Source organism: Companilactobacillus ginsenosidimutans, from assembly GCF_001050475.1.
GTDB lineage: Bacteria > Bacillota > Bacilli > Lactobacillales > Lactobacillaceae > Companilactobacillus > Companilactobacillus ginsenosidimutans.
Genome location: NZ_CP012034.1, coordinates 285,167 through 400,509, shown reverse-complemented (window position 1 = coordinate 400,509; position 115,343 = coordinate 285,167). Strand labels below are relative to the sequence as shown.

The 115,343-nt window shown below is 36.1% G+C and carries 119 protein-coding genes and 1 riboswitch (2 of these 120 running past the window's edge); of the genes, 11 read left to right on the top strand and 108 right to left on the bottom strand.

Annotation, left to right across the window (positions count from 1 at the left end):
• The 18 genes from menD to tyrS form a co-directional block, all read right to left on the bottom strand.
• Positions 1-996: the 5' portion of a 2-succinyl-5-enolpyruvyl-6-hydroxy-3-cyclohexene-1-carboxylic-acid synthase gene (gene menD, locus ABM34_RS02190; RefSeq protein WP_048702894.1), read on the bottom strand. 705 nt of this gene lie to the left of the window's left edge; only the first 996 of its 1,701 coding nucleotides appear in the window; it begins with the start codon at positions 994-996; its stop codon lies beyond the left edge, outside the window.
• On the bottom strand, positions 993-2,291 hold the full coding sequence (locus tag ABM34_RS02185) for an isochorismate synthase (RefSeq protein WP_048702892.1): 1,299 nt from the start codon (positions 2,289-2,291) through the stop codon (positions 993-995). Before ABM34_RS02185 ends, menD begins: the two co-directional genes overlap by 4 nt.
• A gap of 106 nt (positions 2,292-2,397) precedes the next feature.
• Positions 2,398-3,897: a xylulokinase gene (xylB, locus tag ABM34_RS02180; protein ID WP_048702890.1), complete on the bottom strand. Its 1,500-nt coding sequence runs from the start codon at positions 3,895-3,897 to the stop codon at positions 2,398-2,400.
• A gap of 88 nt (positions 3,898-3,985) precedes the next feature.
• The gene (locus ABM34_RS02175) at positions 3,986-5,323 is read right to left on the bottom strand and encodes a M20 family metallopeptidase (protein ID WP_048702889.1); all 1,338 of its coding nucleotides are present in this window, start codon (positions 5,321-5,323) and stop codon (positions 3,986-3,988) included.
• A gap of 18 nt (positions 5,324-5,341) precedes the next feature.
• Complete coding sequence (locus ABM34_RS02170; protein WP_083988249.1) at positions 5,342-6,847, bottom strand: YfcC family protein; 1,506 nt, start codon at positions 6,845-6,847, stop codon at positions 5,342-5,344.
• Between the two features lie 85 nt (positions 6,848-6,932).
• Entirely contained in the window at positions 6,933-8,441 is a 1,509-nt protein-coding gene (locus tag ABM34_RS02165) for a YfcC family protein (protein ID WP_048702884.1), read from the bottom strand.
• A 111-nt stretch (positions 8,442-8,552) separates the two neighbouring features.
• Complete coding sequence (locus tag ABM34_RS02160) at positions 8,553-9,932, bottom strand: DUF4097 family beta strand repeat-containing protein (protein WP_048702883.1); 1,380 nt, start codon at positions 9,930-9,932, stop codon at positions 8,553-8,555.
• Complete coding sequence (locus tag ABM34_RS02155) at positions 9,925-10,275, bottom strand: PadR family transcriptional regulator (protein WP_048702881.1); 351 nt, start codon at positions 10,273-10,275, stop codon at positions 9,925-9,927. The genes ABM34_RS02160 and ABM34_RS02155 overlap by 8 nt, the downstream gene beginning before the upstream one ends.
• A 127-nt stretch (positions 10,276-10,402) precedes the next feature.
• Positions 10,403-11,536, bottom strand: a complete 1,134-nt coding sequence (locus ABM34_RS02150) for an ArgE/DapE family deacylase (RefSeq protein WP_048702879.1) — start codon at positions 11,534-11,536, stop codon at positions 10,403-10,405.
• Positions 11,537-11,560: 24 nt separating this feature from the next.
• Positions 11,561-12,061 carry an acyl-CoA thioesterase gene (locus ABM34_RS02145; RefSeq protein WP_048702878.1) on the bottom strand — a complete coding sequence of 167 codons (501 nt, stop codon included), beginning with the start codon at positions 12,059-12,061 and terminating at the stop codon, positions 11,561-11,563.
• Positions 12,062-12,081: 20 nt separating this feature from the next.
• On the bottom strand, positions 12,082-12,975 hold the full coding sequence (locus ABM34_RS02140; RefSeq protein WP_048702875.1) for an NAD(P)H-dependent flavin oxidoreductase: 894 nt from the start codon (positions 12,973-12,975) through the stop codon (positions 12,082-12,084).
• 232 nt (positions 12,976-13,207) lie between these two features.
• Positions 13,208-14,227: a quinone-dependent dihydroorotate dehydrogenase gene (locus ABM34_RS02135; RefSeq protein ID WP_048702873.1), complete on the bottom strand. Its 1,020-nt coding sequence runs from the start codon at positions 14,225-14,227 to the stop codon at positions 13,208-13,210.
• Positions 14,227-14,865: an orotate phosphoribosyltransferase gene (pyrE, locus tag ABM34_RS02130; RefSeq protein WP_048702871.1), complete on the bottom strand. Its 639-nt coding sequence runs from the start codon at positions 14,863-14,865 to the stop codon at positions 14,227-14,229. Before pyrE ends, ABM34_RS02135 begins: the two co-directional genes overlap by 1 nt.
• A complete protein-coding gene (gene pyrF / locus ABM34_RS02125; RefSeq protein ID WP_048702870.1) occupies positions 14,865-15,554 on the bottom strand; it encodes an orotidine-5'-phosphate decarboxylase in 690 nt (229 codons plus the stop codon). The genes pyrE and pyrF overlap by 1 nt, the downstream gene beginning before the upstream one ends.
• 18 nt (positions 15,555-15,572) lie before the next feature.
• A complete protein-coding gene (locus ABM34_RS02120) occupies positions 15,573-16,838 on the bottom strand; it encodes a dihydroorotase (RefSeq protein WP_048702867.1) in 1,266 nt (421 codons plus the stop codon).
• Positions 16,798-17,742, bottom strand: a complete 945-nt coding sequence (locus ABM34_RS02115) for an aspartate carbamoyltransferase catalytic subunit (protein ID WP_048702866.1) — start codon at positions 17,740-17,742, stop codon at positions 16,798-16,800. The genes ABM34_RS02120 and ABM34_RS02115 overlap by 41 nt, the downstream gene beginning before the upstream one ends.
• A gap of 252 nt (positions 17,743-17,994) precedes the next feature.
• Positions 17,995-19,410, bottom strand: a complete 1,416-nt coding sequence (gene nhaC, locus ABM34_RS02110; RefSeq protein ID WP_048702863.1) for a Na+/H+ antiporter NhaC — start codon at positions 19,408-19,410, stop codon at positions 17,995-17,997.
• 22 nt (positions 19,411-19,432) lie between these two features.
• Positions 19,433-20,677 carry a tyrosine--tRNA ligase gene (gene tyrS, locus ABM34_RS02105; RefSeq protein ID WP_048702862.1) on the bottom strand — a complete coding sequence of 415 codons (1,245 nt, stop codon included), beginning with the start codon at positions 20,675-20,677 and terminating at the stop codon, positions 19,433-19,435.
• 347 nt (positions 20,678-21,024) lie between these two features.
• Here tyrS and ABM34_RS02100 point away from each other — a divergent pair, with 347 nt between their 5' ends.
• Positions 21,025-21,777, top strand: a complete 753-nt coding sequence (locus ABM34_RS02100; protein ID WP_048702860.1) for a nucleoside phosphorylase — start codon at positions 21,025-21,027, stop codon at positions 21,775-21,777.
• A gap of 193 nt (positions 21,778-21,970) precedes the next feature.
• On the opposite strand, the gene sufB is transcribed toward ABM34_RS02100, so the two are convergent.
• The 12 genes from sufB to rpsO form a co-directional block, all read right to left on the bottom strand.
• Positions 21,971-23,413, bottom strand: coding sequence for a Fe-S cluster assembly protein SufB (sufB, locus tag ABM34_RS02095; RefSeq protein WP_048702859.1), 1,443 nt, complete (start codon positions 23,411-23,413; stop codon positions 21,971-21,973).
• Between the two features lie 25 nt (positions 23,414-23,438).
• Positions 23,439-23,867 carry a Fe-S cluster assembly sulfur transfer protein SufU gene (gene sufU, locus ABM34_RS02090; RefSeq protein WP_048702857.1) on the bottom strand — a complete coding sequence of 143 codons (429 nt, stop codon included), beginning with the start codon at positions 23,865-23,867 and terminating at the stop codon, positions 23,439-23,441.
• Positions 23,854-25,092, bottom strand: a complete 1,239-nt coding sequence (locus tag ABM34_RS02085; RefSeq protein ID WP_048702854.1) for a cysteine desulfurase — start codon at positions 25,090-25,092, stop codon at positions 23,854-23,856. The genes sufU and ABM34_RS02085 overlap by 14 nt, the downstream gene beginning before the upstream one ends.
• Positions 25,076-26,365: a Fe-S cluster assembly protein SufD gene (sufD, locus tag ABM34_RS02080; protein WP_048702851.1), complete on the bottom strand. Its 1,290-nt coding sequence runs from the start codon at positions 26,363-26,365 to the stop codon at positions 25,076-25,078. The genes ABM34_RS02085 and sufD overlap by 17 nt, the downstream gene beginning before the upstream one ends.
• 11 nt (positions 26,366-26,376) lie before the next feature.
• A complete protein-coding gene (sufC, locus tag ABM34_RS02075; RefSeq protein WP_048702848.1) occupies positions 26,377-27,171 on the bottom strand; it encodes a Fe-S cluster assembly ATPase SufC in 795 nt (264 codons plus the stop codon).
• Positions 27,172-27,355: 184 nt separating this feature from the next.
• Positions 27,356-27,940, bottom strand: a complete 585-nt coding sequence (gene yihA, locus ABM34_RS02070; protein WP_048702845.1) for a ribosome biogenesis GTP-binding protein YihA/YsxC — start codon at positions 27,938-27,940, stop codon at positions 27,356-27,358.
• Between the two features lie 57 nt (positions 27,941-27,997).
• On the bottom strand, positions 27,998-29,245 hold the full coding sequence (clpX, locus tag ABM34_RS02065) for an ATP-dependent Clp protease ATP-binding subunit ClpX (protein ID WP_048702841.1): 1,248 nt from the start codon (positions 29,243-29,245) through the stop codon (positions 27,998-28,000).
• Positions 29,246-29,363: 118 nt separating this feature from the next.
• Positions 29,364-30,650 carry a trigger factor gene (gene tig, locus ABM34_RS02060; protein WP_048702838.1) on the bottom strand — a complete coding sequence of 429 codons (1,287 nt, stop codon included), beginning with the start codon at positions 30,648-30,650 and terminating at the stop codon, positions 29,364-29,366.
• Positions 30,651-30,813: 163 nt separating this feature from the next.
• A complete protein-coding gene (gene tuf / locus ABM34_RS02055) occupies positions 30,814-32,004 on the bottom strand; it encodes an elongation factor Tu (protein WP_048702836.1) in 1,191 nt (396 codons plus the stop codon).
• 201 nt (positions 32,005-32,205) lie between these two features.
• Positions 32,206-33,156: a tetratricopeptide repeat protein gene (locus tag ABM34_RS02050; protein WP_048702833.1), complete on the bottom strand. Its 951-nt coding sequence runs from the start codon at positions 33,154-33,156 to the stop codon at positions 32,206-32,208.
• 38 nt (positions 33,157-33,194) lie between these two features.
• Complete coding sequence (locus ABM34_RS02045) at positions 33,195-34,892, bottom strand: ribonuclease J (protein ID WP_048702832.1); 1,698 nt, start codon at positions 34,890-34,892, stop codon at positions 33,195-33,197.
• A gap of 176 nt (positions 34,893-35,068) precedes the next feature.
• Positions 35,069-35,338: a 30S ribosomal protein S15 gene (rpsO, locus tag ABM34_RS02040; RefSeq protein WP_048702830.1), complete on the bottom strand. Its 270-nt coding sequence runs from the start codon at positions 35,336-35,338 to the stop codon at positions 35,069-35,071.
• A gap of 215 nt (positions 35,339-35,553) precedes the next feature.
• Here rpsO and rpsT point away from each other — a divergent pair, with 215 nt between their 5' ends.
• Entirely contained in the window at positions 35,554-35,808 is a 255-nt protein-coding gene (rpsT, locus tag ABM34_RS02035) for a 30S ribosomal protein S20 (protein WP_048702827.1), read from the top strand.
• An 83-nt stretch (positions 35,809-35,891) separates the two neighbouring features.
• Here rpsT and holA read toward each other — a convergent pair whose 3' ends face one another.
• The 18 genes from holA to ABM34_RS01945 form a co-directional block, all read right to left on the bottom strand.
• Complete coding sequence (gene holA, locus ABM34_RS02030; protein ID WP_048702824.1) at positions 35,892-36,905, bottom strand: DNA polymerase III subunit delta; 1,014 nt, start codon at positions 36,903-36,905, stop codon at positions 35,892-35,894.
• Entirely contained in the window at positions 36,906-39,002 is a 2,097-nt protein-coding gene (locus tag ABM34_RS02025) for a DNA internalization-related competence protein ComEC/Rec2 (protein ID WP_048702822.1), read from the bottom strand.
• 146 nt (positions 39,003-39,148) lie between these two features.
• Positions 39,149-39,775, bottom strand: coding sequence for a helix-hairpin-helix domain-containing protein (locus tag ABM34_RS02020; protein ID WP_048702819.1), 627 nt, complete (start codon positions 39,773-39,775; stop codon positions 39,149-39,151).
• A 69-nt stretch (positions 39,776-39,844) separates the two neighbouring features.
• Positions 39,845-40,885 carry a SepM family pheromone-processing serine protease gene (locus ABM34_RS02015; RefSeq protein WP_048702816.1) on the bottom strand — a complete coding sequence of 347 codons (1,041 nt, stop codon included), beginning with the start codon at positions 40,883-40,885 and terminating at the stop codon, positions 39,845-39,847.
• Positions 40,875-41,384, bottom strand: a complete 510-nt coding sequence (coaD, locus tag ABM34_RS02010; protein ID WP_048702813.1) for a pantetheine-phosphate adenylyltransferase — start codon at positions 41,382-41,384, stop codon at positions 40,875-40,877. The genes ABM34_RS02015 and coaD overlap by 11 nt, the downstream gene beginning before the upstream one ends.
• Positions 41,384-41,938, bottom strand: a complete 555-nt coding sequence (rsmD, locus tag ABM34_RS02005; RefSeq protein ID WP_048702812.1) for a 16S rRNA (guanine(966)-N(2))-methyltransferase RsmD — start codon at positions 41,936-41,938, stop codon at positions 41,384-41,386. The genes coaD and rsmD overlap by 1 nt, the downstream gene beginning before the upstream one ends.
• Positions 41,938-42,204 carry a DUF2129 domain-containing protein gene (locus ABM34_RS02000; RefSeq protein ID WP_048702810.1) on the bottom strand — a complete coding sequence of 89 codons (267 nt, stop codon included), beginning with the start codon at positions 42,202-42,204 and terminating at the stop codon, positions 41,938-41,940. The genes rsmD and ABM34_RS02000 overlap by 1 nt, the downstream gene beginning before the upstream one ends.
• A gap of 4 nt (positions 42,205-42,208) precedes the next feature.
• The gene (locus ABM34_RS01995; RefSeq protein ID WP_048702807.1) at positions 42,209-43,384 is read right to left on the bottom strand and encodes an FtsW/RodA/SpoVE family cell cycle protein; all 1,176 of its coding nucleotides are present in this window, start codon (positions 43,382-43,384) and stop codon (positions 42,209-42,211) included.
• A 117-nt stretch (positions 43,385-43,501) separates the two neighbouring features.
• Positions 43,502-45,367 (bottom strand): translational GTPase TypA, encoded by a 1,866-nt coding sequence (gene typA, locus ABM34_RS01990; RefSeq protein ID WP_048702805.1) that lies wholly within the window; start codon positions 45,365-45,367, stop codon positions 43,502-43,504.
• A 55-nt stretch (positions 45,368-45,422) separates the two neighbouring features.
• Positions 45,423-46,205 carry an inositol monophosphatase family protein gene (locus ABM34_RS01985; RefSeq protein WP_048702803.1) on the bottom strand — a complete coding sequence of 261 codons (783 nt, stop codon included), beginning with the start codon at positions 46,203-46,205 and terminating at the stop codon, positions 45,423-45,425.
• Positions 46,177-46,482: a UPF0223 family protein gene (locus tag ABM34_RS01980; protein ID WP_048702802.1), complete on the bottom strand. Its 306-nt coding sequence runs from the start codon at positions 46,480-46,482 to the stop codon at positions 46,177-46,179. Before ABM34_RS01980 ends, ABM34_RS01985 begins: the two co-directional genes overlap by 29 nt.
• 75 nt (positions 46,483-46,557) lie before the next feature.
• A complete protein-coding gene (lpdA, locus tag ABM34_RS01975) occupies positions 46,558-47,985 on the bottom strand; it encodes a dihydrolipoyl dehydrogenase (RefSeq protein WP_048702800.1) in 1,428 nt (475 codons plus the stop codon).
• A 7-nt stretch (positions 47,986-47,992) separates the two neighbouring features.
• Positions 47,993-49,282 carry a 2-oxo acid dehydrogenase subunit E2 gene (locus ABM34_RS01970; RefSeq protein ID WP_048702798.1) on the bottom strand — a complete coding sequence of 430 codons (1,290 nt, stop codon included), beginning with the start codon at positions 49,280-49,282 and terminating at the stop codon, positions 47,993-47,995.
• 32 nt (positions 49,283-49,314) lie between these two features.
• On the bottom strand, positions 49,315-50,292 hold the full coding sequence (locus ABM34_RS01965) for an alpha-ketoacid dehydrogenase subunit beta (RefSeq protein WP_048702796.1): 978 nt from the start codon (positions 50,290-50,292) through the stop codon (positions 49,315-49,317).
• Positions 50,292-51,398 carry a pyruvate dehydrogenase (acetyl-transferring) E1 component subunit alpha gene (gene pdhA / locus ABM34_RS01960; RefSeq protein ID WP_048702794.1) on the bottom strand — a complete coding sequence of 369 codons (1,107 nt, stop codon included), beginning with the start codon at positions 51,396-51,398 and terminating at the stop codon, positions 50,292-50,294. The genes ABM34_RS01965 and pdhA overlap by 1 nt, the downstream gene beginning before the upstream one ends.
• 122 nt (positions 51,399-51,520) lie before the next feature.
• On the bottom strand, positions 51,521-52,516 hold the full coding sequence (locus ABM34_RS01955; protein WP_048702793.1) for a D-2-hydroxyacid dehydrogenase: 996 nt from the start codon (positions 52,514-52,516) through the stop codon (positions 51,521-51,523).
• Between the two features lie 54 nt (positions 52,517-52,570).
• A complete protein-coding gene (locus ABM34_RS01950) occupies positions 52,571-53,317 on the bottom strand; it encodes an LrgB family protein (RefSeq protein WP_232298613.1) in 747 nt (248 codons plus the stop codon).
• 1 nt (position 53,318) lies between these two features.
• The gene (locus tag ABM34_RS01945; RefSeq protein ID WP_048702790.1) at positions 53,319-53,777 is read right to left on the bottom strand and encodes a CidA/LrgA family protein; all 459 of its coding nucleotides are present in this window, start codon (positions 53,775-53,777) and stop codon (positions 53,319-53,321) included.
• 191 nt (positions 53,778-53,968) lie between these two features.
• On the opposite strand from ABM34_RS01945, the gene def reads away from it, so the two are divergent.
• From def to ABM34_RS01925, 4 genes are all read left to right on the top strand, one after another.
• A complete protein-coding gene (def, locus tag ABM34_RS01940) occupies positions 53,969-54,529 on the top strand; it encodes a peptide deformylase (protein ID WP_048702787.1) in 561 nt (186 codons plus the stop codon).
• A 154-nt stretch (positions 54,530-54,683) separates the two neighbouring features.
• The gene (locus ABM34_RS01935; protein WP_048702784.1) at positions 54,684-54,896 is read left to right on the top strand and encodes a DNA-directed RNA polymerase subunit epsilon; all 213 of its coding nucleotides are present in this window, start codon (positions 54,684-54,686) and stop codon (positions 54,894-54,896) included.
• 3 nt (positions 54,897-54,899) lie between these two features.
• Positions 54,900-56,591 (top strand): ribonuclease J1, encoded by a 1,692-nt coding sequence (gene rnjA / locus ABM34_RS01930; RefSeq protein WP_048702782.1) that lies wholly within the window; start codon positions 54,900-54,902, stop codon positions 56,589-56,591.
• 112 nt (positions 56,592-56,703) lie between these two features.
• Positions 56,704-57,672, top strand: coding sequence for a diacylglycerol/lipid kinase family protein (locus ABM34_RS01925; RefSeq protein WP_048702780.1), 969 nt, complete (start codon positions 56,704-56,706; stop codon positions 57,670-57,672).
• Between the two features lie 31 nt (positions 57,673-57,703).
• On the opposite strand, the gene recD2 is transcribed toward ABM34_RS01925, so the two are convergent.
• The 25 genes from recD2 to mraZ all read right to left on the bottom strand — a co-directional run bounded on the left by recD2 (position 57,704) and on the right by mraZ (position 82,183).
• On the bottom strand, positions 57,704-60,109 hold the full coding sequence (gene recD2, locus ABM34_RS01920) for an SF1B family DNA helicase RecD2 (RefSeq protein WP_048702777.1): 2,406 nt from the start codon (positions 60,107-60,109) through the stop codon (positions 57,704-57,706).
• Positions 60,102-60,743: a tetratricopeptide repeat protein gene (locus ABM34_RS01915; RefSeq protein WP_048702773.1), complete on the bottom strand. Its 642-nt coding sequence runs from the start codon at positions 60,741-60,743 to the stop codon at positions 60,102-60,104. The genes recD2 and ABM34_RS01915 overlap by 8 nt, the downstream gene beginning before the upstream one ends.
• A 13-nt stretch (positions 60,744-60,756) precedes the next feature.
• Positions 60,757-61,407, bottom strand: a complete 651-nt coding sequence (locus ABM34_RS01910; RefSeq protein WP_048702771.1) for a histidine phosphatase family protein — start codon at positions 61,405-61,407, stop codon at positions 60,757-60,759.
• Between the two features lie 122 nt (positions 61,408-61,529).
• A complete protein-coding gene (gene mnmA, locus ABM34_RS01905) occupies positions 61,530-62,648 on the bottom strand; it encodes a tRNA 2-thiouridine(34) synthase MnmA (protein ID WP_048702769.1) in 1,119 nt (372 codons plus the stop codon).
• A 12-nt stretch (positions 62,649-62,660) separates the two neighbouring features.
• Positions 62,661-62,999 carry a hypothetical protein gene (locus ABM34_RS01900; protein WP_048702766.1) on the bottom strand — a complete coding sequence of 113 codons (339 nt, stop codon included), beginning with the start codon at positions 62,997-62,999 and terminating at the stop codon, positions 62,661-62,663.
• Positions 63,000-63,054: 55 nt separating this feature from the next.
• A complete protein-coding gene (locus tag ABM34_RS01895; RefSeq protein ID WP_048702764.1) occupies positions 63,055-64,203 on the bottom strand; it encodes a cysteine desulfurase family protein in 1,149 nt (382 codons plus the stop codon).
• 21 nt (positions 64,204-64,224) lie between these two features.
• The gene (locus ABM34_RS01890) at positions 64,225-64,914 is read right to left on the bottom strand and encodes a 5'-methylthioadenosine/adenosylhomocysteine nucleosidase (RefSeq protein WP_048702760.1); all 690 of its coding nucleotides are present in this window, start codon (positions 64,912-64,914) and stop codon (positions 64,225-64,227) included.
• Positions 64,915-64,926: 12 nt separating this feature from the next.
• Entirely contained in the window at positions 64,927-65,235 is a 309-nt protein-coding gene (locus ABM34_RS01885) for a hypothetical protein (RefSeq protein ID WP_232298610.1), read from the bottom strand.
• Position 65,236: 1 nt separating this feature from the next.
• The gene (locus tag ABM34_RS01880) at positions 65,237-65,803 is read right to left on the bottom strand and encodes an NUDIX hydrolase (protein ID WP_048702759.1); all 567 of its coding nucleotides are present in this window, start codon (positions 65,801-65,803) and stop codon (positions 65,237-65,239) included.
• Between the two features lie 113 nt (positions 65,804-65,916).
• Positions 65,917-66,132, bottom strand: a complete 216-nt coding sequence (locus ABM34_RS01875) for a cold-shock protein (RefSeq protein WP_048702757.1) — start codon at positions 66,130-66,132, stop codon at positions 65,917-65,919.
• An 8-nt stretch (positions 66,133-66,140) separates the two neighbouring features.
• Positions 66,141-68,921, bottom strand: a complete 2,781-nt coding sequence (gene ileS / locus ABM34_RS01870) for an isoleucine--tRNA ligase (protein ID WP_048702754.1) — start codon at positions 68,919-68,921, stop codon at positions 66,141-66,143.
• Between the two features lie 185 nt (positions 68,922-69,106).
• Positions 69,107-69,841: a DivIVA domain-containing protein gene (locus tag ABM34_RS01865; RefSeq protein ID WP_048702752.1), complete on the bottom strand. Its 735-nt coding sequence runs from the start codon at positions 69,839-69,841 to the stop codon at positions 69,107-69,109.
• Positions 69,842-69,857: 16 nt separating this feature from the next.
• The gene (locus ABM34_RS01860) at positions 69,858-70,658 is read right to left on the bottom strand and encodes a YlmH family RNA-binding protein (RefSeq protein ID WP_048702750.1); all 801 of its coding nucleotides are present in this window, start codon (positions 70,656-70,658) and stop codon (positions 69,858-69,860) included.
• A complete protein-coding gene (locus ABM34_RS01855; protein WP_048702749.1) occupies positions 70,658-70,924 on the bottom strand; it encodes a YggT family protein in 267 nt (88 codons plus the stop codon). The genes ABM34_RS01860 and ABM34_RS01855 overlap by 1 nt, the downstream gene beginning before the upstream one ends.
• Positions 70,925-70,937: 13 nt before the next feature.
• On the bottom strand, positions 70,938-71,348 hold the full coding sequence (locus ABM34_RS01850; RefSeq protein ID WP_048702747.1) for a cell division protein SepF: 411 nt from the start codon (positions 71,346-71,348) through the stop codon (positions 70,938-70,940).
• Positions 71,349-71,367: 19 nt separating this feature from the next.
• Positions 71,368-72,606 carry a cell division protein FtsZ gene (gene ftsZ, locus ABM34_RS01845; RefSeq protein WP_048702744.1) on the bottom strand — a complete coding sequence of 413 codons (1,239 nt, stop codon included), beginning with the start codon at positions 72,604-72,606 and terminating at the stop codon, positions 71,368-71,370.
• Between the two features lie 44 nt (positions 72,607-72,650).
• Entirely contained in the window at positions 72,651-74,000 is a 1,350-nt protein-coding gene (ftsA, locus tag ABM34_RS01840; protein ID WP_048702742.1) for a cell division protein FtsA, read from the bottom strand.
• A gap of 75 nt (positions 74,001-74,075) precedes the next feature.
• Positions 74,076-74,777: a cell division protein FtsQ/DivIB gene (locus ABM34_RS01835; RefSeq protein WP_048702740.1), complete on the bottom strand. Its 702-nt coding sequence runs from the start codon at positions 74,775-74,777 to the stop codon at positions 74,076-74,078.
• A gap of 16 nt (positions 74,778-74,793) precedes the next feature.
• Positions 74,794-75,903, bottom strand: coding sequence for an undecaprenyldiphospho-muramoylpentapeptide beta-N-acetylglucosaminyltransferase (murG, locus tag ABM34_RS01830; RefSeq protein ID WP_048702738.1), 1,110 nt, complete (start codon positions 75,901-75,903; stop codon positions 74,794-74,796).
• Positions 75,896-77,272, bottom strand: a complete 1,377-nt coding sequence (gene murD / locus ABM34_RS01825; RefSeq protein ID WP_048702736.1) for a UDP-N-acetylmuramoyl-L-alanine--D-glutamate ligase — start codon at positions 77,270-77,272, stop codon at positions 75,896-75,898. Before murD ends, murG begins: the two co-directional genes overlap by 8 nt.
• A gap of 10 nt (positions 77,273-77,282) precedes the next feature.
• A complete protein-coding gene (gene mraY / locus ABM34_RS01820; protein ID WP_048702734.1) occupies positions 77,283-78,248 on the bottom strand; it encodes a phospho-N-acetylmuramoyl-pentapeptide-transferase in 966 nt (321 codons plus the stop codon).
• 14 nt (positions 78,249-78,262) lie between these two features.
• Positions 78,263-80,434 (bottom strand): penicillin-binding transpeptidase domain-containing protein, encoded by a 2,172-nt coding sequence (locus tag ABM34_RS01815; RefSeq protein ID WP_048702733.1) that lies wholly within the window; start codon positions 80,432-80,434, stop codon positions 78,263-78,265.
• On the bottom strand, positions 80,431-80,796 hold the full coding sequence (ftsL, locus tag ABM34_RS01810; protein WP_048702730.1) for a cell division protein FtsL: 366 nt from the start codon (positions 80,794-80,796) through the stop codon (positions 80,431-80,433). Before ftsL ends, ABM34_RS01815 begins: the two co-directional genes overlap by 4 nt.
• Positions 80,797-80,811: 15 nt before the next feature.
• Positions 80,812-81,762 (bottom strand): 16S rRNA (cytosine(1402)-N(4))-methyltransferase RsmH, encoded by a 951-nt coding sequence (gene rsmH, locus ABM34_RS01805; protein ID WP_083988246.1) that lies wholly within the window; start codon positions 81,760-81,762, stop codon positions 80,812-80,814.
• The gene (gene mraZ, locus ABM34_RS01800; protein WP_048702728.1) at positions 81,752-82,183 is read right to left on the bottom strand and encodes a division/cell wall cluster transcriptional repressor MraZ; all 432 of its coding nucleotides are present in this window, start codon (positions 82,181-82,183) and stop codon (positions 81,752-81,754) included. The genes rsmH and mraZ overlap by 11 nt, the downstream gene beginning before the upstream one ends.
• Positions 82,184-82,418: 235 nt before the next feature.
• On the opposite strand from mraZ, the gene ABM34_RS13030 reads away from it, so the two are divergent.
• Positions 82,419-82,538, top strand: a complete 120-nt coding sequence (locus tag ABM34_RS13030) for a DUF4044 domain-containing protein (RefSeq protein ID WP_083988245.1) — start codon at positions 82,419-82,421, stop codon at positions 82,536-82,538.
• 52 nt (positions 82,539-82,590) lie between these two features.
• On the opposite strand, the gene thiT is transcribed toward ABM34_RS13030, so the two are convergent.
• The 13 genes from thiT to ABM34_RS01735 form a co-directional block, all read right to left on the bottom strand.
• Positions 82,591-83,163, bottom strand: a complete 573-nt coding sequence (gene thiT / locus ABM34_RS01795) for an energy-coupled thiamine transporter ThiT (protein WP_048702727.1) — start codon at positions 83,161-83,163, stop codon at positions 82,591-82,593.
• A gap of 46 nt (positions 83,164-83,209) precedes the next feature.
• Positions 83,210-83,310: riboswitch (TPP riboswitch) on the bottom strand.
• Positions 83,311-83,339: 29 nt separating this feature from the next.
• Complete coding sequence (gene minD, locus ABM34_RS01790; protein WP_048702725.1) at positions 83,340-84,140, bottom strand: septum site-determining protein MinD; 801 nt, start codon at positions 84,138-84,140, stop codon at positions 83,340-83,342.
• 2 nt (positions 84,141-84,142) lie between these two features.
• Complete coding sequence (locus ABM34_RS01785) at positions 84,143-84,805, bottom strand: septum site-determining protein MinC (RefSeq protein ID WP_048702723.1); 663 nt, start codon at positions 84,803-84,805, stop codon at positions 84,143-84,145.
• Complete coding sequence (gene mreD / locus ABM34_RS01780; protein ID WP_048702721.1) at positions 84,802-85,344, bottom strand: rod shape-determining protein MreD; 543 nt, start codon at positions 85,342-85,344, stop codon at positions 84,802-84,804. Before mreD ends, ABM34_RS01785 begins: the two co-directional genes overlap by 4 nt.
• Positions 85,344-86,207 carry a rod shape-determining protein MreC gene (gene mreC, locus ABM34_RS01775; protein ID WP_048702719.1) on the bottom strand — a complete coding sequence of 288 codons (864 nt, stop codon included), beginning with the start codon at positions 86,205-86,207 and terminating at the stop codon, positions 85,344-85,346. The genes mreD and mreC overlap by 1 nt, the downstream gene beginning before the upstream one ends.
• Positions 86,208-86,253: 46 nt before the next feature.
• A complete protein-coding gene (locus tag ABM34_RS01770; protein ID WP_048702715.1) occupies positions 86,254-87,255 on the bottom strand; it encodes a rod shape-determining protein in 1,002 nt (333 codons plus the stop codon).
• Positions 87,256-87,348: 93 nt separating this feature from the next.
• Positions 87,349-87,765, bottom strand: coding sequence for a JAB domain-containing protein (locus tag ABM34_RS13390; RefSeq protein ID WP_232298609.1), 417 nt, complete (start codon positions 87,763-87,765; stop codon positions 87,349-87,351).
• Positions 87,749-87,988, bottom strand: a complete 240-nt coding sequence (locus tag ABM34_RS13535) for a UPF0758 domain-containing protein (RefSeq protein ID WP_335337488.1) — start codon at positions 87,986-87,988, stop codon at positions 87,749-87,751. Before ABM34_RS13535 ends, ABM34_RS13390 begins: the two co-directional genes overlap by 17 nt.
• Positions 87,989-87,999: 11 nt before the next feature.
• Positions 88,000-89,268 carry a bifunctional folylpolyglutamate synthase/dihydrofolate synthase gene (locus tag ABM34_RS01755; protein ID WP_048702709.1) on the bottom strand — a complete coding sequence of 423 codons (1,269 nt, stop codon included), beginning with the start codon at positions 89,266-89,268 and terminating at the stop codon, positions 88,000-88,002.
• A gap of 62 nt (positions 89,269-89,330) precedes the next feature.
• Positions 89,331-91,979, bottom strand: coding sequence for a valine--tRNA ligase (locus ABM34_RS01750; protein WP_048702707.1), 2,649 nt, complete (start codon positions 91,977-91,979; stop codon positions 89,331-89,333).
• A gap of 264 nt (positions 91,980-92,243) precedes the next feature.
• Complete coding sequence (thiI, locus tag ABM34_RS01745; protein WP_048702705.1) at positions 92,244-93,461, bottom strand: tRNA uracil 4-sulfurtransferase ThiI; 1,218 nt, start codon at positions 93,459-93,461, stop codon at positions 92,244-92,246.
• Positions 93,462-93,470: 9 nt separating this feature from the next.
• Positions 93,471-94,616 carry a cysteine desulfurase family protein gene (locus ABM34_RS01740; RefSeq protein WP_048702702.1) on the bottom strand — a complete coding sequence of 382 codons (1,146 nt, stop codon included), beginning with the start codon at positions 94,614-94,616 and terminating at the stop codon, positions 93,471-93,473.
• 74 nt (positions 94,617-94,690) lie between these two features.
• Complete coding sequence (locus tag ABM34_RS01735; RefSeq protein ID WP_083988244.1) at positions 94,691-96,379, bottom strand: septation ring formation regulator EzrA; 1,689 nt, start codon at positions 96,377-96,379, stop codon at positions 94,691-94,693.
• 331 nt (positions 96,380-96,710) lie between these two features.
• Here ABM34_RS01735 and rpsD point away from each other — a divergent pair, with 331 nt between their 5' ends.
• The gene (rpsD, locus tag ABM34_RS01730; protein ID WP_048702700.1) at positions 96,711-97,319 is read left to right on the top strand and encodes a 30S ribosomal protein S4; all 609 of its coding nucleotides are present in this window, start codon (positions 96,711-96,713) and stop codon (positions 97,317-97,319) included.
• Positions 97,320-97,391: 72 nt separating this feature from the next.
• On the opposite strand, the gene ABM34_RS01725 is transcribed toward rpsD, so the two are convergent.
• On the bottom strand, positions 97,392-97,979 hold the full coding sequence (locus ABM34_RS01725) for a DUF1054 family protein (RefSeq protein ID WP_048702698.1): 588 nt from the start codon (positions 97,977-97,979) through the stop codon (positions 97,392-97,394).
• Between the two features lie 56 nt (positions 97,980-98,035).
• On the opposite strand from ABM34_RS01725, the gene ABM34_RS01720 reads away from it, so the two are divergent.
• From ABM34_RS01720 to ABM34_RS01710, 3 genes are all read left to right on the top strand, one after another.
• The gene (locus tag ABM34_RS01720; RefSeq protein WP_048702697.1) at positions 98,036-99,322 is read left to right on the top strand and encodes a replication-associated recombination protein A; all 1,287 of its coding nucleotides are present in this window, start codon (positions 98,036-98,038) and stop codon (positions 99,320-99,322) included.
• A 5-nt stretch (positions 99,323-99,327) separates the two neighbouring features.
• Positions 99,328-99,609 (top strand): hypothetical protein, encoded by a 282-nt coding sequence (locus tag ABM34_RS01715; RefSeq protein ID WP_048702695.1) that lies wholly within the window; start codon positions 99,328-99,330, stop codon positions 99,607-99,609.
• Positions 99,610-99,692: 83 nt separating this feature from the next.
• Positions 99,693-100,166: a universal stress protein gene (locus ABM34_RS01710; protein WP_048702693.1), complete on the top strand. Its 474-nt coding sequence runs from the start codon at positions 99,693-99,695 to the stop codon at positions 100,164-100,166.
• Positions 100,167-100,231: 65 nt separating this feature from the next.
• On the opposite strand, the gene ABM34_RS01705 is transcribed toward ABM34_RS01710, so the two are convergent.
• The 21 genes from ABM34_RS01705 to prfA form a co-directional block, all read right to left on the bottom strand.
• Entirely contained in the window at positions 100,232-101,095 is an 864-nt protein-coding gene (locus tag ABM34_RS01705; protein ID WP_048702691.1) for a helix-turn-helix domain-containing protein, read from the bottom strand.
• A 99-nt stretch (positions 101,096-101,194) separates the two neighbouring features.
• On the bottom strand, positions 101,195-101,488 hold the full coding sequence (locus ABM34_RS01700) for a glycine cleavage system H family protein (protein WP_048702690.1): 294 nt from the start codon (positions 101,486-101,488) through the stop codon (positions 101,195-101,197).
• Positions 101,489-101,503: 15 nt separating this feature from the next.
• Positions 101,504-102,706: an FtsW/RodA/SpoVE family cell cycle protein gene (locus ABM34_RS01695; protein ID WP_048702688.1), complete on the bottom strand. Its 1,203-nt coding sequence runs from the start codon at positions 102,704-102,706 to the stop codon at positions 101,504-101,506.
• A gap of 11 nt (positions 102,707-102,717) precedes the next feature.
• Positions 102,718-102,939, bottom strand: coding sequence for a DUF2969 domain-containing protein (locus ABM34_RS01690; protein WP_048702680.1), 222 nt, complete (start codon positions 102,937-102,939; stop codon positions 102,718-102,720).
• A gap of 9 nt (positions 102,940-102,948) precedes the next feature.
• Positions 102,949-103,239 (bottom strand): membrane protein insertion efficiency factor YidD, encoded by a 291-nt coding sequence (gene yidD / locus ABM34_RS01685; RefSeq protein WP_048706313.1) that lies wholly within the window; start codon positions 103,237-103,239, stop codon positions 102,949-102,951.
• Positions 103,240-103,243: 4 nt separating this feature from the next.
• The gene (locus tag ABM34_RS13575; RefSeq protein ID WP_417924661.1) at positions 103,244-103,357 is read right to left on the bottom strand and encodes a DNA-directed RNA polymerase subunit beta; all 114 of its coding nucleotides are present in this window, start codon (positions 103,355-103,357) and stop codon (positions 103,244-103,246) included.
• Between the two features lie 77 nt (positions 103,358-103,434).
• Positions 103,435-104,424 carry a rod shape-determining protein gene (gene mreB, locus ABM34_RS01675; RefSeq protein WP_048702677.1) on the bottom strand — a complete coding sequence of 330 codons (990 nt, stop codon included), beginning with the start codon at positions 104,422-104,424 and terminating at the stop codon, positions 103,435-103,437.
• 95 nt (positions 104,425-104,519) lie between these two features.
• On the bottom strand, positions 104,520-105,842 hold the full coding sequence (gene murA, locus ABM34_RS01670; RefSeq protein ID WP_048702675.1) for a UDP-N-acetylglucosamine 1-carboxyvinyltransferase: 1,323 nt from the start codon (positions 105,840-105,842) through the stop codon (positions 104,520-104,522).
• Positions 105,843-105,870: 28 nt separating this feature from the next.
• Entirely contained in the window at positions 105,871-106,101 is a 231-nt protein-coding gene (locus tag ABM34_RS01665) for a DUF1146 family protein (protein WP_048702674.1), read from the bottom strand.
• A 169-nt stretch (positions 106,102-106,270) separates the two neighbouring features.
• A complete protein-coding gene (locus ABM34_RS01660; RefSeq protein ID WP_048702673.1) occupies positions 106,271-106,702 on the bottom strand; it encodes a F0F1 ATP synthase subunit epsilon in 432 nt (143 codons plus the stop codon).
• A gap of 16 nt (positions 106,703-106,718) precedes the next feature.
• Positions 106,719-108,167, bottom strand: coding sequence for a F0F1 ATP synthase subunit beta (gene atpD, locus ABM34_RS01655; RefSeq protein ID WP_048702672.1), 1,449 nt, complete (start codon positions 108,165-108,167; stop codon positions 106,719-106,721).
• A gap of 20 nt (positions 108,168-108,187) precedes the next feature.
• On the bottom strand, positions 108,188-109,105 hold the full coding sequence (locus ABM34_RS01650; protein ID WP_048702670.1) for a F0F1 ATP synthase subunit gamma: 918 nt from the start codon (positions 109,103-109,105) through the stop codon (positions 108,188-108,190).
• A gap of 17 nt (positions 109,106-109,122) precedes the next feature.
• Complete coding sequence (gene atpA / locus ABM34_RS01645) at positions 109,123-110,652, bottom strand: F0F1 ATP synthase subunit alpha (protein ID WP_048702669.1); 1,530 nt, start codon at positions 110,650-110,652, stop codon at positions 109,123-109,125.
• A gap of 11 nt (positions 110,653-110,663) precedes the next feature.
• On the bottom strand, positions 110,664-111,215 hold the full coding sequence (gene atpH, locus ABM34_RS01640; RefSeq protein ID WP_048702668.1) for an ATP synthase F1 subunit delta: 552 nt from the start codon (positions 111,213-111,215) through the stop codon (positions 110,664-110,666).
• On the bottom strand, positions 111,202-111,723 hold the full coding sequence (gene atpF / locus ABM34_RS01635) for a F0F1 ATP synthase subunit B (protein ID WP_048702667.1): 522 nt from the start codon (positions 111,721-111,723) through the stop codon (positions 111,202-111,204). The genes atpH and atpF overlap by 14 nt, the downstream gene beginning before the upstream one ends.
• A gap of 73 nt (positions 111,724-111,796) precedes the next feature.
• Entirely contained in the window at positions 111,797-112,009 is a 213-nt protein-coding gene (gene atpE, locus ABM34_RS01630; RefSeq protein WP_048702666.1) for a F0F1 ATP synthase subunit C, read from the bottom strand.
• Positions 112,010-112,032: 23 nt separating this feature from the next.
• On the bottom strand, positions 112,033-112,743 hold the full coding sequence (gene atpB, locus ABM34_RS01625; protein ID WP_048702665.1) for a F0F1 ATP synthase subunit A: 711 nt from the start codon (positions 112,741-112,743) through the stop codon (positions 112,033-112,035).
• Positions 112,744-112,833: 90 nt separating this feature from the next.
• Positions 112,834-113,463 (bottom strand): uracil phosphoribosyltransferase, encoded by a 630-nt coding sequence (gene upp, locus ABM34_RS01620; RefSeq protein WP_048702664.1) that lies wholly within the window; start codon positions 113,461-113,463, stop codon positions 112,834-112,836.
• Positions 113,464-113,474: 11 nt separating this feature from the next.
• Positions 113,475-114,485 (bottom strand): L-threonylcarbamoyladenylate synthase, encoded by a 1,011-nt coding sequence (locus ABM34_RS01615; protein ID WP_048706311.1) that lies wholly within the window; start codon positions 114,483-114,485, stop codon positions 113,475-113,477.
• Positions 114,486-114,487: 2 nt separating this feature from the next.
• A complete protein-coding gene (prmC, locus tag ABM34_RS01610; protein ID WP_048702663.1) occupies positions 114,488-115,339 on the bottom strand; it encodes a peptide chain release factor N(5)-glutamine methyltransferase in 852 nt (283 codons plus the stop codon).
• Positions 115,317-115,343 carry the final stretch of a peptide chain release factor 1 gene (gene prfA / locus ABM34_RS01605; RefSeq protein WP_048702662.1) on the bottom strand. The gene runs 1,071 nt beyond the window's last position, so the window shows 27 of its 1,098 coding nt (coding positions 1,072-1,098); its start codon lies beyond the right edge, outside the window; the stop codon is at positions 115,317-115,319. The genes prmC and prfA overlap by 23 nt, the downstream gene beginning before the upstream one ends.

Genomic DNA, 115,343 nt, shown 5'->3' with positions numbered 1-115,343 from the left:
GACATCGACTTCTGATCCATCGATAATCGCATTGGTACTTAATGTATAATCATTTAACTCAGTATTATTAATATTAACTACGGTTGTTTGGGAATTCAAACTTGAAAGCCAGTTTGAAATGGGAGCAGACACTAATGTACCGCCAAATTTTAAAATAACATCTGGTTGATACTCCGAAAGATTTTTGGGATTCATTTTTTTGCTGATTAGATCAAAGTTGTTGACTACGTATTCAGAATCATCGCGCGTATTTGACAAAATATCTGAAATCAATGGAATCCTTTTTTCCGTGGCTAGTTTAATTAATTGATTATGATAATTGTTTGATTCCGGACCTGCTATAATTAATACTTTTTTATTATTAAATTTTTTAAGCCAATCCACCCCAACATCTGCTCTTTTGACTAATGATTGAATTTTATTAATTGAAGGATCATCTGTATCCAAATTTGGCATCAAGGGTTTTCTTAAAGGAAGATTAATTTGAATCGGACCAACTGGTTCATGCACTGCAGACATAGCTATTCTTTGAGTTTCGAACTCGACATACTTTGATACTTCCAATCCCTCATCTTGCAGATTCAAATTTACGAATGACTTCGTATTTTCACCATAAAGATTTTGCTGATTAATAGCTTGAGGAGCTCCAATGTCAGATAGTTCCATTGGTCTGTCAGTAGTAACAACAATTAAAGGAATTTTGGACAGTTTTGCTTCAGCAACAGCAGATGAATATTCGGTTGCTGCTGTACCTGAGGTACAAATTAAGGCTACGGGCAAATGCAGTTTTTTTGATAATCCGATACCAAGAAAGCTAGCACTTCGTTCATCAACATCAATGTATAACTTAATATCGGAATTATTCTTGGCAATTTCAGCAAGTAAAATAACAACTGGCGTTGAACGTGAACCAGGTGAAATGACAAAGTTTTTAACATTCTGACTTATTAAACTCATCAAAAATATTTTAATATTTTTTGTCATTACTTCATTCATTTTCGTTCCTCCAAATATTGTAGAAGTCTTATCATAGGTTGAAATTTAAGTTCAGTTTCCTTTACCTCAGATTCACCGACGGAATCTGGCATTATCCCAGCTCCAGCAAACATCAAGAATTGATCAAAATGGACATACATAGAACGGATTCCAACTATCATTTCCGCATTACCTTCAAATGTAATATAACCAATTGGTGCTCCAAATAGCACACGGGGTTGTGATTCTAAATTTCTAATAATTGACATCGTTTCTTTAGAAGGCATCCCTCCTAAAGCAGGTGTAGGATGCATCTTTTCAACCAAGACAAACGCATCAGCATTGTCAGAAACATTAGCTTGAATAGGAGTATAAAGATGTTGAACAGTTTGGTTTTTGAGAATCATTGGAGTTTCATTCATATCAACGTCAGTTGAAAATCCCTTAACACGACTTGAAATTTCATTTACAACAATTTGATGTTCTTGACGATTCTTGTCATCCTTGTACAACTTCAAAGCTAGTGTATTATCTTCTTGTTCACTGTCCCCTCTACCAATTGTTCCAGCTATAGCAGCAGTAGAAAATCGTTTCCCATCAAGTAAGAAAAGTCGCTCTGGTGTTGCACTTATGAACAATTGTTCTTTAATTTTTAACATAAAATGATAAGTGGTTTTATTGAGAGCACGCAACGCCTTCAAAGTTTCAACTGCATTAATATTTCCGTCAAATTCGCCTTGCTTAAATCGTCCTAAGACCACTTTTTTTAGTGATTTAGATTCATTTATACTATCAACTAATTTATCGACTTGTTCATTCCAGTCTTTATCTAAATCTTCGGTCTGAAAATTTTTCAATTCCGCAGAAGAGTGAGACATTTCAATAACCTTATTTAGAACGTCTTCAATCGTATCATTTGAAAATTTATGCTTTTTAATTTCCGAAATGGTTGTCTCTTTAGAAGTTACTTTAACAATTATTCTAGGCAAAACAAATACACCTGCGGACCATTTCTTCCACGGTGTATTGTGATTTACATTTTTATCAAAGGAGAAACCACCTAAAATTGCAATGGCATCCCTATCTATTTTTGTAGGAAGTTGTGACTTAACATTGTCGAACCACTTCTCCACACTAGAAAATCTATTTCCAGTATCTTCTGGATAAAAGCGACTAGTACTGCCAATTCCTATCCATTGTGTTTTACGATCACTTGATTCAAAATAACTAAAAATTTCCTGCTCCAAAGCTGCATCAACAATTTGTTGAATTCGACTACTATTCCAGTTGCCATGAACCTGACGGACATTTAACATCGGACACACTCCATTTTTTTACTCTTGAGAAAGTTGATAACCTGAAAATCTCGATATCCTGTGGGGAATATCGAGATTTTTTTATTCGGTTAATAATTAACCAGTATTAATCATTATTCCTAAAATCAATTAGTTCATGATTCATTTCTTTTGTTTGTGCATATACTTGAGAATAAATTTTGTATAGCTTTTGGTACTTATCAGCACTTTCAGGTTCGGGCCAATAACTCTTACCCTTTTTAACAAATTTCTCTGCACACTCTGATAATGTACTAAACCATTTTACTCCAACAGCAGCAATCATGGCTGCACCAAGTCCTGGTTCTTGCTCATTTTCTAAAGTTGAAACTTTAGTGTTAAACACATTAGCTTGAATTTGAAGCCAAACTGGACTCTTTGCACCTCCACCAATTGAATATACTGTATCAAAGTGTTGTCCATGATCATGATAAATTTTTAAAATATCGGCGTAAGAGAAAATCACGCCTTCCATAACTGATCTAACAAAATCAGCTTTGGTGTTAATGCTTGAAACCCCAATAAAACTACCACGAATTTTACTATCCGCATAAGGAGTTCTCTCTCCGACTATGTATGGTGTAAAAATTAATCCATGGGCACCAACCGGTGCTTTGGCTGCCAATTTAACAAAATCGTCAAACGATTTATCATTTCCGAAGGTTTGATATAACCACTTCAAACTATGCCCGGCAGCTAAAGTTACTCCCATTGAATAATACTCATTTGGAATTGAATGATTAAAGAAATGTAGTTGTCCTTGATACCCATCAGTCTGGTTCTCATATTTTAGAACAACTCCAGATGTACCAGTACTAATCATTACTTTACTTTCATCAAGAATTCCCGCTCCAAGTGCTCCAGCGGCATTGTCAGCTGCACCAGCAAAAACTTTGGTCTTGGTGGACATTCCAGAAAATGTGGCATATTTGTCACTAATAGTTCCAACTTCATCAACTGAATTAACTAATTTTGGACAAATACTAATATCCAATCCCAGTTTTTCACAAATTTCCGAACTCCATTGTTTCTTAACAACATCTAACAATACTGTACCGGCAGCATCTGAATATTCCATACTCAAGTCACCAGTCATACGGTATCGAAGATAATCTTTTGGTAAAACAAATGTTTTAGCCTGTTTAAATATTTGTGGTTCATTTTCCTTGACCCACAAAATTTTTGGTAGGGTAAATCCTTCCAGTGGACGGTTTTTAGTGATTTTAATGAAGTCATCGCCACATTTGTCCATGATTTCTTTACACTGCTCAGTTGTTCTAGTGTCATCCCACAAAATTGCCGGACGCAATACTTGATTGTCTGATCCTAATAAAACTAGCCCATGCATTTGACCTGAATAACTTATTCCTTCAATGTCATTGAGATCAATATGATCTTTTAAAGCCAGATTTACGATGGCCACAGTAGTTGCAGTAACCCAATCTTCTGGGTTTTGTTCACTGTATCCGGGTTGTGCTTGATTCAAAGAAAGACTTGAACTTTCTTGTGAAACAATCTTGCCTTCTCTGTCCATCACTGAAACCTTCACAGAACCGGTTCCAAGGTCGACTCCCATTACATAACTCATCTATTTAGTTTACTCCTCAAAAAAAACTAGGTTTATAACCTAGTTTTTACAATCTTTATTAACTATTAACTTAGTGTATAACATATAACTACTTAACACAAAGGCGATATATTGCTTCTGCGTATATTTCCATAGCCATACGCATATCTTTTTTACTCCAATTCTCATTAACTTGATGCATAAAATCCGGAGTGGTTGGCATCATAGCACCAAATGCGACGGTATTATTCATGGTTCTAGCAAAAGTTGCTCCACCAGAAATAGCAGGTTTAGACTTCTTATCTCCAGAAACATCTTGATATGCTGACATCAATGTTTTAACTAAATCACTATCAGTTGGAACATATAGAGGAGCTACATAATCAAAATTGACATATTCCAAATTAAATTTCTTAACTGCGGAAGATAATTGCTCGATCAATTCATCGTGCTTAACTTTAACAGGAATTCTCATATCAATCTGAATTTGTGATTGAGTGTCTGTTATTTCTAGACTTGAAATGTTGAAAGTTAGTTTTCCCGAAACATCATCTGATACATCTCCAAGTATATTGGTAGCATTTGCATCTTCACCAAACGCTTTGAAGAATTTGAGCATATCAATATTTGGAAATACATCAGCCAATGCTATACCAAGTCTAACAACAGCATTAATACCTTCAGGAGCATTCATTGCATGCACAGACTTACCCTTGACAATAATGACATTATCCTTCTGTTCAGCATCAAAATCATGTTTTGACAACGCCTCCATTACTTCATCCTGTTTTGGTCCATCATACACAGCTTGACCAGGAACGGCATTAAATGAATCAACTATATTAAGATGTAATTCTTTTGAACCTGCTCCTTGCAAGTATGACTGTTGTAGTCCTTTTTCAGCGTAAATCAGTGGAAATTCTGCATCAGGAGCTATTCCTAAATCAATCGGATCTTCTTTTTTGTTATATTGTGCCAAACATCTCCACAAAGTTTCCTCATCAGTTCCAAAAATAAATCTGATTTTTTTATTGAAAGAATAACCGGCATCCAGGATAGCTTTAACTGCGTACATGGCAGCTAAACTGGGGCCTTTATCGTCCTGAGTCCCACGTCCAAACAACTTTCCATCTTTTTCTACTAATTTAAAAGGATCTGAATCCCAGGCACTATTATCACCCGCTGGAACTTCATCCATATGACAGACTAATCCAAAAGTCTTGTCTCCGTCACCAATATCAGCATATCCATAGTATCCTTCAGGATCTTCATAAGTTGTAAAACCCAGAGCATCAGCAATTTCCAAAACTTTTGTCAAAGCCTTTTTAGGTCCATCGCCAAATGGTGCATTAGCTTCAGGATCTGAACTAAATGAAGGAATTGCAATTACCTTGGCCAAATCTTTGATTGCCGAATCCTGAATGCTGTCAGTAATAAATTTTTCCATAATAAATACCATCCTCAATTATTTAATCATTGAAACTATTACTAGATAAATACAAATAAATATAAATAGAATTAACATTAATTTCCAAATATATTTCCACCACTTAAGCAAATCAACATGTCCAATTGCTAATGCTCCCATTAAGACACCAGAAGTTGGTGTAATTAAATTTACCCAGCCTGAAGCAGCTTGAAAAGCCGTAATTACTAATGAACCAGATACTCCAGAAAACTTGCCCAGAGGACCTATAATTCCCATTGTAGCTGCTGCTAATCCTGAAGTAGAAGGAATTAAAAATGACATTGGAATATAAAAAATATAAGCCAAAACTATAAAAATTCCGGATGAAAGATTTTGCAATCCATTTTCACCCGCATGTAAAACTGTTGCAGTAATATAACCGTTGTTCATGACCACTTGAATTCCACGAGCCACCGCACAAATAATTGCAACACCCATGAAATCTCTCATTCCATCCATAAATGCACCAATAAATGTCGATTCTTTCATGTGGAAAACAAACATGATCAATACCGACATAAGCAAGAATAATGATGTGATTTCGGTAAAATACCAAGAACCTAATGGGGTCAAATTACGGCTAATTAAGTCTCCTAAAAACGGAACATGAGTTAGCCACTTAGTAAAGTCGTCAAAAAATGTCCAATTTTTATTAAGACTTGTCCAAGGAATTAGCCCCATAATCATAATTAAGAAAGTTAAGCCAAATAAAATCAAAACCGTTTTCTGTTTACTAGAAATTTTTTCGTCAATTGTTTTATTTTTGGTTGAAAACTCTTCTAAATCTTGTTGTCGCCGTTCAAAAACCACTGAGTTTTCGGGATTCTTTTTAACATGAGACGCATAATACATGACATAAACAATACTGATTGCTGTTACAAAAATTAACAAAATCAAACGTGATACCAAGCCATCACCTGGGGAAATGTTAATTGTTTGCGATGCAACTCCCGTCGCAAAGGGATTGACTGTAGATGCCAGACATCCCACTTGAGAACCAATCAATGCAATTGAAATTGCAGTAACGGTATCGTAACCCACTCCAATCATAACTGGAATTAAGATTGGATAAAATGCCAAAGTCTCTTCACCCATACCATACGTCGACCCACCAAGCGCAAATAAAATCATTAACACTGGTATGAGCCACATTTCTTTTCCGGCAAACTTTTTTAAAGTTGTACTTATTCCGTCATCTAAGGCACGGGTTTTATTGACTACTCCCAGAAATCCACCAATTACTAAAATAAATAATGATATTGAAATGGATCCATCGGTTTGATCAGTACCAACCATTCCGTTGATTGGCGCCATAAAGACATCCCAGATTCCTTGAGGACTGCTGGCTCGTGCTTTATAAGTCCCGGCAATTATATCGCCAGTTTTAGTAGTTGCGTATTCACCTGCTGGAATTACCCAACTCAATATCGCCACAAAAATTATTAAGAAAAATAAAATAGTATATGCCGATGGCATTGTCCATTTTTTCTTCGCTTTTTCCATCATTTGCCCCCTCATTCACCTGTTTCAGCATAACAAAAAAATAAGGTAATACCCAAAATAAATTGGATATTACCTTATACAATTTTTATAGTTTTAACATTGAACAAACTGCCAAGAAAACACAGGTGAAAACAAATATTATTGCTAAAAGTTTCCAGATGTATTTGATCCAAGTAACAATGCTGACATGTCCAACAGCCAAGGAACCCATAACCATTGCACTTGTCGGAGTTATCAAATTAACAAATCCTGAAGCTGATTGATACGCTGTAACGACTAATGATCCACTAACACCAGAAAATCTACCGAGAGGTCCCATAATTCCCATTGTAGCAGCGGCTAAGCCAGAACTTGATGGTATCAAGAATGACATTGGAATATAGAAAATATAAGTCAAAATAATAAACAGTGACGATGATAATCCATGTAGACCAGTTTCACCTGCATGTAAAATTGTGGCAGTAATATTTCCATCATTCATGATGACTTGAATACCACGGGCAACCGCAACAATAATTGCAACATCCAGCAAATCACGCATACCATCCATAAAACTAGTAATGAAATCAAATTCGTTCATATGGTAAACCAGCATAACCAATACTGAACCAAAGACAAATAATGTGGTGATTTCAGTAAAGTACCAATCTCCTAATGGCAACAAGGTTTTACCTACTAATGCTCCTAGGAATGGAATATTGGTAATCCATTTTGTAAAGTCTACAAAAAATGTAAAGTTCTTATTCAAACTAGTCCACGGTATCAAACTAGCAATCATAATGACAAAAATCATAACAAATACTACTAAAACGGCCTTCTGACGACCTGTTAATTTATCAGCTACTTCATTTTTACTGTTAGCAAATTCTTTTAAATCACGTTGACGTGTTTCAAAAACATATGATTCTGAAGGATCAGCTTTTACCTTAATCGCATAATGCATTACATACAAAATCGCTATGATAACCGTAATAATGAAGAATATCAGACGAGGAATAATCCCTGCACCAGGAGAAATATGAATCGTTTCCGATGCGACACCGGTAGCAAATGGGTTGACTGTTGATGCCATACAACCAATTTGCGAACCAATCAATGAAATCGATATAGCCGTGACACTGTCATAACCAACTCGAATCATGATTGGAATTAATATGGGAACAAAAGCAATAGTTTCCTCTCCCATACCAAACGTCGTTCCACCAATGGCAAACAAAATCATCAAAAATGGAATTAATATTTTCTCACGTCCAGCGTACTTTTTAACGACTGAACCTATTCCATCATCAAGCATTCTAGTTTTACCAGAAACACCCAAAAATCCACCAATAACCATGATGAATAATGACACTGAAATTGCCCCATCAGTTGTTTTAGTACCGACCATACCATTTACTGGTGCTTCGAAAATATTCCAAATTCCTTGAGGGCTACTTGCAGCACTTCGATATGTACCTGACATAATATTCCCAGCTTTAGTGGTCTCATAATGACCAGCTGGAATAATCCAAGTTAAAATGGCAACAAAAATAATTAAGAAAAATAAAATGGTGAACGCTGAGGGCATCCGCCATTTCCTTTTAGCAAGCTGCATTGTTCTCTCCCCAATCTCTACAATGTTTCTAGAATACGAGTAATTAAAAGAAAAAACAATACTTTATGAGAATATTTTTAATGAAGTACTTATTACTTAGTGAATTGCTAATTATCTTAACTTAATAGCACCAGACACTGCCATCGCATAGATTGTGAATTTTGGATCATCACCAACAGATCCATCTTTAAAACTTTGAGTATCGTGTATTTTAGTTGCCATAGCAGGCGCATGAACAATTCCAGATTTTGCTGAAATATCAAATGAGTAATTCAATTCTGGAACGCAGGTAATTTTTATTGCCCCACTTTTTGCATTAAGATGCAGGTCCTGAGTCAAATCTTTCACGCTAATAGAAATGATCCCCGAGTGGGATTTAATATTGCCACCGCCGACTAAATTCTGTCCTCGGATGGATCCACTTATCGCAGTAATATCGATTGCGTTAGCCAATAGATTATTAAATTTCACAGTTCCACTTTTAACGTAGACCTTTAGTAGATCATCAGATTTAACATTATCCAATTTAGCCGAGCCGGACTTAGAAATAATAGCTAAATTGCCTGTAGAAATATTTTTCAACCTTGCTACACCACTGTTTAAATCAACTTTTATAGTTTCTAAATTCTTAAGATCGTAAAGGTTAGCGGTTCCTGACCCATTAGATAACCGCAATCCACCAATAAAACTAGTAGGAATCAAAACTTGAACTCTAGCTTTTAGAGGTAATAAGTTTGGATAATTTCCTTGTGCAATTGAAAGAACGTGATTTGATATCAATGAATGGGCATAATAATTTGAATTATTTCGAGACATATACTCTCTCAAAATAACTTTGTTTCCACTAATTGGTAAAACAGTCAGTTCAACTGACTTATAGGTAACATCCAGATGATTTAGTTCTTCTATACTAAACTTTTGCTCATTTACCAACTTCAAGGACTCAACATAAACTTCTGTATTTAAATTATTATCAAATTCTTTATCAAACTGGTCGAAATAGTCATTTACTTTTGTAGCAACAGTATCTTCAGTATTTGTAACACCATTACTATCAAAATGATAATTGCCAAGCTTGACACCATTTTTATCTGCTTTAAAAAATTCTCCATTATTGACAGACATCCCATTACTATCGATTGATAATGTTTTGCCTTGATTGATAAATACACCTGAATTATCAATTCTTAATTTCTTTCCATTATCAACTCGAATGCCTTTTTTATCGATGTCAACTTTATATGGATCATCCTCATCAGAATCATCAATATTGATAGTTTGATCAATTAGATCTTCAATATCGCCAAAATTGTCAAAAGCTTCATCAACAGCATTCTCCTCTGTCAATCCAGCTTTAACTTTATCTTCAGCTGAAGCAAGCAAATCCGAAGTTAGTTCTTGAGAAAGTTCATGTAAATCTTCCGTTTGTGGATAGTCTTCAAATATATCGTTTATGCGTGTATCGATTAATTCAAGTATTTTCTTAGTCATCACGTTTGATCCTTCCTAAAATAAGTTTATCAATAACTTGTTTGGCAAAATTCCATTGCTCAATATTGGATTCCAAGGTTTTCTGTCCTTGTTCAGTAATCTTGTAATATTTTCTTCGTCCACCTTGAGATTCATCACCCCAATAACTTTGAATATCACCATTTTTTTCTAAACGTCTAAACACTGTGTACAACGTTGCTTCATTAATTTCATAACCGCCATCACTTAATTCTTTAACGGTTTTTGAAATTTCATAACCATAACTATCACCCTGATTAAGAATATTCAACACAATAGTTGAGGTATGACCACGAATTATGTCTTTTGAAATATCTTGAGCCATGTCATCCCTTCTTTTCTGTTTCGATGACAATAATGTAACACCAATTACTTCGTCTGTCAAAGTAATTTATTCAAAATAATACTTAAACATAAAAAAGAGATTAGATTTCCCATCTAATCTCTTATTTCTACTTCAAATATTGTTCAGCAATCTTCTTATAAATATCAATAAAATCTAAATATAAACTCTTCGGAACAGATTCATTAACTTTATGCATTGTCTGATTACCAGGTCCAGAAATTACCAAATTATAATCCTTGGGTTTTCCAACCATAAATCTAGCAGCATCTATCGTACCGGCGCCTCCGCCTTTTTGAACCTTATCACCAAAATATTCTTTTTCAATATTTTGAGTAATATCAATAATTGTTGAGTCTTTTCCAGAAACAACTCCATTTAAATTCATCATTATTTCAATAGATAAATCAACGCCATCTGCTTTATTAAGCTGATCAATAATCGTGTGTACATCAGCCAAAACCTTGTCATTATTATAACTATCAAGTGTTCTAAAGTTCATTTCAGCTGAAGCACTACCAGGAATGGCATTTACTTGAGTGCCGCCTTTTATGGTTGTCACATTGAAAATGAAGTGTCCTAAAACTGGATCTGACGCACCAGTATTTCTAAATTTATCATTAGCTTCATGTATGAATTCAACCAATGGATCAATTGCATTAAATCCTTGATCAGGCATTGAAGAATGCGCTGCAACTCCTTTTGAGTTGACACGAATATCTAATGAACCCATGTGAGTATATCCAAGATATGGTGCAGTAGGCTCACCAATTACCAAAGCATCAACATCTTGCATATATCCATCATCAGTCAACTTTTTGGCACCCATTTCACCAACTTCCTCTCCAACAGTTGCTAGAAGACGAACTTTTCCATTCAAAGGAGTGCCATTTTCTTTTAATTCAATCATTGCGATGACCATGGCTGTTAGGCCGGCCTTCATATCGGTTGTTCCCCGACCATATAGCTCTCCATCTTTTTCAGTAAGCTTAAAAGGATCGTAATCCCAGCCTTCGCCCGCCATCACTGTATCCATATGTCCAGAAAGTGCCAATATTTTATCTCCATCACCAATCTCAGCAACTAAATTAGCTCTGTTTCCCTTAACAGGCAGAACCTCACTAAAAATGCCATGGTCAGCAAAAAGTTTTTGCAAGTAATCAGCAATATCCTTTTCATTATCATTTACGGTATTAATCGAGATCAGTTTTGACAAAACATTCATTTTTTCAGATTCATCCATATATTTCCTCCAATAAAAATTTAATTAATCATTTGAATCAAGATGTTGTAAAAACACCTTAGCTGCATGATAACTATTTTTCCGTTCCATAACTCTATCTTGCCAACCTGAACAAAGAAATTTTTCTTCATCCGTTTCGGGAATTAATTCCGGAAAATTCACTTCACCAAATTGTCTCAATGTTACTAAGGTACTGAAGCTAGTAAAGGCAATTTTTGTTTGATAAGTCTTCAAATCAGTCGTCGCAATTTTTGTAAAAACTTCAATTGCACGTTCTGATGCACCGGTTACATATGAAGTGATTCGGATGGAATCTTTTGTAGTTATTGGATTCCAAAAGTTTGTATAGTCATAATTTGCAGTAGCTACTTTAACATTAATAAATTTGAAAGCTGCTAATCCAGCATTTTCATCTAACATGCTTAAAGTTTTGCCACCAAATAAGGTTCCTTTATCATTTAAATCACCATCAAAAACCAATCGATCACTGATTGCCTTGGTTTGAGAACAAGTTATTTGTTTCATGATTCACCCCGTATAAATAATTAGCTAAACATTGCTTCAATAATTTCCTTAGCTGATTTAATTTGATTGATTTCACCTGCAATCTCACCAGCCATAAATGATCCAGTCTGAGTGTTTCCCTCATAAACTGCCTTTGAGAGTGAACCATCAAGTAAATCTCGTAATTCTTCCTTAGTGCTGCCAGTTTGTTCCATTTTCAATATTTTCGTGACTAAATCATTTTTCAAACCTCTAACAGGATCTCCTATTGTTAGTCCAGTGATGGCCGTCGAAGTATCTTGTGCATCAAGTACCATTTGTTTGTATGAATCGGGAATTGGTGTCTCTTTGGCTACAAGAAATGCTGTCCCGACTTGAACACCTTGGGCTCCAAGAACTAAAGAAGCAGCGACTGCACGACGGTCCCCGATTCCTCCGGCGGCAATTACTGGAATGTTAATTGCATCTGCAACTTGTGGTACTAATGTCATAGTTGTCATTTGTCCGATGTGTCCACCTGATTCCATACCCTCAGCAACTACCGCATCTACACCTAATTCTTCCATTTTCTTGGCAATGGAAACATTTGGAATCACTGGAATTACTTTTGCTCCCATAATATGTAATTGATCAAAATATGGTGCAGGCGTGCCAGCTCCAGTCAACACAACAGGTACTTTTTTCTCAACGATAACTTCCACCATATCAGGAATATTGCTTTGCTGAAGCATTAAATTAACTCCAAAAGGTTTATCAGTTTCTTGACGAACCAAATCAATTTGATGTGCAAGTTCAGCTTTGTCCATTCCAACAGAAGTTAACACACCCAGACCCCCGGCATTACTTACAGCTGATACTAACTCATGCCTGGAAATTCTTGCCATTGAACCTTGGATTATTGGGTATTTTATACCTAGTAATTTTGTGATAGTCATAATTATTCCTCTTTTATCTTATGATTTTAGGTTATCACAATTTTATGATAACGTTTTCTTTTGATGGAGAAAAATTTAATGATAATGTTTCACCGTTGACCTCTACTCAAGTTCAACTCGGGGCAGCAAGCAAAGAAAAAGAAGCTGCAACAATCAAATATTGTGAATGTTGCAACTTCTTGATTTTCTCGAGCATTAGCCAATTCTAATTCAATTCGAATGATCTTACTATCTAAAGACTATTAATCATTCTCATTTCTGACAAATGACGATTTATATGTTCTATTTGGCTTGGTCCGTTGTAGATGAATCCTGTATACACTTGGACGAGGCTCGCACCTGATTGTAGTGCTTTATAAGCATCGTGATAATCAAAGACTCCACCTGAAAAAATTATTGGAAGTTCCTCGCCAAATTTTTCATAGACTGCTGTAGTTAATGCTAGTGATTTTTCAAAAATTGGTTTCCCGCTTAAACCACCTTTTTCAACCTTGTTTTCTGATTGTAAATCGGTTCTATCTAAACTGGTATTTGAAAGGATCACTCCATCCATTAAATTAGCTGTCTCATCTAACGTTTCTAGTAATTCATCCGTCGTCAAGTCACTGCTAAATTTGCAAAAAACTGGTTCGTCTATCATCAAATCACTAATTTTACCTAGTAGTTCAATTAGAACGCCACTTTTTTGCAGTGACATAACCCCGGCTTGATTTGGACAGCTTAAATTCAATGCAATATAATCTGCTAAATCGTGAGATTGTTTGACATCATCAACCAATTCATTGATCATCTCGTCGGTAGATAGTCCGTGTGTTGGTGCCAAACTTAGTCCAACTTTAGTATTTCGTTTGTTGTCGGAAAGTCTTTCCATCACTTTATCTAATCCAACATTGTTTAATCCCATTCGATTAATAATGGCTTTATCTTCTGGAAGTCTAAAAATCCGCTTTTTGGGATTACCTTCCTGAGCACTCCTAGTAACACTTCCAACTTCGACAAATCCAGCACCCAAAGCGCCTAGACTGTTGTAAAACTCGGCATTTTTATCAAATCCTGCGGCAATTCCGATTGGCGAATCGAATGTGACACCTTTAATTGTCGTTTTTAAATTATTACGCTTTTTTGTGTAAAACATTTTTTGTAAAACTTGTGGCGTTTGGTTAAATATTTTCAATCCATTTGCTACTAAATGATGATCAATCTCGGGATCCACAGCAAAAATCATTGGACGAGCAATTTGATACCAATCCACTATTTACACCAGCTTTCAGGGTCCTTATACCATTGATGAAGTAAGTCCATATCCTCTTCTTCGACATATCCCAGACTTTGAGCTTGCTCAATCATAACCGGATAATTTGTTAATGTTTTTAAAACTGTCTTGTGAGCTGGAAAGTTTTTATCGGCTTCAGGTAAGTTGTAAGTGAAAATTGCTGCAGTTCCAATAACTTCTGCACCAGCTTCACGAACAACATCGACAGCCTCTAAAACGGATCCACCAGTTGAAATCAAGTCATCAATTACGACAACTTTATCACCAGGTTGGCAACGCCCTTCAATTTGACGTTTTGTTCCATGACCCTTTGGTTTTGAGCGAACGTAGTTCATTGGTAAGTTCAAAATGTTTGAAACGCCAGTGGCATGCGGAATTCCGGCAGTCGCAACTCCACTAATAACTGTAGCTTCTGGATAGTTTTCTTTAATCAGATTAGCCAAATCCTCTGCAATTTGTTGACGAAATTCTGGATATGCTATTGTCATTCGATTATCAGTATAAATTGGTGATTTGATACCACTGATCCAAGTGAATGGTTCTTTAGGACTTAATTTGACAGCCTTGATCTTCAATAGATTGGCGGCAATATTTTCTGCTACTTGTTTGTTTTCCATTATTTCCACTCCTGATATATGTCTTTATATGCAAAGAAAGCGTCTGATGCTTGAGTAATTGGACGACCAACTACAATAGCATCGCTACCTAACTCACGTGCTTTTGCAGGTGTAGCAACACGTTTTTGATCCCCTACTTGTGCGGATTTAGGTCTAATACCTGGTGTCACGCACAAGAAATCTTCACTAGTGATTTCCTTGATCATAGGTACTTCAAGGGCAGAAGAAATTACTCCATCTGCACCATTATCATAAGCAAGTTTAGCCAAGTGAGTAACGTAATCTTGAGATTGGAGTGGAATTTGTAATTCATCTTTAAGTTCCGTTTGACCAAGTGATGTTAGTTGAGTGACAGCCAATAGTTTAGTGTCACTACTAGCAAGTCCTTCTTTAGCTGCAGCAATCATTTCTGAACCACCACTAGCATGGACAGTAAGCATTTGAACATCCCATTTAGCAATCATTTCGCAGGTCCTACGAACGGTATTTGGAATATCATGAAGTTTTAAATCTAGGAAAATATTATATCCACGATTTCTTAAACTTCTAACAAATGGATATCCAAACTGACAAAACATCTCTAATCCAATTTTCAAAAACAAATTTGTGTCCTTCGGAAACTGACTTAAAAACTGAATACATTCAAAATCATCTGCAAAATCTAATGCTACAATAACTGGTTTATCCATACTTACCCCCGATAATTTTTAATAAACTTTTTGTCCGCTAACATACGTATTGATAACTTTTCCTTTGACTAAATCACCAATAAATGGGCTGTTAACGCCTTTTGAAATAAAATCTTGTTCCGCAATTTCGTATTCTTGGTTTAAATCGATGATAGTAAAGTCTGCTGGCTTATTCAATTCAATATTACCGGCATTTTTTAAGCCAAATACTTGAGCTGGCTTCATCGACATCAAGTTCAATAATTGTTCTAAACTAAGTAATCCTTTTTCTACAAAGTTGGTATACATCAATGGGAATGATGTCTCAATCCCGGTTATTCCGAACGCACTCTTTAGAAATCCTTGGCTCTTCTCCTCTTTTGCATGTGGCGCATGGTCTGTCGCAATCATGTCGATTGTCCCATCTTGAAGACCTGCAACCAAGGCTAAACGATCTTCTTCACTTCTTAGAGGAGGATTCATTTTAAAGTTTGCGTCATCATCAACTATATCTTGATCACTTAATAATAAATGATGAGGACTAGCTTCACATGTCACGTTAATTCCGGCATCTTTGGCTATTCGAACTAGCTGAACACTATCTGCTGTTGAAATATGGCACACATGATAATGCACTCCTGTGTCCTTTGCCAATAACAAATCTCTTGCTAGCTGAGAAGTTTCTGCAGCTTGATTAATCGCAGGTAAACCTAATCTTGTGGCTACCTTACCTTTATTGACAACACCCTTATTAAATAAACTTTGATCCTCAACATGTGCTGCTAAATGACTATGTAATGAAGCAATTTTTTCCATTGCTGTATACATTGATTGAGCGTTGTCAATTCCGTGACCATCGTTTGAAAACCCCATTGCACCCAACTTGTCTAAATCTTCAATTGGACTCAATTCTGTACTAATTTCATCTTTTGTTACTGGAGCATATTGAAGTGTGTTAATAAGAGACTCTTTTTCGTTCAATTTCAACTGTGCTTGAAACTTTTCAACTGTATCCGGAACTGGAGTAACATTTGGCATTGCTCCAACTGTTGTAAAACCACCATGTGCTGAAGCCATCGAACCAGTCTTGATTGTTTCCTTATGTGTTTGACCTGGTTCACGAAAATGAACGTGAACATCTACTAGACCTGGAGATACTAAATTATTTTTGGCATCAATTACTTCTGCACCATTTGCATCAATATGATCTGCAATCTCTGCAAATTTGCCATCTTTAATTAAAATATCTTTTGTTTGTAACTGATTAGCGTAAAACAATTTTGTGTTGGTTATTAATAAGCTCATCTGCTGTATTTTCTCCTTGTAGTACCGCTTCAATCATTGCCATTCTCATGAATACACCATTGTGCATTTGTTGAAAAATAAATGACTTCTCACATTCAACGACGTCATCTGCAATTTCTACTCCACGGTTTACTGGAGCTGGATGCATAATCATTGTATCAGCTTTCATCAAATCAACACGTCTCATATCAATTCCGAATTCATTGAAGTAATCTTCTTTAGAAAAGCTCTTATTTTCATCTTCAGAAAGTCTTTCATGCTGAACTCTAAGCAACATTACTACATCCATTTCTGAACATAAATCATCAACTGACATGTGTGGTCCAATTTCGGCAAATTCTGGAGTATACCATGAATCTAGACCACCGAACGATACTTCCGCACCTAATCTAGTTAGGATTTCGGCATTTGAATGAGCCACACGTGAATGTGTCAAATCACCAATAATACCAATTTTTAGTCCTTCAAATTGTCCGAAGTGTTCGAAAATTGTCATCATATCTAACAAAGATTGGGATGGGTGTTGACCAGTTCCATCACCAGCATTGATGATAGGGATATTAATATTCTTTCCCAATAATTGATTGTAAAACTCATCTTCAGGGTGTCTGATTACTGCAACACTTGCACCAATACTCTCAATTGTTCGGACTGTATCGTAAAGTGTCTCACCTTTTGTTGTCGATGATGAACCAGCTTCGAAAGCAACTTCTTTCATACCTAGGTTCATTTCAGCGACTTGGAAACTTGATTTAGTCCGAGTACTATTTTCGAAGAACAAATTCATAGCATATTTATCAGCGCCAACGCTACAAGTCTTTCCTTCTTTAAATTCGATTGCTCTATCAACTAAATCGTAGACATCTTGGTTTGAGAATTGTGACATAGAAAGTATATTTTTCATTGTTTTCCTCCAAATAAAAAGGACTCCAGTTTTCACCAGCGTCCTCAGGTAGAGTTTTCCCCTACAAAATCTTTGAGACCTCACTGGATCTGATTAAAAATTCCTTTTATTTTATTTTTTGTAAACAAAAAACTTCCTATCCCACAAGGTTAGGAAGTTTACACTTTTAGCTCAAATGTATTTTAACCTTCCAAGCCTCACAGGACTTGTTTAAAAGTTTTCGTTAGAAATAATATAATTGAATTCACCCCATCAGTCAAGTTCTTTAGCAACTTTTCCAACAGTTTTTACTTCATCATTAATTTTGTATTTCTTTCCGAAAATAAATCCAAAGATGACGGTCAATAGTGGATTTAACCATACGTAAAAGGCAAATGGAATAAATACTAATGGACTAACTCCAAGAATTCCCGAGATAAATATTCCACTGACACCCCATGGTACAAGTGCATTTATATCAGCTCCACCAGTAGCTAACACACGTGACAAGTATTGAGGCCGAATATTTTGTTCTTCAAAGTTTTTTCTGAAGGTAGTACCTGGTAAGATAATCGAAATGTATTGTTCACCAACTAAAAAGTTAACACCAATAGCAGAAATAATTGACGTCAAAATCAATTTACCTGGAGTATTAACTTGTTGTCTCAATTTACCAATTAAGTTATCCACGACACCAAGTTTTAATAATACACCACCTAATGTTAGCGCGACTAGGATTAATGAAATACTGTCTAACATACTTGCAACACCACCACCACTAACAATAGCGTTGATTTGCTTGTCTGATGAAGTTAGTTTGCATCCCTGCATAATTTGCTGACTGATAGTTGCAAAGTTCGCATGGTTAATGAACACGTGCATGATAATAGCTGTGATTGACCCCGACAATAAAGTTGGAATTGCTGGTACTTGTAAGATTGCACATAAAATCAGTACAGCAATTGGAATCAACATCCATGGTGAAACGAAAAAGTTTGCTTGAAGTGCATTGATAATATGATGTACAGAACTCATGTTAGGATTTGTACCAGTATGACCTGCAACCAAAAAGATAATTGCTGCGATAATCGCCGATGGTAAAGCTGTGTGTGAGATTGTTCTAATATGGTCAAAGACATTATCTACTCCGGCGATACCAGTAGACAAATTTGTTGTCCCAGACAATGGTGACATGTTATTCCCAAAAAGAGCTCCGGAAACAATGGATCCAGCAGTTAGAGCGACATTTATATCCATAACATGACCGATTCCCATGAAGACAATTCCCAATGTACTGATTGTTGTAAATGAACTTCCGACAATAACTCCAACCAAACAACAACTAATAAAAACTGTAAAAAGAAAGAATCGTGCATTTAACAGTTCCAGTCCATAAACCATGATGGTTGGAATAACACCTGACATAAGCCAGGCAGATACCAAAACTCCGATCATAATAAAAATTATCATTGGAATAATACCTGGTTTAACTCCATCAATTATCCCTTGCTGCAACTCATTCCAAGAAAACCCTCGAAATCTTCCGTAAAACAGCAACAAAGTAAATGTTAGTAGTATTGGAATTTGGGGAGTCATCTTTAATTTGATCATCATAGTCCCTAACAATCCAAACATGACCAGCATAATAATGAGACTTTCCCAAAATGTTAATCGACTTTCTTTTTTCATATTATTGACCGCCTTAGTAAATCTATTTAATAATAGCTAAGAAGTACTTTTTCTTACCGCGTCGAATTACGATATATTTGCCATCGAATGATGTTTTTGGATCAATATTAAGAGTTGTATCAGTTAATTTTTCTCCATTAATTCTAATTGCACCATTTTGAATATCTTCTCTGGCTTGACGTTTTGACTTGTCAACATTTGCGGCAATTAGTAAATCAACCAGGTTGATTTCTTCATTAGGTATTTCTGCACTTGGCACACCATTAAATGCTTGAGATACTTCTTCAGTTGAAAGTTCTTGAATTTCACCTGAGAATAGTACTTCAGTAATTTTTTCAGCTACTTTAAGTGCGTCTTCACCGTGAACAAAAGTAGTAACTTCTTCAGCTAATTTTCTTTGTGCTTCACGTTTTTCTGGTTGAGATTGAACTTTTTCTGCTAGTTCATCAATCTCTGCTTTTGACAAGAATGTAAATTTCTTGAGTAAGTTGATAACATCTTTGTCATCTTGATTGAACCAGAACTGATAGAACTCATATGGTGATGTTTTTTTAGCATCTAGCCAAACTGCTCCACCAGCTGTTTTACCAAATTTTGTACCATCAGATTTAAGCAAAAGTGGGATTGTCAAAGCATATACTTCTGCTTCTTGTCCCTCAGCTTTATGGATTAAATCTAGTCCGGCAGTGAGATTTCCCCATTGGTCACCACCACCAACTTGCAATTGAACATTATATTGACGGTAAAGAGTTAAGAAATCTAATGATTGAAGGATTTGGTAGGTAAACTCTGTAAATGAAATACCTGTTTCCAAACGACTTGAAACAATTTCTTTATTAAGCATTGTATTAACATTAAATAATTTTCCGTAATCACGGAGGAAATCTAGAATACCAATTTGTGCTGTCCAGTCGTAATTGTTAACCATTGTAAAACTTGGGAAAATTCGGTTTGCTTGAGCACTCAATGCATCAACATTGTGTTGAACTTGATCCATTGTCTGCATTGGACGCTCAGCCTTTTTACCACTTGGATCACCAATAGATCCAGTCGCACCACCAATAACGATATAAGGATGGTTACCAGCGTTGGCAAATCTTTGCAATGTCATAAATGGTAATAAGTGACCAATGTGCATTGAGTCACCGGTTGGATCCATTCCACAATATAGTGAAATTTCATCTTTATCGGTCAATTTCTTCAAACCTTCTTCGTCAGAAGTTTGATTGACTAATCCTCGCCATTTAAGTTCATCAATAATGTTCATTTAATAATTCCTCCTAATAATTGTCCTAGATACAAAAAAAAGAGCGTCTCTGCATAATGCAGGGACGCTCTTTGCGCGGTACCACCCAAAATTCGAGTAGTTTTCTACTCGCTCTTTACTCCTGTAACGTAGGACACGAGATTCTAGTTTAGTATTTTGCAAAAATATCCTGCATGGCTCGCACCAACCGCCAATTCTCTTAACACCCAGATATCTTGCTAGTTGTTTTAAAACTAAAATCAATTTATGTCTAAAATAATAGCAGAGCCAAAAAATATTGCAAGCGTTAAATTAAAATTTTCCAAATGTTGTATAATTATTCTAATTTAATGAACTTGGTGAAAGACATGTTAATTGATGATTTTGATGATCAAAGTGAAGAAATATTACAGCCTAATCTTAGAAATGAACCTATAAAGAATTTTCCTAAAATAATTATTGCCCCTTTTTACGGCGACTTGGTACGTAAATTTGCAATTGACAATGGGCTTCGCGTCATTGGGAACTCTCGTTCACTCAATGGTGAAAATTACGTTTATGAATATGAACTTTCTGGAGTCAAAATTGGATTGATCATGGCTCCTGTTGGCGCCCCTCAATGTATAGCCACTTTTGAGGATTTAAGAATTATGGGAGCAGAAAAATTTATTACCTTGGGAACATGCGGAGTTTTGACGAACTCGATTGGACGTGGAAAAATTGCCATTCCCGTATCTGCCGTTCGCGATGAGGGAACTTCATACCATTACCAACCTGCCACTCATGAAATACAGATGCCTTTTAAAACACTTGAGTTAATGAAGAATGTATTTTATACAGGCAATATACCCTTCATAGAAGGAAAAACTTGGAGTACAGATGCAATTTATCGAGAAACACGTAATACCTTTGAGAAACGAAAATCTGACGGATGCTCATTTGTAGATATGGAAGTCGCAGCAATCTTGGCTTGGTCTAAATTTCGTGGTATTGATGCTTATCCGTTTTTTACTACTGCTGATAATTTGGATTCTAAGATGTGGGAAGTTCGGTCGGATTATCGGGATGAGATTCCGGTTGCTATGAAGGCGGCTTTTGGGATTGCTCGGGTGTTGGAATGAAACAGTTGGATTTATGAATTAAAACAGGAGTTGAGGTATTGCCTCAGCTCCTGTTTTTTGTTTGGTTTAATTTATTTATTTGAGATTTGGTGATTTGGTGATTTGTTGGTCCCTTTTCTCTGATTTAGCTGAAACGCGAAAAAATCAAACTGACAACTGCACATAAGTCGTCAAGGGCGTTTGACTTTACGCTCTATCCAACGGTCCCCTCCATCTCATAACTTATCAATCTATTCAATTCAACGGCATATTCCATTGGCAATTCTTTGGTAAATGGTTCGACAAAGCCCATTATTATCATTTCTGTGGCTTTGGCTTCACTTAGGCCTCGGCTCATTAAGTAATATAGTTGCTCTTCTGAAACTTTTGAGACTTTGGCTTCGTGCTCCATTGAGACATTTCCATTTAAAATCTGATTGTATGGGATTGTGTCTGAACTGGATTCTTCATCCATTATGATTGTGTCACATTCAACGTGGGCTTTTGATCCATCGGAATTTCTTTCAAATCTTACTGTTCCACGATAGTCGACCGCACCACCATCTTTTGAAATTGATTTTGAAACTATTGAGGATGATGTATTCTTGGCATTATGAATCATTCTAGCACCGGCGTCTTGGTCAACGTTGTGTCCGGCTACGGCGATTGATAACATTGTTCCTCTTGCACCTTCGCCATCTAAATAGACACTTGGATATTTCATTGTAATTTTAGAACCCAAGTTTCCATCGACCCACTCCATTGTGGCATTTTCCATGGCCTGAGCACGTTTTGTCTCAAGACTGTAAACATTATTCGACCAGTTTTGAATAGTCGTATAACGCATGTAGGCATCTTTCTCGGCAAATACTTCTACAACTGCGGCATGCAAACTGTCTGATGAGTAATTTGGTGCAGTACATCCCTCAACATAATTTACACTTCCACCCTCATCAACAATAATTAGGGTACGTTCAAATTGGCCTGAGTTTTCGGCATTCAAACGGAAATATGACTGAATTGGAATATCAAGCTTTACACCTTTAGGTACATAGATAAATGATCCACCTGACCAAACTGCACCATTTAAGGCAGCAAATTTGTTGTCGTTAGGATGGACTAGTTTTCCAAACCATTTTCTGAATAATTCAGGATATTCTTTTAAAGCTGAATCTGTATCGGTAAATATGATACCCATTTTATCAAATTCGTTTTTCATGTTGTGATAAACAACTTCTGACTCATATTGGGCTGATGAACCGGCCAAATATTTACGTTCAGCTTCAGGGACACCTAACTTGTCAAAAGTATTTTTGATTTCTGAAGGAACTTGGTCCCAATCACGATACTGTTTGTCAGTTGATTTTTGATAATACAACATGTGTTCCAAATCTAGCCCTGACAAATCGGGGCCAAAGTTTGGCATTGGCATTTTTTTGTAAATTTTATAGCATTTAAGACGAAAATCTAGCATCCATTGTGGTTCATCTTTTTCTGCTGAGATTTGTCTTACTACATCCTCGGTCAGGCCTCTTCCGGTTGAAAATACGGGCTTCACATCATCGTGGAATCCGAAGTCATAATCTTTATCAAGGTCTAGAGCTTGAACTGACGAAGCAGCATCCTCATTATTTTTTGTATTTTCTGTTTCTGGCATTGTATTTCACCCTCCAATTCAGAATCTAATCTTTATTAAGTGCCTTGTGTAATGCCTTCCATGCTAATGTAGCGCATTTGATACGGGCAGGAAATTGCGAAACACCCTTCAATACTGCGGCATCTTCTAAAATATCGGTATCAGATTTTTCTCCAAGAATCATGTCTGAAAAAGCTTCAATCATATCTTCGGCAGTTTTAGTATCTTTATTCATTACGGCATCAGTCATCATACTTGCAGATGCTTGACTAATAGTACAGCCATATCCACTAAATGCGATATCCTTGATAGTATCATTTTCAACTTTTACATCCAGTTGTAAAACATCCCCACAAGTTGGGTTTTTCAATTCAATTTCATTAGTAGAATCAGATAATTCTCCATGATGATGTGGATGAGCTGAATGATCAAGGATGACTTGACGATATAAATTATCCATTTTAGACAGTGCCATTTTTAAAGAACTCCTTTGTAGCAACAATAGAATTTACTAATATATCAGCATCTTCTTTTGTGTTGTAAAAATAAAAACTTGCTCTGGCCGTTGCAGAAATACCTAAATAGGTCATTAAAGGTTGTGCACAATGATGCCCGGCTCTGACCGCGACACCTTCCATATCAAGGCCTGTAGCCAAGTCATGGGGATGTAACCCGTCTAGATTAAATGAAATTACACTGGTATGTTTTGCAGGATCTTGTGGGCCATAAACGGTTAATCCTTCAATGTTCAATAGTTTGGGCAAAACATAGTCCACCAATTCATTTTCATAATCAAAAATATTTTGCATCCCAATTTTTGATAAATAATCGACAGCATAACCTAAAACAATTGCTCCAGCAATATTTGGTGTTCCTGCCTCAAATTTCCATGGCAAATCATTCCATGATGTTTCATACAAATGAACGAAATTAATCATTTCTCCACCAAAGTCTACTGGTGGCATTGCGTTCAACAACTTTTCTTTTCCATACAAAATTCCAATTCCTGTAGGTCCTAGCATTTTATGTCCAGAAAATGCCAAAAAGTCGCAATCTAAATCTTGAACATCAACTGGCATGTGAGGAACCGACTGTGCCCCATCAACAACCATAACTGCGCCATGTGAATGAGCAATCTGCGCAATTTCTTTGACTGGATTAATTACTCCCAATACGTTTGATACATGTGCTATCGAAACAATTTTTGTTTTATCAGTAATTTTCTTTTTAGCATCGGCTAAATCCACGAAACCATCGTCATCTAATTCAATGTATTTGAGAACTGCATGCTTTTGAATTGCAAGTTGTTGCCAAGGAATCAAATTACTATGATGTTCCAGATATGAAATAACGATTTCATCTCCAGCTACAATATTTTCTGCACCATAACTACGGGCAATAATATTTAAAGCATCAGTTGTTCCCTTAGTATAAATAATTTCATCACTATGTTCAGCGTTAATAAACTTCTGTATTTTCTCACGCGCAGTTTCAAATTGTTCTGTTGAACGTTCGGCTAAGGTATGAACCCCTCGATGAACATTTGCATTATCATTTTGATAAAAATTCACCAGATCATCAATAACAGTTTGTGGCTTTTGAGTTGTGGCAGCATTATCTAAATATACTAAGTTCTCATCATTAACCTTTTGATCAAGAATGGGGAAATCTTGTCTCCATTGGTTATTTTTGTTGTCCATTGACTAATTTCCTCTCAATCATGTTCGTCAATCGATCACGTACTTCTTTATCCGGAATCTCAGTAATAACTGCACTCAAGAATCCACGAATAACCAGTCTTTGAGCAGTCTCCTCATCTATTCCTCGACTCATTAAATAATACATTTGATCTTCATTAACTCGACCGACACTGGCAGCATGTCCAGCCGTAACATCATTTTCATCAATTAGTAAAATAGGATCTGCATCTCCACGAGCTGTACGAGATAACATTAGAACACGGTTTTCTTGTTGCGAATCGGAACCCTTTGCCCCTTTAACGATATGTCCAACACCGTTGAAGGTTAGAGTTGATGACTGCAAAATTACACCATGTTGAAGTATATGACCAATTGAATGTTGACCATAATTTGTAACCTTCGTGTCAATCCCAGTTACTTGTTCACCAGTTGTAATCGCTACAACCTTCGCTTCTGTGTGTGATCCCTCTCCACGTAAGTCAGTACCAAAATCACCAACAACTTTGCCATCATTCATGAAACCAATTGCCCAATCAAGCTCAGCATTATTTCCGACATATCCATGTCGATTCAAGTATGTTGCCACATTTAATCCAAACTGATCCAATGCAGAAAAATGAACATGAGAATTATCCTCAGCTACGACTTCAACAACTATGTTGGCAATATTCTCGGCAGCTGTCCCTTGACTAACAAAGTTTTCTAGGTATTTGACTGAACTTCCTTCATCTGCAACAACTAAAACGTGATGAATGAAATCCTTTTTCTGATTATTATCTTGCAAATAAATTGCTTGAATTGATTCGTCTATTTCAACGTTTTTAGGAACGTATAGGAATGACCCACCATTCATCAAAGCTAAATTGAGTGAAATCAAGCGATTTTCAGTTGGCTTGATAGTTTTAGTCAACAAATATTTTTCTACTAATTCTGGATAGTCCTTAAGCGCCGTCCAAATATCAGTAAAAACAACCCCTTTGGCTGCCAGTTTCGGATCAAGTTTTGATACTAAAGTGTTATCACCATTTTGAATGAGTAAATTATTTGAGTCTGGTAATTTAACACTTGAAATATCATTGGCTGGTACGAATGGTGCTTTAGGTTTGGCTAATCGCCAACTACGATAGCTGATTTTTTCATAAACTGGCATCTCTAAGTCAGATGAGCGATTGAGTGCCTCTTCACGCATTTTTTGAAACCATAGGGGTTCTTCATGACTTTTTGAAAATGCAATTGTTTCATCCATAAAATCATCTTTTATACTTGTACGCATAATTATCCCCCTTATAGTTCATCCGTTAATTTAACATCGAGATTCAAATCATCACGTAATCCTGCATAACCTTCATCTTCAAGTTTTTTAGCTAATTCTGGACCACCACTTTGAACGATTCTTCCGTCCATCATGACATGAACTTGATCAGGTACGATGTAGTTTAACAATCTTTGATAGTGAGTAATTATTAATGAACCAAAATTATCACCACGCATTGAATTGACACCTTGTGAGACAACTTTAAGAGCATCAATATCTAGTCCAGAATCGATTTCATCCAAAATTGCAAACTTAGGCTCAATCATCAATAGTTGAAGAATTTCATTACGTTTCTTTTCACCACCAGAAAAACCTTCATTCAAATATCTTTCAGACATTTCATCGGTCATATCTAAGATCTTCTGTTTGGCATCTAACTTCTTCATGAATTCCATAACTGGAATTTGATCATCATCAGCTCTACGAGCATTTATGGCAGAACGCATAAATTCGACATTGGTAACACCAGGAATTTCAGCTGGATATTGCATTGCCAAAAATAGTCCAGCACGTGCACGCTCATCAACTGGCAAGTCCAACAAACTCTTACCATCTAGCAATACATCACCTTGGGTAACTTTATAAGCTGAATTTCCCATTATTGCTTGTGATAAAGTTGATTTACCAGTACCATTTGGTCCCATGATTGCATGAATCTCACCGGTACTCATTTTAAGATTTACACCTTTTAAGATTTCTTGACCTTTTCCATTCTCATCATCGGTAACAGAAACATGTAAATCCTTAACTTCTAAAGTTGACATTATTTTCCCTCCGCACTTATCTTGTTATACATACCATTATGCGCTTTCACTTGAAAAAATAACAAATCAATATAAAAAATATTCATATTATTCATTCATAATATTCAAATATTATATTGATGCACAAAATGAATTAGTTTCATTTTATACCAAAAAAGCCAGAACATTAACATGTTCTGACTTTTTATTTCATATGATCTTCAATCCAATTCCAAACTTCATCCTTGCCAGATTTAGTTTCCGCACTGAAAAGCTGTAGTTGATCAGTCTGATTGACATTCATTGATTTATTCACTTGACTAATTGTCTTATTCCATTGGTTCTTTTTAACTTTATCCATCTTTGTAGCAACAATTAATGTTGGTAAATGATAATAGCTGACAAATTGATACATTGAAATATCGTCATCACTTGGTGCATGACGACCGTCAACTAAAATAATTACACCGTGCAAAACTTTTCGCGTTGTCAAATATTCTTCAATCATGACACCAAATTCTTCACGTTGTTTCTTGGAAACTTTTGCAAACCCATATCCAGGAACATCCACTAAATATAAAATATCCTCGATATTATAAAAGTTCAAAGTCTGGGTCTTACCAGGCGTACTGGATGTTCTGGCAAAACTCTTCCGGTTGATTAATGTATTAATCAATGAAGATTTTCCAACGTTAGATCTACCCAATAATGCAATCTCAGGGTAACCCTCGTCAGGATATTGTCTGGAACTAACGGCACTTAAATTCATTGATACGTTATTTACTTGCATAATTCACCTCAGTGCAGTTATTTTATCATATTCCAGAGTATAAAAAAAAGGTCACCCCTAGGCAACCTTTCCATCCTTCAAAATCAACTCTGGTTTTTTAACTTTTCTAACGGCATCTTTTGTGACCTTAACTGTCTCGACATCGTCACGAGCTGGCACTTCATACATTGTATCCAACATTGTTTCTTCAACAATTGAACGCAATCCACGAGCCCCAGTGTTTCGTTCGATTGACATCTTAGCGATTTCATTCAATGCTCCGGCAGTAAATTCAAGTTTAACACCATCAATATCCATCAATTCCTTATATTGCTTGATTAAAGCATTCTTAGGCTTTGTAAGGATATTTACCAAATCATCCTCAGTAAGCTTCTCAAGTGCTGTAACAATAGGAATACGACCAATAAATTCTGGTATGATACCAAACTTCATCAAGTCTTCTGGAATAATTTGTTGCATCAAACTCTTTTGTTCATCAATTGACTCTTGTTGTTCAGCACCAAAACCAATCGTCTTATCACCAAGACGGTTTTTGACAATGGTTTCGATTCCATCAAAAGCACCACCGACAATGAACAAGATGTTAGTTGTATCAATTTGAATCAATTCTTGTTGTGGATGCTTTCTTCCACCCTGAGGTGGAACACTAGCAACGGTACCTTCAAGAATCTTCAAAAGTGCTTGTTGAACACCTTCACCAGAAACATCACGAGTAATTGACACATTCTCGCTCTTCTTGGCAATTTTATCGATTTCATCGATATAAACAATTCCGTGTTCAGCCTTTTCAACATCAAAATCAGCGTTTTGTAATAATTTTAGTAGGATATTCTCAACATCTTCACCAACATAACCTGCTTCAGTAAGTGTGGTTGCATCAGCAATAGCAAATGGAACTTTAAGAATACGAGCCAAAGTTTGAGCTAAGAATGTCTTACCTGAACCAGTTGGTCCAATCAAGGCAATATTACTCTTTTGCAACTCTGTATCGCCATCTTTAGAGTGTTCCATTTTATTAATTCTCTTATAGTGATTATAAACGGCAACAGACAATGCTCTTTTGGCATCGTATTGACCAATTACATACTCATCAAGAATCTTTTTAATTTCAACGGGTGTTGGAATATTTTCAAGATCTAATGGAGTTTCATCACCGAGTTCCTCATCTATGATTTCCTTACATAAATCAATACATTCATTACAAATGTATACACCAGGACCAGCAACGATCTTTTTTACTTGATCTTGAGTCTTTCCGCAGAAAGAACAACTAATCGTACCTGTAGTTTCTGTACTATCAAACATGTATTCATTCTCCTTAAGTAGTTCCAATACTTTGAAAAGTCTAGCATTGACGGCTGTAAGAGTAAAGTAATTAGCCCCATAAAAAAATAAGAAGCCTAATGACTTCTTATTTTTTTAATTATTTTTCAACTGATGAATCAACAATCAATTCAATAGCTTTTTTAGCTGCAATATCGTGAGCAAGCATGTCGTCAGTTAAAGCACCTCTAACAGCTTTTTCATCCATCTTGTATTCGTCAGCTAGTGACTTGATTTCTTCACTGATTTCGTCCTCTGAAGGTTTGATACCTTCTTTAGCAACGATTGCTTCGATAACAAGGTCAGTCTTAACACGTTCTTCAGCATCTGAAGAGAATTGCTTCTTAAGGTCGTCTTCAGTTGTACCAGTCATTTGATAGTACAATTTAGGATCAATTCCTTGACGACGTAAGTTTGCCAAATATTGGTTCATTTGGTTGTCAACTTCTGTGTCGATCATTGCTTGTGGAATTTCATCGATCTTAGCATTCTTTACAGCACCAGAAATTGCTTCTTCTTGAATGTTTTCTTCAGCAGTTTCTTTCTTTTGATCTTTGATTTCATCATGAAGTTTCTTTTTAAGATCTTCAAGAGTATCAACATTTTCGTCAACATCTTTAGCAAAATCATCATCTAACTTAGGAAGTTCCTTTGATTTCACTTCGTGAACTGTTGTCTTGAAAATTGCATCCTTACCAGCTAATTCTTTAGCTTGGTAGTCTTCTGGGAAAGTAACTTTAACATCAACGTCATCGTTTGCACTTGCGCCGATCAAGCCATCTTCGAATCCAGGGATGAATGAATTTGAACCCAATTCAAGTGAGTAGTTTTGTGCGCTACCACCATCGAATTCTTTTCCATCAACAGAACCTACATAATCAATAACGACTGTATCGCCTTTTTCAGCTTTACCATCTTTAAGAACTAATTCAGCTTGTTGTTTTTGAAGTTCTTCCAACTTGTTTTCAACATCAGCCTTTAGAACATTACGCTTTTGTTTCTTAACAGCGATACCTGTGTAATCACCAAGTTTAACTTCTGGTTTAACTGTGATTGTGGCACTGATAGCCCAAGGTTTGCCTTTTTCCATTGATTCAACATTAATTTGTGGTTGATCAACTGGTTCAACTTTTGTATCGTCAATAGCATTTTGGTATGCAGCTGGCAATACACTGTTCAATGCATCTTCATAAAGTGCTTCTTCACCGTACATACGATTGAAAATTTGACGTGGAACTTTTCCCTTTCTAAATCCAGGAACGTTCAAGTTTTTCTTAACACGGTTAAAAGCAGTGTCTAGACCTTGCTTAATTGTGTCTTGATCAATTTCAAATTTTAATTCACCTGTATTTTTTTCTTTTTTAGTAAATTTAGCCTTAGCAGACATTTTATCCCTCCGGTATTTCACGATCTCATACTTTGTAATATTACCTTAAAAAGGCTCTATTGTAAATGTTTCGTACAATTTATTCGTGTTTTAGAGTATTTTACCACAAAAAAAATCGAGACCAAAGTCTCGACTTTTTAATTCGTTCTAATTTAGTAACAAATTAGTCCATTATGTCAGTAACAACACCAGCGCCAACAGTACGTCCACCTTCACGAACAGTAAATCTTGTTCCATTTTCAATGGCAACTGGAGCAATCAAGTCAACTTCAAAAGTAACTTGGTCACCAGGCATAACCATTTCTACACCGTCTGGCAATTCAATAACACCAGTAACATCAGTAGTATGGAAGTAGAATTGAGGACGATAGTTTGAGAAGAATGGAGTATGACGTCCACCTTCTTCTTTAGTCATGATATAAACTTCACCCTTAAACTTAGTGTGAGTCTTGATTGAACCTGGTTTTGCAAGAACTTGTCCACGTTCAACTTGATCACGGTTAATACCACGAAGAAGAACACCAACGTTATCTCCGGCTTCACCAAGATCCAATGTCTTACGGAACATTTCAAGTCCAGTAACAGTTGATTTTTCAACTTCTGGCTTCAAACCAACGATTTCGATTTCATCACCGACTTTAACTTCACCACGGTCGATACGACCAGAAGCAACAGTTCCACGTCCAGTAATTGTAAATACATCTTCAACAGGCATCATAAATGGTTTGTCTGTTTCACGTTTAGGTGTTGGGATATATTCATCAACGATATCAAGAAGTTCTTCAACATGCTTGATTTCCTCTGGGTCACCTTCAAGTGCTTTCAAAGCTGAACCACGGACAACAGGAATGTCATCCCCAGGGTAATCGTATTCTGAAAGTAATTCACGAACTTCCATTTCAACTAAGTCAACAAGTTCGTCATCATCAACAAGATCAGTCTTGTTCAAGAAAACAACGATGTATTCAACACCAACTTGGCGAGCAAGCAAAATGTGTTCACGTGTTTGTGGCATAGGACCATCTGTTGCAGCAACAACAAGGATGGCACCATCCATTTGAGCAGCACCAGTGATCATATTTTTAACGTAATCAGCATGTCCTGGAGCATCAATATGTGCATAGTGACGCTTTTCAGTTTCATACTCAACGTGAGCTGTGTTGATAGTAATCCCACGTTCTTTTTCTTCTGGGGCCTTATCAATATCAGCGTAATCCTCAGCTTTAGCTAAACCTTTGTCAGCCAAAACCTTTGTAATTGCGGCTGTAAGTGTAGTCTTACCGTGGTCAACGTGACCAATTGTCCCAATATTTACATGGGGCTTTGTTCTCTCATAATGTTCTTTTTCTGCCATTACAAAGAATCCTCCTAAAATTTCATTTCATAAGATTATCCAAAGAAAATGTTCTCTAGACGGCTCTTTACTGAAAAATTATACTACTTTCAGAGGTGAAAGCAAAGGTATTCAGCTCAAATCACCAACTAAAAATATACTCTTTGGATTATACTGGGCGTTATTTGAATTGTAAACACCCTTTTGCAAAAAAACTCTAATTTATTGCTGAAAAGAGTTGATTAACGAATCAAAACGCTTGATCCAGTTCTCAACATCCTTGCGTTCCGAACTATCTCCCACTTGCGATTCGTCCAATAAACCATACCGCAACAGAAACACTTTTGTCCATAGTGAAGGCTTTTTAATTATTTCTGCCCCAAATGGATAAACCATTGCTGCATATAGCGATAGTTCACTTCTAAGATTTTCAACTTGTACTTCATTTTCACTATTCATAAGAATCTTTTCAAGCTCATCACACATTGCCAAATAGACGTCTGTCGACATAATTGGCTTTAGCCTTGATGGATTACAAGTTTTTGTTTCACCATAAAATGAAATATTAACCGTTTCATCAACACCGAGCTTAAATATGTTTTCAAGAACCTCACTTTTCAATAAAGGGTGTAAAAGTGGATTTAGAAGCAACAATTTGACACAACTTAAATAATTGTCCTTATCAAACTCCCTCAAACTGCGAATCAATTGAATTTGATCAACAACATTCATAGTTACAATAGAGTTTATTTTACCTGTTATGACGGCCATCCTAGGCTTAAATGATCGACTGTGACGTTCCTCAGATAGTTTTACTCTAGCCTTGAATTCGTCTACAAAACTGCCTTTAATGGTCGATAATTTGTTTTCATCGTAAAAATGAATCATTTGATTAGCCAATAGATAATCATTGTTCTCAACAACAATATCAACAGCTAATTTGGCTGCTTCAGGATCACTCAAATAATAATTAAAGTAGTCCAAAATAACTGATTCGGCTTGATCAGCATTCTTTTGGTTTAGTAATGCAGCAGCTAACCCTTGGTTGATCGAAAAAGACTGTTTAATACTGTATGCTTGCGAATAATAGTCTACAGCCTCTTCCCAATTTCCCTTATCAAATGCGTCATCAGCCTGCTCTAAAATCTTTTTTAGATTATCTGAATCGTCCATTATCTACCTCGTTATAATAAAAGACCGCCAATGACGGTCTATTTCTTTGCTTTGCGATGTCTGTTTTGATTAACTTCCATAATCACTGGAAGAATGACTGGGTGACGATTTGTTTGTTCATATAAGAAGTGATTCAATTTCTCACGAACTCCTTGTTTTAAATCAGACCAATCAAAATCCTTACTGTTTGTCAGATAATCAGTGATTTCATTAACAATCAAATCTGAACTTTCGCTAAGAAGATCACGACTTGTTCTCATGTATACGAAACCTCTAGCAGTGATTTTAGGCTTAGCAACGACTTTCTTCTTCTTACGGTCAATTGTTGCTACAGCGATAAATACACCATCATCTGCCAACAATTCACGGTCACGTAGGACGATGCTTCCTATATCACCAACGCCAATACCATCAATCATAGTATCTCCGGCATCAATGCCTTGTCCAATATAAAATTGACCATTTTCATAATTTAAAACATCACCTTTTTTAGTTAAGAAAATGTTTTGATATGGCAAGCCAGTTTCGTGGGCAATTTTTGCATGAGCATCAAGCAAACGATACTCACCTTGAACTGGAATTATATTGTTAGGTTTCAATAGATTAATCATCAACTGGAGGTCTGCTTTATTGGCATTACCTGATGGATGCATATCATCTCCAAGTGCTTTTACCTCAGCGTCTGTACGGTAAATCATATCTCTAGTTTTTGCGAAGGTAGTATCCAATGAATGTGAAGGTGTAGTAGCAATAAATACTAAATCACCCTTCTCAATATTGAACTTAGTCTTTGCGGCAGGATTTGCCATCTTTTGAAGAAGTTTGATAGGTTCTCCCATCTTACCAGTCTCAATAACGACTAAATCTTTCTTGTCGACTTTTTCTAAACCTTTACTATCAACAATAAGTTCCTTATTTTTAACTTCAAGATAACCAAGTCTCATGGCTGTTTTAAGAATCTTTTCAGCATCCATTCCTGACAGATAAACTTTTCTATCAGTTTTGTCTGCAGCATCAAGAATTTGTTGCATACGTTGGATATTTGAAGCAACCTGAGCAACAATAATACGACCATTGTGATAACTAAATGTATCGAGAATATAATCATAAATATCCGTTTCATTTGAGTTTTCAAATGGTGACTCAGCATTCGCAGAATCACTTAATAAGGCAATAACGTTGTCATTACCTATTTCAGCAATTCTACCTAAATCAGTTTTGTATAATGGCAAAGCAGCCTGATCAAATTTGAAATCACCTGTGTAGACAATTTCTCCTTCTTGAGTTTTCACCACAACACCAAGTGAATCGGGAACAGAGTGAGTTGTCTTGAAGAATGAAACGGTTGCTTCATTGAAATCAATTGCAGTTTTCTCATCAATAACATGGAAATTATCGAATTTCTTGCTGCGACGATCGTTTGAACAAACAATTTTCGCTAATTCAATAGTCATTTTGGCACCAAATACAGGAATATCGTAATCCCCTACCAAGTATGGAAGTGCTCCAATTGCATCTGCGTGACCGTGTGTTAAGAAAATACCGACCACCTTATCAATATTGTCTTTGATATAAGTCATGTCAGGAACGACAACATCAATTCCATATAAATCATTATCAGGGTATTGCAATCCAATATCTAGAATATAAATCTCGTCGTTAACTTCAACAGCATACATGTTTTTACCAGTTTCTCGTACACCACTGAGAATCATTATTTTAATTTTTTGACTCATTTTTTCATCTCTCATTTCATAAAAATAGCATAGATCACAATTTTCATTGCGTTTTTTTAAGTCATTTAGACTACTTGAGCTATACCTGTTTAACATTTTATCACATTGTAAAGTACAATAAAAATATAATAAAAAAAGGAGATTCCCAATGGGAACCTCCTTGAATAATCAATATATTAACGACGTAGACCTAATGACTTGATAAGTTCACGGTAACGTTGAACATCTTTACCTCTAAGGTATGATAGCAAGTTACGACGGTGACCAATTTTCTTCAATAGACCAACATATGAATGGTGGTCTTTCTTGTTTACTTTCAAGTGATCGTTCAATGCGTTGATGTCATAAGTTAAAACAGCAACTTGAACTTCTGGAGAACCTGTATCTCCATCTTTACGTGCGTACTTTTTGATGATTTCGTTCTTTTGTTCTTTTGAAATAGCCATGCTTTTTCACCTTTTCCTATAAGATTTAGCCATACTATGCAAAACGTTGGTGACTCGCCTAACAGAGTAATGGTTAACACAGCTATTAACATTACTATATTCATGAATTTTTTTCAAGTGAAGATTTTTTTATAACTAGTCATTGCAATGGAACTCTACCTTAGGTATAATACACGTATTGTGTTTATAACAAAAGATACTCGGAGGTGAAATCAATGCCACAAATTAAATCAGCTATCAAACGTGTAAAGACTGCCGAAAAAGCTAACCTTCGCAACAACGCTCAAAGAAGTGCTATGCGTTCTGCAATCAAGAACTTCGAAACAGTTGTTGCTAATGACGGTGATAACAAAGAAGAAATGTACAGAACAGCTGCACGTGCAATTGACATGGCTAAGTCAAAAGGCTTAATCAAAGCAAACAAAGCAGCTCGTGACAAGTCACGACTTTCAAAAAAAGTTAACGCATAATAAATCCTAAGCAACTAATTGTTGCTTATTTTTTTTACCAAAAAAATTGCCATCTACCGGAAATTACTAGTAGATGGCCTTTTTTATGCAAATTTTGCTATGAATAAATCAAAAAGTAATTCTTTGTCACCCTGGCCCGATTTAACTTGATAGTCCAAATCGACAATATCTTGAAACATTTTGGACAAATTATCCATTTTTAAATTTCTAGATTGCTGAAGAGATAGTTTGACACGATAAGGATGGACTTTTAATTGTTTAGCGATAGTCGCCTCACCTAATCCTTTATTACTTAAAATTTTAGTCTGTATTAACAATCTTAATTGCGACGTTAAAATAGCAGTTAATAAAATTGGATCAATTTTTTGCAACAGAAATTGGTGATACAAGTCTTCTGCCTGCAATACATTTTTGCGCAGTATCTGATTCATCAGTTCAAAAACATTATCATCTAAACTTTGCGGTACGAGTTCATTAACCGCTTTAACGTCAATGATTTTAGAATTCATCGCATAAAGTTTAAGCTTACCCAATTGATTCAATGCTTCAGAATAGCTTCCTTTAGTTTTAGTCACTAGTAATTCTAGAGCCTGTTGATCTATTTGAAAACCATCCTGTGATAGATCTTGTCCTAAGGTCTTAGCTAACAAATGACTATCCAGTTTTCCTGCATCAACATTTGTTGCAACTTTTTTCAATTGTTTATTAATTTTCTTACGGGAATCCAATTTCTCGTATGTAGCAAATATCACTAATACCGTCGTTGGTGCAGGGTTTTTAATATAATCGACAAGCAAATCTGTATTTTGATCAATACTATGTTTGATTTTTTCAGCCGTCACAAAATATGGATGTTCCGCAAAGACAAGTCTTCGTTCACCAAAGAAAGGCGCAGATATTGCCTCACCTATCATATCTTCCAAAGATACATCCTCTAAGTCAAAGCTTGAAAAGTTCATTTCAGCTTCTTCAGAAGTTAACAGCTGTTTAAATAATTTTTGTATCTCACTAATAAATGCGGTTTCTTGTCCAGTTACAAAATATACATTATCAACCTGGTTGTTTTTTAGATTCTTCTTTAATTCAGCTAGCTTCAATTACTTCACCCTTACAAATGTGTTTAAACCTTCTGATTGGTTAAATGGATAATAATACCAAGTAATCATACCATACTCAGCAGTATTTAAATGTGCGACATGTTGGTCGTCTAGGCGTTGAATGGTCTCTTTATTTGGATGGCCATAACGATTATTTATTCCAGCAGAGATTAAGGCCAGCTTTGGATTGACTGCTTTTAGCCAATTTGATCCAGTCGATGTCTTTGAACCATGATGACCTGCTTTTAAATAATCGGCGTGAAAAGTACCAAGTTTTAAAATTTTTTCTTCATTTTCAATATCTAAATCGCCAGTGAATAGCCATTTATACTTACCCATTGTAGCCAACAAAGTTAAGGAATCACCATTTTCCCCAACGCTTCTTTGCTTTGGCCAAAGAACCTCCCAGGTACTACTCCCAAAATTAAACTTATCTCCACGTTTTACAGAAGTAAATTTAACATTGAAATTATTATGTATTGTGCGCTTAATTCGGGCGTTTTGTTCTAATCCAGAACCAAATCGAACTTCATCTACTGGAAAGCTTTGTAAAAGTGTATAGAGATTTCCAATATGATCTACATCTTTGTGGGAAAGCATTACTATATTTAATTTTGAAACACCTAAATATTTCAAATATGGAATTGTAGATTTCTCCACTTGATTTGTGACTTTCTTTTCTTGCCAAGGTTTGACGGGAAAATCAAGCTTACCAGCAGTATCTACTAAAATCGATTTTCGATTAAATGGTGTTGTAATAAGAATACTATCCCCTTGCCCAACGTCAATAATTGAAACTGTTCCGAAGATAGGAAACTTTACATACATGATTGATGCAATTAACAATATCATGAAATAATTAACGAATTCGTTCAACACTAGTTTATTCTCGATATTAAAGAGTGCCAAAATTACTAAGACAAGCACGATAAGTACAGGGATTTTGCCAACTACAAAGTTAAACCTATCATCTTTAGCAATCTGGTTCATGAACGAATAAATTAAATCAAACAACCCATTCAGTTTTTCTCCGAAAATTCCAATATTATTTGGAATAATCGCCGAAATTATTGCTGTGGGCAATATAAGATACATAAATATTGGCACAAAAATAATATTCATTAGTAAAACCAACCAACTGAATTGGAATGTATAAAAACAAATTATTGGTAAACTCAATAAATTCATCTTAAACGTTGAGACTAGCAAGTTAGATTTGGACAAATATAAAAGTGCACCGGAAAGTATAAAGCTTAACTGACCTCCCATTTCCACTAATGCAAAGGGGTTTATCAAAAGACAAATTAGTACAGTTATGCTGAAAACATCCAGAGAACTCATCTTGAACCCAAATTTTTTCAGGACTATTGAAACTAGTGTAAGAATAATTGCACGTGTGATACCTGTTTTTAGACCAACAAATATTCCATATACGGGAAGTGTTAGCAATAATAACCAATCTGCTGCCTCACTGGTAATCCTTAGAACTGAAAATAGCTTTTTAAAAATTATTACCAGTATCAGCACATGTAGCCCAGATAAGCTGAATAAATGAATGACACCAAGCACACTTAATGTTTTAAACAAATCGCTCTCGTCAGTTCGTGAGTAGCCTACTAATAAACTTTGAGCATGAATCTTTAACCATTTTGGAAGACTAGACAAATACGAAATGAATTGGATTCTTGCATGTGAAATATTCTCCGTAATCGACGTCGGATGGAATTGTTGCAACTGATAAATTTTGTCTATTGTTGCAGTATAAAAAACACCGTGATGATTAGAAAATGTTTTGAAGTCAAATTCTCCCGGATTTCTCGGACCATCAATCTCTTTAATATCTTTAATTTTGATTTTACCCAATACTTCGGTATTTAACTTTTGCCAAAACTTTTTCTCAGATTCATTTGGTATTTTGTACAAAAATCTAATTGATGTATCACCTTCAACAACTTCACCACTCAATAAATCACCATTTACCTTTATTTTATCCGGGTAAAAAATCGTTTGATTAACATTATTTACTTGATTTGGATGATCTAAATGATTACGAACATTCAAAAATAGTAGTGCAAATAAAGCTGTAAATATGGACAAATATGCGAGTAATCGCCACTTTTTTAAACAAATCACCCGAACAAAAACATAAATACAGATACTCAACGATAATAAAGGTTGCTTTGTGAAAAATAAAAATGAAAGTGTAACTGTTTCTAAAGCGATGAATATCCAGTTATTCTGCATCAGACAGTTAATGAGTCACGCAACGAATCAATAGTTTTTGCGCCTATACCACTGACTTTTGTCAAATCTTCTAACTTTTCAAAATTCCCATTCTTTTCCCTGAAATCAATAATTTTCTCTGCTTTTTTCGGACCGATTCCTGATACATCCTTAAAATCATCTGGAGAAGCGGTATTAATATTTACCTTCTGCTTCTCCTTACCAGACATACTTGATGATAGAGATGAACTAGCTACAGATGGTTTTTCACCTTGAAATGGGACATAAATTTGCATTGAATCAGTAACCTTTTGTGCTTGATTAATTTGTTTTACTTCAGCATTGGCGGTTATTCCTCCTGCTTTTGCAATTGCATCCCTCACAATCGAATTGGGTTGTACAGCATACACTCCCGGATTCTTAACTGCCCCTTGAATATCCACAAATCCTCCTTTCTTGGGACTGGACACCTCTTTGTGCTCATTAGATTTCTTTTCTGATGCTTGTGGTTTTATTACTTGAGCAGTGCTTGGATTGCTACTACGAGCAGGAATCAAAGAGTGAACTGCAATATAGCCCACTAAAACTCCCGAAATTAAAATCAATATTATTTTATAATCCTTAATTTTTTCAATAATTCTTTCCATTAATATCACCTCAACATATAATTACGCAAAAAAAACACGTTCTAATGTGTAAAAACATTAAAACGTGTTTTATTTTTCAAGATAGTTGATTGCATCATCCAATTTCTTAACTGGTACAATTTTCATCTTAGTATTAATTTTCTTTGCAGCTTGTTTAGCGAGATGATAATTATTTACATAATCAGGATCATATTTCTTAATTTCCTTGGTAACTGGATCATCAGGTGCGAAGAAAATTGTTGCACCTTCAGCAGAGGCTATAAATACCTTCTTGTCAATTCCTCCAATTGGGCCAACTGTTCCATCAGGACTGATAGTCCCAGTTCCAGCAACAGTTCTACCTTGCTTCAAATTTTTATTAGCAATTTGAGAATACACTTGAAGAGTAAACATTAATCCTGCTGATGGACCACCGATTTCTCCGGCATTTATAGTTGTAGGTGGAACGCCTTTAGCCACTGAATCATCAGTTAAAGTAATTCCTAAACCATAGTGTTTAGTCTCCTTTAGCTTGACCAAACCTCCAGAAACATTTAATTTTCTGCCGTTACGATCAAGACTAATTGAAACCTTGGATTTTTTATTTTGCTTACGAACATAATTTATAAACTCATTAGAACTTTTAAACTTGTATCCATTAATTGAATTTATTGTATCTCCGACTTCAAGCTTTCCTTTAAAGTCAGAGTTACTAGTAATATCCATTACATAAACACCTTTATAGACCTTGTTAAAAGGTTTATGAGCCTTTGTATAAGCAGCTTGAACTGCATTATTAGTGGCTGACTTCATGTAGTATTGTTGAACTTGATTATATTGAGCGGATGTTTCATTACCCATCAGCTCTTCTTGAGGATAAATCGTCTCGAAATCATTTTCCATTGATTTAACTAATAAAAATGGGGTGGCTCGAACAATTCCCACTGTTGTCAAAAGCAAATTGCCTTTCTTCTTATCGTGCTTCCCATCAACTTTAACAAATTGTGAAGTTGGTTCGGCACTTCCAGGAACTTCCAAATAATAATTAGTTTGAAAGAAAAAGAATAAGACGACAATCGCAAAAATAAATATAGCGCCAAGAATTTTATTTCTTGATTTATTAAATTTCAAGAGATCTATTTCCCTTCTGCAATCGTTTTGTTAACTCTGTGGCAACATGTTTTGGAACAAACTTAGTAATGTCACCGTTAAACTTTGCAACTTCCTTGATCATTGACGACGAAATGGTGCTGTATTTAGTATCGGAAATTAAAAAGATAGTTTCAATATCATCATCCAAAGCTTTATTAATTGAGGACACTCCTGACTCATAGCCGAAATCGTCAGCATTTCTCATCGACCTAACCAAGAAAGTAGCTCCATAACGTTTTGCTAGTTTGATAGTAAGCTCATCTTTACCATTTACCACTTTTACGTTTGGTAAATCTTTTATTTCTTCCTCAATAAAAGTTTTCTTCTCGTCATAAGTAAAAAGGTATTTTTTTGATGTATTGGTCATTGGAGCAACTATTAGTTTATCGAACAATTTAGAAGCACGTCTGATGATATCGACATGACCATTAGTGATTGGGTCAAAGCTTCCCGCATAAAGTCCAATTTTTTCTGACATTAGTTACCTCCAAATTGATACAAAGCAACTTTCGTATCTTTGTAATCCTTCTTTTTCAATAATGTGATTGTTTCGATATTTGAAATATTAACTTCGTAATCAGTTTCATCCACAATGATGGCATCAGAACTCAATAAATTAAAATCAACCATATCCTGAATAAGATTCTCAGTAATTTTCATCCTATACGGTGGATCCAGAAAAACCAAATCAAACTTAACGTCTTTTTCTTGGAAAATTTTCAGTGCCTCTGTTGCTGCTGATTTGATTACCTCAAATTGTTCCTCATGATGGGTCTTCTCAACATTCTCATTGATAGTGGCAATTGCCTTGTATGCTTTGTCCACTAAATATGATTTTTGATAACCGCGCGATACTGCTTCAATACCTAAAGATCCCGTTCCGGCAAATAGGTCTAACACGTTGCCATCAGTAAAATATGGCGTAATCATGCTAAACATTGCTTCTTTAACCTTACCAGACGTTGGTCTAGTGTTTTTCCCTGGAACTGGCTTTAAATTTAAGCCTCGAAATGAACCTGAAATTACTTTCATTATTCCTCCTCAGTTTTATCCTCTGGGGTTTTTAAAACATAGTGTTCATCTAGCTCTTTACGGTGAGCTAGTGAAATTCGTTTTACGTATTTTTTGGTAAGAAGTTCTTTTTGAACTTCAGCCAGCCTGCTTGAATTAACATAAAGCATGACATATTTCATTTTTGGAGAACTATAATAAATCGTTCCATAATGTTGCAATTTGCGTTTCCATTTCATTGAATACAGCCAGACATACATTGCCTGACGCTCAGTTTTTTTGAACATTGAATCACCTTAATTTTTCAGAATCAAACTTGTTTGTTGCTTCAAGGTTTAGTGCTATTCCCAGCGCAATCGATAAGACTATCATACTAGAACCACCATAACTAATAAACGGCAAAGTAACACCAGTTAGTGGAATATAGCCAAGCAATCCACCAACATTTAAAAATATTTGTGTCATCAACATTGTAGCAATACCATACAACACTAAAGACATATATCTATTCTTTGATCTTAGTCCTACTAATAATATCCTAAAGACAATTACTGCCAGCAGTCCCAAGACAATTATTACTCCCACAATACCTAATTCCTCACTAATAATAGCTAGGATAAAATCAGTATGTGGTTCAGGCAAATATCCACGTTTTTGAATACTATTACCCAAGCCAACTCCAAAAATACCACCGTTACTAATTGCATAGTAAGAATTAACGATTTGTGCTCCAGCTTTTCGTTCAAGCTCAAAGGGATGGGCCATGGCCAAAAATCTTTGATATTGATAACTATTGACAAAGAATGATGGTCTAACCGTAAACAAAAATGTCATAACTGCAGCAAGAATAGCTATTAATGACCCATCTAACGTAATAATTATTTTTGACGGAATCGTTGAAGCAGAAATTAGTACTAAGCTAATAATGGTTAAAATCATGGCACCACCAATATCAGGCTGAACAATAACCATGGCAATAACGGTACCTAAGAAAAATATTTGTGCTAAATTATCTTTCACCAAATCTGTAAAGCGTAAATCCATTAATCGATCTTGCTTATTTGATAATATCAAAGCTAAATATAATACAAACACTAATTTAGCTAACTCTAGTGGCTGAAAATTTATAACTCCTAAATTAATCCAAGCCGAAGCACCATTAATCTTACTGGCTGGGTTAACCAACCCTTTGACTACTAAAACGAATAATGATGCCCACGTAACGAAACCAAGCAGAAGTAATACACCCCTACTTTTGAGAACGTTCACTTTCAGCATATAAACAAAGAAACAAAAAACTAACCCTACAGTTGCATACAGAGCTTGTTTGACTAAATATTGAGTTGTACTACCGCCATTCACCATATTGTTATAAAAACTGGCCGAATAAACCATTACGATACCAATTCCCAACAAAATGACAAACGGAATGACGATCCATAGGTCAATCAGCTTTAATTTTTTCACATTTAAACTCCCAAAATCTAATAATAAGATTATACCACCAATTAATTTCCGGTTACTACCTAAGGAGCTTATAAAAAAAAGAGTCGAAACAATGTTTCGACTCTGATTTATTTAAAATTAAGCTTTTTTAGACATTTTACGTTGCTTGTCATACTTCTTACGTTCGTTTGTATCAAGAATCTTTTTACGTAAACGAACATTCTTAGGTGTTACTTCACAAAGTTCATCATCATTTAAGAATTCGATTGATTGTTCTAGTGACATAGCCTTAGGAGTCTTGATCGCAGCAGCATGATCTTTACCAGAAGCACGAGTATTAGTAAGGTTCTTACCCTTAGTAACAGTAACGGCGATATCTTGATCACGACTACTTTCACCAACGATCATTCCTTCATATACATCGACACCGGCACCGATAAATAATTGTCCACGATCTTCAACTGATTGCAAACTATAAGTAGTTGATGGACCTTGGTTAATTGAAACCAAAGCACCAGTTCTTCTACCTGGTTCCCAATTTTTAACAACTGGCTTGTATTCTTCAAATGTGTGGTTCATGATTCCATAACCACCAGTCATTGATAAGAATTCAGTTGAGAATCCAATCAATCCACGAGAAGGTGCTGAGAAAATCAAACGTGTTTGACCATTACCAGTACTTTCCATGTTCTTCATGTCACCTTTTCTTTGTGACATTGCATCGATAACTGAACCAACATATTGGTCAGGTGTATCAATTGTAACTTCCTCAAATGGTTCACTATTTACACCATCAATATTCTTGTAGATAACTTCTGGACGAGAAAGTTGTAATTCAAAGCCTTCACGTCTCATTTCTTCAACAAGAATTGACAAGTGAAGTTCACCACGTCCAGAAACCATCCAAGCACCTGCTTGATCAGTGTCTTCAACTTTAAGTGAAACATCAGTATGTAATTGTCTTCTTAAACGTTCGTCAATCTTTCTAGCAGTAACTTCTGAACCTTCGCGACCTGCGAATGGTGAGTTGTTTTGTAAGAAAGTCATTTGGAGTGTTGGTTCATCAATACGCAATAATGGTAAAGCTTCTTGGTGGTCAACTGGTGTAACAGTTTCACCAACATAAATATCTTCCATACCGGAAACAGCAATTAAGTCACCGGCTTTTGCTTCTTGAACTTCAACACGGTCTAGTCCCATGAATCCAAAGATCTTAGTAACTCGGAAGTTCTTCGTAGAACCATCGAGTTTCATAACTGTAACACTATCACCAATCTTGATCTTTCCACGGAATACACGACCAATACCAATACGACCAACATAATCGTTGTAATCTAGTAGGGCAACTTGGAATTGTAGTGGTTCGTCTGAATTATCAATAGGAGCAGGAATTGTCTTAAGGATAGTATCAAACAATGGAACCATAGTATGTTCTTGTGCAGCAGGATCAGAATCGTAACTTGATGTTCCGTTAATAGCTGAAGCATAGATAACTGGGAATTCTAGTTGTGAATCATCAGCACCTAATTCGATGAATAATTCAAGAACTTCATCAACAACTTCTTCAGGACGAGCACCTGGTCTATCAATTTTGTTAATAACAACGATAGGTGTTAAATGTTGTTCAAGCGCTTTTTTCAAAACAAAACGTGTTTGTGGCATTGTTCCTTCATATGCATCAACAACTAATAAAACACCATCAACCATTTTCATGATACGTTCAACTTCACCACCGAAATCGGCGTGTCCTGGAGTATCCAAAATGTTGATCTTCTTGCCCTTGTAATCAATGGCAGTATTCTTTGAAAGGATTGTGATACCACGTTCCTTTTCAATTGCATTAGTATCCATGGCACGATCTTGAATTTGAAAGTGCTCCCCTAATGTATCTGATTGCTTAAGCATCTCGTTAACCAATGTAGTTTTACCGTGGTCAACGTGGGCAATAATAGCAATATTTCTGATATCTTCTCTTCTTTTAGTCAAGTTACTTCTTCCTTCCATATAACATCAATGAACAATCTCTTGCATTAAAAAAACTGTGATTGTAATTCACAGTTTATTTAGAGTTTTTAACTGTCTCTAGTACTTCAGAAACAACTTTCTGAGTACCAGCTATTACGACTTGTGATTTTAGCATATCAACGGGCTCCCCGTCAACTCCTACAACACTTAAGCCAAGTGTTTCACAAAGTACACGGCCTGCTGCGAGATCCCAGGGTTTTAAATATGACATATAAAGCACTTCCTTGCCTTTCAGGAGATGTTCAAACACAATGCCGGCACAACCTAGTACTCTTAGTCCACTGCTCTTGTGGACGACTTCTTGAGTATTTAAATAATTTTTTAAAACCATTGGGCCACTAATGATTACTAAGCCCTCTTTTAATGTTGAATTTATTGGTTGGGCCAATTGATGATTATTTTCAAATACTCCCAGATCAGGACCACCATGATAAATTCGGTGTTCCATAACATTAATGATTGCACCAACTAAAGGTTTCCCATCCAGGTAAACTCCAACCATTGAGGCAAAGCTGTCATGACACTTAACAAAATTCATGGTTCCATCAATAGGATCAACAAAAAACACAAGTCCAGCCATTGAATTAACCACATCACCAAAGCCCTCTTCACTAACAATGGTTGCATCTGGGTAGTTTTGTTTGATAATGCCAACAATGTTTCGTTCGGTTGACTTATCGAAATTTGTCACTAAATCATTGGGACCTGATTTTGTGTCGACATCCTTAGTTTTAGTTACATCTTGTTCAAGATTTTTCCCAACATTAGTTAATAGTTCTACTAAAAATCTATCTATTTCTTGACTTGTTTCTTTCATAATGAAGCCTTACTTTCCCGTTACTTGGTGTGGACTGACTTTGTTTAAATGCCTGATAAATTGAATATCCTGATTCTAATTGAAATTCCTTATCGAATTTACGTTGCTCCATTTTAGTTGGAACAACTTGGCAAAATGCGCGATACTTTTGCATGAATTTTTCTTTTGAAATACCTGACTCATAAACTGATTCAACTGCATTGTACAAAGAAATAACTCCAACGATGTCATCATCTGACCATTCCGGATCAAGTGGATAACTGTAATTCTCTCGCATTGTCAAAATCCCCCATTCTTTTTACTCTTTAACTATACAAAAAAAGCGATGCAATTGCATCGCTTTTGATAAATTTTAAAGATGTGTTGGATAACCAATAAGGATATCTGCAGCTTCTTGTACTGGTTCACCTAATGTTGGGTGTGGGTGAATTGTTAATGCAAGATCTTCTGCATTTAGTTGACAATTAATTGCCAAACTTAATTCAGAAACTAATTCACTAGCACCAGGTCCGACAATCTGACCACCAATAAGTGTACCTGTCTTTTTGTCTGAAACTAATCTTACAAATCCTTCAGCTTCATCCAATGAAACAGCACGCGCATTACCAGCAAATGGGAACTTAGCAACGTTTGTTTCGATTCCTTTGTCTTTAGCTTGATCTTTTGTAAGACCAACACTTGCAAGTTCAGGGTCTGTGAAACAAACTGCAGGAACGCCGATAAAGTCATTAGCAGTGTTCTTACCAGAGATTGCTCCAGCTGCTACTTTAGCTTCAAAGAATGCCTTGTGAGCTAAAGCTGGGCCAGGAACAATATCACCAACAGCATAGATGTTTGGAACAGATGTGCGACCTTGTTCGTCAACTTCAATAAGTCCACGATCAGTTGTCTTAACATTTGTCATTTCAAGACCAAAGTTGTCAGTATTTGGACGACGTCCAACTGTAACCATGCAGTAATCTGCCTTAACAGTTGCTTCTTTACCATCAACTTCATAAGTAACGGTAACATCGTTATCAGTTTCATCAGCCTTTTTGGCCATAGCATTGGTAATAATTGTTACACCCTTAGCCTCAAGACTCTTCTTAACGATTGAAACCATATCTTTTTCGAAGTTAGGGATAATTTGTCCAGTACCTTCAAGAATAGTAACGTGTGCGCCAAGATCTGCATAAGCACCAGCTAATTCAGAACCAACGTATCCACCACCGATAACAACAAATTCCTTAGGAATTTCTGGTAAGTTTAAACCACCAGTTGAATCGATAATACGTTTGTTAAACTTGAATCCTCTAATTTCAACAGGACGACTACCAGTAGCTAAAATCAAATTCTTAAATTTGATAGTTTGGCCACCACCGTTATCCATAAATTGACGTGGGCCACTAGGCATAACACGTAGTTGTGTGTCACTGTCTAGGTATGCTTCACCGTTGATAATTTCAACTTTGTGTTTCTTAAGAAGCATGTTGACACCATTTGTCATACGGTCAACAACTTTAGTTTTCTTCCATTCTTGTGTTTTTGCAAAATCAATTTCAGCACCAGTTGTAGTAATTCCATAAACTGATGAGTCACGGTCTTGTTTTAATCTGTTACCAGCAGCAATAAGTGCCTTTGAAGGAACACATCCAACATTTAGACATACACCACCGACTGTATCTGATTTTTCAATAACTGTAACTGATTGGCCATATTCAGCAGCACGGATAGCTGCAACATATCCACCAGGACCTGAACCAATAATAACTGTGTCTTTTTCTATAACATTCTCTGCCATTTTCTTACTAGCCCTCCATTAACAACATATCAGGATCATGTAGAAGTTTCTTCAACAAGTTCAATGCATTTTGTGCCAAAGCACCATCAATAAGTCTGTGATCATAACTTAGTGACAATTTAAGCATCTTACCAACTTGAATGTTGCCTTCCTCGTCAACATATGGTTCATTAGCAATCTTACCAACACCTAAAATAGCAACTTCAGGGTAGTTGATAACTGGAGTAAACCAGCCACCACCGATTGAACCAACGTTACTGATTGTAATTGAACCGCCAGTCATCATGTCTGAGCTTACTTTGTTGTCATAGGCAGCTTGTGAGTTCTCTGTGATTTCCTTAGCAATTTGGAACATACCTTTTGAGTCAACGTTCTTAATATTTGGAACGTATAGTCCATGTTCAGTATTTGTAGCAATACCAACGTTGTAGTAATGTTTGTAAACAATTTCGTCAGTTGAATCATCGATTGATGCATTCAATTCAGGATATGCTTTCATTACAGCAACTAATGCCTTAACAATGTATGGCAAGAATGTAAGGTGAATATCTTGATCAGCAGCAATTTGCTTGTACTTCTTACGGTTTGCCATCAAAGCTGAAACTTCAACGTCATCAAAACTTGTAACGTGAGGTGCTGTGTGTTTACTGTTAAGCATTGCCTTAGCAATAGCTTTTCTAGTCATTGACATCTTTTCACGAGTTTCAAGTTCTGGAGCAGCTGAAGTATATGGTTGAATTGGTGCTGCAGCAGCTGCAGGTGCAGCTTTGGCACTTGAGCCAGCAGCAGGTGCGCCACTCTTGGCAGCGTCAACATCAGCATTTGTAATTTGTCCATGTTTACCAGAAGGTGTAACTGTTGATAAATCAACACCTTGGTCACGAGCATATTGACGTACTGATGGCATTGCTAAGTAATTAGCGTTTGCTGAGCCAGTTGCTTCGGCTGCGGGTGCAGCAGGAGCTGCGGCTTTTTCTGCGGCTGGTGCAGCTTTTTCATCTGCAGCAGGAGCAGCTTCTTCTTTAGCTGCTGGTTCCTCATCGTCACCTGTATCAGCAGAGCCATCATCAATAATAATTAATGTGTCTCCAATTTCAACAGTATCTCCCTCTTGGGCTACGATTTGTTTTACGGTACCAGAAACTGGTGAAGGTAGTTCCTCAACTGATTTATCATTTTGGATTTCAACTAAAGAATCATCTTCTTTAACTGTATCTCCCTCTTTAACAAGCCAGCTAGCAACTTCACCTTCGGCCATTCCTTCACCTAATTCAGGTAATTTAAATTTAAAGGCCATTGTTTGAAACCTTCCCTTCCATGCTTAAATAATTAGTAGTTTAGAATCTCGTTAGCTTTTTCAACAATTTCATCTGCACCAGGAATCCAGTAATCTTCACCTTGAGCAAATGGATAGACACTATTTGGAGCAGCGACTCTACCAATTGGTGCATTAAGAGAAAGAATGGCATCTTCAGCAATTGCTGATGCAACTTGTGCACCGACACCAGCCATCTTTTGGGCTTCTTGTACGACAACTACTTTGTGTGTTTTCTCTAATGATTTGAAGATTGTTTCTGTATCGATTGGTGAAACAGTTCTAAGATCGATAACTTCTGCTGAAATATTATTTTCTGCAAGAGTATCGGCAGCTTTTTTAGCTTCATTTACTTCAGCACCATAAGCTACCAATGTGATATCTGTACCTTCACGAACAACGTTTGCTTTGTCCAAAGGAACAGTATATTTACCATCAGGAATATCGTCTTTCATTGAACGGTATAACTTCAAGTTTTCCATAAATAGGACTGGATCATTGTTTTCAACTGATGAAATCAATAGTCCCTTAGCATCATATGGATTACTTGGCATAACAACACGTAAACCAGGAGCACCTGTAAAGTAGTTTTCAAGGTTATCAGCGTGCATTTCAGCAGTATGTGTACCACCACCATAAGGTGTACGGATTGTTACTGGTGAAATTTGTTTACCATTGAAACGGAAACGCATTCTGGCTTGTTGACCAACAATTTGATCAATTGCTTCAAAGGAGAATCCCATGAATTGGATTTCTGGAATTGGACGGAAACCTTTTAGTCCAAGACCTGTTGCTAATCCTAAAATTCCTGATTCAGCTAAAGGAGTATCGAAGACACGGTCTTCACCATATTTGTCTTGCAAACCTTGAGTGGTTCTAAATACACCACCATTTTTACCAACATCTTCACCGAAGATCAATGTCTTTGGATCATCTTCTAGTAGGATATCCAAAGCGTCAGTGATTGCTTGAATATAGGTTTTCTTTGACATTATTCGTTCGACTCCTTTGCTTCGAATTTTTCAATTTCTTTTCTCATTTCTGGAGTTGGTATTTCAAAAGTACGTTTCAACATATCAGAAACTTTGTCTTTAGGAGCTTCATCGGCTTCCTTGATTGCATCTTTAAATGATGCTTTATATTCATCAACAAGTTTTTCTTCTTGTTCATCTGACCAAAGTCCCTTGTCTTCAAGAACTTTTCTCAAACGAATGAGTGGGTCCTTTTCATGCCAAGGTTTAACTTCGTCTTCTGTTCTGTAACGTTTAGGATCATCACCGGCACTTGAGTGAGCACCATAACGATATGTAAGTGTTTCAATCATTACAGGACCATTTCCGGCTACCATATAATCACGGGCTGCTTTAGCAACTGTATAACATGCTAGGATATCCATACCGTCAACTTGGACACTAGGAATACCAGCGGCAACAGCTTTTTGTGCTAATGATGGAGCTGCAGTTTGTTTAGCTCTTGGAGTTGAAATAGCGAATCCGTTATTTTGAACGATGAACAATGTTGGTGTTTGGAAAGCCCCAGCAAAGTTCATTCCTTCATAACTATCACCTTGAGAAGTACCACCATCACCTGTGTATGTAAATGCAATTGTGTCTTCTTCTTTGTTCTTCTTAATACCAAGACCAACACCTGCTGCTTCGTCATAAGCAGCACCAATGATGATTTGTGGCATCATTGAATTAGCTTCGTATTCATTACCCAGAACATGTCCTCTTGACCATAGATACGCTTCAGTAACTGTGGCACCATGTTGAATGAGTTGTGGAACATCACGATAAGCAGGAAGTAGGTAATCTTGTTTCTTCATTGCTAAAACAGTACCCATTTCTGATGCTTCTTCACCTTCAGTAGGTGCATAGAATCCCATACGTCCTTGACGAGAGAAGTTCATTGTTTGTTCGTGCAAAGCACGTTCCCAAACCATTTTCTTCATAAACTCAACTAAGTCATCATCAGAGAATGAATCAAATGTTTCTTGATCCACTACATTTGAATTTTCATCCAAAACCTGAATTGGCTTAGGCAAATCTGCCAAGTCTTTCTTAATTGCTTCAAAATCAACAACTGATTTATTTGCCATTATTCACATTCCTTCCATAAAAAGCTCAAACTCTTACGAATTTCTGTAAGGGTTTTCAATAACTCTAGTTTATCATTGTTAAACGAAAACACAAGATTTTTTCAGTAACAAATTTTCAATAATTAATTCAAATCAATTTCGTTATCAGATTTTCCATTGTTCAATTCATCGACCATTGAATCAAGTGAAATAGTTGCCATATTCTTTACGGCAGTAGTTGTGTAAAAAGCAATATGAGGAGAAACAATAATCTTAGGATTGTGAATCATATCACTTAATAATTTATCTTGAAGCACTTCTCCACTTCGATCTGAATTGAAAATGCCTACCTCATTTTCATAAACATCAAGCACGGCTCCTGATAATTTTTCAGAAACAACTGCATCATATAAATCTTGTGTATTGATCAAATCACCACGTCCAGTATTGACTACAATTGCTCCATCTTTCATTCCAGCGATGGAATCCTTATTGATAACTGTATTGCCCTTACCCAAACTTGGTAAATGCAAAGTAACTACATCTGATTCTTTAAGAAGCTGGTCTAATGTATCCACATATAAACCTTGTTTTTCAATATTGTCGTTGTGGTACTTATCAAAAGCGATAACCTTTGCGCCAAATCCTTGATAAATCTTAATAGCAGCTTGGCCAATTCTTCCTGTACCTGCTACACCAACTGTCAATTCATTGAGTTCACGACCAATATCTGGTGCCCACAAGAAATTGTGTTGATCAACTTTTCTAATCATCGACTTCATACTTCTTAATAAAATCATAAGTCCAGTAACTGAGTACTCAGCAATTGCTGTTGGTGAATAACTTGGAACATTGGTCAACTTGATATCGTTTTTCTTCAATGCGTCAAACGGTACGTTATCGACACCAACGTTTCTTAATGACAAGACATGGATTCCAAACTCGTTCATCTTGTCGAAAATTCCTGGTTCATAAGGTAATTGTTGATAAGCAACAACACCGTCAAATCCTTTAGCTTGTTCTATGGTTTCAGGGTTCAATAAATCTGATACGATTTTAACTTCAACATTGTTTTCTTTAGACCATTCTTCAATGTATGGTCTTTCGTCTTCTCTAACACCGTAATCGATAAGTTTCATTTTAAATCCTCCATAAAATCAAATTTTGAATACACTTACATAATAATAGGTTTCTTAAACTAAGCCAACCCATTTGGCAAATATTGGAACAACTAAATCAGTTACTACGCCAATGACTACCAAGGATATCGATGCCATTGCACCTTGGATAGATCCAAGCTCAACTGCTTTTGCAGATCCAACTGTTTTTCCAGAGGTACCGAGCCCTAAACCAACACCAATTGGATCTTTGTCGAGCTTAAACCACTTCACTAGTTGATCTCCGATTGCCAAAATAATAACTGCGTTCAAAATACAAGTCATGGCAGTAATTGCGGGTTCTCCACCAATACCTTGTGCAAGTGGCATTGCTATTGCTGTAGTTGCAGCAGTTGGCAATAACGAACTGATTACCCGATTTGGCAAACCAAGAGCTTTACTAGCTAGATAAATAATTCCAAACGAAATGAATAGACCGACGATTAATGAAAGTAATATCTCGACCCAATATTTTTTTACCAGATCATTTCTCTTATATAATGGAACGGCAAAAGCAATCGTGGCTGGTCCTAACATCCAAAACAAAAAGTTGGCGCCAATGGAATTTCCTTTTCCTCCGTTCCAATATGCCTCGTACACTGTCTGTGCAGACTCACCAGTTAAATGTTGAATTGTCCATAGGATAAATATCCCAAGCACCATTCCAACGAAGAGTGGTTGAAATAAGAAGAACCCCTTTGTCTTCCTAAATAGAAAAACACCAATAAGATATACAACTATCGATACCAGAATTCCAAAAAAGGTATTATTAATAAATTGCAACTTATTCCACCTCACTTTGTTCAGCAGTATCAACACTATTTTTATTACGAATCTTGTTACTGATAAAAATAAAGAATTTAGCTGTATATGAGATAACCACTAATAACACAATAGTAGAAATAATAATGGCTAAAATCAGCATTAGTCCATCTTCTTGAATGATGTTTAAATGGGTATACAGTTGTACCCCTGATGGAACAAATAAAAATCCAATAATACTAATTAAAAATGTCGACATTTTTTCAACTTGGTGAAGCTTTACGATTTTGGTACTTAGTAGAAAATACAAAATCAATAAGCCCCAAACAGGTGCTGGAACTGGAAATGATTTTGGCATCAGCATTGCCAATATATTCGAAACAAATAGAACCCCAACAAAGATTGCTATTTGTACGAGAACATTGGCTGGCTGTTTTTCCTCCTTTTTGGTGGTTTTTTGCTTGATATTTGAGTCATTCATACATCCCTCTCCCAAACTTAAATATTTTTATGTAACCGCCTTCATTTGCTACATAACGATACTCTATCATATTTCACAAACTTTATTAAATAAAAAGTTTTAGAATAAAATATATTTTATTAGTAAAAAAATAAGTAAGTTCCTATATAATAGAGATACTGTTTATATAACAATGATTTCAGGAGGCAAATATGTATTTAATGAAAGATATCGTCCGTGATGGCGACCCCGTTTTAAGAAAAGTCAGTCAAGATGTCAAATTCCCACTTAGTGAAGAAGACAAAAAATTAGCAGCAGACATGATGGAATATTTGGTCAATAGTCAAAACGAAGAATTTGCTGAAAAGAACCAACTTCGTGCTGGTGTTGGACTTGCAGCTCCACAAGTTGGCGTTTCAGAAATGATGGCTTCAGTTCTTGTACCAAACGAAGAAGATCCTGACAAGCCACTTTTGAAGATTACTTTAATTAACCCTGTTATTGTGAGAAATTCAGTTCAAAATGCTGCTCTCGAACAAGGTGAAGGATGCTTATCTGTTGATAAGGATGTCCCTGGATTTGTTCCTCGTGCCGACCGAATCACTATCAAATATGATGATTTTGAAGGTAATTCTCAGACACTCCGTGTAAGAGACTATCCTGCTATTGTTTGTCAGCACGAAATTGACCACTTAAATGGCCACCTTTATTACGATAAAATTGATAAAAAACAACCATTCGAAATCGATCCAAGTACAGTTGTAATTTCTTAGTAGAATCAGTTATTGACGGCGTTTGAGTATACTTACAAATTCATATATGTTAAAATTATGTTACTTGTTGATTGCTCAACCAAATGGACTGGAAAATGCTTAAATAAAGAGCGTTTATAACTTTATTTAAATGTACTTAAAAGGAGAAATTATAGTGATATACAAAGTTTTATATCAAGAAACAAAACAAGATAACCCCCGTCGTGAATATACACACTCAATTTATGTGGATGCAGAATCAAGCATCGACGTACGTGAAGCTGTAGAAAAAAATACAAATTATGATATCGAATTGATTCAAGAGCTTGATGAAAAGCACCTTGAATATGAACAAAAGAGTCCTAATTTCAAATTAACGGAGTTTTAGTTAATGACTCAAAACGTTAAGAATAATGAAGTTTCCGTTTTTGCCATCGGGGGCCTTGGCGAGATCGGTAAAAACATGTACGGAGTTGAATACCAGGATGAGTTAATTGTCATCGATGCTGGTATTAAGTTCCCTGAAGACGAACTTCTAGGAATTGACTACGTCATTTCTGACTATAGTTACTTAGTCGAACATCAAGATAAAATCAAGGGTCTTTTCATCACCCATGGTCACGAAGACCACATTGGTGGTATCCCTTATTTATTACAAAAACTACCTAATATTCCTGTTTATGCTGGACCCTTAGCATGTGCATTGATAAAAGGAAAGCTTGAAGAACATGGCTTACTACAATCAACTAATTTGAATGTATTAAGTGAAGATTCAGTAATCAAATTTCCTAAAACAAGCGTTACATTCTTCAGAACAACTCACTCAATTCCCGATACATTAGGTGTGGCAGTCCATACACCTGAAGGAATAATTGTTGAGACTGGAGACTTTAAGTTTGATTTGACACCTGTTGCAGGCTTGCCAGCACCAAACTTACAAAGAATGGCATCACTTGGACAAGAAGGAGTACTTCTTCTCATGTCTGATAGTACTAATGCTGAGATTCCCACTTTTTCTAAGTCAGAACGTTCAGTTGGTTTAACGATTCATCAAATCTTTGAAACTATTCAAGGAAGAATCATTTTCGCTACTTTCGCTTCAAATATTTATCGTGTTTCTCAAGCTGTTGATGCTGCTATCCAACAACACAGAAAAATTGCTGTGTTCGGACGAAGCATGGAGTCAGCAATCGAAAACGGTCGTGAATTAGGATATCTAAATATACCGGATGAAATGCTCATGGACCCTCATGAACTAAACCACACACCAGCAAACGAAACATTGATTCTATGTACTGGTTCTCAAGGTGAACCATTGGCTGCATTAAGTCGTATTGCTAATGGGACACATAGACAAATTAGTATTCAACCTGGCGATACTGTTATTTTCTCAAGTAACCCTATTCCTGGTAATACGATCAGTGTTAACCACTTGATTAACCAACTTTCTGAAGCTGGTGCAGAAGTTATTCATGGTAAGATCAACAACATCCATGCTTCTGGACATGGTGGTCAAACTGAACAAGAATTAATGTTACGATTAATGAAGCCTAAGTTCTTCATGCCAATTCACGGTGAGTATCGTATGTTAAAAATTCATACCGAACTTGCAGAATTGTGTGGAGTTCCTCAAGAAAATTCGTTCTTGATGGAGAACGGTGATGTACTTGCACTAACCAAAGATTCAGCTCACAGAGCTGGCCACTTCCCTGCCGGAGATGTTTATGTTGATGGTAAAGGTGTCGGTGACATTGGTAACGTTGTTATTCATGATCGTCAATTATTATCTGAAGAAGGTATGGTCGTTGTTGTCGCAACTATTGATTACAAGAAACACATTGTATTAGCGGGTCCAGATATTTTATCTCGTGGATTTGTTTATATGCGTGAATCTGGTGAATTAATAAACCAAGCACAAAAACGTGTCTTCCACCTCATTAAGAATGCATTTGATGATGAAGAAAACAAAGTAACTGAAGCTCAATTAAAACGTGTAATTATCGATGGATTACAAGATTTCTTATACAAACGTACAGCTAGAAATCCAGTTATTCTTCCAATGTTAATTTCAACTTCAATTTAATAAGCTTAAAATAGCATTTAAAAACGGTAATATCCCTTGACTGGATATTACCGTTTTTGTTATTAATATATAGGTTAAACTTGTTTATATAGGAATGGGGATTCTGAAACCTATGGGAAAAATAAAAAAACTCGAGGTCATCTTCAATGAACGTGCCGGTAACGGACAATCAAAAAGTACCTGGAAAAAGATTGAACAATTCTTAATTAAAAATGATATCAATTTTGAATTACATAAAACACAACATGATGGTGACGGAGTTCGAATAGCTAAAGAACTGTCGAATACTCAAACTCCAGACAGCCGTATATTGGTTATTGGGGGCGATGGTACACTTAACCAATCACTTAATGGTGTTTTAGTATCAAACCGTCCTGAGACCGCCTTAGGTTACATTCCAAGTGGATCCGGTAATGACTTCAGTCGTGGAATTAACATCAAAAAGCAAAAACCATTAATACTATTACAAAGAATGTTGGCAATGGACGAACCAGTAGATATTGACATTGCTAAAGCAACCAATCAAACTAATGGCGAACAAAAGTATTTCGTTAATAACATTGGTATGGGCTTTGATGCAAGCGCCGTTTATTATACGAATCATTCAAAACGTAAGGATGTACTCAATAGTCTGAAAATGGGTACCCTAGCCTACGTCACAAGTCTAGTAAAGGTCATCAAGCTTCAGGGAGGCTTTCCAATAGACGTAAAATATGGTGATAAGATTAAACATTTTGATGATGCTTATATAGTAACAGCTACAAATCATCCATATTTTGGAGGTGGTATAGCTATTGACCCCAAAGCACAACCGTTTGATCATAAGTTAGATTTAGTAGTAGTAAGGAAAATTACCGGTCTGACATTTGTAAAACTTTTCGTTAAGCTGTTATCAAACGGTTCTCACTTGAATGATCCAAATGTGTGGTACATTCAACAACCTGAATTCTCGGTAAACATTCATCAATCGGAACAAGGACAAATGGATGGTGAAGAATTGAATAAACATGAGTTCGATTTTGACTTTAAATCAATACAACATAAATTCTGGATTCCAATTAACATTAATGAACATAAATAAGAGGCTGTGACTTATGTCACGGCCTCTTATTTTAGTTGTTAACTTTCTTCATAAAATCAAATGGTGTAATGTTCTCCATACCTATCATTGGATTGATTGCATTCGACATTACTTTATCTAGCGTTAAATAATCGTTGTCGGGTACAGCTTCGACCTGTTTTTCATCATTTTTGGTAATTTCATTTTTAGCGCCTGTTGTTTTGTTAAATACATTGTTCAAACGTTCACGAAGAGTAGTGTTTCTGGCAGTTGACTTGTCTTGAATTGATTGTTGAAAAGCAGATTGATCTCCTACCATAATTAGTAGTTTCTTCGAGCGCGTAATTGCTGTATACAATAGATTACGTCTTAACATGCGAGACTCTTCATTAACCAATGGTAAAATGACCATTTCAAATTCCGAGCCTTGAGCTTTGTGGATGGACGTACAATATGCCAACGCAATATTTGAAATCCAATCTTTCCTATCTAAAGTAACCTCATTACCATCGAAATCAATAACTATTTTATCAACTTTATCAGTATTTTCTTTGGCAAGAATAATACCGACAATAATTCCAATTTCTCCATTAAAAACGTTATCTTCCGGTGAATTAACTAAGTAAACTACCTTATCCTTAATTCGATAATGGACATTTCCGACACTAACTTCCTTACGTTTTGGTGTCATCGGATTGACAACGTCCTGAATTGTCGAATTCAAATTATCAATTCCGGCAGTTCCTCGATACATCGGTGCTAAAATTTGAACATCTGATATGTCAAAGCCACGCTCACCAGATTTACTTACAATTTGTGAGACAACTTCGGGAACATTTCGGCTAGTAACCGGAATAAAACTACGATCCGACTTATTAATAAACACATCTTGATTTACAACACCTTGATTCACATCATGTGCCAATTGAATAATGGTCGAACTGTCATCTTGTCGGTGAATATCAGTCAAAATACTTGTTGGGAAGATCTCACTTTTAATCAAATCTGCAAAAATTTGTCCAGGTCCGACTGATGGAAGTTGATCTCTATCACCCACTAACACGACTTGAGTGCCTGGTGGCACTGATGTAATCAGAATCTTGAATAATCGAGTATCAACCATCGACATCTCATCAATAATCAACAATTTACAGTCCAGCGTTGGTTCCGCAGTTTCATCATCATCCGTCCCTGTCAATCCTAGTAAACGATGAATTGTCATAGCTGGTAAACCAGTAGTCTCACCCATATGTTTTGCAGCACGACCAGTTGGTGCAGCAAGAGCAATCGAATAATCTTCTGCAGAAGGGTCAAGCGTGGCATCATTTAATTTTGCATACATTGCCACAATCCCATTAATTATGGTCGTTTTACCAGTTCCCGGACCACCCGTTAATAGAAATATAGAATGACTTAAAGCAGCTTCAATTGCCTTTTGTTGTGAATCGTCATATTGAACTTTAAATTGTTTTTCAACTTTTGCCAGTCCGTCGTCGTAATCAGATTGTTTCCAGTCACTACCCTTATATGAATCAACAATCATTTTCATTGACTGGGCGATTGACCATTCACTCTCAAAAATATCCTTATCATACACTCGATTGTCTTCGACAATTAATGCACCGTCATTAACCAGTGATTTCAAACAATCATTGATCTTTTCTTGCAAGTCATTGCCTGTATTGTATGAACGCAGCGTGCCGAGAGCTCTTTGTATTAAGAAATCCTTTTTTACATAGGAATCTCCTGAACCATTAACAATGTCTGATACTATTTGTATCAATGCTCCCTTAATTCTTCGCGGATCATCTTCTGGAATGCCAAGCTGTCTTGCCAGTTCATCCGCTCTCTTAAAACCAATCCCTTTGATTTCCAATACTAATTTATACGGGTCTTCGTTGATAATATCTAAAGTTTTACCGCCATATCTTTGATAAATACGTGCTGATAAGGTATTTCCGAATCCAAAATTACTCAACTCAAACAGCATTTGTTCAGCTTGATTGCTATTCGCAATTTGATCGACTACTTTCTTAGTCTTCTCCTTACCTAACTTTAAAAAATCCAAAGCATTGGGATCTCGCACTATTTTATCAATAGCATTATCACCTAGCTTATCGACAATCTTTTCAGCAGTCTTTTTACCTATACCAGGAAATTCATCCCCAGCAAAAAAGTTAATCAGTGCTTTTCGACCACTAGGGCGACTGTGATGGTAGGTCTCAGCCTGAAATTGTTTGCCATATTTTGGATGGTCAACTAAATGCCCCTCAAACTTGTACTCTTCTTCTTCAGAGATTTCACCAAAACTTCCAGTAATAACAATATCAGTAGCGTTCCAATCGGTATTCGTTTTTTTTATTTTAATAGTGAAAATCTTAAATAAATTATCTGGATTTTCAAAAAAGATTGCCTTAACTGTGCCGACAAAATATTGTTTTTCTTGAGTTTCAGTCATCACTACCTCCGTTTTTTGTCAAAAATTTATGCAAATCTGCTAACTTTTGCTCGTGTTCATTAAAATATGTTTCGTCTTGCTGCTTTGCCAATTCAAGATACTCTTGATAGGGCTGATCCAAGTTCATTTGACAAATCGCAATATTAAAGAAAAATTTGGCATTTGGTTTTAAATCAATCGCTTTTTGGTAGTACCCTATTGCTGTGTTAAAATTCCCATTTGCCATTAGTAAATCGGCCAACAGTTCGTTTGCTGCCACGTCTGAGGCATCCTTTTCAACTGCAGTAAGAGCAAAAGCAACTGCTAATGATTTTTTCCCTTGTTGATCCAGAGTCTTAGCCTTCATGAAATAAGCCACAGATCCATAATTACTAGAAATCAAATCGTCAAAAATATCTGAAGCACGATCAAATTTGTCTGCAGTGTAATAAACATTGCCTAGATTATATTTTAAATCCTGGTTATTTGGGAATAAGGTAAGTGACCTTGTAAGCAATTCTTCTGCTTGTTCAAGGTCACCCACATCAACCAAATTAGCTGATAATTCTAAAATTACATCAAGTTGTTTATTGTTATTATTCAACTTATCAACTAGTTCTTTAATTTTCTTTTGTTTTATTTCTTTGTCATTCATTAAATAAATTACCTCAAATAGTGTCTGTGCTCTCAAGCTTCTTGTTTAAATATTTTGTTTCATTCCATTTGACAAGGCTGTATTCACCTTCATCATATTTAAGATGTGTCAAACTAGTATTTGAGAGTCCTCCATTTTTACGGAGATCAGCAATCTTGGTACCCAACAATGACTGAATCATTGCAACCAATGCTGCACCATGACTCACAAGTAATATAGATGCACATGGATCATTTTGACTTACAATCTTATTAACTGCATCATTTGAACGTTTTATTACCGATTCAAATGACTCCGCTTTGATTTTTGTGCTGTCATATTTATCTGGCTCACATCTGAATGCATGGATGACATCAGGTATTTGTTTTTCAAGGTCGACAAACTTTTTACCTTCCATAATTCCCAAATTAAATTCCATTAATCCATCTACTTCTGTTAATGGAATGTCTTTGTGCAAATCTTTTATCAGTATCTCTGCTGTTTTCTTAGCACGCGGAATTGGGCTTGTATATGCATGAGAAAAATCAATTGGGGATAATCTTTTAGCAAGCAAACCAATATCATGAATACTTTCTGGCAATAACGGTGAATCACCATGACTACCTTGATATTTGCCCTCTAAATTCCATTCAGTTTTCCCATGTCTTACAAAGTACAAATCCATCCTAAATACCTCTTTAGTAACTTAATACTACAATTATGGAGATTTCGTATCCTTTTTTCAAGTTAATCACACCAAAAAAGCCAAGGATATTAGTCCTTGACTCTTGGAAAATTAATTTTCGATTAAATGTATTGTAAAATCTTGTCCTTCATATAAGCAGCATCAATAGTTGCACCACCAAGGCACTCCTCACCGTCATAGAAGACAACTTCTTGTCCAGGTGTAATTGCACGTACTGGGTTGTCAAAGTCAACACTGACCTTACCATCATCCAACACATGAACAGTAACACCGACATCTTGTTGACGATATCTAAACTTAGCAGTTGAGTGGAACTCATCACCATAATCTAATCCAGTAATGAATGAAAGATCAGATGCTTCCAAATGATCGGCATATAATCTAGGATTGTCATACCCTTGATCGACATAAAGAATATTCTTACTCATATCCTTACCAACTACGAACCATGGCTCGTTTGACTTACCGTTTCCACCGATTCCAAGACCTTGTCTCTGGCCAATTGTGTAATACATTAAACCAGCATGCTTACCCTTGACCTCACCGTCAGGTGTCATCATAGTTCCACCTTGGGCAGGCAAGAACTCACCAAGGAACTTTCTGAAGTTTCTCTCACCAATGAAACATACACCGGTTGAGTCCTTCTTCTTAGCTGTTGAGAGTCCAGCCTCTTCAGCAATTCTACGTACCTCAGACTTTTGCATTCCCCCAATTGGGAATAAAGCCTTTTGTAGTTGATCTTGTTGAACAGTACTTAAGAAATAAGTTTGGTCCTTATTTGCATCTCCACCACGTAATAAGTGAACAACACCATTATCATCACGAAAGCTTTGAGCGTAGTGACCCATTGCGATATAGTCAGCATTCAATTGATTTGCGTAATCTAAAAATGCCTTGAATTTAACTTCTTTGTTACACATAACATCAGGGTTAGGAGTTCTACCCTTACGATATTCTGATAAGAAATATTGGAATACTCGATCCCAGTACTCCTTCTCAAAATTAACAGAATAATATGGAATTCCGATTTTATTTGCTACCTTGGCAACATCTTCGTAATCTTCAGTGGCTGTACATACACCTGAATCATCTGTGTCATCCCAGTTCTTCATGAAAACTCCGATTACCTCGTAACCTTGTTGTTTTAACAAAAGAGCACTGACAGAAGAATCAACTCCTCCACTCATTCCAACAACTACGCGCTTTTTTGCATTATCCATAAATATAACCTCTTATTTTTTTATCAAGATGTCCTTTTCCTCTAAAAAGTTCATCATGAATTTATAATCGTCGATTTCCGACTTTGTATCTTTACCTTTGTAAATATTTAAATTGTGTAAACCACTTTTATCAGTGATTGCCATACGTAAGTGAGTATATTCTTCAGAGATAGTGATTTTTAACAAAAATCTAGCATCATATGGAGAAGTACCTGAAATCGGTCTTTGCAATTTGAAGTGATCATTTCTTCCTTCAACAAAGCCAGCATCTAAGAGAGAGTATCTCTTAACATCTGGATTAATTTCGTATACGTCTGTATCGCCTAATACTTGAGCTTGATTTTTTTGCATAATATAGAGTCCCCTTAATTATTAAATTCTCAATAATTAGTTTGCTCATTTTTTATTAATTAGTCAAGTCCCTAATGATTTCAATTAACTTTTTTGTAAAAGAATTGATTTCATCCATCGTATTATCTTTCCCAAAACTAATACGTATTGAATCAGCAACTTTTGGACTATCTTTACCAAACATTGCAATTAACACGTGTGATGGTTCCAGGCTTCCCGCAGTACAAGCAGACCCACCAGAAACGGCGAATCCTTCCAAATCAAGTCTAGTTAATAATACCCCTCGATCTACTCCAGGAATATACAAGTTTAACACGTGATTCAATGCATGTGGACCTTTAGGACCATTTATTTCAAATTTGATTTGATTTTCTTTTAAAGTTTTTTCGATTTGTTGTTTAAATGAATAAAATCTTTCTCGTTTATCTTTTTTTACTTCATCATTAGCCAACTTAACGGCTTCAGCAAATCCTGCAATACCAGGAACATTTTCTGTTCCGGCACGACGTTTAGTTTCTTGATCTCCACCTTTAATGAATGATGGAATACTAATATTTTCATTTATATATAAGAAACCAATGAATTTGGGACCATTTAGCTTGTGCGCAGAGGTTGACATTAAATCAATATTTTCTGCGTGAACATCAATATTCTCTGTTCCGAAGGCTTGAACAGCATCCGTATGAAAATATGCTTGGTGATTTTTTAGTAGTTCACCAATTTCTGAAATGGGATTCAAAGCTCCAACTTCGTTATTACCATACATTATCGAGACCAAAATAGTATCATCTGTCAAAGCCCGTTCGACTTGTTCGACAGAAATTTCTCCATCTTCATTTGGTTTCAAGTATGTAACATTAAAACCGAGAGATTCCAAATATTTCATTGGTTTCAATACGGCTTCGTGTTCAGTCGCATCGGTAATAATATGTTTTCCTTCACTTTGACGTGACAATGCAGTTGAAATAATTGCTGTATTATCACTTTCTGTTCCACCACTTGTAAAGACTATTTCAGAGTCTTTAGCGTTTATACTTTGAGCAATAGTGTGTCTACTATCATCTAATACGCTTCTCGCCTGGCGCCCATAATAATTTGTCGCTGATGCATTACCAAAGTTGTTTAACATTTGGTCTTGCATCAACGCAACTACCTCCGGGGCCATTGGAGTTGTGGCAGCATTATCTAGGTACGTATACCCCACTTTAAAAATCCCCTTTACAATCTATTCCCGATCTAAGAAATTTAACAACATTTGAACTGATTTTTGACCGGCTTGAACCACAAATTCATCGAAATTGACATTGGCATTTTCGTCGCCAACATCACTCATTGCTCGAATTACTACAAAAGGTGTTTTAAACTGCGTACAAACTTGAGCCACTGCAGCACCTTCCATTTCAGAAGCTAATGCGTCTGGAAAATCTTTTTTAATTGTAGCAATTTTAGCCTTGTCGTCAATAAATTGGTCTCCGGACACAATTAATCCAACGTGATAATTTAAATCGGTTTTTTCGGCAGCAATTCTAATTTCATTAACATAAAAAGTATCAGCATCAAAATACAATGGACTCCCTGGGAGTTGACCCATTTTATAACCTGATTGAGTAACATCAACATCGTGATAAGCCAATTTTTCAGAAATTACGATATCACCAATTTTAAGTTCTTCGCCAATTCCACCGGCTGAACCAGTGTTAACTATAAGATCTGGTTGATATTTTTCATTCAAGATGGTTGCAGTCATTCCTGCTTGAACCTTGCCAATACCACTTTGTGCAAGTATTACTTGGTGATCTGCATAAGTTCCGTGGGTAAATTCAACCCCAGCAATTATTTCAGATTGAACTGCTTCCATACTTTCCTTGAATAATTTAATTTCTTGTTCCATTGGAACGATTACACCTATTTTCATGGTTAATACTCCTTATATAAAAAATAAAATTAGAAATACAATAATAATTAAGCCGAATACTGTAATAATCGCAATATTTAGCTTTTTTTTCAATTTATTTGTCTTATGTTCAAAAGATAATTCATTTTCTTGCTTAATTTGATCAGGATGTTGTTCTCGATACTCTCTTTCAACTTCCTGACGCTTCTGATTTGCCATTGCTGCTTGTTGTTTTTGTAAATCTTCTTCGGTCATTACTGACTTATATTGTTGTTGAGACTGAGTATTGGAATCATCTTGACCATTACTGCGATTAATTAAGTTTTTTATTCTTGAAAACATCTTATTCACCTTTAGCCTTAAGCAACTTCCAATATGTTACGGCAAAAATTGTTTTGCCATCACAAATAGTTCCATCTTCAACATACTTTTCAGCTTCATTTAATGTTAGTTTTTCAACATTTAAAAATTCATCGTTATCCAGTGGACGTTTATTCTCAACTTGTTGAAGATTTTTTGCTGAATAAATTGTTATTTTTTCATTTGAGTAACCGGGACTTGCAAAAAAGGCAGTAACCTTTTCTAGCTTATCGGTCGTCAGGCCCAACTCCTCATTCATCTCACGCAAGGCAACTTCTTGTAAATCCCTACCCTCGTCAGCATCAATTTTACCAGCAGGTATTTCCAAAGTTTCTTGTCCAAGTGGAGCACGCCATTGTCTGACAAAAATCATTTTATCATCAACAAATGGAATTATCCCGACTGCACCGTGATGTTGGACAATCTCTCTAATTGCGGGAATGCCATTGGGTAGCACAACTTGTTCGACATCTACATTAAAAATTTTGCCACCAAACATTCTCTTTGATGCAATAACTTCTTCATAGTATTTCGAATCTTCTTTATGCATAGACACACCTCACCAAAATTTTAAATCGTACATTTTATTGTAACATGCAAAATAGCTTATCATACGATTTAATCGCTGGTAATTACTTAAAATTTTCTCAACAAAAAAAGCGCTTATTCAGCGCTTTCTTCATCTTTTATACTAATATTTACAGCTTGTGGTCCCTTATAGCCGGGGGCAATTTCAAATGCCACTGTTAAATCAGGTTGGATATAGTGATCTTCACGATTCAAAACTGAATCAGCAAAGAAGAAAATATCATTTTGACCATCATTTATAAAACCAAAACCACGCGATGTATTAAATCTGACAATTTTACCTTCAAACATATATTAACCTAGTCTTCAAAGCCTTCGCTTATAGTTTGTGGATATTGTTCAGTAACTATCTTAGCACATCTTGCACAGAAGTCTGGGAAGTTTGAGTCAGAACCAACATCTGTTTTAGTCATACGACATCTCGTACATACTTTACCTTCAGCTTTTTGAACCAATACACTTTCTTCTGTATATTGATCTGCATCTGCTGGAGCAGGTTGATCACTAATCTCAAATTGAGAAACAATTAATAATTGTCCCAAGTTACTATCAATTTTTGCTAAAGCAGCTTTCAAGTCATCATTTGGATAAACAGTGACTTTGGCTTCAAGTGATTTACCAATCATTTTGTTATCACGAGCGACCTCTAGAGACTTTTGAATATCATCTCTGAAACTCATAAATGTATCCCAAGTTGATCTGATTTCATCAAAATCAGCTTGTTTTTCTGCCTTAGGCATTTCTGCCAATTGTACGTATTCCTCTGGCTCTTTCAAGTATTCCCATACTTGTTCCATTGTGTGAGGAAGAATTGGTGTCAATAACTTAGCTAATGCTACAGCCGAATCATAGATAACTGTTTGCATTGAACGGCGTGAATGTGAATCTTCTGGGTCAATGTAAACAACATCTTTAGCAAAATCTAAGTAGAATGTTGATAAATCATTTGTAAGGAACTTCAAGACTGACTTATTAACACTAGCAAAATCAAATTTATCATAATCATTCAATACTGATTCAATTAAGTCATTCAATTTCATGACAATATATTTATCCTCTGGACGTAAATCTTTATAGTCCACGCGATTTTCTTTAGGATCGAAATCTGTTGTATTGGCTAACATGAATCTGATTGTATTACGAATTTTACGATATGAATCAGAAGATTGTTTGAATGAATCAACTGAAACCTGAACATCAGAACTTGCATCTACCGAAGCTACCCATAAACGAATAATTTCAGCACCAAATTGACGTTCGATATCACTAGGTGCAATAACATTACCTAGTGACTTACTCATTTTGACACCATTTTTATCAAGAGTGAATCCTTGAGAAAGAATTGCTTTATAAGGAGCAACACCAAAGGCAGCAACTGAAGTAATAAGTAATGAATTGAACCATCCACGATATTGGTCAGAACCTTCAAGAACTAAGTCAGCCGGGAAAGTTAAGTTGTCGCGTAACTTAGCAACACCAGCATGAGCTGTACCTGAGTCAAACCAAACATCCATTATGTCTGTTTCTTTTGTAAATTTACCATTTGGACTATTAGGATTTGTATAACCTTCTGGAAGAAGATCTTTCGCATCCTTTTCGAACCAAATTCCCGAACCATACTTACCGAATAAATCAGCAACGTGATCAATGATTTCTTTGGTCATAATTGGTTCGCCATTCTCACCATAGAAAATTGGAAGTGGAACACCCCAAGCACGTTGTCTTGAAATAACCCAATCGCCACGGTCGCGAATCATATTATAAAGACGTTTCTTACCCCAATCAGGAATGAAACTAACTTTTTCAAGTTCTTCAAGCAATTGGTCTCTGAAATCATCAATAGAAGCAAACCACTGTGGTGTTGCACGGAATATTACCGGTTTCTTTGTACGCCAGTCATGTGGATAACTGTGAGTGAAGAAACTAAGCTTCAACAATGAACCATTGTCTTGCATACGTTTTGTAATTAATTTGTTGGCGTCATCGTAAAATACACCTTTGTATTCTGGAACCTCGTCAGTGAAACAACCATGTTCATCAATTGGTGAGAAAATTGGTAGCTTATACTTCATACCAACAACAAAGTCATCAGCACCAAATCCAGGAGCTGTATGAACTAAACCAGTACCATCATCAAGAGTAACGTGATTACCAAGAATTAATAATGATTCTCTGTCATAGAATGGGTGTGTTGCTTTTAATCCTTCTAGTTCAGAGCCTTTGAACGTCTTCAAAGTTTCAACGTTCTCCCAACCCAATGTTTCTTTTAAGAAACTAATACGTTCTTCAGCAACAACATATTTTTTACCGTCAGCATTAACTAATGCATAATCGAATTTAGGATTTACACAAATAGCCAAGTTAGAAGGCATTGTCCAAGGAGTAGTTGTCCAAATAATGAACGATGTATCCTTGTCCAATAGATCTTTACCATCGCGAACTTTAAATGCTACGAAAATTGATGGCGATTTGATATCTTTATATTCAATTTCAGCTTCAGCTAAAGTTGATTCTGATGAGGGTGACCAATAAACCGGTTTTTTACCACGATAGATATAACCCTTATTTACCATTTCACCAAAAACTTTAACTTCTTCTTTTTCGAATTCTGGTTGATAAGTAATATATGGGTGATCCCAATCAGCTGAAACACCTAATCTTTTGAAACCAGCCATTTGCTTAGCAATTTCTTGTTCAGCAAATTTTCTACACATTTCACGGTATTCAGCCATACCGATTTCCTTACGTTTAACACCCTTTTTAGCGAGTTGTTGTTCAATTGGAAGACCATGAGTATCCCATCCAGGAACATAAGGTGAACGATATCCATCCATTGATTTGTAACGAACAATAATATCCTTAGAAATCTTGTTCAAGGCATGCCCCATATGAATGTCACCATTGGCAAATGGAGGTCCATCTAATAATTCAAAAGTTGGTTTACCTTCGTTTAGTTTTTGTCTTTTTTCATAGACTTTGTTTTCTTCCCAATCCTTTTGCCATTCGGCCTCTTTGTTGGGAAGATTTCCACGCATAGGGAATTTTGTTTTTCCCAAGTTCAATGTGTCTTTTACTCGCATATTTTCACTCTCCCTTTTAAAAAAAAAAGAACCCATCCAAACTAGGACGAATTCTTTCGCTGTACCACCTATTGGTATAATTTATTATCTTGTCTAAAAAAGTTGATATACAATCTCTACTTAATTTACTGATCTCACACCATCATCAGCTCGCTGGAAATGTTTTAGAGTTGCACTTGTCTTCTTTAGTTGTTTCCGTTATCAGCGTCAAAGTTAAACGTAGGACCATTTTGGTCGTTGTTTATTGTATATGAATCTGACGTTTTGTTATCTGGAATGTTTTCATTATAATCCACTTGCTCAGGATTTGAAACACCTTGTTGTGAATTCTGGTCAACTGAACCTTGATTTATCCCAGGATCATTAGTCAAGTCAGAATCATCAGCCTGCATACCAATTCTTTGTTTCAAGTCGTCAGTGGGTGTCTGTTCAAGCATCTTGTTCCATTCAGGGCTTTCAACGTATTCAAGTTGTTGTTGCAACATCTTTTGCAAAGTTGCTCTGAATGAACTAGTTTTACTTTTCAGATCATCAGTTTGAATGGTAACCTGTCTGGCTTTGTCAGAAGCATCTTCAAGAATCTGATTAGATTTGTCTGTTGACTGGTCTAATAAATCTCTAGCTTTAGATTGTGCCTCTTCAGAGATTACTTGAGCTTCTTTCTCAGCATTTGCCTTAACCTTATCAGCAGCATCTTGAGCCACTAAAATAGATTGATTCAAAGCATCTTTCATTTCTGTGAAATACTTCAATTGTGATCGTGATTGTTTCAATTCTTTTTGTAATTGAGCATTTTGTTGCAAAGCCAAATCATAATCATTTACGATTTGACCCATAAAATCATCAACTTGTTCTCGATCATATCCACGAAACTTTCGATCAAACTCTTTATTATGTATTTCGATAGGTGACAAGACCATCAAACAACACCCCCGACTATTTTCTGATTATGTTTACAAAAACTATGTATTTATTATTTCTGGATTTGCCCATAATATCATTAATTCTAATACGTCCATAGCCTCTAACACTAATAGTATCATACAAAGTTACAAACGCACTCGCATTGCGATTTGGAACCCAATTTAATTGTATTCGGCCATGTTCAATCAAAGACTTAGACTGCGTCCTTGAAATATCATAGACATCCGCAATAATTGTATCGAGTCTGAGTGATTGGACATTAATTGTCTCATCAGCTGACTCGTCAATCGGCATAATTATATCTTTTTGAATATCCTTCTTATCCAAATGAACTTTGAACGAACCAATTTTATCCACTTGGTCTTCGACAAATTGATCTAAGTTATCAAAACAAAAAAACTGCCATCTTTTGCCATTGGTGATGATATCTCCAAAATGATCACGATCCATACCAGATCCAGTTAATGAACCTAATATTTGTCCATGATGCAAATTGGCGAATCTCTCCGGATACCTAATCTCATACAACGATTCTTTAAAATCAGATTGTTTGGGTACAAAATAATCAGGAGCAATAATGCCCCTGACCCTTTCTGCTCCCTCGTATCCACCATAGTAATGAACAAATAAATCATCATATTTGTTAACTAAATTATCTAAGATGGCACGCTCACGAAGATTTAAAAAATCCGTTAATTGTGGGATATACATAGATTGTGTTCGGAGTAATAAATCACCGATTTTATCGATAAAAGGTTTTTCTTCAGGGCGGAAATATCCACCGTTTATATCGACCTTCACTTTATCACTCATTAAATTATCATAAAAATCACTTTCTCTAAGACTTGAACTAACACTAAAGCAATAATTGGGGCAAAATCAATCAGACCGATTCTAGTTGGAATGATCCTTGAAATCAAATTTAGAAATGGCTGAACTACCCCTGCTATCATTCGACCGAATGCCGAATTAAAAACAGATGGAATGAATGTTAATATGCAATAAACAAATATTAACAATTGGTAAACACCAAAAATTCCACCGATAATGACTGGTAATCCATTCATTATTTGTCCCATTTAATTTCCTCCATTATTCACCAATGTCAGGAATACTACCATCTATTTGAAACTTAGGTGGTGTGCAAAGGAAAATCTTGTCCCCAACTCGCTTGATTTCACCGTTTAAGGCGAAAACAGTACCAGTTAAGAAGTCAACAATTCTCTTTGCTTGTTCATCATTGATGTTATTGAAATTAACGATAACAGCTTTGTTATTTAAAATTTGTTTAGCAACAACTTTGGCATCAGCATAAACTCTTGGTTGGTATATAGCAATTTTGCTGCTACCAGTCTTTGCGTTATTGCCGGAATCAATTGAAACAACTTTTTCGTTGTTTGAATAATCAACTGATTCATTATTTGTTTGGTCTACTTGTTTACCGGCATCGTAATTTTCGTCATCACTGATGCCAAAAAAGTTACCTAATTTTTCAAATGCCATAGTTAAACTCCCTAGTTAATTATTTTCTACGCTTGAAAATTGGTGGTGTCGAATCATCGTCATCATCACTCAAGTCGATTGTTTCTGGCTTTTGGAAGATATCAAAATCACTCTTTTCACCTGAAACATTGTTTGAATTATTGTTATTTGATTGATTAATGTCCCAATCAGCAAATGTATCTGTTTGAGTTTGTTGTGTTTGTCCTTGAGCATCATTACTATCTGGTCTGTCTTGTCCATCAAAGACAGCATTTGGATTGTTCAAGTTAAGACGGCGATTTTGATTTTCTTTCTTAGCGCCTTCTGTTTCAACACCTGTAGCAATAACAGTAACCTTAACTTGGTCACCAAGTGTCTCATCAATAGATGTACCAAAAATGATATTAACATCTTTGGTTGCTTGATCTGTAACGATTTGAGCAGCATCTTGTGCTTCAAATAATGACAAGTCAGGACCACCAGTAATGTTAAGAAGAACTTGTTTTGCACCATCAATTGAAACTTCAAGTAATGGTGAAGAAATAGCTTTGTTTGTAGCATCAGTAATTCTATTTTCACCGTTTGCTGTACCAATACCCATAAGAGCTGAACCTTGGTCAGACATGACAGTCTTAACATCAGCAAAATCCAAGTTAACGAATCCTGGTGATGTAATTAAATCAGAAATACTTTGTACACCTTGTCTCAAAACATCATCAGCAATGCTGAATGCTTCGTTCATAGGTGTCTTCTTATCAACAATTTCTAGTAACTTACTATTTGAAATTAATACCAAAGTATCAACGTCTTTTTTAAGTTCACTAATACCGTCTGCAGCAAAGCGTGAACGTTTTGATCCTTCAAAAGCAAATGGACGTGTAACAACGCCAACAGTCAAAGCACCGCTTTCTTTAGCAATGTTTGCAACAATAGGTGCAGCACCAGTACCAGTACCACCACCCATTCCGGCAGTGATAAAGATCATATCGGCACCTTCAAGGGCCTCCTTAATCGCTTCTTCACTTTCTTGGGCGGCCTTTTGACCAATTTCCGGATTCGAACCAGCACCTAAGCCTCTTGTCAATTTAGGTCCTAATTGAATTTTTGTTTCAGCTTGTGAGCTTTCCAAAGCTTGGACATCAGTATTTGCGGCAATAAATTGCACACCTTTTATTCCAGTATCGACCATACGGTTAACAGCATTTCCACCTGCTCCACCGACACCGATTACTTTAATAACTGCCCCCATATTTTCACTTGAATCTAATGAATATTCCATTAAGGAGTTCCTCCTATTACCTGTCTTAATAGTTAACTTTCTAATTAATCAAAAAACTTACTCCAGAAGTTCTTGACTCGATCCATTCGAGCACCCTTTTCAGGTTTCTTCTTTTCAGAAACTTTCTTAGGCTTAGCAGCTGGCTTTTCTTTAGCACCTGCTTTGCTCTCATCGGGATAAGTCTGTGGTTGAACATTTGGTCTTGCGCTCGAATCATTTTGATTAATTGCAGCACCGTTGACTACATTATCAGCAATAATTCCAATTTCGTTCAAATTCGATGTATACGACACTAAGCCTAAGCCCAACGCATAAGAAGGATATCTCATGCCCATCTGTGCTGGGACATAACGTCTAACTTTCACACCAAAAATCTGTTTAGCAAGCTCCTCAATTCCCGAAGTAGCAGCCACACCACCAGTTAAAACAATTCCACCCGGTAATGAAAGTGCACTTGCGTCTTCAAGTGGTCCCTTAAGTCGAGTAAATATCTGTTGAAGTCTAGCTTCAATAATTTCTGATAAGTATTCTTCTGAAATTGTTTCCGGTTCAGATTGACCTACTACATCAACACTGATTGTATCATCAGTATCAGCGTTTGCCGAGTTTGCAGTACCGTAATATAACTTTAATTGTGAAGCATTTTCAACTGTGGTATTAAGCACAACTGAAATATCGTGTGTAACGTAATCTCCACCTTCAAAATCGACAGTTGATAACTTCAAATTGTGATCATGCACAACCGAAGCAGTAGTTTGACCTGCACCCATGTCAATGATTACGGCACCAAAATCACTCTCACCATCGTCTAAAGCAACTTGGCTAAGTGCCATTGGAGCAATGACTTTGTGAACAATATGTAGTCCAGCTTTTTGAATAGCCTTCTTAGTATTGTGAACGATTGTTTTAGGAGCGGTATAGATAATACCTTTCATTTCCAAACGAACACCAATCATTCCACGTGGATCACGAATATTATTAAATCCATCCACAGAAAATTGTTTTGGAATTAGTGAAACAACTTCTCTTTCACTTGGTAGATTTTGAATCATGGCAGCTGCCATAACTTGTCTTACATCATTTTCAGTAATTTCTTTTGATTGTGTGCCAACAGCAATCATTCCTTGACACTTTTCAATTTGCAGCATATTTGCTGAAATTCCAACTATTACTTCTTTAATAGTAATATTTGCTTGTGTTTCGGCTTTTTTGACCGCTCGCTTTATTGCACCAGCCGCTTTGTCAATATCAACAATAACACCACGACTTACCCCTTCAGATCGCTCACTTCCGACACCGACGACACTTAATTTATCGTCTGATGCTTCAGCGACTACCACTTTTATAGAGTTAGTACCAATATCAAGACCGACGAAAAACTCTGAATTGTCCATAGACAGTGGTTGCCTCCTTAAATAGTTAAAAAACCTTCATTAAAAAATTTTAACACAAAAATGATTATATTAAACCTATTTCTTGTCATCAAATGGGTAAGAATAAGCACCCACTTCTATATCGATGACTCCCTTTTTCTTCATTTGTGAAGCAATACTTGGATAGTATTTCATTTTCTTGTCTACCGTTCGAGTATCCGCAATCACTTTATTACCGTCATTCATATCGATTTTTATCCGATATGGATTAATTTTTGTTGATGCATTATGAATTTCTGAAATATTATTTTTGACACTCTCTGGCATCTTCTTATATATCTCAGTTATTTTTTTCAAATCATCTTTTTTATCAAAATTTGTATATATTGGATAATTACCTGTGTAAGATTTCAACTTATTCGAAAGAATTTTGCCATTATCGATAATCCGATAATAATATCCATCTTTGAATATCAATCCCAACGTTGGATATTCATTGACGTTAATAGTTAGATCTCGTAAGTTTTTCGTCTTAAATGAAACTGACTTAACAGAGGGAAGTTCCTTGTGAGTATTATTAGAAATTGAATTTTGCCTCAAGAAAACTCCCAGTAATAAGGAGTTGTCGGTGATTTTGGTTGCATCAATGACTTGTTGTGCACCTAAATCATTAACTCCCTTAACAGTTATATTTCTAACTTTACTCAAAGGGGACCCAAAATATGCCAAGAAAATAATTACAATAGCAACAATTAAAATAATAAAGCTTTTTTCATAACTCTTTCGCTTTTTAGACATTTGGTTACCTCAAAAACTATTTCTTTATTAAATCAGTTAACACTGCAATGAGCTTATCTGAAGCATCCGGTACACCAATTTCTTTGGAAGCATCCGACATTTCATTCTCAACATTCTCGTTGGTCAAAATGTCAGATATTCCCTCAAACAATTTTGCAGAAGTTAAATCAGCTTCAGGCATAATCTTTGCAGCACCGTTAGCTGAAATTTCTCGTGCATTAATTGTTTGATGATCATGAGTGACATAGGGACTAGGAATAAAAATTGCGGGAATACCAAGTGCTGTAATTTCAGCAATGCTCGTTGCACCACTTCTACCAACAATGAGCTTCAAATCTGGCAAAATTTCCGGCATGTTGTCAATGTATGGTTGGATAGAAATATTTGGCTGATCCAAATACTTCTGTTCGATTCTCTTAATCACACCATCGTAATGCACCCTACCTGTCACAAATAAAACTTGAAAATCGGCTTCACTAAATTCAGGTAAAGCTCCAATAACTGCTCTATTAATAGGCTCTGCGCCTCGAGAACCACCGAAAATCAAAACAGTTGATTTCGCTGAGTCTAAATTAAAATCCTTTAAGCGATCATTTGCTTTGATTCCCGCAGCTTCCTGAGCACGAGGGTTACCTGTAAACACAATTTTCTTCTTTTCAGAAAATTGATCTTCAGCTTGATGAAACGCAATTGCAATTTTATCAACAAAATGACCTAAGAATTTGTTTGTCACGCCAGCAATTGTATTTTGCTCATGGATTACAGTTGGAATTTTAAGTGCATGTGCTGCATAGACAATCGCACTTGAAACATACCCACCGGTTCCGACAACAATATCTGGCTTAAATTCACGAATTATTTTCTTTGACTTACCGATAGAAGAAAGAAACATATTCACAACTTTGATGTTTTCCAATGTTAACTTACGTTTGAAACCGCTAATTTTAATGGTCTTAAATGCAATACCTTCACGAGTAACAATCTTGCTTTCTAGACCATTCTCAGTACCAACATAAAGAACATCTTCAATCATGTCACGTTCCTTCAATCGCTTAATTAAAGCCATTGCAGGATAAATATGTCCTCCTGTTCCACCACCGGACACAATAATTCGTAATTTAGTCATTTTTGCTCCCCTTTAGTTTTTTTACTTCCTCAATAAATAGATCCCCACGTTGTTCAAATGTATCAAACTGATCCCAACTAGCTGCAGCAGGTGAAAGAAGAACTACATCTCCAGCTGAACTTTGTTTGAAAGCTTCAGGAACTGCTTCGGACAAGTTTTGAACTTCCACGATATTGCCAATTTCAGCTTTTTCTGCAGCGTCAATCATCTTCGAAGCAGTCTCGCCGTATACAACTATACTGTGGACACTACCTTTCAAGGATGGAACCAGTTCATCAAAAGTATTTCCACGGTCAAGGCCACCAGCAATTAATGTAATTGGTTGTTTAAAAGCGTGTAAAGCAACTGTAGTTGCTTCGATATTCGTTGCTTTGGAATCATTATAGAAAATTCTATCTTCAAATTTATCCACATATTGAATACGGTGTTTAACGCCACTAAATTGGCTTAGCACTTCAATAATGTCGCCATCAGATACACCAAATATTTTCGCTACATCAATTGCAGCTAAAGCGTTTTGGACATTATGTTCTCCGGGGACCTTGATTTCATCTTCATTCATGATCAAATGGCGATTGTAATAAATATTACCGTCAGACAAGTATGCTCCAAAACCTAATTCTTGTTGATCAGAAAATGGAATTACTTGTGCTGATGATCTCTTTGAAAGATTTCTCCACTCTGACGTGTTCCAGTTGACGACAAAATAATCATCTGCAGTTTGGTTCTGTGTGATATTCATTTTTGCATTTATATAATTTTCACGTGTTTTATGAAAATCTAAATGGGCTGAATAAATATTATTCAACACGGCTACCTCTGGATGTAAATCGATTGTTCCTTCTAATTGAAAACTGGATAATTCAGTCACTACAACATCATCAGCAGTGGCTTTTTGAATAACATCTGAAATAGGTATACCGATATTACCCGCATAATAAGAATTCTTAAATTGTGGTGAATGATCCAGCATTAATTGGATCAAAGTTGTAACAGTCGTTTTACCATTGCTACCAGTAACCGCAACCATAGTGGCATCTGAACAACTATATGCTATTTCTGGTTCAGTAATTACAGGAACTTTTAGTTCAATTGCTCGTTTGATTAATTCATTCTCGTATGGAATACCAGGATTTTTAACTACAAAATCATAAGTTCCATCAATCAGTTTTGCATCATTACTGCCGGTAATTACGTTAAATCCCTCTTGAATCAAAGCATTCGCTTCTTCATTGCCTTCAAGTGGATTGGAATCTACGACAGTGATATCACAGTTAATTTTTTTCAAAAGTTTAGCAACAGCGTAGCCACTTTTTGCCAAGCCTAAAACAAGTATTTTTTTATTTGCGTAATTACTATTTTTGACCATAACTAACCTTCTATATAAAAATTGTTAAATAAATTGCTGAACAAATTATTCCGATAATCCAAAAGACAATATCAACTTTCCATTCACTCCAACCTAACATTTCAAAGTGATGATGAATTGGTGTCATCTTGAAAATACGACGACGAAATACTTTGAATGAGAAAACTTGGAGCATAACACTTGCAGTTTCAATGACGTAAACCAAGCCAATAAGAAGTAGTGACCAGTAACGACCAAGTAAAATGGAAATTGCTGCCAGACCTGCACCTAATGCTAGTGATCCAACGTCACCCATGAATATTTTTGCTGGCTTATGATTAAACATAAGGAATCCTAGCAATCCACCGGCCACTGAGAAGCACACAATAGCTATATCAACACGATTCTGGTTCAAAGCAATAATTGCATATGTCAAATACGAAATGCTTCCTAGGCCACCTAATAGGCCATCTAAGCCATCTGTTAAATTGGTTGCATTTGAAAACCCAACCAACCAAAAAATTGTAAACAGAACAAAAACTATTTTGGAATCAACTGACAAAACACCTGGAATTGAAAAGTTCAGAGGTAACTCATCATTGATATAAACAAGTAAGAAAATTACTGCAACGATTATTTGAAGTACTAATTTTTGTAATGCCTTCAAACCCAGATTTCTTTTTTTAAATACTTTGATGAAATCATCAATAAAACCAATACAACCGAACAAAATGATTACTAAGGTTGTAATCAACAATGCGTGAGTCATTTGATGCATCCATGCACCGACCCAAAGGTTAGTAATTGTCATTGCAATAATAATCAGTAGTCCACCCATAGTTGGAGTTCCTGATTTTTTTTCATGCCATTTAGGTCCTTCTTCACGAATGGATTGACCTTCTTTATGAGCAATTAAATAGCCAATTAAAAATGGCATAAAAATTGCAACAATTGCAAAACTGCTTATTAAATCTATAAAAATCTTACTTAGTTCCATGGAATAATCCCCACTTAATTATTATTCTTCAACGTTACTGTAATTTTACCACTGTCATTGATGATTTGGCCTGCCTTTATAGATTGTTCTGTAACATAACCATCACCCTTGGTAACGACAGTCCGACCTGTGATTTCTGCAAATTTGAGTACATCATTCTTTGACCAGCCGGTCAAATCAGGCATTGTCATTGCACCATTGGTTAACATAACAATTCGTTGACCAGGCATTACTTTTTCTCCACTGGCAGGAAGTTGTTGAACAATTTTGTCACCAGTTCCAACTATTCCTGATTGTAAATTCAGTTTAGTGATTTTCTTTTGAGCATCTTCAACTGAACTATTTAGAAAGTCTGGCATATCAACATACTGGCTTCCAGCTTTAACATCGACACCAGATTCATCTTCTTGAGTCATCAATCGCTTGACGAGTGGATTAAATATTTCAGCAATCATTTTTTCAGCTGCGGTAGACATGATCTGAGGCTGTTTCATTGTGATATAAACGATATATCTAGGATTCTTGTATGGAACCATACCAGCCACCGAGAAAATATAGTTACTTGCACCAGTCAAATATCCACCTGCTGGTGATGCAACTTGCGCTGTACCTGTTTTTACACCTACGGAAATTCCAGGAATCTTGTAAGCAGCACCTGTACCATAGTCTGCTGTGATTACTTGTCTCATAGCATTACGAACTTGAGTAGCAGTATCCGCAGAAATAGGATGTCCTACAACATCAGTCTTAAATTTTTGAGTAGTCTTTCCGGTGTTTGGATCAACTATTTTCTTAACGAGTTGAGGTTTTACCATTTTCCCATTATTTGCAACAGCAGAAAATGCTTGTAGCATTTGAAAATCGTTAACGTTGACACTTTGCCCAAATGAAGTCATCGCTTGATCACTGGCATGTTTATATGAAATTCCACCAGCAATCTCATCTGGTAATTCAATTCCTGTTTTGTCACCAATCTTGAATTTCTTCATATATTTCATCCAAGTATCGGCACCCATAGTTTGTTCAAGGTGTACCATACCGACGTTAGAAGATCTTGGAAATGCTTCATATAGAGGAATTGACCCCCAACCAACATCATTCCAATCCTTGATAGTTCTACCACCAACTTCAACGGTACCTGATTGATAGTATGAGTTTGGATCATAATTTCCTGAATCGATTGCTGCGGACATGGTCAATATCTTCATTACTGAACCAGGTTCAAATTGATCAGCCACCAGTGTGTCACGCCAACTCTCAGACATACCTTTACCTGTTGAAGGATTAAACGTAGGACGCTGTGTAGCGGCCTTTATTTGACCAGTTTTTGAATCCATAACAAGTACTTGTAGGTCCTTTGGTTGATACTTATTTTGAACATTCTGAGTCAATATTTCGACATATTGTTGAATCTTACTGTCGAGAGTCAAATATACGTTTGAACCATTGACAGCTTGCTTTTCAACAACTTCCGAGCCAGGTAATTCATTCCCTTGAGAATCAATTTTTGTAATTTTTTTACCGCCTGTACCAGATAAAACTTTATTATACGAGCGTTCAATTCCCATTAATCCACTAATATTTGTGTTCGGATCATTAATATTGTTTTGTTGTGTAATACCAACTTGGTTTGTAGCAAATACCCCATTAGGGTAAGCACGAGATGGATACTCATTAAACTTAATCCCCTGAAGGTGAAGTGCAGCAATCTTATTTTTAATTTCAATTGAAAGATTTCTACCTTCTGGACCAAATTCGACTTGATATTGTTTTTTATTGGTAGGATTCAAATAATCTAATATTTGTTTCTTTGATAGAGGTAAATATTTCGATAGCTCAAAGGCTGTTTTAACTTTGTCTTGAACATAATCTGGTTTACCCTTACTAGTTTTAGCCTTGGTAGATAAAACCGCGTACACGTCAAAAATACTCGAGTTACCGGCAATCATGTCGCCGTTAGTATCGAGTATGTCCCCACGTCTTGCATTAACTTGGTCAACATGTTGATATTTTTGTCGTGTCTTGTCCGCTAGATTAACTCCATCAAATTGCTTGCTTGTAGCAATTGAAACGAATCTAGAGGTAAAAATGATAAAACAAAAGGCAGTCAACACCACTATTACGATACCTACTGCAAAGTGATTGTTTCGTGCCTTATTGTGAAGAAGTTTTAAAAAGTTTTTCATTTCGCAACGTTCCTTACATTTTCATTACTCATCTTCAAGTTATGCTTTTTTGCAAAGCTTGATAATCTGTCATAACTTGTTAATTCTGAAACCTCTTGTTGTAAGTTAACGTTACTGGTGGTTGTATTGGATATTTGTGTTGTAACAGTGTCTAAACTGTTTTGTGCAGAAGTCATTGAAACTTTCATTGTAACCAAAGCTGTCATTAAACATAAAGTTAAAATTCCTAGACCGATCAATAAAAGTGATTCTGTCTTTGAAATAGCCACTTTGTGTGTAACGGCAATCTCTTGTGATTTGACTTGTGGTTCAGTTTCAACTGTTTCATAGCTTTGTAAGTTTCTGGCTGTACTTTCTAACATTTCCTACACTCCATATTAAATCTTTTCTACAACACGTAACTTCGCACTATGTGCTCTATTATTTTCTTCTAGTTCTTGATCATTTGGTGTAATGGGCTTTCGAGTGATCAGCTTGAGAGTCGGTTGAATATCTTTTGGAATTACAGGAAGGCCTCTTGGAACATCTACCTCTGATTCTTCCTTAAAAGTATGTTTAACTATGCGATCCTCTAGGGATTGGAACGTGATAACACTTATTCTACCCCTAGTTTCTATCAAATCAATCGCTTCTGTTAAAGATTTCTCAAGTGAGCCAAGCTCGTCATTGACTGCTATACGTATAGCTTGGAAAATTCTCTTAGCGGGATGACCGCCTGTACGCCTTCTCGCAGCTGGGATTGAGTTCTTTACGATGTCCGCCAATTCCAGTGTAGAAGTTATCCGATGGTCGTCACGAGTGCGTTCTATCGACCTTGCAATTTGTTTTGAAAATTTTTCATCACCATACTTAAAGAAAATTCTCACTAAGTCATTATATGGCCAATCATTGACAATTTTCTCTGCATCGAGTTCTTGACGTTGATCCATTCTCATATCTAATCTAGCTTCTTTTTTATAGCTAAATCCACGAACTGCATCATCAAACTGTGGTGAAGAAACTCCAAGATCATAAACAATCCCTGTTACTTCAAAAACATTTAATTCGTTCAAACGTTCTTGCATGTTCTCGAAATTGTCTCGAATTAAAACCAATTTATTATCTCCAATGATTTTTGGATCATTTTCGATTTCCTCACCAGTTTCAATTGCACTCTCATCACGATCAAAAGCATATACGGTACTATTGTGCACACGACTCAATAATTCTTTAGTGTGTCCACCGCGTCCAAAGGTTGCATCAACGTACGTTCCGTTGTCCTTTGGCGCAAGCATGTCAATTGTCTCTTTTAAGAGAACTGTTTTGTGTGTAAATTCATTAGAAGTCAAAGTCTGTCATCTTCTCCGAAATATCTTCAAAGTTCTCTTCTGCCTCTTGATTGAATTTATTCCAATTCTCTTCGTCCCAAATTTCGATTCGATCAGATACTCCCACGATCACACAATTCTTTTCTAATTTAGAAAACTTGATCAGTGGAGCCGATAAATTGATACGTCCTTGCTTATCGAATTCCACTTCAGTAGCTGCCGAATAAAAGAATCTGGTAAAGGCACGAGCATCTTTTTTCGTTAATGGTAATTTGTCGAGTTGAGCTTCAAGTTTTGTCCATTGGTCCATGGGATATCCAAAAAGACATCCGTCCATTCCACGTGTGACCACAAAGGATTCACCAATTTCTTGGCGGAATTTTGATGGAACTATTATTCTTCCCTTTGCATCAATTGTGTGATGAAATTCACCCATGAACATCTAAAGCTCACCTCAAATCTTTAACACTTTCTAATTTACCACAATTTACCACAATTAACCACACGAACTTAGAATAATCATATTATGTTTCAATATATTGCTCAAAAGCCTTCTATATCACTGATTATAAAAAGTGGTGACTGGTGGGGGGAATATTACCAAATTTTAAGGAAGTTGCATAAAACCGCTAGGTGAAGTAATATTGCAAATATAATTACACTAGGTGGTGTCAGTTTTGAACGATAAAAAGCCGAAGAGTACTTTATCTAAAATCATTCAAGGAGTTGTTTGGTTGATGATTATTGTTACCCTTCTTGGTGTAGTGCTTGGAATTGTACCAGGATTACTACAATAAATAACAAAAAGAGTCGCATCGAGAATTCTCGATGCGACTCTTTTTTATAAGTTTATTTCTTTACCATAATTAATTGATTAAATACTTTGTGCAAAATAATTACTAAGACCAACATCATTATCATATTGGCAATAAAACTACCACCATTAATTACTAATGAATATATCCAAGGATTCATTCCCTTTGGAGCAAAGGCCGCCCAAAAAATACCACCAGCTATGAAGTGAAATAAATATTTTACTGAAAAGCCTAAAGCACTGAATGCCAAAATCCACCCCAGTGAATTTTTACCATTAGAAATCGTCTGTTTGACTTTGTAACTGCCCAGTCCAATTAATCCAATTGCTCCAAATGCAATTGGATACTCAATAAACCCCTGCAGTGGGTTCATGACACTTCCCGTGCTAAGCCCACGCAATAACATATCCAGTAATCCCCACACCAGTCCAGCCATTAACCCCGCCTTTAATCCACGACGCAATGCAAAAATGGCCATTGGTATTAATCCATAAACTACTTCGATAGATGAAATTCCAACTGAATGCGGGACAAATGCTAGCGCTTGTGCAGCAGCAGTTACAATAGCACCTTCAGTTAATATGATTAATTCCTTATTTTGTGCCATAAAAAAAACTCCCTTGGAATTGTCATCACAAGGAAGTTACGTACATTTGTAAGTTTAAACACTATCCCTACGCATGCATTAACATAACAGGTTTTCAGGGTCTGATAATAATCACTCTCAGCCAAAATGGCTCCCCTCGTGCTGACTATTTAATTTTAACGACATTATAACTACAACTAGTTATTTCGTCCAAACATTCGGCTCATAAATCCGCGTTTCTTAGGTGTGTCGAATAATGTTAACGGAACATTCTCACCTAACATACGGCGAGCAATATTCTTATAACCACGTCCGGCATCACTATTAGGATCAGAAACAACGGTTTCACCAGCGTTTGAAGAAGAGATAACTTCATCTTCATCAACTATAATTCCGATTAATGGAATTCCTAAATGATTAACAATATCTTCAATTTTCATTGAAGTACCTTCGTTGATCATGTTCTTTCTAATTCTATTGATAATTAAATGTGGTGTAATTGGCATCTCAAGACTTTCCAAAATACCAACAACACGATCAGAATCACTAACCGATGCTATTTCGGGATTCGTCACAACTAAAGCTGCATCAGCAGAATTAACGGCATTTTTGAATCCATATTCAATTCCAGCTGGACAATCAATCATGACAAAATCGAATCTTTGTTTTAAATATTCAATAATTGTACTTACTGCTGCATTGTCCAAAACATATTTATCAGAAAATTGTGATGCAGCCAGAAGATATAAATTATCTCCGAATCTTGGATCCCTAACCAGAGCCTGTGATAAAACTACTCTTTCTTGGGCAACATCGACAATGTCATATACTATTCTATTGGTTAATCCAAGGACTGCATCCAAGTTACGAAGTCCTATATCTAAATCGACCATACAGACTTTTTTCCCCATAGATGCTAACTCTGTACTGACATTAGCTGTGGTAGTTGTTTTTCCAACTCCACCCTTACCGGATGTCACAACAATAGAAATTCCCATAACTACTCGGTCCTCTTTCTTGTTTCATTAATTACGTCTTTAAATTCTTTTAAGTCTTCCACACTAATCGTATGAAGATCATCAATATGTGCAAATTTATAATTAGTAAACTTATCAGCATTATCTTCAGTAACAATTTCAACAACATCAGCAATTCGATATTGGGCACCACCGTTTAAGTTTCCAATAATAGCAGCATTAGTATTGTCAGGATAACCTGCTTGAACAATACCATGGACTTCACCCAAAAGATAAATTGATCCATCTGTTGATATTTGAGAACCATCATGTAAGGTACCAAGGAACAAGATATCCCCTTGATACTCAACTTTTTGCCCACTTCGAATAATTCCAGTTTCAATATTAAATTTGTTATCTTCGATCAATTTATCTGATTCAGTCTTTAAAATAACATTAGATTCAATATTTACTAGTTCAATTTGGGGATACTTTGAAAAGATATTTCTTACACGAGCTGTTTGTTCTTCATCAAAAAGACGATTACCAGTTTTAACTGTAAATTGAATAACATCATCTTCGTCAGTTCCAATAGTCTGTTCGACAATCATATTCTTGAGTTGCTTCATGGCATCTTCAAAATCACATGAATCATCAATGATTACTGAAAAACCATCTTTACTACCTTTAAGAGTGACATCACTCATTTGGTTCCCCTCCTATACTTAACTAGCCAATCACTAAGATTGGCAAAAGGAACATATAAAATAAAGAATACTATTATATTCCAAAGCAAAGTTGGACCGAGAATATAGGTAATAAAATCACCTATATCGGCTGATGCAAGCTTGAATAATTTTTCAAGCAGGAATACACCAGTCTCTAAAGCAGTTAAAGACAAGAAATAAATTGATGTCTCATATCCGACTGAAGTTTTGGTAAATAAAAATTTATAATGATCAATTCCCACTAAAATAAGTGGCAACAATACTGTGTACAATCCGATTATCCCAAAATAATATGAATCGTAAATGACACCAAATACTATTCCATAAACTAGTATCGTTCTTCTACTATCGAGTCTCGTGGTGAGCATGACCAGTACCATCAACATCAACTGGGGAACTATTGACATAGTTCCTTTATTCATATTATTTAAAAAAGACCATTTCATCAAGCCATCAAAGTAAAATGCCAGCATAATAAAGACAACTTGACCTATCATCTTTTGTGTTTTAATAGGCATTATTTTTCACCACTTACAGAAGATTTGATAACTGTAACAACAGTGAAGTTTCTCAACTCTGCGGCTGGCGTAATATATACAGAATTGGTCATTCCATAATCGTCCTTCTTAATACCGTATACCTTACCGATATATAAACCTCTTGGTGTTCTTCCACCAAGACCAGAAGTAACTACACGTTGACCTTTTTTGATTCCCTTTACAGAATTGACATTTTCCATAACTAAATCACCTGTACTGTTATCAAAGCGACTCACGACACCAGTTATATTAGTTTTGTTATCATCAAGAATCTCAGAAGCAAACTTGTCATTGATTTCATTATCTGTAGAAATCAACTCAACCTTAGAACTAATCTTGTTAACCTCTACGATTCTACCAATCAACCCTTTACCAGACATAACAGGCATGTTTTTCTTAATACCACTTGTTTGACCGCGATTGATGACTAGGTAGTTTTGCCAACTACTAGGTGATCGTGTCAAGACAGCTGCATTAGTTGTGTCATAGTCTGTAAGAGTGGCATTTAAATCTAGTTCTTGTTTAAGTTTCTTGTTCTCATCTTGAGTAACTTTTAATTTAGCTTGATTTTGTGCTAAATCCTCAATTTTTGATTTCAATCGACGATTTTCAGCATAGGTATTGTAGAGATCAGAGAATTCAGAGGAAACGTTCTTTATCCCGTTAGTTGGATATGAGAATACGCCACCAACCAAACTAACGACATCGTTGCCGACTTGCTGAACAACGGGAGGAGTATCTTTTTTATCTCTGACGTTAACAGATACCGCCAAAAGTCCAAAAGTTACAATAATGATTATCATTAAAATAATTAACTTTTTATTTGAGAAAAACTTTTGCATTTCTTCCTCCTACCTTCAAACAAATAAAAAAGCGGGTTCACCCCGCTTATTTTTGACGACGCATTACATCGATATTTTTCAATGATTCTCCAGTACCGATGGCTACACAATCTAGTGGGTCTTGAGCTATAAATACAGGCACTCCAGTTGCTTCAGAGATAACCTCTGGTAAATGGTGCAACAAAGCCCCCCCACCCGTTAGAACAATACCGTGATCAATAACATCAGCGGCAATTTCAGGTGATGTTTCTTCAAGTGTTTCCTTGATTGTTTCAATAATCTCTTGAACATCTTCATGAATAGCAGTGGCAATATCTTCGCCAGCTAATTGAATAGTCTTTGGTAGACCAGTAACTAAATCTCTACCACGAATTTGCATTGATTCAAGTTCTTTTGATTTCTCAATTGAGGCTGAACCAACTTGCATTTTAACATCTTCAGCAGTTCTTTCACCGATTTGCAAATTAAAGTTTGTTTTGATATAAGCAGAAATTGACTCATCAAACTTATCACCAGCAACTCTGATTGAACGTGATGAGACAATACCACCAAGAGAAATAGTAGCGACATCAGTAGTACCACCACCAATATCAACAACCATGTTACCAGTTGGATCCATAACAGGAAGTCCCGCACCAATTGCAGCTGCAAATGGTTCTTCGATTACATAAGCTTCTTTGGCTCCTGCATGTTGAGTAGCTTCGATAACAGCTCTCTTTTCAACTTCAGTAACACCACTTGGCACACATACCATTACAGATGGATGTGAATTACCGGTTGTTTTTTCGATGAAATACTTCATCATAGCTGCAGTAGTATCGTAGTCCGCGATAACACCGTCTCTCATAGGACGAATGGCTGAAATGCTTCCAGGTGTACGTCCAATCATTTCTCTCGCATCAGAACCAACTGCTACGATTTCACCAGTATTGTTGTTCTTTGCAACAACTGATGGTTCATTTAATACGATTCCCTTGCCTTCAACGTAAACAAGAGTATTTGCTGTACCTAAGTCAATACCAACTTTTTTTGATCCTATACCAAACAATTTTTTATTCTCCTTTAATTGCACACCACATTTTACACTAACGAAAATTATATCATATAACGTGTCAATTTAAAGTAACAGAACGGCTGAGCATCAAATTAAATCTTGAGCTTTAAAACTCAAGAAATCATGAGGCGTCACAATAATATGATCAACTAAATTAATACCGACTAACTCACAGCACTTTTTCAAGCGTTCACTGAATCTCTCATCCTCCGGACTGGCAGACAAACTGCCACCAGGATGGTTATGACAAATGATCACTTGTGGTGCTGACAGTCGCAACCCTTCTCTCAGGACATCCCTTGGATGAACTGTAGCAGAATCAACAGTGCCGATAAAAATAGTGCTCTCCTTTATAATGTGAAAACCGTTATCTAAATATACCGCTACTAATTTTTCTTGTGGCGAATTACCGATTTTTTTAATTAAATGTTTCCCCAATTGAGACAATGAAATCTGTTCCTTGGGCATTGATTCTCGTTCAATTTTTCTAGCACCCAATTCCACGGCGGCTAGTAGCTTGCAGGCCTGGGCGTTGCCCACACCTTTTTTGCTGAATTAATGATTCCATATTCAGCTTTCTCAAGTTATCCGACCCAATCAGCACATTAGCGGATAGTTTAGTAACATCACAGTCTTTCGTTCCTGTTCCTAAAATAACCGCAATCAACTCTTGGGTCGTTAGTGCATCAGTTCCATGTTTTTGTAATTTTTCTCGTATATTTATCATCATGTAATAAATTACGAATTAAATTTGGATTCTAACTCCGAAATTAAATAAAAAGATCCAGTTATCAAAAATATTTGATTTTCTGTCATTTTAGAAATGACCTCATCTATTTTTGAATGGTAGTCTGACACAAATTGAATGTTATTATAACTATCCAAATCATAGTCTTCTTTTTTCGCAGCTCTAGTCATCAAAAGATTTGATACATATACCATTTGAACTTTAGACGACAATAAAGTCAATATATCGGCTCTATCCTTGTCCTTCATCCCTGTGTATAAGATAATTATATCTTTTTTAGGCCAGATTGCTGTTAAAGAATTTATTAAATTATCAACAGCTGAGATATTATGAGCACCATCCATCAACACTAAAGGATCTTTTTGGACAATTTGTTCTCGGCCAAGTAACAGATGATCGTCAATATGATTTACGATCAACCGGCTAGAACACTCACTTTTGAGCATCTTCTCTATTAAGATAAAAGCCTTAATTGCAATGGCTGAATTATCCGCATCAGTTTTTTCAAATCCATAAACCTGAATGTCTTGAATTGTAACCAATTTTTCACCATAAGTAAATTGATTTTTGTATTCTTTGGTTTTAAAACCGCTAACATAAAAATTCGTACCTAATTGAAATAGACCACTTTTTTCTTTCTTAGCTCTTTCAACAATTATAGACTCAACCGACTTTGGCAATTCCCCACATACTACCGGAACTTGAGGTTTTATTATTCCAGACTTTTCAATTGCTATATCTTTAATTGTTGGACCAATTAATTTTTCATGGTCTAACCCAATTGAAGTAATTATAGAAAGTATCGGGGTAATAACATTGGTTTTGTCATGCTCAGCACCTATTCCAACTTCTATTATTGCGATATCAACCTTATCCCTAAAATATAAGAATCCCATAACCGTCACAAATTCAAATTCAATTAACTTGATTCCTTCTGTAACTGAAACGATTTGATTAACCAAATCTAATATTTCTTTGTCGCTAATCATTTGATGATTAATTTGAATTCGTTCATTAAACTTGATTACAAAAGGCGAAGTAAACATGCCGACTCTTTTACCAGATGTCTCCAACAAGTTAGCCAAATAATTTACAGTCGATCCCTTCCCATTAGTACCAGTTACATGCACAGTAGGATATGAATTTTGAGGATTATCTAGCCTATCTAGAGCTTGCTTAATATCATCCAGTGTATTTCTTTTATGTAATCGTGGTAATGAGTGAATATAGTTTACTGCTTCTTCATAAGTTTTAAACATTTGGCTTCCTCTTACAAAAAGACATCTAGTCAATCGGCTAGATGTCTTTGATTAATTACATTCTACTTATTTTTTTGAAGTTGAGCAATTCTTTGACTGATTTTATCTTTACGTAATCGATAATCTGCCAATTTAGACTTCTGTTCATCAACAACTTTCTCAGGTGCTTTGCTAACAAAGTTTTCATTAGACAACTTCTTTTCAATTCTGGATATTTCTTTATCCATCTTGCCCATTTCTTCTTCTTGACGAGCAATTTCCTCATCTAAGTCAATCAATTCGGCTAATGGAATATATACTTCAGTTCCATTTGTCACACCAGTCATTGCTAATTCTGGTGCTTCAAGATCAGTATCAATCTTCAATTCCTTAGGATGAGCAAATCTATCGATGTATTCTTTGTTATTCAAAAGCGTTTCTTTGATTTCTTCATTTTGAGGTTTTATGAAAATGTCAATTGCACTTGAAAGTGGAGCGTTAGCTTCCAAACGAATCTTTCTAACTGATTTAATTAAATCAATTAGGACTTCCATTTGTTCAACTGCCGCATCATTTTTGAACTCATCATGATTTTCAGGATAAGCTGCTAATGAAATTGATTTACCATTATGTGGCATTGATAACCAGATTTTTTCAGTTACAAATGGCATGATTGGGTGCATTAACTTGAGAATTTTGTCCAATACGTACGTCAACAACATTCTCTTTTGATCCTTAGCATCCCCATCTTCTCCAGTAAGAGTAGCTTTACTCATTTCAATATACCAGTCACAAAAATCATTCCAAATAAAGTTATATAAACTTCTTCCAGCTTCACCAAATTCGAATTTATCAAGCAAACGGCTTACGTCATTTACTGTGGCATTCAATTTTGCCAAGATCCATTTATCAGTCAAATCATAAGTTGTTACTTTAGATAAATCATCCATTGCTGGAGTATTTTCATCTAAGTTCATGATAACGAAACGACTTGCATTCCAAATCTTGTTGATGAAGTTCCATGCGGAATCCATTTTGTCATAACTGAATCTAGTATCTTGACCAGGAGTTGAACCAACCATCAAGAACCAACGAAGTGCATCTGCACCATATTTGTCGATAACATCCATTGGATCAATACCATTACCTAGTGACTTACTCATCTTGCGACCTTGTTCGTCACGGATAAGTCCATGAATAACAACGTGCTCAAATGGGCGTTTACCAGTAAACTTCAAACTATCAAAAATCATTCTTGATACCCAGAAGAAAATAATATCGTAACCAGTAACCAATGTATTAGTTGGGAAGTAACGTTTGTAATCATCACTATCCTCATCTGGCCAACCCATAGTTGAAAAAGGCCAAAGAGCACTTGAGAACCAAGTATCTAGTACATCAGAATCTTGTGTCCAGTTTTCTGGATCCTTTGGTGCTTCTTCACCAACATAAGTCTCACCAGTTTCATTGTTGTACCAAGCTGGAATTCTGTGACCCCACCATAACTGACGTGAAATAACCCAATCGTGAACATTTTCCATCCACTGTGTAAATGTGCCTTCAAATCTTTCAGGAACAAAGTTAACTTTGTTGTCGCCTTCTTGATTCTTCAAAGCCATTTCTGCAAGTGGTTTCATCTTAACGAACCATTGTGTTGAAAGTCTAGCTTCAACTTGTGCACCAGAGCGTTCTGAATGTCCAACACTATGAGTAATGGGTTCAACCTTAAGCATATAATCTTGGTCTTCCAAGTCAGCAACAATTGCCTTACGTGCCTCAAATCTATCCATACCAACATACTTACCGGCGTTTTCATTCATAGTACCGTCAGCGTTCATTGTATTAATACGTTTCAAGTCATGACGATTACCAACTAAAAAGTCATTAGGATCATGAGCTGGTGTGATCTTAACCATACCAGTTCCAAAGTCTTTAGTTACGTATTGGTCAGCGATGATTGGAATTTTACGATCAACTAGCGGAACAATGATTTCTTTTCCAACAATGTCCTTATATCTTTCATCACTTGGGTTAACGGCAACAGCCACGTCACCAAACATTGTTTCTGGACGAGTAGTAGCAATTTCGATATATCCAGAGCCATCAGCATATGGATATTTAACGTGATAAAAAGCACCTTTATCATCTTTGTGGATTACTTCGATATCTGACAAAGCAGTTTGAAGTTGTGGATCCCAGTTAATGATGTACTCACCACGATAAATTAAACCTTCGTTATACAATTTAACGAAAACTTTTCTAACAGCTTTTGATAGACCTTCATCCAGGGTAAACCTCTCACGATCATAGTCTAATGAAAGTCCTAATTTTCCCCATTGAGATTTGATAATGCCGGCAAACTCATCTTTCCATTTCCAAACTTCTTGAATGAATTTTTCACGTCCCAGATCGTAACGTGTAATACCTTGTTCACGCAATTTTGCTTCAACCTTAGCTTGCGTAGCAATTCCGGCGTGATCCATACCTGGTAAATACAAAGTATCGTACCCTTGCATACGCTTGTATCTAATTAATGTATCTTGAATTGTAGTATCCCATGCATGACCCAAATGTAGCTTACCAGTAACATTTGGTGGTGGGATAACAATTGAATAAGGCTTTGCTTTTTTATCACCAGAAGGTTTGAAAACACCTTGATCAAGCCATGTTTGATAACGGCCATTTTCAACTTCGGTTGGATTATATTTTGTATCCATATCGATTTCTCTCATATTTTTCCTCCATAAAATAAAAAAAGAGTACCCGTCCTGGATAGGACGAATACTCGCGGTGCCACCTAAATTAAGGGTAATATACCCTTCACTCACAGATAACGGATGGCCCGATCATTATGATAGCTCGCAGGTAACAATCAATTATCGGAAATGAGTAGTTCTCACTCAATCTACTCTCACTGAAATTCCAAAAAACTGACACTCCTGTTCATAGCTGTTGAATTGATATTAAAACAAATCTAATAAATCGTCAAACAATTTTTACAATAAATCATTGATTTGGTCTTGATCCTTCTCCATGAAGTGATCACCATGTTCAATCATTGTCATCTTAACTCCTGCTAATGAACGCTTGATCAAACCATCAATATCAAGAGCACTTTCAAATTCACGTGTCTTTTCAATACCTGGTCTAGTCTTAGGTGCAGGTGGAGCAAAGACTGTACAGCAATCCTCAAATGGTTGAATTGATAAATTGAAAGTGTCAATATCCTCAGCTAATTTAATAATTTCAGTTTTATCCATCGTTGCGACGGGACGCAAAATTGGAGTTGTTGTGACATCATTAATTGCTGCCATACTTTCAAGGGTTTGAGAAGCAACTTGTCCAACAGCTTCACCGTTAAAGATTGCAAGCCCGCCTTCTTGTTCACGCAACAAATCAGTTAAACGCAACATGAAACGACGTTGGATTGTCATCAAATAGCCTTCTGGAACGGTGGCTTTGATAGTCTCTTGAATCTCAGCAAAAGGAACCTCGATGAACTTAATGTGACCACCATAAACAGTTAACTTGCTGGTCAATTCCTTAGCTTTGTTTAAAGCTTGTTCTGACGTATATGGAGGACTGAAAAAGTGAACCATTTCAATATCCACCCCACGCTTCATAGCAAGATAGCCTGCAACTGGAGAATCGATTCCACCTGATAACATCAACATAGCTTTACCAGCCGTACCAACTGGAAGTCCGCCAGCACCTTTTACTGTCAAATATGACAAGTAGATTCCATCTTGTCTAACTTCAACAGAAATCTTGATATCTGGGCGTTTAACGTCAACAGGAATATCAGGAAATTCATCACAAATAGCATCCCCCAATTGTAAATTGATTTGATTTGTATCAAGAGGATAAGAATGGTCAGAACGTTTTGTGGCGACCTTGAAACTGTCACCTTCTTGATATGCTTCGTGCATCATCTCGATAGCTTTTTTCTTAACATCTTCGAAATCTTTTGAAACCTTGACACTCAATGAGAAAGTTTGAATTCCGAAAACTCGTTTAAGCTTTTCCATAACTGGCTTTGCGTCAGTACCATTTAATTTAATGTGCAAACGGTCTCGATGTGGTTGCAACTTCAAATCAGGATAATCTTTCAAGACTTTTGTTACATTTCCATGGAGTCGACCAATAAAGCTTTTACGGTTTTTACCTTTTGTAGATAGTTCACCGTATCGAACCATAATTTCAGTATATTGCATAAGTTTCTCCTAGTTTAAAATTTGGAAGTGATCATGGATTTCATCCAGATTTTTGATAAATTCTTTCATCTCTGCTTCAGTATTATTTTCATCTAGACTAACACGAATTGCGCTAGTTGCAATATTCTCACGTGTATTCATGGCTTTAAGTGTACTTGACTCAAGACCTTTTTTAGATGAACATGCACTCGTTGTCGAAATATAAATGTCTCGATCTTCAAAGGTATGTACAGTCGTTTCACCACGAACTCCATCAAGTGTGAAGCAAACAATATGTGGAGCAAAATCATCTGATAATTTTGAAAACACATGCGTGTTGTCCAAAGAATTCAAATGATTAATCAACATTGTTTTCAATTTCAACATTTCAGCGGCTTTTTTATCTTCATTGTCTTTTAACAAACGAAGAGCTCTTGCCATAGCAGCAATTGCTGGAGTGTTTTCTGTTCCACTTCGCTGTCCTTTTTCTTGACCACCACCAGCTAATAATGGCTCTAACTGTTTGCCTTCTTTCATATAAATGAAACCAATTCCACGTGGTGCATGGAACTTATGGCCAGAAAATGTATAGTAATCAACTCGTTGATCAATAAACTGGTCTTCAATCCCTTTACCTATGGCTTGTGTTCCATCAACATGAAAACTAATACTTGGATAATCATCAAGTACTCGAGCTATCCCTTTAATAGGTTCAATTGAACCAATCTCATTATTAACAGCCATAACTGAGACCAAAATAGTATCATCTCGAATGGCATTCTTCAAATCATCAACACTAACATGACCTGTTTTATCAACAGGTAGATAGGTAACTTCATATCCTAGTTGTTCTAATTGAGCCATTGTGTTCATGACAGAAGGATGTTCGATTGAACTAGTAATAATGTGTTTACCAAATTCACGCTTCTTAAAAGCTGTTCCTTTAATAATCCAATTATTTCCTTCAGTTCCACCACTTGTAAAAAATACTTCATGAGGTTTGAACCCCATTAATTCAGCAATCTTTTTACGTGAGCTCTCTAGTAATTCGAAAGCTTTCAATCCAAGTTTATGTAAGCTGGATGGATTACCGAAGTATTCTTGACTTGCGATGTTATATGTTTTTAATACTGAATCATCAATCTTTGTTGTTGCACTGTTATCAAAATATATCATAATTTTCCCACCAAAATAAAAAGGCCTTACCGGCCTTATTTTTTACCTATTATAATTTACAACAAAACAGCTGATTATGCACTAATTGTATCTTTTATTCTATCAACTGATCCTGGTTCAATGTTTTCAAGTGCTTCTGAAATAACCGTCAAAGCTTGTTCATAATTGAAATCAGCATCAAATAATGAACGTGCACGATCTAGACTTTCCTTCAAACCACTGTTTTTATCAGCATATCTATTAGAATATTGAATCAATTTTTCAGCCAAAATAACTGTTTGTTTGAGATCATTAGTCTTTTGAACTAAGTTTTCAAGATCTTCTTGAGTAACAATAACTTGTTTACTGATATCTTCCATGTTGACCCGTTCACTGTTTAACCCGTCATATAACTTCTTGATTTCATCAGAAACCATGTAGAAATATTCAAGATAATCCTCAGGAAGTCCTTTGAGGTTAAGTTGCTCGACCGATTTCTTCTGAATTTGAATCTTATGAGCATATTGCTCAACGCTCTTACGAGAAATTTGTTCGCTGGAAAGCATTTGATTTAAGTTGTCATTAATAACTTTTTCTTTGGCTTCAATCTTGTCCAAATCATCGATAATTTCTTTGAAGTCAGATTCAGCTTTTGAAAAAACAATACTCTTATCAGCAATACGCTGAACATCTTGGTCATATTCAGACACAATCCGATTTAATGTTTTACCATGTTCCTTGAAGTCATTCATATCGTCTTCATTCAAAACATAGTTCTCTTCTAACTTCTGAATAGTCTCATCTAAACGATTGTGTTGAAATTTAGCATGATTCAAATAATCTAAAACTGGTTTCTGTTGTTTTAGCACATCGCGTTTAGAATTTATCTCACGACTCAATGCGTCATAAAGTGAATTGATTGCATCATGAATATTTTCATTAGTCCGATCAACTGTATCAAAATTAAGCGTACTCAATGCTTCATTTGATTTTTCAATATTCTCATGTACCTCATCGATTTGAGCTTGAATATCTCCTTCAAACTCGTAATGTTGCTTAATAAGTTTGTCATATACAGATTCAATTTCTTCAACTTGTCCTGGATACTCTTTATTCAAATTGTTATATAAAGGAACAATTAATTGAACTTGATCTTTTATCATCGACAATTTAACTTTGGCATCATCTAAGTATTGGCGAGCCTCTAAATGATCTCCTTGTTCCGTCAACTTATCTTCTTGATCAAGAAATCCAGCAATTTCATTTAATTCAGATTCAAGACGGTCCGTGGCAGGTCCATAATTAAATGATTTTGTTAAAATCTCTTTTCTCAATGATTCGTATTCAGAATGTAGAACTTCACTAGTAGTGGCATTTTGTTCATTACTTTCAACAATTTTTGAAAAACTACCTGAAATATCTTCAAATGTTTTTTCTAGTTTATCCAATTCAAGACTAATCTTTTTAGATTCAGAAGAGGCACCAAAGACATTAAAATTGGCATTTTTACTAGTTGTGTTACTAATGTCAGCCAAAACCTTAGGAACAGTTTCATTTAACTGCTTTGAATATTGCTGTTTGCTTTGGCCAAAACTATCTAAACTAGCACCAGTCAATTTCATTTCTTCTAATTTTTCAATTTGGTCTCGCAAAGAGTCCTCTTTGAGTACTTCGCCGCGTTTTTGTAATTGTTCCAATTCGCCATTATTACGTTTTTGAAGGAACCACATATACCATAAAAAGGCGACCATCAATAAAATTACTACTATAATAAATAAATACAAAATTACACCCCTAGCTATTTAACCTAGTCATTATATCTTCGTTATTATACCAAAATAGATATGGTAGAATTGAAAACATAACGTTTCATAATAAAGATTTAAAACATTCAGCATTAAAAATCTTTTGACTTTGAACGCTAATCACGATACACTAGCCTTTGTGTAAAATATGCAGCAAAGAGCGGCAAGCTCGTCAACAGTTATCGGCTGGATATAGTGCAATAAGTAACCTGCGGCTGCACGAGGCGAAATTTGTAGCGATGACTGAACGAATGCTAAACTCTTGTTAAATTATTTTACTCCAATCAAATTTTTTTGGAGGACAAATTATATGTCTAGATATACAGGACCTCGCTGGAAGTTATCACGTCGTTTAGGACTTTCACTTTCAGGTACAGGTAAAGAATTAGCACGTCGTAACTACGCTCCTGGCCAACATGGTCAAAACCAACGTCGTAAGATTTCAGAATACGGTTCACAATTACGTGAAAAGCAAAAATTACGTTTCATGTATGATGTTAACGAACGTCAATTCCGTAACCTCTTCTTACGTGCCGGTAAACTTGAAGGTATCCACGGTGTTAACTTGATGCTTCTTCTTGAAGAACGTCTTGACAACCTTGTTTACAGATTAGGCTTTGCTTCATCTCGTCCACAAGCTCGTCAATTAGTTAACCATGGTCACATTACAGTTGATGGCAAACGTGTTGATATTCCTTCATACGAAGTTCAAATTGGTCAAGTTATCAGTTTGAGAGCTAAGTCAAAAGACCTAGCAATCGTTAAGGATGCTCTTGAGAACGTTGTTGGTCGCCCTGGCTTCGTAAGTTATGACGAAAACAACATGTCAGGTTCACTTGTACGTTTACCAGAACGTGATGAACTTGAACCAAATATTGACGAATCTCTAATTGTTGAATACTACAACCAAATTCTTTAATATTTATCAAAAAATCCACTTCGTGTGGATTTTTTTTTTACACAAAAAGCCTGGGTATAAAAACCCAAGCTTTTATTGATTAAATTCGACCATTAACTCACTTAATTCCATAAATCGATCAAACAATATTTGGTCATAGTTGCCATTTTTGACAATTTCACTATCAGACATCAAATCAAATCCAATTACCAAATCACTAGATTTAACTGACATATATCTCTTCAATACGTCTGGATATTTTTCAGACTCAAACATTGTTGGACTAGTATGATCATTTGAAACTTTTAAATCACTTTTGATAATTCTATCAGTGATTGCTTCAAATTTAGGATAATATTCTTTTCGGTCATACGCATCTGCCAATAAACTAAATGTTACAAAATATCTGTCTGGCCATAATCCTAATTCAACGTGTGGATTCTTTTTATAACCACGCTTATCTTGACTAATTGCTAACCAGGTATCTGGAGGCGGATTTGTTGTTCTACGTTGATGTTTGGCAATTTTCATATAAAATTTTGCTTGATACTCATCTTCTAAAGCTTCCATGAGTTTTTCACCGATTTCTTCAAATGAAGGATCAATCTTTTCTTTTATTAAACTCAATCTACCCTTGAGCGTATTATCTTGAAAAACCTCAAAATCTTTTTTGGTAAACATTATTAAAACGTCCTTTGATGTAAAATAGTAATTATAACTAGTATAGAGGAGAAAAAATGCAAAAGCCACTAGCATATCGAATGCGTCCAACAAATATCGATGAAGTAGTTGGACAACAACATTTAGTTGGTAAAAATAAAATAATTAGGCGCATGGTACAAGCAAAAATGCTAAGTTCAATGATTTTGTACGGTCCTCCTGGGATTGGAAAAACTAGTATAGCAAGCGCCATTGCTGGAAGTACTCAATATGCATTTAGAACCTTGAACGCAGCAACCGATACTAAAAAGGATCTTCAGATAGTCGCTGAAGAAGCAAAAATGAGCGGAACCGTTGTGCTATTGTTGGACGAAATACATCGTCTGGATAAAACCAAACAAGATTTTTTATTGCCATTATTAGAAAGTGGTTCAATAATCTTGATTGGTGCGACAACTGAAAATCCCTATATTAATATAAGTCCAGCAATTCGTTCTCGAGTTCAAATTTTTGAATTGAAGCCTCTTGAACCTGACGACGTCAAGTCTGCCATTGAACGTGCTCTAAATGACGAAAAAAAAGGCCTAGGCAAGTACAATGTTAAATTAGATGATAATGCCCTAAACCTCCTAGTAAGTTCCACAAACGGTGATTTACGTAGTATCTTAAATGGATTGGAATTGTCAGTGCTATCTACGACTCCAGAATCTGATGGAAGCATTCATATTGACTTAAAAGTCATTGAGGAATCGGTCCAAAAGAAAGCTATATCTTCCGATAAAGACGGCGACAGCCATTATGATGTAATTTCGGCATTTCAAAAGTCGATTCGTGGTAGCGATCCTAATGCTGCCCTCCTCTATTTGGCAAGGTTGCTTGAAGCAGGAGAATTGACTACGGCTATAAGGCGACTAATTGTTTGTGCCTATGAAGATGTTGGTTTAGCAAATCCTCAAGCATGTGCTCGAGCGGTTCAAGCAGCTCAAGTTGCACAAATGGTGGGACTACCGGAGGCAAGAATACCACTTGCTGATGCAGTAATCGATTTGTGCTTATGTCCAAAATCCAATACTGGACTGGTAGCAATAGATTCAGCACTTGAGGACGTTAGAAATGGAAAAGCCAGTTCAATTCCAGATGATCTTAAGGATGCCCACTATAAGGGCGCTGCAAAATTAGGCCACGGTATTGGATACAAATTGCCACATGATTATCCAAACGGCTGGGTTGAACAACAGTACCTACCAGATAATTTAGTTAATAGACAATACTACCAACCAAAAGACACCGGAAAATACGAACAAGCTCTTCAATTCAGACTTAATCAACTAAACCAATTCAAGAAAAATAAGAAACGGAGTTAATATTTATGATAATTCAAATACTGATGGTGGTATTCATCATGTTTCTACTAGCATTGGCATACAATCTCTGGACACATCTAAACAAGAAGTTTTTGATATATTCACCTGCAAATAACGTACGTCTTCAAAATGCCATGAAGTTCACAGCAATACTTTTAGTAATAATCTCAATAATTGGATTAATAATTCTTATTTTTGCAAATAAACAAGCAAACTTTATTACATTGGTTTTAGGGAGCATTACAGCAGCCGGATTTTCGATTTATTTGGGTAATATTCGCGGATAACTGTATTTATTTTATGAAATCAACTAAAATGAACTTATAGGAAACTATTACCTATTCAATATCAAAAACATGGGGTGATTATTATGTTACAACAATATAAAAACATTCTTGTACCTATTGATGGTTCATTCGAATCAGAATTAGCTTTCAAAAAGGCCGTAGAAGTTGCAAAAAGAAATGATGCTAGTGTTCATCTAGTACACGTTATCGATACGAGAGCTTTCCAAAATGTTTCAAGTTTTGATTCAACAATGGTTGAACAAATTACTGAAAAAGCAAAGGAAACCGTTAAGGGCTATGTTAAGACTGCCAAAGAAGGCGGACTTGAAAATATTGATTACAGTATTGAATATGGTGCCCCAAAGGCTATCATCGCTACTGAATTTCCAGAAAAATTGAACGTCGATTTAATCATGATTGGTGCAACTGGTTTGAACGCCATGGAAAGACTATTGATCGGTTCTGTTACAGAATATGTCACAAGAACTGCAGCATGTGATGTTTTGGTTGTCAGAACTGACTTAGACAACAAAGCAATTCAAAAGCCAAAAGAATAATAATTTAAGATAAATTAAAAAGGGACTTAGTTCATAATTTGAACTAAGTCCCCTTTAAGTTGTAACTAATTATTGAAAATATTTAAACTCATCTTACTTATTTTTGATTTTAAATTATCAAACATGTTCTTGTTGTCACTGATGCTTGAGATGACATAAGCTTTGATGTAATCTTCATCACTCTTTTGACCATCTTTTGTGCCAGCCTCAGCCATATAGCAATACATGGAATCAAGTTTGAACAATGATTGTTCTTTTCTGGCGATGTAAATTCCCTCATTAGCATATTCGATAACACTTTCGTTATCACCCAATTCTAAGGCTAATTCGGACATGTTAGCATAAATCAAAATGCTATCACGGTAATTTTCGTCGTTAATCTTTTCAACACTTGATTTGATAAGATCTTTTGATTGGTCATAGTAAACTTTAGCTTCATCATCTGAACCCTTGTTTACGTATGCCTTTGCTGTATAAATATTAATTAAAATATCATACATATCGACACTAACAATATTGACATTCATTGCTCGGTTGAAGTCAAAAATTGCCTTGTCATAATTCTTTTCTACTTCGTACTCAACTAATCCACTGAAGAAGTGAATTAATTTAATTTCTTGTTTGTTGTTAATGTTGATGTCTTTTAATTTATCCAACTTAGTTACGATGCCGTCGTAATCATCTTGATAAAACAACTTTTTGATCTCACTAATAATTGAATAAATTTGACTATCGTCGTTTACAATTACGAGGTTCATTGTGATACCCAGTCTTTCACAAATGCGAACCAAGATCTCCATACTAGGAATCTTATCCTTTTTTTCAATCAAACTTACAGTAGCTTGAGTACAGATACCATCAGCCAGTTCTGACTGAGAAATGCCTCGTAACTTTCTGTAATGACGAATCTTTTCACCCAAGATTTTCATAAAAACTATCCCCATTCATTTATTAATTTCAAGATAATTTAAACAGTTTTGAAAAAACCTTGCAAGAAATAAGCAACAATCAAAGAATAAATTTAAAAACTAATTGTTAACTTCAAAAAGCCAAGCATCGGCTTCAGAACCATTTAAAAGTTCTGGAGTATCGTTTAATTTATCATTAACACTGACAATTTCACCAGAAACTGGTGATTGTAGTTCAACAACTGCCTTTTGTGCTTCAACTGAGCCAGTTGAGTCTCCCTTGTTGATTGTCTTTCCAAGAATTGGCAAATCAACATATTTGACTGCACCTAAAGCTTCTTGGCCTTCTTTAGTTAAACCGACACGTTTTTTGCCTTCTGTGTCTTTTACCCATAAATATTCTTCTTTTGCCATACTTATAACCTACCTCTACCTCTGTTTAAACGATCCGTTTTCAAACATGTAACTCTTGTGATGGAACCTCATCGACATAACTAAACCAATACCAATCATATTACCAAGTAAGGCAGAACCACCTTGCGAAATAAATGGTAAAGGAATACCAGTTAGTGGTAGAAGTCCAACACTCATACCAATGTTTTCAAAAACGTGGAACAAAATCATCATGATAACACCGGTCGAAACATATGCATAAAACTCGTTCTTTGTATCAAAAGTAACCTGAACCATTTGGTAGATTAATAAGAAATACAACAGTATCAATACACATGAACCAATGAAACCAAAGTTCTCTGCAATGACAGAGAAAATCATATCTGACTCACGAACTGGTACATAGACATTGGAAACATTAAAACCTTTTCCAAAGAGTTGCCCAGATCCGATTGCCTTCATATTTTGCCATATCTGATACCCATTTTCAGTTGTATCCTGTGATGGATTCAACCAACTATCGATACGGTTAAATTGATATGATTTGAAACCTAAATGCATTAGAATTGGGCGTCCCCAATCGGTTCCTGCGAGTGTTAAGGCAACAATACCCACAACCGCAACAACACCAAAGACAGTCCCAATGATACGCCAGTCAATTCCTGAAACTAGAACCATTCCACCTAAAATAGCGATGAAAACTAATAATGTACCAAAATCATTTTGTAATTTTAATAAAATAATTACTGGTGCAGTCCATAGTAGTAGTTTACCCAACAGAACAAAATCAGTTCTTAATGTATGGACGTGATATTCGCTATTATGCATTGTGATGACTTTTCCCATCATCAGAATGTAGGCGGGTTTCATGACTTCAGAAGGCTGAAATGTCAATGAACCTAATGCAAACCAACTTTTAGCACCAGTCTGTACAAAATAGGCTCGACTATAGAAAATCAGGACTAACAGTAACAGCGCCAGCCCCGCGTAATACGCGTAATTTGCGACCTGCCAAAGTTGTTCAGCATCAAACTGCATGACCACTGCAACAATCACAGCACCAATCGCATACCAAAATATTTGTGTAATTACGTTTTTCAGTGGATTCTGTGAATCATGGATGGTAGCCACATAAATGGACATAACACCAATAATTGCTAGCATCATAACTGAAAAAATAATTCCATAATCTATCCGTGATTCTAGATCATTTTCTTTATTATTATTCCTCATTTGCATTTTAACACCTATTAATGATTATGTAGATTATATTGCATTAACAATTCGTTTATTGCGTCATCTAACTTGACTGATTTAAACGGAGTGTCGTTACTCTCAACAAATGACAAATAGCGGTCGCCATCTTTGCGAATCGTACCAATATATTTTTTTCCATCCCATAATTCATACGTCTCGGGACTATCACTTACATCCTTTAGATTAACTTCAATGGGTTTATTCTTTCTGGCCATTAAATTTTCCTATTCTTTACTATGAAATTTTTTTGCTATTATTTCATCCTCATAATCCTCAGGATGAGGGTTCCTAAAAATCGTAAAATTATCAGGAACTGGATCTACTCCACCACGAACAAAGGGATTGCATCGCAAAATTCTCGCAGTCCCCATGATTGATCCTAAAATAGCACCATGTTTCTGTACCGCTGAAATAAAATAACTTGAACAAGTTGGATAATATCTGCAGCTCGGTGGTAGTACGGGTGATATAAATTTCTGGTACATTCGAACTAATCCGATTAAAATTTTCTTTATCATTTTATCTTAAGAAGTCGAACATATGAATCCAGGTACCAGGCCATAATACTGCTAACGGGTTAGATCCACCCAAACCTGAACCAATCAACATACCTAAAATGAAAAAGACGAGCATAAACAATATAACCCATCCTATCTTTTTAAAAATATCACGACGATATTCTTTCCCAAAATCTCGTTTCATTTTACACCTTAATATTTCTTATGTTTTTCAATATTTTCGAGCAAGATTCCTGTTCCTAAAGCAACTGAATCTAGTGGACGTTCAGTCATTAGAACAGGTACTTGAAGCTCCTGTGACAACAGTTTATCAAGGTTCTTCAATAATGCTCCACCACCAGTCAACATAATACCACGATCTATGATATCGGCTGACAATTCTGGAGGGGTTTCTTCAAGAACACTCTTGGCAGAATCAATAATTTGTGTGATTCCATCACGAAGTGCACCCTCGATTTCCTTCTCGTTTAATGTAATTTCCTTTGGTAGTCCCGAGACAATATCGATACCACTAGCAGAGAACGTAGTTCCCTCATCTCCGTCTAGAGCTGAACCGATTTCCATCTTGATTGCTTCGGAAGTTCTCTCACCAATTATTAAACTATGACTTTGCTTAACAAATGCTTGAATGGCAGTTGTCATCTTATCACCAGCAAATCGAAGTGAGCGACTTGTAACAACATCCCCCATTGATAAGACGGCGATATCACTAGTACCACCACCAATATCAATAACCATATTTCCTTGTGGTTTAAAGATATCTAATCCTGCACCTACAGCTGCCACTTTTGGTTCGAGTTGTAAGTATACCTTACCTCCACCAGCTTGTTCAGCGGCTTCAATAATGGATTTCTGTTCAACAGGAGTTACATTTGTTGGCGCACAGATCATTGTCACTGGTTTTGAAAACATACTTTTAACATTTAATTTATCGATAAAATATTGAAGCATTTTTTCAGTGATATTAAAGTCAGCAATTACACCATCTTTCAAAGGTCTGATTGCAGTAATGTTCGCTGGAGTTCTACCTACCATTTGGTAAGCATCTTTACCAACAGCTACAACTTCATTAGTTCTTGAATTGATAGCTACAATTGAGGGTTCATTCAAAACAATACCCTCACCTTTAACATCAATTAGCACATTTGCGGTTCCTAAATCAATTCCAAGATATTTCGCCATACTATATCCTCCAAAATCTAGACAAAAAAAGTATATCATAACCAGCGGTCTCATTACATTGTTAAACAAAAAAAGAAAGTGGTTCAACCACTTTATTAAGCAAGTTTATCAGCACTGGTGACTGTTTTGAATACTAAACTCTCTCTTCCATTGTCATCAATGGAAACACGCCTAATCTTAGCACCTAAATTTCTTAATTTTTCTGTAAAATTGTAATACCCACGATCTAGGTATTGTAAATTGGATACTCGAGTCTCACCTTCTGCTACAAGACCAGCTAAAACTAATGCAGCAGCAGCTCTTAAGTCAGTTGCGGATACGTTTGCACCAGTTAAACTAGCAGGTCCAAACATAATCACAGAGTTACCTTCAACTTTGTAATCGGCATGCATCTTGCCCAATTCTGGGAAATGCATAAATCGATTTTCGAATACTGTTTCAGTCATTACAGTGGTACCGTTACTTAGCAATTGGGCTAATGTCATTTGAGCCTGCATATCTGTTGGAAATCCAGGATGTGGAAGTGTCTTCACATCAACCGCCTTCAAGTCATTAGTTCCAATTACTCGAATACCCTCATCTGATTCAATAATTTTTACACCCATTTCAATAAGCTTTGAAATAAGTGGTTTATTGTGAGCAACAATTGCATCTTTAATAAAGATATCGCCATTTGTTACTGCAGCAGCAACCATGAATGTTCCCGCTTCGATACGATCTTGCATAATTGAATGCTCACAACCATGTAATTCTTTAACACCCTTAATACGAATTGTGTTAGTTCCAGCGCCAGAAATATTGGCACCCATTTTACTTAAAACGTTGGCTAAATCAACAATTTCAGGTTCTCTAGCAACATTATCAATTACTGTTTCACCTTCAGCTAAAGTGGCAGCCATCATGATATTCTGAGTTGCTCCAACACTTGGGAAATCCAAATAAATGTCAGCACCATGGAGTCCATCTGTAACAGCGTCAATATATCCACCATTTTGTGAAAATTTAGCGCCCATGGCTTCCAATCCCTTAAGATGTAAATCAATTGGTCGAGATCCGATGGCACATCCACCTGGCATAGCAACATGTGCCTCTTGTTGACGAGCTAAAATGGGACCTAGTACAACAATTGAAGCACGCATTTTATCGACAAGTTCTTCAGGTGCAGTTGTTGAAATTCCATTTGAAGAATCAATTTCAATAGTTTCGTTATCTTGATTAAATTCTACTTTTGCATCTAAGGCAGATAATACTTTGCACATTGTAGTTACGTCTGATAAAGGAGGAATATTGCTTAAATAAGTTGCTCCCTTTGAAACTAACAATGTTGATGCAAGTATTGGTAATACTGCGTTCTTGGCACCTTCTATTTTGACATTCCCTTTAAGGCGTGAAGGCCCATCTACAATAATCTGTTGCAATATATTTCCCTCCAAAACGTTAGGCTCGTTATATAAGTAACGTTAGGTTTTGTGACACATTGATAATGCTCAAGAAAAATGAGCTGACAGTATAACCTAGCGCAATTGAAATCAGCGCTACAAGTAATTGTAACATCTTTGTGTTATTTTTGTCATAAATCTTTCTCCAGTCAACGGCTTGTAAGGCATTATAACTGAGCCAAATGAAAAATAAGTGGCTTAAGATTGTAATAATTGCTTGAATTCCTAAACTATGCATATTCAAAACCTCTTCACAAACTCTAACACTTTAATTGTTTTTATTGCGACACTTTGAAAATTGTTTAGATAAAATTTAAAAAAAGAGAATGTATCTGAACGTAGAGTCCTCCATTTAATTACACATTTATACAAAAAAAAGTCCAGGACTTTGCGTCCTGGACTTTTGATTATTTATGTTCACTTACATTTATACGATTAATTGCCTTTCGTAATGAAACTTGAGCACGATCCAAATCATCAACATCATTTTTCTCACGAGCAGTTTGAATGGTACTTTCTGCTTGCTCTTTTTGATATTTGGCACGTACTAAGTCAATATCAATGGCTCTTTCAGCACTGTTGGCAACAATTGATACAAGATCATTGCTGAACTCCAAGAATCCACCATTTACAGCAATTGCATCTTCGTGATTTGGCGAATCAACTCGTCTAACACGAACTTCACAAATTTTAAGCGGAGCAATAATTGGTTCATGATTTCTCATAATACCAATATCACCATCTATCGCACTGGCAATGATTAGATTTGCGTGATGATTATAGACTACACCATCAGGAGTAACAATATTGACCGTCATAGCTTTTTCTTGATCAGCCATATTATTCCCTCCTCACCTAGTTGGCAACTGCTTGTGAGTTGTCGTCTTTTTCATCAGCTGGTGTCCAGCCAATCTTCTTGGCTTTTTCGATAACATCATTAATTCCACCAACACCATTAAAGGCATCTTCAGGAACATCATCATATTTACCGTCTAGTATTGCTCTGAAGTCTTTAACAGTCTCTACAACAGGAACATATGAACCTGGTACACCTGTAAATTGTTCAGCAACACTAAAGTTTTGTGACAAGAAGAATTGAATACGTCTTGCACGAGCAACGACAGTTTTTTCATCGTCTGATAATTCATCCATACCAAGAATTGAAATAATATCTTGTAATTCACGATATCTTTGCAAAACTTGTTGAACTTCAGTAGCAACAGCATAATGTTCTTCACCAACAACAGATGGATCAAGAGCAGAAGATGATGATGCTAGTGGATCAACAGCAGGATAAATACCTTGCTCTGTTAATTTACGTTCAAGGTTAGTTGTTGCATCCAAATGGGCGAAAGTTGTTGCTGGAGCGGGATCAGTATAATCATCCGCTGGAACATAAACAGCTTGAATTGAAGTGATTGAACCCTTCTGTGTAGAAGTAATTCTTTCCTGCAATTGACCCATTTCTGTAGCAAGTGTTGGTTGATAACCAACGGCTGAAGGCATACGACCTAGTAAGGCAGAAACCTCAGAACCAGCCTGTGTAAATCTAAAGATATTGTCAATGAACAAAAGAACATCTTGTCCTTCAACATCACGGAAGTACTCAGCAATTGTCAAACCTGTTAAGGCAACACGCATACGAGCACCAGGTGATTCGTTCATTTGACCATAAACCATGGCAGTCTGTTTAAGAACACCAGATTCTTTCATTTCGTAATAAAGGTCATTACCTTCACGAGTTCTTTCACCAACACCAGAGAATACAGAAATACCATCATGTTCTTCAGCAATATTGTGAATTAACTCTTGGATAAGAACGGTTTTACCAACACCGGCACCACCGAATAGACCAACTTTACCACCACGAACGTATGGTTCAAGGAGATCAATAACCTTAATACCTGTTTCAAGGATTTCTGTAGATGTACTTAATTCATCATATGCAGGAGCCATACGGTGAATACTGTCTCTTCTATAATCCTCTGGGAAAGGTTCCCCACCATCAATTGCTTCACCTAAAACGTTAAATACACGTCCAAGTGTTTCTTTACCAACAGGTACTCTAATTGGACTACCTGTGTTAATAACTTCAGCACCTCTTTGAAGTCCGTCTGTTGAACCCATAGAAATAGCACGCAAGGCGCCATCACCAAGTTCCAAGGCAACTTCAACGGTGATTTGTGAACCATCACTCTTCGTAATGTGAAGAGCGTTGTTTAATTCTGGTAAATCTCCATCTAAAGGAAATTCAACATCAACAACTGGTCCAATAACTTGAATAACTTTTCCTTTGCTACTCATTAATTTGGCTCCTTTCTAAACTATTCTAGTGCCGCAGCACCGCCAACAATCTCTGTGATCTCTGTAGTTATTTGTGCTTGACGAGCTCGATTATAGTGCAGAGACAAGTCAGATATCAAATCATCTGCATTATCGGTCGCACTCTTCATAGCAGTAACTGAAGCAGCATGTTCTGCCGTTTTGGCATCCATCATTGCTCCAAAAATCAAGGATTCGATAAACTGTGGAACAATTGCAGATAATACCTCTTCCGGATTTGGATCCGTAATGTATTCACTTGCAATATGTTCTTCCTCAAGCGTAGTATCCTTTGGAGCTTCAAGAGGTAAAAGTTTTGCACTAGTAAATCTTGAAATCAAAGAATTGACGTGATGGTTATGGCAAACAAAAATTTCATCAAATGTACCTGCTTGGTATAATTGCAAAATTGTTTTAACAATTGGAGTTACATCTTCAACTGTTGGAATATCTGGTAAACCACGATATTCATAAGCAACATCATACCCACGAGTTTTGAAAAATTCTGTACCCGTTGAACCAAGTGAAATAATAGTAAATTTACTTTTATCACCATGATGCTTCTTTTGGAAGATATCCATCATAGCTTTCAAAATATTACTGTTATATCCACCAACTAGTCCACGGTCACTTGTCATGACAACGTACGCTGTCTTTTTTACATCACGAACTTGAAGAACATTATTCAAACTCAATGGATCAGCTGATTTACCACCAGCAGCGATATTTTTGAAAACATCTCCCATTGTTAAGTGTCGAACAATTTCTTCAACTTTGCTTGCATACAGTTGATAAGCCATAGATTGTTTTTCAATACGAGAAAGTTTGGCACCAGAAACCATTTGCATGGCTCTTGTAATTTGACCGGTTTTTTGAGTAGAAGTAATTCTTCGTTTAATGTCCATTAAGGACTCAGCCATAATTCAAACCTCCAGTATTATTTATCTTGCTTATCTGCACTCTTTGAAGCTAAGAAGTTCTTGGTAAATTCATCAATACCAGCCTTCATCTTATCTTCGTCAGGTAGCACACCTTGTTCTTTAATTGTCTTTAAAAGATCAGCATGATTTGCGTTGAAAAATTCAGAAAGTGAGGCTTCATATTCAAGGATATCGTCAACTTCAACTTTATCCAAGAAACCACGTGTTAAGGCAAACAAGATCAATACTTGTTTCTCAACAGGTGCTGGAGCATGCACTGGTTGTTTTAGAACTTCAACAGTTCTACGACCACGAGCTAATTTAGCCTTAGTAGCGTCATCTAGATCAGATCCGAATTGAGCAAATGATTCCAATTCACGATATGAAGATAAGTCCAAACGTAACGTTCCGGCAACCTTCTTCATAGCTTTAATTTGGGCATCCCCACCAACACGAGAAACAGATGCACCAGCATCGATAGCTGGTCTTGTACCTGAATAGAATAAATCACTACTCAAGAAAATCTGTCCATCAGTGATAGAAATAACGTTAGTTGGAATATAAGCTGAAATATCACCGGCTTGTGTTTCGATGATAGGTAAGGCAGTCATAGAACCACCGCCCATATCATCACTCAACTTAGCAGCACGTTCTAGTAAACGTGAGTGCAAGTAGAAAACATCACCAGGATATGCTTCACGCCCAGGTGGTCTACGTAGCAATAGTGATATTTCACGATAAGCATTAGCTTGCTTGCTTAAATCATCATAAACGATTAAAACATGTTTGCCGTTATACATGAAATATTCACCCATTGCAGCACCAGCATATGGTGCAAAGTAAAGCATTGGGGCTGGTTGACTAGGTCCAGCTTCAACAACGATTGTGTAATCCATGGCACCATGTTTTCTCAAAGTTTCAACTTGACTTCTAATAGTTGATTCCTTTTGTCCAATGGCAACATAGACACAAATCATGTCTTGGTCTTTTTGATTAATAATAGTATCAATAGCAATTGATGTTTTACCAGTTTTACGGTCACCGATAATCAATTCACGTTGACCACGTCCGATTGGAACAAGTGAATCAACGGCTTTTAAACCTGTCTGTAAGGGTTCAAAAACTGATTTACGATGCATAACATCAGGTGCAGGAGATTCGATAGGTCTTGTCTTATCTGTCTTGATGTCTCCAAGTCCATCTACTGGTTGACCCAATGAATTTACGACACGTCCAATTAGTTCGTCACCAACAGGAACTTCCATGATACGACCAGTTCTCTTAACTGTATCGCCTTCACGGATTTGTTCGTATTCACCTAAAATGATGATACCAACATCATCACTTTCAAGGTTTTGAGCCACACCAAAAGTACCGTCTTGGAATTCAAGTAATTCACTCGCCATAGCATTTTCAAGGCCATTAGCACGAGCAATACCATCACCAACGTATGTAACTGTACCTACTTCATCAACTGAAAGTTCATTTTTATAGTTCTTTAATTGTTCTTTGATCAATGAACTAATTTCTTCAGTTTTGATGCTCATTCTTTTCACCTCTACTTATTGTTAACTAATAGCAAATTCTTGATGTTTGTATACTTCTTGAGCACACTTCCATCGATAACTTGATCCCCAACACGGATAATGACACCACCGATGATCGAAGGATCTACTATTTTTGTTAAATTTACTTGATTGACTGAAAAACGTTTTTCAACGACGGACTCTAATTTGTCCGTTTGTTCAGCACTCAACTCAATGGTCGAAGTTACAGTAACTTCAACAATACCGTGAGCATCATCACATTTTTTGATGAATTCATCAGCAATTTCCTCGACGCAATCTAGACGACCACGATCAAGCAACATTGACATAAAATCTTGCATCAGTTCTCCAAATTGAGAACTCAATGTTTTCATAATTTTTAATTTATCATCGCGGGAAATCTGACGTCCTGCTAATGCCAAACTCAAAGATGGGTTTTCAACATAAACAGTCTTCAAGGCTTTAAGATCTTCAAGAACTTCATCTAATGAGTTTTGCTCATCAGCGACTTCATAAAGTGCCTTGCTATAACGCTTCCCTACTTGAAATTTACTTAGTTTCATTGTTTGGAGTCAACTCCTTAATATAAGAGTCGATCAGCGACTTTTGATCGTCAGCGTTAAGCTCTTTAGAAATAACCTTTGAGGCAATTTCTAATGACAAGTTTGCAATGTCATTTTGTGCTTCTGACATGGCGTCTTGCTTAGCTTTTTCAGCATCAGTCTTAGCTTTTTGTCTTACACCTTCAGCATCACTATGAGCTTGAGCAACAATGGATTTCTTTTGATCGTCTCCATTTTCCTTTGCTTTGTTAACAATCTCAATAGCTTCTGCACGTGAATTTTTAAGTGCTTCTTCACGCTCTTTGGCTAGTTTATCAGCACGAGCACGTTCTTGATCAGCATAATCCAAATCACCAGTGATTTTATCTGAACGGGCATCCATCATTTTTGTAACGGGACCCCAAGCGTACTTCTTAACTGCTAGCGTTAATAAGATAAAAGAAATAAGAATAAAAAGCATGTCACCTAAAGCTAATTTACCTGCTCCAAGTACTAAAATACCTGCCATATTCTCAACTCCTTCCTTTCCTATAAAACATAAAAAGGCGATTTATAATTTATCGCCAAATTGAGTGTATGTATTATACGAAAAGAATAACGAATGCTATAGCAATAGCAATGATAGGAACAGCTTCAATTAGACCAACACCAATAAACATAGTACCTCTTAATTGACCAGATACTTCGGGTTGACGTGCCATACCTTCAAGTGTTTTTGAGATAACAAGTCCGTTACCAATTGATGCACCAAAAGCTGCTAAACCAGCTGCAATAGCTGCGGCGATTTCTTTCATAATTTAAAATCCTCCAATAAAAGTTATTCTTTTGTCATTTTACGTGAAATATAAACCATTGATAAAGTGGTAAATACATACGCTTGGATGGCTCCAATAAATACTGAGAACCCTTGCCAGATCATTTCAACTGGTATTGCTACCACGAATGATACTGCACCAAAGCTCTTAGCAACAGTTCCAATAAGAGCAAGAAGTACTTCACCAGCGAAAATATTACCGTAAAGACGGAGTGACAACGTTAGAAAGTTAGTAAACTCCTCTAGAAGGTTAACTGGTGTTAAAAACGCAACCGGTCTTGCAAAATTACCTAAGTAACCACCAAATCCGAATTTCTTGACTGAGAAATAATGTGCAAGTAGCAACGAAATCAATGCTAGAGACATCGTAACAATCGGATTGGCCGTTGGTGACTTAACGTAACTATATCCGCCAACTTTAATTTGGAAGATCAAGCCAAGTTGGTTCGAAACAAAGATGAAAAGAAATAAAACAAATGCATAAAGGTTGAATCTCTTACCGGAACCATCCGGAAAGGCTGATTTAACAATACTATTTGTAAAATCGATCATCCATTCCAAAACATTTTGGGCTTTACCCGGTCTCATACTGACTTTTCTCGATAACGAGTATACCAATATGAAAACAAGTACTGCCGCAATTATTGCAGATAAGCAATTTGCAACGTTGAACCGAAGTCCAAAGAGGTCAAAGAACTTATATTTATCATCCAATAATAACCCCCCTTTCTTTCCTTATTGAAATACACATTGATACTTCAAAAATAATAACACTATAAAAAGTTTATTTAAATAGTGAATTATTTATTTTGTACCAAATAATCTGTCACCTGCATCACCAAGACCAGGGAAAATGTAACCACTATCTGTAAGCTTTTCATCAAGTGATGCAGCGTAGATATCAACATCAGGATGTTCTTCTTGAACTGCTTTAACTCCTTCAGGTGCTGCAACTAAAACAACCAAACGCATGTGTTTTGCTCCACGCTTTTTGAGTGCTTCAATTGCCATATTGGCAGAACCACCAGTAGCGAGCATTGGATCAACTATGAACAAATCACGTTGATCGATATCAGAAGGCAATTTTACAAAATATTCATGTGGCTTCAATGTCTTCTCATCACGATACATACCAATATGTCCAACCTTTGCAGCTGGAATAAGTTGAAGAACACCATCAACCATTCCTAAACCAGCTCTTAAGATAGGAATAACAGCCAATTTCTTTCCGGCAATCATCTTTTGAGTTGACTTACCCATTGGTGTTTCAACTTCTACATCTGCTAAAGGTAAGTCGCGGGTAATTTCATAAACCATAAGTTCGGCAATCTCATTGGCAACTTCACGGAAAACTTTTGTTCCAGTGTGTTTACTTCTGATAATTGTAAGTTTGTGTTGAATTAATGGGTGATTTAGTACTTGAAATTTTGACATTATATTTCTCCTTAAATTTTAAAATGTTTTTGACCAGCAGATTTATTCAAACGGTTTCCATAAGCTTCTCCACTGCCTTCTTGAGGAAATCCTTGAGCAAGGATAAATTCTACTTTATCGTTGTCCAATTCTCTCAGTCCAGCGAATAGATGTTTAGAAGCTGAAATAACATCATCCCCCAAAGAAAATTTTTCTAAGTTATCTGGAATTGTTTTCAAAACTGAGTCGGTCGCAAGTATCCCTATATTCTTGGTTTCTTTACTATACTCATTAATCGCATTGGTAAAGTCATCAACATTATCAATGATAACAACCTGAGCATTTGGTGCATAGTGTTTGTATTTCATCCCTGGTGCCTTGGGAATTTCTTCTTGGGTGACTTTATGATGATCACTTCTCACTTCACCTAACACTTCAGTTAGCTGAGATTCAGTAATCATTCCCGGACGCAAAATAGTTGGCACATCAACTGACAAATCAATGACAGTGGATTCAACGCCTATTACCGTTGGACCATCGTCTAAAATTGCAGCAATTTTACCCTTTAAATCATGATAAACGTGTTTAGCCTCAGTTGGACTTGGTTTACCACTAGTGTTTGCAGAAGGTCCAACTATTGGTTTACCAAATGTTTTAATCAAATCTAAAGTAGCTCGATTATTGGGCATTCTGAATGCGGCAGTTTTTAAACCCCCGGTCACTTCTGGAGAAAGCTTTCCAGGTTGAATAGGCATAATAATTGTCAATGGACCTGGCCAAAATTGTTTCATTAATTTACCTGCAATGTCCTGATACTTATTATCTGCATATTGCCAAACCATATCAGGCCCATCTACATGTACAATCAACGGATTATCACTTGGCCGTCCCTTTGCCGCATAAACATTTTTGACAATATCCGGACGAGTAGCGTCAGCACCTAAACCATAAACAGTTTCGGTCGGAAAAGCTACTAATTGACCATCTGCCAAAAAATTTGCTGCAGTCGATATTTGGTCATCTTTTAAAATGACAGTTTCCAACATTACACCTTCTTTCTAAATGCTTTTAAATATCGATAATTTCCACTAATATCCTTATAGAATTCTACCGCATATTCAGGCATGTTTTTATTAAAAATTTGTTGAACTTCATTTTTTTGTCGATATCCGAACTCCATATACAAAATTCCATCTTCATATAAGTAATTAGCTGCCGACTTTGAAATTCTCTCATAAAAGTCTAATCCATCATTTTTACCGTATAAAGCTAAATCTGGTTCAAATTTTTTTACACTTTCATCCATAACATCTTTTTCTGAATAGGCAATATATGGTGGGTTTGAAACAATGATGTTGAACCGTTGAGGTTTAATATCATCAAAAATATCACTTTGCTGAAAATAAACATTATTGGTTTGATAGTTATCAGCGTTCAATTGAGCAACCTTCAACGCACCCTCAGAAATATCACTAGCTAATATTTCATCTTTTGAGAAATTAATTCCTAACGATACTGCAATCGCTCCTGAACCGGTCCCAACATCCAATATAGCTTCTTGCATATTTGGATGGTCGTCAATAATTTTCTGAACCATCTCTTCAGTCTCTTGTCTAGGAATCAAGACGTCAGAATTCACGGTGAAATCACGACCCATGAAATATGCATGACCTAGTATATATTGAACAGGCTCATCATTACTCAATCGAATCAACCCATCTCTAAATCTATGTAAAACCCTACCTGGGACAGGATCATTTCGATGTAATTGTAGCTGCGTATAATTGAAGCCTGACAACTCTTCCATCAAGTACTCAGCATCTTCAGGGAACTTATTTTTTTCTTTCAGCAATAAAAAAGCCCTATCAAGGGCATTAGAATAACTTAGTCTCTCCATTTTG

Excerpts from the sequence above, each read along its gene's own strand:
- ABM34_RS01660 (WP_048702673.1), bottom strand. The coding sequence starts at position 106,702 with ATGGCTGATCAAGAAAAAGCTATGACGGTCAATATTGTTACTCCTGAT.
- ABM34_RS01740 (WP_048702702.1), bottom strand. The coding sequence starts at position 94,616 with ATGATATATTTTGATAACAGTGCAACAACAAAGATTGATGATTCAGTA.
- ABM34_RS02045 (WP_048702832.1), bottom strand. The coding sequence starts at position 34,892 with ATGAGTCAAAAAATTAAAATAATGATTCTCAGTGGTGTACGAGAAACT.
- mreD (WP_048702721.1), bottom strand. The coding sequence starts at position 85,344 with ATGCCTATTAAAACACAAAAGATGATAGGTCAAGTTGTCTTTATTATG.
- ABM34_RS01650 (WP_048702670.1), bottom strand. The coding sequence starts at position 109,105 with ATGGCTGAGTCCTTAATGGACATTAAACGAAGAATTACTTCTACTCAA.
- ftsZ (WP_048702744.1), bottom strand. The coding sequence starts at position 72,606 with ATGGAATATTCATTAGATTCAAGTGAAAATATGGGGGCAGTTATTAAA.
- rpsT (WP_048702827.1), top strand. The coding sequence starts at position 35,554 with ATGCCACAAATTAAATCAGCTATCAAACGTGTAAAGACTGCCGAAAAA.
- ABM34_RS02140 (WP_048702875.1), bottom strand. The coding sequence starts at position 12,975 with ATGACTATCACAAAATTACTAGGTATAAAATACCCAATAATCCAAGGT.
- thiI (WP_048702705.1), bottom strand. The coding sequence starts at position 93,461 with ATGCAATATACTGAAATTATGGTTCGATACGGTGAACTATCTACAAAA.
- mreB (WP_048702677.1), bottom strand. The coding sequence starts at position 104,424 with ATGGCGAAATATCTTGGAATTGATTTAGGAACCGCAAATGTGCTAATT.
- ABM34_RS01970 (WP_048702798.1), bottom strand. The coding sequence starts at position 49,282 with ATGGCCTTTAAATTTAAATTACCTGAATTAGGTGAAGGAATGGCCGAA.
- ABM34_RS02085 (WP_048702854.1), bottom strand. The coding sequence starts at position 25,092 with ATGGACAACAAAAATAACCAATGGAGACAAGATTTCCCCATTCTTGAT.
- ABM34_RS01725 (WP_048702698.1), bottom strand. The coding sequence starts at position 97,979 with ATGTTTACCAAAAAAGATTTTGAGGTTTTTCAAGATAATACGCTCAAG.
- mreC (WP_048702719.1), bottom strand. The coding sequence starts at position 86,207 with ATGCAAAAGTTTTTCTCAAATAAAAAGTTAATTATTTTAATGATAATC.
- ABM34_RS01755 (WP_048702709.1), bottom strand. The coding sequence starts at position 89,268 with ATGTTTAAAACTTATGAAGAAGCAGTAAACTATATTCACTCATTACCA.
- ABM34_RS02155 (WP_048702881.1), bottom strand. The coding sequence starts at position 10,275 with ATGGCTCAAGATATTTCAAAAGACATAATTCGTGGTCATACCTCAACT.
- clpX (WP_048702841.1), bottom strand. The coding sequence starts at position 29,245 with ATGTTTGATAGTACAGAAACTACAGGTACGATTAGTTGTTCTTTCTGC.
- ABM34_RS01900 (WP_048702766.1), bottom strand. The coding sequence starts at position 62,999 with ATGCAAAAAAATCAAGCTCAAGTATTAGGCGATACAGACGTATACGAA.
- ABM34_RS02185 (WP_048702892.1), bottom strand. The coding sequence starts at position 2,291 with ATGTTAAATGTCCGTCAGGTTCATGGCAACTGGAATAGTAGTCGAATT.
- mraZ (WP_048702728.1), bottom strand. The coding sequence starts at position 82,183 with ATGTTCATGGGTGAATTTCATCACACAATTGATGCAAAGGGAAGAATA.
- mraY (WP_048702734.1), bottom strand. The coding sequence starts at position 78,248 with ATGGAACTAAGTAAGATTTTTATAGATTTAATAAGCAGTTTTGCAATT.
- typA (WP_048702805.1), bottom strand. The coding sequence starts at position 45,367 with ATGGAAGGAAGAAGTAACTTGACTAAAAGAAGAGAAGATATCAGAAAT.
- ABM34_RS01720 (WP_048702697.1), top strand. The coding sequence starts at position 98,036 with ATGCAAAAGCCACTAGCATATCGAATGCGTCCAACAAATATCGATGAA.
- yihA (WP_048702845.1), bottom strand. The coding sequence starts at position 27,940 with ATGCAAGTAAATAACGTATCAATGAATTTAAGTGCCGTTAGTTCCAGA.
- rnjA (WP_048702782.1), top strand. The coding sequence starts at position 54,900 with ATGACTCAAAACGTTAAGAATAATGAAGTTTCCGTTTTTGCCATCGGG.
- ABM34_RS01965 (WP_048702796.1), bottom strand. The coding sequence starts at position 50,292 with ATGTCAAAGAAAACCTATATTCAAGCAATCACTGACGCTTTGGATATC.
- ABM34_RS01850 (WP_048702747.1), bottom strand. The coding sequence starts at position 71,348 with ATGGCATTTGAAAAATTAGGTAACTTTTTTGGCATCAGTGATGACGAA.
- ABM34_RS02170 (WP_083988249.1), bottom strand. The coding sequence starts at position 6,847 with ATGGAAAAAGCGAAGAAAAAATGGACAATGCCATCGGCATATACTATT.
- ABM34_RS01710 (WP_048702693.1), top strand. The coding sequence starts at position 99,693 with ATGTTACAACAATATAAAAACATTCTTGTACCTATTGATGGTTCATTC.
- ABM34_RS02160 (WP_048702883.1), bottom strand. The coding sequence starts at position 9,932 with ATGACTAAGAAAATACTTGAATTAATCGATACACGCATAAACGATATA.
- recD2 (WP_048702777.1), bottom strand. The coding sequence starts at position 60,109 with ATGACTGAAACTCAAGAAAAACAATATTTTGTCGGCACAGTTAAGGCA.
- minD (WP_048702725.1), bottom strand. The coding sequence starts at position 84,140 with ATGGGAATTTCTATTGTTGTGACATCCGGTAAGGGTGGAGTTGGAAAA.
- tig (WP_048702838.1), bottom strand. The coding sequence starts at position 30,650 with ATGTCTGCTAAGGCTAAATTTACTAAAAAAGAAAAAAATACAGGTGAA.
- ABM34_RS02150 (WP_048702879.1), bottom strand. The coding sequence starts at position 11,536 with ATGGATGAATCTGAAAAAATGAATGTTTTGTCAAAACTGATCTCGATT.
- ABM34_RS01715 (WP_048702695.1), top strand. The coding sequence starts at position 99,328 with ATGATAATTCAAATACTGATGGTGGTATTCATCATGTTTCTACTAGCA.
- pyrF (WP_048702870.1), bottom strand. The coding sequence starts at position 15,554 with ATGGATAAACCAGTTATTGTAGCATTAGATTTTGCAGATGATTTTGAA.
- atpD (WP_048702672.1), bottom strand. The coding sequence starts at position 108,167 with ATGAGTAGCAAAGGAAAAGTTATTCAAGTTATTGGACCAGTTGTTGAT.
- ABM34_RS01980 (WP_048702802.1), bottom strand. The coding sequence starts at position 46,482 with ATGCGAGAGAATTACAGTTATCCACTTGATCCGGAATGGTCAGATGAT.
- sufB (WP_048702859.1), bottom strand. The coding sequence starts at position 23,413 with ATGCCAGAAACAGAAAATACAAAAAATAATGAGGATGCTGCTTCGTCA.
- rpsO (WP_048702830.1), bottom strand. The coding sequence starts at position 35,338 with ATGGCTATTTCAAAAGAACAAAAGAACGAAATCATCAAAAAGTACGCA.
- ABM34_RS02145 (WP_048702878.1), bottom strand. The coding sequence starts at position 12,061 with ATGAAACAAATAACTTGTTCTCAAACCAAGGCAATCAGTGATCGATTG.
- ABM34_RS01665 (WP_048702674.1), bottom strand. The coding sequence starts at position 106,101 with ATGCATAGTTTAGGAATTCAAGCAATTATTACAATCTTAAGCCACTTA.
- ABM34_RS01925 (WP_048702780.1), top strand. The coding sequence starts at position 56,704 with ATGGGAAAAATAAAAAAACTCGAGGTCATCTTCAATGAACGTGCCGGT.
- atpA (WP_048702669.1), bottom strand. The coding sequence starts at position 110,652 with ATGAGCATCAAAACTGAAGAAATTAGTTCATTGATCAAAGAACAATTA.
- murD (WP_048702736.1), bottom strand. The coding sequence starts at position 77,272 with ATGGTCAAAAATAGTAATTACGCAAATAAAAAAATACTTGTTTTAGGC.
- ABM34_RS01700 (WP_048702690.1), bottom strand. The coding sequence starts at position 101,488 with ATGGCAAAAGAAGAATATTTATGGGTAAAAGACACAGAAGGCAAAAAA.
- ABM34_RS01985 (WP_048702803.1), bottom strand. The coding sequence starts at position 46,205 with ATGAAAGAAACAAGTCAAGAAATAGATAGATTTTTAGTAGAACTATTA.
- ABM34_RS01860 (WP_048702750.1), bottom strand. The coding sequence starts at position 70,658 with ATGAGTGATAAAGTGAAGGTCGATATAAACGGTGGATATTTCCGCCCT.
- ABM34_RS02115 (WP_048702866.1), bottom strand. The coding sequence starts at position 17,742 with ATGAAAAATATACTTTCTATGTCACAATTCTCAAACCAAGATGTCTAC.
- ileS (WP_048702754.1), bottom strand. The coding sequence starts at position 68,921 with ATGCGAGTAAAAGACACATTGAACTTGGGAAAAACAAAATTCCCTATG.
- ABM34_RS01910 (WP_048702771.1), bottom strand. The coding sequence starts at position 61,407 with ATGGATTTGTACTTTGTAAGACATGGGAAAACTGAATGGAATTTAGAG.
- murG (WP_048702738.1), bottom strand. The coding sequence starts at position 75,903 with ATGACTAAATTACGAATTATTGTGTCCGGTGGTGGAACAGGAGGACAT.
- ABM34_RS01750 (WP_048702707.1), bottom strand. The coding sequence starts at position 91,979 with ATGAGAGAAATCGATATGGATACAAAATATAATCCAACCGAAGTTGAA.
- ABM34_RS02165 (WP_048702884.1), bottom strand. The coding sequence starts at position 8,441 with ATGCAGCTTGCTAAAAGGAAATGGCGGATGCCCTCAGCGTTCACCATT.
- ABM34_RS02100 (WP_048702860.1), top strand. The coding sequence starts at position 21,025 with ATGTTAATTGATGATTTTGATGATCAAAGTGAAGAAATATTACAGCCT.
- ABM34_RS02175 (WP_048702889.1), bottom strand. The coding sequence starts at position 5,323 with ATGGAAAAATTTATTACTGACAGCATTCAGGATTCGGCAATCAAAGAT.
- ABM34_RS02050 (WP_048702833.1), bottom strand. The coding sequence starts at position 33,156 with ATGGACGATTCAGATAATCTAAAAAAGATTTTAGAGCAGGCTGATGAC.
- sufC (WP_048702848.1), bottom strand. The coding sequence starts at position 27,171 with ATGTCAACTTTAGAAGTTAAGGATTTACATGTTTCTGTTACCGATGAT.
- ABM34_RS01705 (WP_048702691.1), bottom strand. The coding sequence starts at position 101,095 with ATGAAAATCTTGGGTGAAAAGATTCGTCATTACAGAAAGTTACGAGGC.
- ABM34_RS01885 (WP_232298610.1), bottom strand. The coding sequence starts at position 65,235 with ATGTTTTCAAGAATAAAAAACTTAATTAATCGCAGTAATGGTCAAGAT.
- atpH (WP_048702668.1), bottom strand. The coding sequence starts at position 111,215 with ATGAAACTAAGTAAATTTCAAGTAGGGAAGCGTTATAGCAAGGCACTT.
- ABM34_RS01955 (WP_048702793.1), bottom strand. The coding sequence starts at position 52,516 with ATGAAACTTATCGATTACGGTGTTAGAGAAGACGAAAGACCATACATT.
- ftsL (WP_048702730.1), bottom strand. The coding sequence starts at position 80,796 with ATGTTAGAAAGTACAGCCAGAAACTTACAAAGCTATGAAACAGTTGAA.
- ABM34_RS02120 (WP_048702867.1), bottom strand. The coding sequence starts at position 16,838 with ATGAGCTTATTAATAACCAACACAAAATTGTTTTACGCTAATCAGTTA.
- sufU (WP_048702857.1), bottom strand. The coding sequence starts at position 23,867 with ATGGCACTGTCTAAAATGGATAATTTATATCGTCAAGTCATCCTTGAT.
- mnmA (WP_048702769.1), bottom strand. The coding sequence starts at position 62,648 with ATGGATAATGCAAAAAAGCGCGTAGTTGTTGGAATGAGTGGAGGAGTT.
- pyrE (WP_048702871.1), bottom strand. The coding sequence starts at position 14,865 with ATGGAAAACAAACAAGTAGCAGAAAATATTGCCGCCAATCTATTGAAG.
- nhaC (WP_048702863.1), bottom strand. The coding sequence starts at position 19,410 with ATGAAAAAAGAAAGTCGATTAACATTTTGGGAAAGTCTCATTATTATG.
- ABM34_RS02000 (WP_048702810.1), bottom strand. The coding sequence starts at position 42,204 with ATGTTCAAAAAAACTGAGCGTCAGGCAATGTATGTCTGGCTGTATTCA.
- thiT (WP_048702727.1), bottom strand. The coding sequence starts at position 83,163 with ATGGCACAAAATAAGGAATTAATCATATTAACTGAAGGTGCTATTGTA.
- tuf (WP_048702836.1), bottom strand. The coding sequence starts at position 32,004 with ATGGCAGAAAAAGAACATTATGAGAGAACAAAGCCCCATGTAAATATT.
- ABM34_RS13535 (WP_335337488.1), bottom strand. The coding sequence starts at position 87,988 with ATGATAAATATACGAGAAAAATTACAAAAACATGGAACTGATGCACTA.
- sufD (WP_048702851.1), bottom strand. The coding sequence starts at position 26,365 with ATGCGTACAAGTATAAAAGATGATTTTATGGATGAAACAATTGCATTT.
- ABM34_RS01865 (WP_048702752.1), bottom strand. The coding sequence starts at position 69,841 with ATGGTCTTGTCACCTATCGAAATACATAATAAAGAGTTTGATCGAAAG.
- ABM34_RS01875 (WP_048702757.1), bottom strand. The coding sequence starts at position 66,132 with ATGTTTGAAGGTAAAATTGTCAGATTTAATACATCGCGTGGTTTTGGT.
- ABM34_RS01815 (WP_048702733.1), bottom strand. The coding sequence starts at position 80,434 with ATGAAAAACTTTTTAAAACTTCTTCACAATAAGGCACGAAACAATCAC.
- rsmD (WP_048702812.1), bottom strand. The coding sequence starts at position 41,938 with ATGAAAGTAATTTCAGGTTCATTTCGAGGCTTAAATTTAAAGCCAGTT.
- ABM34_RS01785 (WP_048702723.1), bottom strand. The coding sequence starts at position 84,805 with ATGAGTGATGTCACTCTTAAAGGTAGTAAAGATGGTTTTTCAGTAATC.
- xylB (WP_048702890.1), bottom strand. The coding sequence starts at position 3,897 with ATGAGTTATGTAATGGGAGTCGACCTTGGAACCGGTTCTGTGAAGGTT.
- ABM34_RS01855 (WP_048702749.1), bottom strand. The coding sequence starts at position 70,924 with ATGGGACAAATAATGAATGGATTACCAGTCATTATCGGTGGAATTTTT.
- atpE (WP_048702666.1), bottom strand. The coding sequence starts at position 112,009 with ATGAAAGAAATCGCCGCAGCTATTGCAGCTGGTTTAGCAGCTTTTGGT.
- prmC (WP_048702663.1), bottom strand. The coding sequence starts at position 115,339 with ATGGAGAGACTAAGTTATTCTAATGCCCTTGATAGGGCTTTTTTATTG.
- lpdA (WP_048702800.1), bottom strand. The coding sequence starts at position 47,985 with ATGGCAGAGAATGTTATAGAAAAAGACACAGTTATTATTGGTTCAGGT.
- ABM34_RS01890 (WP_048702760.1), bottom strand. The coding sequence starts at position 64,914 with ATGAAAATAGGTGTAATCGTTCCAATGGAACAAGAAATTAAATTATTC.
- pdhA (WP_048702794.1), bottom strand. The coding sequence starts at position 51,398 with ATGGCAAATAAATCAGTTGTTGATTTTGAAGCAATTAAGAAAGACTTG.
- ABM34_RS01695 (WP_048702688.1), bottom strand. The coding sequence starts at position 102,706 with ATGCAAATGAGGAATAATAATAAAGAAAATGATCTAGAATCACGGATA.
- ABM34_RS01690 (WP_048702680.1), bottom strand. The coding sequence starts at position 102,939 with ATGGCCAGAAAGAATAAACCCATTGAAGTTAATCTAAAGGATGTAAGT.
- ABM34_RS01915 (WP_048702773.1), bottom strand. The coding sequence starts at position 60,743 with ATGAATGACAAAGAAATAAAACAAAAGAAAATTAAAGAACTAGTTGAT.
- atpF (WP_048702667.1), bottom strand. The coding sequence starts at position 111,723 with ATGGCAGGTATTTTAGTACTTGGAGCAGGTAAATTAGCTTTAGGTGAC.
- ABM34_RS01835 (WP_048702740.1), bottom strand. The coding sequence starts at position 74,777 with ATGTCTAAAAAGCGAAAGAGTTATGAAAAAAGCTTTATTATTTTAATT.
- coaD (WP_048702813.1), bottom strand. The coding sequence starts at position 41,384 with ATGTCAGAAAAAATTGGACTTTATGCGGGAAGCTTTGACCCAATCACT.
- ABM34_RS13575 (WP_417924661.1), bottom strand. The coding sequence starts at position 103,357 with ATGCTCGTCTTTTTCATTTTAGGTATGTTGATTGGTTCAGGTTTGGGT.
- tyrS (WP_048702862.1), bottom strand. The coding sequence starts at position 20,677 with ATGAACATTATTGATGAACTTAAATGGCGAGGATTAGTCAATCAAACT.
- ftsA (WP_048702742.1), bottom strand. The coding sequence starts at position 74,000 with ATGGACAATTCAGAGTTTTTCGTCGGTCTTGATATTGGTACTAACTCT.
- ABM34_RS01945 (WP_048702790.1), bottom strand. The coding sequence starts at position 53,777 with ATGAATGACTCAAATATCAAGCAAAAAACCACCAAAAAGGAGGAAAAA.
- rpsD (WP_048702700.1), top strand. The coding sequence starts at position 96,711 with ATGTCTAGATATACAGGACCTCGCTGGAAGTTATCACGTCGTTTAGGA.
- ABM34_RS02020 (WP_048702819.1), bottom strand. The coding sequence starts at position 39,775 with ATGGAAAGAATTATTGAAAAAATTAAGGATTATAAAATAATATTGATT.
- upp (WP_048702664.1), bottom strand. The coding sequence starts at position 113,463 with ATGTCAAAATTTCAAGTACTAAATCACCCATTAATTCAACACAAACTT.
- ABM34_RS01880 (WP_048702759.1), bottom strand. The coding sequence starts at position 65,803 with ATGCATAAAGAAGATTCGAAATACTATGAAGAAGTTATTGCATCAAAG.
- def (WP_048702787.1), top strand. The coding sequence starts at position 53,969 with ATGTATTTAATGAAAGATATCGTCCGTGATGGCGACCCCGTTTTAAGA.